The organism is Bradyrhizobium sp. CAR08 (genome assembly GCF_052871955.1).
This window is the reverse complement of record NZ_JBIXJX010000014.1, coordinates 1-109,882: the sequence shown is the minus strand read 5'-3', so window position 1 is coordinate 109,882 and position 109,882 is coordinate 1. Positions and strand designations below refer to the sequence as shown.

General features: G+C 64.2%; 119 protein-coding genes, 1 tRNA gene, 2 pseudogenes and 1 riboswitch (1 of these 123 cut by a window edge). Of the genes and pseudogenes, 68 read left to right on the top strand and 54 right to left on the bottom strand.

The window, feature by feature from the left end:
* The 5 genes from trxB to ACIPUD_RS27295 all read left to right on the top strand — a co-directional run.
* A protein-coding gene (trxB, locus tag ACIPUD_RS27315) for a thioredoxin-disulfide reductase (protein WP_247296188.1) crosses the window boundary here: on the top strand, positions 1-534 show its 3' portion. Its footprint begins 432 nt before the window's first position; only the last 534 of its 966 coding nucleotides appear in the window; the start codon falls outside the window, past its left edge; it ends in the stop codon at positions 532-534.
* Positions 535-539: 5 nt separating this feature from the next.
* Complete coding sequence (locus ACIPUD_RS27310) at positions 540-1,463, top strand: LysR family transcriptional regulator (RefSeq protein ID WP_007614700.1); 924 nt, start codon at positions 540-542, stop codon at positions 1,461-1,463.
* A 462-nt stretch (positions 1,464-1,925) separates the two neighbouring features.
* The gene (locus tag ACIPUD_RS27305; protein WP_446481883.1) at positions 1,926-2,834 is read left to right on the top strand and encodes a 4-hydroxy-tetrahydrodipicolinate synthase family protein; all 909 of its coding nucleotides are present in this window, start codon (positions 1,926-1,928) and stop codon (positions 2,832-2,834) included.
* 172 nt (positions 2,835-3,006) lie between these two features.
* A complete protein-coding gene (locus tag ACIPUD_RS27300) occupies positions 3,007-3,153 on the top strand; it encodes a hypothetical protein (protein ID WP_162847256.1) in 147 nt (48 codons plus the stop codon).
* Between the two features lie 96 nt (positions 3,154-3,249).
* Positions 3,250-3,429, top strand: a complete 180-nt coding sequence (locus tag ACIPUD_RS27295; RefSeq protein WP_007596684.1) for a hypothetical protein — start codon at positions 3,250-3,252, stop codon at positions 3,427-3,429.
* 129 nt (positions 3,430-3,558) lie between these two features.
* On the opposite strand, the gene ACIPUD_RS27290 is transcribed toward ACIPUD_RS27295, so the two are convergent.
* Both ACIPUD_RS27290 and ACIPUD_RS27285 read right to left on the bottom strand, forming a co-directional pair.
* Complete coding sequence (locus tag ACIPUD_RS27290) at positions 3,559-4,236, bottom strand: ParA family protein (RefSeq protein WP_007596685.1); 678 nt, start codon at positions 4,234-4,236, stop codon at positions 3,559-3,561.
* A 460-nt stretch (positions 4,237-4,696) separates the two neighbouring features.
* A complete protein-coding gene (locus ACIPUD_RS27285) occupies positions 4,697-5,071 on the bottom strand; it encodes a hypothetical protein (RefSeq protein ID WP_085348773.1) in 375 nt (124 codons plus the stop codon).
* Positions 5,072-5,394: 323 nt separating this feature from the next.
* Between ACIPUD_RS27285 and ACIPUD_RS27280 the strand changes: the two genes are divergently transcribed.
* The 6 genes from ACIPUD_RS27280 (at position 5,395) to ACIPUD_RS27255 (ending at position 9,964) form a co-directional block, all read left to right on the top strand.
* Complete coding sequence (locus ACIPUD_RS27280) at positions 5,395-6,561, top strand: CaiB/BaiF CoA transferase family protein (RefSeq protein WP_446481882.1); 1,167 nt, start codon at positions 5,395-5,397, stop codon at positions 6,559-6,561.
* A gap of 2 nt (positions 6,562-6,563) precedes the next feature.
* On the top strand, positions 6,564-7,487 hold the full coding sequence (locus ACIPUD_RS27275; RefSeq protein WP_446481881.1) for an HpcH/HpaI aldolase/citrate lyase family protein: 924 nt from the start codon (positions 6,564-6,566) through the stop codon (positions 7,485-7,487).
* 6 nt (positions 7,488-7,493) lie between these two features.
* A complete protein-coding gene (locus ACIPUD_RS27270) occupies positions 7,494-8,432 on the top strand; it encodes an AEC family transporter (protein WP_085348775.1) in 939 nt (312 codons plus the stop codon).
* Positions 8,433-8,440: 8 nt separating this feature from the next.
* A complete protein-coding gene (locus ACIPUD_RS27265) occupies positions 8,441-8,563 on the top strand; it encodes a hypothetical protein (protein WP_446481880.1) in 123 nt (40 codons plus the stop codon).
* Positions 8,564-8,672: 109 nt separating this feature from the next.
* Positions 8,673-9,743, top strand: coding sequence for a hypothetical protein (locus ACIPUD_RS27260; RefSeq protein WP_085354353.1), 1,071 nt, complete (start codon positions 8,673-8,675; stop codon positions 9,741-9,743).
* A 47-nt stretch (positions 9,744-9,790) separates the two neighbouring features.
* Positions 9,791-9,964 carry a hypothetical protein gene (locus ACIPUD_RS27255; protein WP_446481879.1) on the top strand — a complete coding sequence of 58 codons (174 nt, stop codon included), beginning with the start codon at positions 9,791-9,793 and terminating at the stop codon, positions 9,962-9,964.
* Here ACIPUD_RS27255 and tenA read toward each other — a convergent pair.
* Positions 9,958-10,632 (bottom strand): thiaminase II, encoded by a 675-nt coding sequence (tenA, locus tag ACIPUD_RS27250; protein WP_018453578.1) that lies wholly within the window; start codon positions 10,630-10,632, stop codon positions 9,958-9,960. The two genes, ACIPUD_RS27255 and tenA, sit on opposite strands and share 7 nt — an antisense overlap.
* A 491-nt stretch (positions 10,633-11,123) precedes the next feature.
* Here tenA and ACIPUD_RS27245 point away from each other — a divergent pair, with 491 nt between their 5' ends.
* Together ACIPUD_RS27245 and ACIPUD_RS27240 are read left to right on the top strand one after the other, a co-directional pair.
* Positions 11,124-11,528: a nuclear transport factor 2 family protein gene (locus ACIPUD_RS27245; protein WP_446481878.1), complete on the top strand. Its 405-nt coding sequence runs from the start codon at positions 11,124-11,126 to the stop codon at positions 11,526-11,528.
* A gap of 211 nt (positions 11,529-11,739) precedes the next feature.
* Complete coding sequence (locus ACIPUD_RS27240) at positions 11,740-12,624, top strand: hypothetical protein (RefSeq protein WP_446481877.1); 885 nt, start codon at positions 11,740-11,742, stop codon at positions 12,622-12,624.
* 211 nt (positions 12,625-12,835) lie between these two features.
* Here the strand turns inward: ACIPUD_RS27240 and ACIPUD_RS27235 are convergent, their stop codons facing one another.
* From ACIPUD_RS27235 to ACIPUD_RS27220, 4 genes are all read right to left on the bottom strand, one after another.
* Positions 12,836-13,318, bottom strand: a complete 483-nt coding sequence (locus tag ACIPUD_RS27235; protein ID WP_446481876.1) for a hypothetical protein — start codon at positions 13,316-13,318, stop codon at positions 12,836-12,838.
* A complete protein-coding gene (locus ACIPUD_RS27230) occupies positions 13,319-14,161 on the bottom strand; it encodes a hypothetical protein (protein WP_446481875.1) in 843 nt (280 codons plus the stop codon).
* Between the two features lie 206 nt (positions 14,162-14,367).
* Positions 14,368-14,444: transfer RNA gene (locus ACIPUD_RS27225), tRNA-His, on the bottom strand.
* Positions 14,445-14,638: 194 nt separating this feature from the next.
* Positions 14,639-15,070: a phasin gene (locus ACIPUD_RS27220; RefSeq protein WP_446481874.1), complete on the bottom strand. Its 432-nt coding sequence runs from the start codon at positions 15,068-15,070 to the stop codon at positions 14,639-14,641.
* 526 nt (positions 15,071-15,596) lie between these two features.
* On the opposite strand from ACIPUD_RS27220, the gene ACIPUD_RS27215 reads away from it, so the two are divergent.
* Positions 15,597-18,992 (top strand): PAS domain-containing protein, encoded by a 3,396-nt coding sequence (locus ACIPUD_RS27215; RefSeq protein WP_446481873.1) that lies wholly within the window; start codon positions 15,597-15,599, stop codon positions 18,990-18,992.
* A 185-nt stretch (positions 18,993-19,177) separates the two neighbouring features.
* Positions 19,178-20,347, top strand: coding sequence for an AI-2E family transporter (locus ACIPUD_RS27210; protein WP_085348783.1), 1,170 nt, complete (start codon positions 19,178-19,180; stop codon positions 20,345-20,347).
* A gap of 90 nt (positions 20,348-20,437) precedes the next feature.
* On the opposite strand, the pseudogene ACIPUD_RS27205 reads toward ACIPUD_RS27210, so the two are convergent.
* Positions 20,438-20,584: pseudogene (locus tag ACIPUD_RS27205) on the bottom strand (acetyl-CoA C-acyltransferase); the annotation flags it as partial.
* Positions 20,585-20,674: 90 nt separating this feature from the next.
* On the opposite strand from ACIPUD_RS27205, the gene ACIPUD_RS27200 reads away from it, so the two are divergent.
* Positions 20,675-21,169, top strand: a complete 495-nt coding sequence (locus ACIPUD_RS27200; protein ID WP_143273320.1) for an MAPEG family protein — start codon at positions 20,675-20,677, stop codon at positions 21,167-21,169.
* 3 nt (positions 21,170-21,172) lie between these two features.
* On the opposite strand, the gene ACIPUD_RS27195 is transcribed toward ACIPUD_RS27200, so the two are convergent.
* Complete coding sequence (locus ACIPUD_RS27195; protein WP_204512345.1) at positions 21,173-23,176, bottom strand: BTAD domain-containing putative transcriptional regulator; 2,004 nt, start codon at positions 23,174-23,176, stop codon at positions 21,173-21,175.
* 151 nt (positions 23,177-23,327) lie between these two features.
* Between ACIPUD_RS27195 and ACIPUD_RS27190 the strand changes: the two genes are divergently transcribed.
* The 3 genes from ACIPUD_RS27190 (at position 23,328) to ACIPUD_RS27180 (ending at position 25,262) form a co-directional block, all read left to right on the top strand.
* Entirely contained in the window at positions 23,328-23,516 is a 189-nt protein-coding gene (locus ACIPUD_RS27190) for a hypothetical protein (RefSeq protein WP_085348785.1), read from the top strand.
* A gap of 42 nt (positions 23,517-23,558) precedes the next feature.
* Positions 23,559-23,786: a hypothetical protein gene (locus ACIPUD_RS27185; RefSeq protein ID WP_085348786.1), complete on the top strand. Its 228-nt coding sequence runs from the start codon at positions 23,559-23,561 to the stop codon at positions 23,784-23,786.
* Between the two features lie 570 nt (positions 23,787-24,356).
* Positions 24,357-25,262 (top strand): hypothetical protein, encoded by a 906-nt coding sequence (locus ACIPUD_RS27180; protein WP_018453563.1) that lies wholly within the window; start codon positions 24,357-24,359, stop codon positions 25,260-25,262.
* Between the two features lie 87 nt (positions 25,263-25,349).
* On the opposite strand, the gene ACIPUD_RS27175 is transcribed toward ACIPUD_RS27180, so the two are convergent.
* The 11 genes and pseudogenes from ACIPUD_RS27175 to ACIPUD_RS27125 all read right to left on the bottom strand — a co-directional run bounded on the left by ACIPUD_RS27175 (position 25,350) and on the right by ACIPUD_RS27125 (position 36,595).
* A complete protein-coding gene (locus ACIPUD_RS27175) occupies positions 25,350-26,522 on the bottom strand; it encodes a thiolase family protein (protein WP_007596708.1) in 1,173 nt (390 codons plus the stop codon).
* Between the two features lie 151 nt (positions 26,523-26,673).
* Positions 26,674-28,263, bottom strand: a complete 1,590-nt coding sequence (gene serA, locus ACIPUD_RS27170; protein ID WP_204512347.1) for a phosphoglycerate dehydrogenase — start codon at positions 28,261-28,263, stop codon at positions 26,674-26,676.
* Positions 28,264-28,475: 212 nt separating this feature from the next.
* Positions 28,476-29,648, bottom strand: coding sequence for a phosphoserine transaminase (locus ACIPUD_RS27165; protein WP_085348790.1), 1,173 nt, complete (start codon positions 29,646-29,648; stop codon positions 28,476-28,478).
* A 79-nt stretch (positions 29,649-29,727) separates the two neighbouring features.
* On the bottom strand, positions 29,728-29,919 hold the full coding sequence (locus ACIPUD_RS27160) for a hypothetical protein (protein WP_231190264.1): 192 nt from the start codon (positions 29,917-29,919) through the stop codon (positions 29,728-29,730).
* Positions 29,920-30,090: 171 nt separating this feature from the next.
* Positions 30,091-30,556: pseudogene (locus ACIPUD_RS27155) on the bottom strand (GNAT family N-acetyltransferase).
* Positions 30,557-30,581: 25 nt separating this feature from the next.
* On the bottom strand, positions 30,582-31,172 hold the full coding sequence (locus ACIPUD_RS27150) for a glutathione S-transferase family protein (protein ID WP_085348793.1): 591 nt from the start codon (positions 31,170-31,172) through the stop codon (positions 30,582-30,584).
* A 68-nt stretch (positions 31,173-31,240) separates the two neighbouring features.
* The gene (locus tag ACIPUD_RS27145) at positions 31,241-32,119 is read right to left on the bottom strand and encodes an outer membrane protein (RefSeq protein ID WP_446481872.1); all 879 of its coding nucleotides are present in this window, start codon (positions 32,117-32,119) and stop codon (positions 31,241-31,243) included.
* 167 nt (positions 32,120-32,286) lie between these two features.
* Positions 32,287-33,126, bottom strand: coding sequence for an outer membrane protein (locus ACIPUD_RS27140; RefSeq protein ID WP_204512350.1), 840 nt, complete (start codon positions 33,124-33,126; stop codon positions 32,287-32,289).
* Positions 33,127-33,361: 235 nt separating this feature from the next.
* Entirely contained in the window at positions 33,362-34,612 is a 1,251-nt protein-coding gene (locus tag ACIPUD_RS27135; protein ID WP_446481871.1) for an MFS transporter, read from the bottom strand.
* Positions 34,613-34,863: 251 nt separating this feature from the next.
* Positions 34,864-36,207 carry a phosphoglucosamine mutase gene (glmM, locus tag ACIPUD_RS27130; protein WP_018453554.1) on the bottom strand — a complete coding sequence of 448 codons (1,344 nt, stop codon included), beginning with the start codon at positions 36,205-36,207 and terminating at the stop codon, positions 34,864-34,866.
* Positions 36,208-36,427: 220 nt separating this feature from the next.
* Positions 36,428-36,595 (bottom strand): hypothetical protein, encoded by a 168-nt coding sequence (locus ACIPUD_RS27125; protein WP_018453553.1) that lies wholly within the window; start codon positions 36,593-36,595, stop codon positions 36,428-36,430.
* Between the two features lie 134 nt (positions 36,596-36,729).
* Between ACIPUD_RS27125 and ACIPUD_RS27120 the strand changes: the two genes are divergently transcribed.
* Positions 36,730-37,866: an alpha-hydroxy acid oxidase gene (locus ACIPUD_RS27120; RefSeq protein WP_018453552.1), complete on the top strand. Its 1,137-nt coding sequence runs from the start codon at positions 36,730-36,732 to the stop codon at positions 37,864-37,866.
* 116 nt (positions 37,867-37,982) lie between these two features.
* On the opposite strand, the gene ACIPUD_RS27115 is transcribed toward ACIPUD_RS27120, so the two are convergent.
* From ACIPUD_RS27115 to ACIPUD_RS27080, 8 genes are all read right to left on the bottom strand, one after another.
* Positions 37,983-38,606 carry a hypothetical protein gene (locus ACIPUD_RS27115; RefSeq protein WP_026232553.1) on the bottom strand — a complete coding sequence of 208 codons (624 nt, stop codon included), beginning with the start codon at positions 38,604-38,606 and terminating at the stop codon, positions 37,983-37,985.
* A 15-nt stretch (positions 38,607-38,621) separates the two neighbouring features.
* Positions 38,622-39,248, bottom strand: a complete 627-nt coding sequence (locus tag ACIPUD_RS27110) for a hypothetical protein (RefSeq protein ID WP_085348798.1) — start codon at positions 39,246-39,248, stop codon at positions 38,622-38,624.
* Between the two features lie 66 nt (positions 39,249-39,314).
* Positions 39,315-40,148, bottom strand: coding sequence for a shikimate dehydrogenase (locus tag ACIPUD_RS27105; protein WP_085348799.1), 834 nt, complete (start codon positions 40,146-40,148; stop codon positions 39,315-39,317).
* A gap of 93 nt (positions 40,149-40,241) precedes the next feature.
* Positions 40,242-41,996 carry a SulP family inorganic anion transporter gene (locus ACIPUD_RS27100; RefSeq protein WP_018453548.1) on the bottom strand — a complete coding sequence of 585 codons (1,755 nt, stop codon included), beginning with the start codon at positions 41,994-41,996 and terminating at the stop codon, positions 40,242-40,244.
* Between the two features lie 109 nt (positions 41,997-42,105).
* Positions 42,106-42,378, bottom strand: a complete 273-nt coding sequence (locus ACIPUD_RS27095; RefSeq protein ID WP_007614761.1) for a helix-turn-helix domain-containing protein — start codon at positions 42,376-42,378, stop codon at positions 42,106-42,108.
* Positions 42,379-42,736: 358 nt separating this feature from the next.
* A complete protein-coding gene (locus tag ACIPUD_RS27090) occupies positions 42,737-44,785 on the bottom strand; it encodes an elongation factor G (RefSeq protein WP_446481870.1) in 2,049 nt (682 codons plus the stop codon).
* Positions 44,786-44,953: 168 nt separating this feature from the next.
* Entirely contained in the window at positions 44,954-45,433 is a 480-nt protein-coding gene (locus ACIPUD_RS27085; RefSeq protein ID WP_446481869.1) for a DUF992 domain-containing protein, read from the bottom strand.
* A 160-nt stretch (positions 45,434-45,593) separates the two neighbouring features.
* Entirely contained in the window at positions 45,594-46,796 is a 1,203-nt protein-coding gene (locus ACIPUD_RS27080) for a pyridoxal phosphate-dependent aminotransferase (RefSeq protein WP_007596745.1), read from the bottom strand.
* A gap of 635 nt (positions 46,797-47,431) precedes the next feature.
* On the opposite strand from ACIPUD_RS27080, the gene ACIPUD_RS27075 reads away from it, so the two are divergent.
* The 6 genes from ACIPUD_RS27075 (at position 47,432) to ACIPUD_RS27050 (ending at position 51,322) form a co-directional block, all read left to right on the top strand.
* Positions 47,432-48,082 carry a glutathione S-transferase family protein gene (locus ACIPUD_RS27075; RefSeq protein ID WP_018453545.1) on the top strand — a complete coding sequence of 217 codons (651 nt, stop codon included), beginning with the start codon at positions 47,432-47,434 and terminating at the stop codon, positions 48,080-48,082.
* 151 nt (positions 48,083-48,233) lie between these two features.
* Positions 48,234-48,410 (top strand): hypothetical protein, encoded by a 177-nt coding sequence (locus ACIPUD_RS27070; RefSeq protein WP_007614766.1) that lies wholly within the window; start codon positions 48,234-48,236, stop codon positions 48,408-48,410.
* A 37-nt stretch (positions 48,411-48,447) separates the two neighbouring features.
* The gene (locus ACIPUD_RS27065) at positions 48,448-48,642 is read left to right on the top strand and encodes a hypothetical protein (protein ID WP_018453544.1); all 195 of its coding nucleotides are present in this window, start codon (positions 48,448-48,450) and stop codon (positions 48,640-48,642) included.
* Between the two features lie 129 nt (positions 48,643-48,771).
* The gene (locus tag ACIPUD_RS27060; RefSeq protein ID WP_446481868.1) at positions 48,772-49,584 is read left to right on the top strand and encodes a PAS-domain containing protein; all 813 of its coding nucleotides are present in this window, start codon (positions 48,772-48,774) and stop codon (positions 49,582-49,584) included.
* Positions 49,585-49,650: 66 nt separating this feature from the next.
* The gene (locus ACIPUD_RS27055; RefSeq protein ID WP_446481867.1) at positions 49,651-50,106 is read left to right on the top strand and encodes an N-acetyltransferase family protein; all 456 of its coding nucleotides are present in this window, start codon (positions 49,651-49,653) and stop codon (positions 50,104-50,106) included.
* 274 nt (positions 50,107-50,380) lie between these two features.
* Complete coding sequence (locus tag ACIPUD_RS27050) at positions 50,381-51,322, top strand: aldo/keto reductase (RefSeq protein ID WP_446481866.1); 942 nt, start codon at positions 50,381-50,383, stop codon at positions 51,320-51,322.
* An 18-nt stretch (positions 51,323-51,340) separates the two neighbouring features.
* On the opposite strand, the gene ACIPUD_RS27045 is transcribed toward ACIPUD_RS27050, so the two are convergent.
* The 3 genes from ACIPUD_RS27045 to ACIPUD_RS27035 form a co-directional block, all read right to left on the bottom strand.
* On the bottom strand, positions 51,341-51,664 hold the full coding sequence (locus ACIPUD_RS27045; RefSeq protein WP_446481865.1) for an antibiotic biosynthesis monooxygenase family protein: 324 nt from the start codon (positions 51,662-51,664) through the stop codon (positions 51,341-51,343).
* A 79-nt stretch (positions 51,665-51,743) separates the two neighbouring features.
* On the bottom strand, positions 51,744-52,961 hold the full coding sequence (locus ACIPUD_RS27040; RefSeq protein WP_026232550.1) for a DUF1501 domain-containing protein: 1,218 nt from the start codon (positions 52,959-52,961) through the stop codon (positions 51,744-51,746).
* 2 nt (positions 52,962-52,963) lie between these two features.
* Complete coding sequence (locus tag ACIPUD_RS27035) at positions 52,964-54,553, bottom strand: DUF1800 domain-containing protein (RefSeq protein WP_446481864.1); 1,590 nt, start codon at positions 54,551-54,553, stop codon at positions 52,964-52,966.
* A 114-nt stretch (positions 54,554-54,667) separates the two neighbouring features.
* On the opposite strand from ACIPUD_RS27035, the gene ACIPUD_RS27030 reads away from it, so the two are divergent.
* On the top strand, positions 54,668-54,859 hold the full coding sequence (locus ACIPUD_RS27030; RefSeq protein WP_083926324.1) for a cysteine-rich CWC family protein: 192 nt from the start codon (positions 54,668-54,670) through the stop codon (positions 54,857-54,859).
* A 69-nt stretch (positions 54,860-54,928) separates the two neighbouring features.
* On the opposite strand, the gene ACIPUD_RS27025 is transcribed toward ACIPUD_RS27030, so the two are convergent.
* From ACIPUD_RS27025 to ACIPUD_RS27015, 3 genes are all read right to left on the bottom strand, one after another.
* Positions 54,929-55,627, bottom strand: coding sequence for a glutathione S-transferase family protein (locus tag ACIPUD_RS27025; protein ID WP_018453538.1), 699 nt, complete (start codon positions 55,625-55,627; stop codon positions 54,929-54,931).
* A gap of 113 nt (positions 55,628-55,740) precedes the next feature.
* Positions 55,741-55,971 (bottom strand): hypothetical protein, encoded by a 231-nt coding sequence (locus ACIPUD_RS27020; protein ID WP_018453537.1) that lies wholly within the window; start codon positions 55,969-55,971, stop codon positions 55,741-55,743.
* Entirely contained in the window at positions 55,968-56,747 is a 780-nt protein-coding gene (locus ACIPUD_RS27015) for a sulfite exporter TauE/SafE family protein (protein WP_204512358.1), read from the bottom strand. Before ACIPUD_RS27015 ends, ACIPUD_RS27020 begins: the two co-directional genes overlap by 4 nt.
* A gap of 122 nt (positions 56,748-56,869) precedes the next feature.
* Here ACIPUD_RS27015 and ACIPUD_RS27010 point away from each other — a divergent pair, with 122 nt between their 5' ends.
* The 4 genes from ACIPUD_RS27010 (at position 56,870) to uvrB (ending at position 61,504) form a co-directional block, all read left to right on the top strand.
* Positions 56,870-57,787, top strand: coding sequence for a LysR substrate-binding domain-containing protein (locus ACIPUD_RS27010; protein WP_018453535.1), 918 nt, complete (start codon positions 56,870-56,872; stop codon positions 57,785-57,787).
* Positions 57,788-57,910: 123 nt separating this feature from the next.
* Positions 57,911-58,138 (top strand): hypothetical protein, encoded by a 228-nt coding sequence (locus ACIPUD_RS27005; RefSeq protein WP_007596778.1) that lies wholly within the window; start codon positions 57,911-57,913, stop codon positions 58,136-58,138.
* A gap of 58 nt (positions 58,139-58,196) precedes the next feature.
* Positions 58,197-58,427, top strand: coding sequence for a hypothetical protein (locus ACIPUD_RS27000; protein WP_018453534.1), 231 nt, complete (start codon positions 58,197-58,199; stop codon positions 58,425-58,427).
* A 101-nt stretch (positions 58,428-58,528) separates the two neighbouring features.
* Entirely contained in the window at positions 58,529-61,504 is a 2,976-nt protein-coding gene (uvrB, locus tag ACIPUD_RS26995; protein ID WP_446481863.1) for an excinuclease ABC subunit UvrB, read from the top strand.
* Positions 61,505-61,573: 69 nt separating this feature from the next.
* Here the strand turns inward: uvrB and ACIPUD_RS26990 are convergent, their stop codons facing one another.
* From ACIPUD_RS26990 to ACIPUD_RS26980, 3 genes are all read right to left on the bottom strand, one after another.
* Positions 61,574-61,759, bottom strand: a complete 186-nt coding sequence (locus ACIPUD_RS26990; RefSeq protein ID WP_240543984.1) for a hypothetical protein — start codon at positions 61,757-61,759, stop codon at positions 61,574-61,576.
* The gene (locus ACIPUD_RS26985) at positions 61,756-61,959 is read right to left on the bottom strand and encodes a hypothetical protein (RefSeq protein ID WP_446481862.1); all 204 of its coding nucleotides are present in this window, start codon (positions 61,957-61,959) and stop codon (positions 61,756-61,758) included. Before ACIPUD_RS26985 ends, ACIPUD_RS26990 begins: the two co-directional genes overlap by 4 nt.
* 120 nt (positions 61,960-62,079) lie before the next feature.
* A complete protein-coding gene (locus ACIPUD_RS26980; RefSeq protein WP_018453532.1) occupies positions 62,080-62,319 on the bottom strand; it encodes a hypothetical protein in 240 nt (79 codons plus the stop codon).
* 277 nt (positions 62,320-62,596) lie between these two features.
* On the opposite strand from ACIPUD_RS26980, the gene ACIPUD_RS26975 reads away from it, so the two are divergent.
* The 5 genes from ACIPUD_RS26975 (at position 62,597) to ACIPUD_RS26955 (ending at position 65,919) form a co-directional block, all read left to right on the top strand.
* Positions 62,597-63,049, top strand: coding sequence for a nuclear transport factor 2 family protein (locus ACIPUD_RS26975; RefSeq protein ID WP_446481861.1), 453 nt, complete (start codon positions 62,597-62,599; stop codon positions 63,047-63,049).
* Between the two features lie 218 nt (positions 63,050-63,267).
* The gene (locus ACIPUD_RS26970) at positions 63,268-63,708 is read left to right on the top strand and encodes a nuclear transport factor 2 family protein (protein ID WP_446481860.1); all 441 of its coding nucleotides are present in this window, start codon (positions 63,268-63,270) and stop codon (positions 63,706-63,708) included.
* 214 nt (positions 63,709-63,922) lie between these two features.
* Positions 63,923-64,840, top strand: coding sequence for a hypothetical protein (locus tag ACIPUD_RS26965; RefSeq protein WP_026232548.1), 918 nt, complete (start codon positions 63,923-63,925; stop codon positions 64,838-64,840).
* A gap of 235 nt (positions 64,841-65,075) precedes the next feature.
* Positions 65,076-65,498, top strand: a complete 423-nt coding sequence (locus ACIPUD_RS26960; protein ID WP_007614810.1) for a hypothetical protein — start codon at positions 65,076-65,078, stop codon at positions 65,496-65,498.
* Between the two features lie 283 nt (positions 65,499-65,781).
* Positions 65,782-65,919, top strand: coding sequence for a hypothetical protein (locus ACIPUD_RS26955; RefSeq protein ID WP_007614812.1), 138 nt, complete (start codon positions 65,782-65,784; stop codon positions 65,917-65,919).
* Positions 65,920-65,946: 27 nt separating this feature from the next.
* On the opposite strand, the gene ACIPUD_RS26950 is transcribed toward ACIPUD_RS26955, so the two are convergent.
* The 3 genes from ACIPUD_RS26950 to ACIPUD_RS26940 form a co-directional block, all read right to left on the bottom strand.
* The gene (locus tag ACIPUD_RS26950) at positions 65,947-66,093 is read right to left on the bottom strand and encodes a hypothetical protein (RefSeq protein WP_007596790.1); all 147 of its coding nucleotides are present in this window, start codon (positions 66,091-66,093) and stop codon (positions 65,947-65,949) included.
* Positions 66,094-66,291: 198 nt separating this feature from the next.
* Positions 66,292-66,774: a MaoC family dehydratase gene (locus tag ACIPUD_RS26945; RefSeq protein WP_018453526.1), complete on the bottom strand. Its 483-nt coding sequence runs from the start codon at positions 66,772-66,774 to the stop codon at positions 66,292-66,294.
* The gene (locus ACIPUD_RS26940) at positions 66,774-67,226 is read right to left on the bottom strand and encodes a MaoC family dehydratase (RefSeq protein WP_018453525.1); all 453 of its coding nucleotides are present in this window, start codon (positions 67,224-67,226) and stop codon (positions 66,774-66,776) included. Before ACIPUD_RS26940 ends, ACIPUD_RS26945 begins: the two co-directional genes overlap by 1 nt.
* 178 nt (positions 67,227-67,404) lie before the next feature.
* On the opposite strand from ACIPUD_RS26940, the gene ACIPUD_RS26935 reads away from it, so the two are divergent.
* Complete coding sequence (locus ACIPUD_RS26935; protein WP_018453524.1) at positions 67,405-67,701, top strand: DUF4282 domain-containing protein; 297 nt, start codon at positions 67,405-67,407, stop codon at positions 67,699-67,701.
* Between the two features lie 29 nt (positions 67,702-67,730).
* On the opposite strand, the gene ychF is transcribed toward ACIPUD_RS26935, so the two are convergent.
* The 4 genes from ychF to ACIPUD_RS26915 form a co-directional block, all read right to left on the bottom strand.
* On the bottom strand, positions 67,731-68,828 hold the full coding sequence (gene ychF, locus ACIPUD_RS26930) for a redox-regulated ATPase YchF (RefSeq protein WP_204512361.1): 1,098 nt from the start codon (positions 68,826-68,828) through the stop codon (positions 67,731-67,733).
* Positions 68,829-68,833: 5 nt separating this feature from the next.
* Entirely contained in the window at positions 68,834-69,439 is a 606-nt protein-coding gene (gene pth / locus ACIPUD_RS26925; protein WP_018453522.1) for an aminoacyl-tRNA hydrolase, read from the bottom strand.
* A gap of 58 nt (positions 69,440-69,497) precedes the next feature.
* Positions 69,498-70,217 carry a 50S ribosomal protein L25/general stress protein Ctc gene (locus ACIPUD_RS26920; RefSeq protein WP_085358102.1) on the bottom strand — a complete coding sequence of 240 codons (720 nt, stop codon included), beginning with the start codon at positions 70,215-70,217 and terminating at the stop codon, positions 69,498-69,500.
* 183 nt (positions 70,218-70,400) lie between these two features.
* Entirely contained in the window at positions 70,401-70,652 is a 252-nt protein-coding gene (locus ACIPUD_RS26915) for an accessory factor UbiK family protein (protein WP_135170330.1), read from the bottom strand.
* 169 nt (positions 70,653-70,821) lie between these two features.
* Here ACIPUD_RS26915 and ACIPUD_RS26910 point away from each other — a divergent pair, with 169 nt between their 5' ends.
* From ACIPUD_RS26910 to ACIPUD_RS26875, 8 genes are all read left to right on the top strand, one after another.
* On the top strand, positions 70,822-71,559 hold the full coding sequence (locus tag ACIPUD_RS26910) for a dienelactone hydrolase family protein (protein WP_085350060.1): 738 nt from the start codon (positions 70,822-70,824) through the stop codon (positions 71,557-71,559).
* A gap of 8 nt (positions 71,560-71,567) precedes the next feature.
* Positions 71,568-72,413: a prolipoprotein diacylglyceryl transferase gene (gene lgt, locus ACIPUD_RS26905; protein ID WP_446481859.1), complete on the top strand. Its 846-nt coding sequence runs from the start codon at positions 71,568-71,570 to the stop codon at positions 72,411-72,413.
* A 21-nt stretch (positions 72,414-72,434) separates the two neighbouring features.
* Positions 72,435-73,553, top strand: a complete 1,119-nt coding sequence (locus ACIPUD_RS26900) for a class I SAM-dependent methyltransferase (protein WP_018453517.1) — start codon at positions 72,435-72,437, stop codon at positions 73,551-73,553.
* Complete coding sequence (gene pgeF, locus ACIPUD_RS26895) at positions 73,550-74,317, top strand: peptidoglycan editing factor PgeF (RefSeq protein WP_018453516.1); 768 nt, start codon at positions 73,550-73,552, stop codon at positions 74,315-74,317. Before ACIPUD_RS26900 ends, pgeF begins: the two co-directional genes overlap by 4 nt.
* 113 nt (positions 74,318-74,430) lie before the next feature.
* Positions 74,431-75,045 carry a hypothetical protein gene (locus ACIPUD_RS26890; protein ID WP_446481858.1) on the top strand — a complete coding sequence of 205 codons (615 nt, stop codon included), beginning with the start codon at positions 74,431-74,433 and terminating at the stop codon, positions 75,043-75,045.
* A gap of 193 nt (positions 75,046-75,238) precedes the next feature.
* Complete coding sequence (locus ACIPUD_RS26885; RefSeq protein WP_007614838.1) at positions 75,239-76,192, top strand: ribose-phosphate pyrophosphokinase; 954 nt, start codon at positions 75,239-75,241, stop codon at positions 76,190-76,192.
* Between the two features lie 239 nt (positions 76,193-76,431).
* Positions 76,432-77,460, top strand: a complete 1,029-nt coding sequence (locus ACIPUD_RS26880; protein ID WP_085350066.1) for a putative zinc-binding metallopeptidase — start codon at positions 76,432-76,434, stop codon at positions 77,458-77,460.
* Positions 77,457-78,491 (top strand): D-alanine--D-alanine ligase family protein, encoded by a 1,035-nt coding sequence (locus ACIPUD_RS26875; RefSeq protein WP_007596826.1) that lies wholly within the window; start codon positions 77,457-77,459, stop codon positions 78,489-78,491. Before ACIPUD_RS26880 ends, ACIPUD_RS26875 begins: the two co-directional genes overlap by 4 nt.
* Before the next feature lie 81 nt (positions 78,492-78,572).
* Here ACIPUD_RS26875 and ACIPUD_RS26870 read toward each other — a convergent pair whose 3' ends face one another.
* Entirely contained in the window at positions 78,573-79,136 is a 564-nt protein-coding gene (locus tag ACIPUD_RS26870; protein WP_026232546.1) for a 6,7-dimethyl-8-ribityllumazine synthase, read from the bottom strand.
* A 76-nt stretch (positions 79,137-79,212) separates the two neighbouring features.
* Positions 79,213-79,370, bottom strand: a riboswitch (FMN riboswitch).
* Positions 79,371-79,757: 387 nt separating this feature from the next.
* Here ACIPUD_RS26870 and ACIPUD_RS26865 point away from each other — a divergent pair.
* Together ACIPUD_RS26865 and proC are read left to right on the top strand one after the other, a co-directional pair.
* Entirely contained in the window at positions 79,758-80,258 is a 501-nt protein-coding gene (locus ACIPUD_RS26865; RefSeq protein ID WP_018453509.1) for a YbjN domain-containing protein, read from the top strand.
* 192 nt (positions 80,259-80,450) lie between these two features.
* Positions 80,451-81,278: a pyrroline-5-carboxylate reductase gene (gene proC, locus ACIPUD_RS26860; RefSeq protein ID WP_166517543.1), complete on the top strand. Its 828-nt coding sequence runs from the start codon at positions 80,451-80,453 to the stop codon at positions 81,276-81,278.
* Positions 81,279-81,377: 99 nt separating this feature from the next.
* On the opposite strand, the gene ACIPUD_RS26855 is transcribed toward proC, so the two are convergent.
* From ACIPUD_RS26855 to ACIPUD_RS26835, 5 genes are all read right to left on the bottom strand, one after another.
* The gene (locus ACIPUD_RS26855) at positions 81,378-81,782 is read right to left on the bottom strand and encodes a thioesterase family protein (RefSeq protein WP_018453507.1); all 405 of its coding nucleotides are present in this window, start codon (positions 81,780-81,782) and stop codon (positions 81,378-81,380) included.
* 183 nt (positions 81,783-81,965) lie between these two features.
* On the bottom strand, positions 81,966-82,214 hold the full coding sequence (locus ACIPUD_RS26850) for a tautomerase family protein (protein WP_083926322.1): 249 nt from the start codon (positions 82,212-82,214) through the stop codon (positions 81,966-81,968).
* A gap of 55 nt (positions 82,215-82,269) precedes the next feature.
* Positions 82,270-83,790 (bottom strand): histidine--tRNA ligase, encoded by a 1,521-nt coding sequence (gene hisS, locus ACIPUD_RS26845; protein WP_446481857.1) that lies wholly within the window; start codon positions 83,788-83,790, stop codon positions 82,270-82,272.
* A 50-nt stretch (positions 83,791-83,840) separates the two neighbouring features.
* Positions 83,841-84,365, bottom strand: coding sequence for a YegJ family protein (locus ACIPUD_RS26840; RefSeq protein ID WP_018453504.1), 525 nt, complete (start codon positions 84,363-84,365; stop codon positions 83,841-83,843).
* A 268-nt stretch (positions 84,366-84,633) separates the two neighbouring features.
* Positions 84,634-85,716 carry a branched-chain amino acid aminotransferase gene (locus ACIPUD_RS26835; RefSeq protein WP_026232543.1) on the bottom strand — a complete coding sequence of 361 codons (1,083 nt, stop codon included), beginning with the start codon at positions 85,714-85,716 and terminating at the stop codon, positions 84,634-84,636.
* 339 nt (positions 85,717-86,055) lie between these two features.
* Between ACIPUD_RS26835 and ACIPUD_RS26830 the strand changes: the two genes are divergently transcribed.
* The 3 genes from ACIPUD_RS26830 to ACIPUD_RS26820 are packed head-to-tail and all read left to right on the top strand — an operon-like array spanning position 86,056 to position 88,729.
* A complete protein-coding gene (locus ACIPUD_RS26830; RefSeq protein ID WP_446481856.1) occupies positions 86,056-86,595 on the top strand; it encodes a MarR family winged helix-turn-helix transcriptional regulator in 540 nt (179 codons plus the stop codon).
* Positions 86,592-87,323: a response regulator gene (locus ACIPUD_RS26825; protein WP_018453502.1), complete on the top strand. Its 732-nt coding sequence runs from the start codon at positions 86,592-86,594 to the stop codon at positions 87,321-87,323. Before ACIPUD_RS26830 ends, ACIPUD_RS26825 begins: the two co-directional genes overlap by 4 nt.
* Positions 87,324-87,340: 17 nt before the next feature.
* Positions 87,341-88,729 carry an ATP-binding protein gene (locus tag ACIPUD_RS26820; RefSeq protein ID WP_018453501.1) on the top strand — a complete coding sequence of 463 codons (1,389 nt, stop codon included), beginning with the start codon at positions 87,341-87,343 and terminating at the stop codon, positions 88,727-88,729.
* Between the two features lie 169 nt (positions 88,730-88,898).
* Here ACIPUD_RS26820 and ACIPUD_RS26815 read toward each other — a convergent pair whose 3' ends face one another.
* Entirely contained in the window at positions 88,899-89,429 is a 531-nt protein-coding gene (locus ACIPUD_RS26815) for a DUF3617 domain-containing protein (protein WP_446481855.1), read from the bottom strand.
* A 43-nt stretch (positions 89,430-89,472) separates the two neighbouring features.
* Complete coding sequence (locus ACIPUD_RS26810; RefSeq protein ID WP_026232542.1) at positions 89,473-89,766, bottom strand: hypothetical protein; 294 nt, start codon at positions 89,764-89,766, stop codon at positions 89,473-89,475.
* A gap of 182 nt (positions 89,767-89,948) precedes the next feature.
* Between ACIPUD_RS26810 and ACIPUD_RS26805 the strand changes: the two genes are divergently transcribed.
* The 4 genes from ACIPUD_RS26805 (at position 89,949) to ACIPUD_RS26790 (ending at position 92,604) form a co-directional block, all read left to right on the top strand.
* On the top strand, positions 89,949-90,413 hold the full coding sequence (locus ACIPUD_RS26805; protein WP_018453498.1) for a hypothetical protein: 465 nt from the start codon (positions 89,949-89,951) through the stop codon (positions 90,411-90,413).
* A gap of 119 nt (positions 90,414-90,532) precedes the next feature.
* On the top strand, positions 90,533-91,225 hold the full coding sequence (locus ACIPUD_RS26800; RefSeq protein WP_026232541.1) for a ribonuclease T2 family protein: 693 nt from the start codon (positions 90,533-90,535) through the stop codon (positions 91,223-91,225).
* Positions 91,226-91,277: 52 nt separating this feature from the next.
* Entirely contained in the window at positions 91,278-92,138 is an 861-nt protein-coding gene (locus tag ACIPUD_RS26795) for a 23S rRNA (adenine(2030)-N(6))-methyltransferase RlmJ (RefSeq protein WP_018453496.1), read from the top strand.
* A gap of 250 nt (positions 92,139-92,388) precedes the next feature.
* The gene (locus tag ACIPUD_RS26790; RefSeq protein ID WP_007614865.1) at positions 92,389-92,604 is read left to right on the top strand and encodes a cold-shock protein; all 216 of its coding nucleotides are present in this window, start codon (positions 92,389-92,391) and stop codon (positions 92,602-92,604) included.
* A 71-nt stretch (positions 92,605-92,675) separates the two neighbouring features.
* Here the strand turns inward: ACIPUD_RS26790 and ACIPUD_RS26785 are convergent, their stop codons facing one another.
* Positions 92,676-93,299 carry an outer membrane protein gene (locus tag ACIPUD_RS26785; RefSeq protein WP_446481854.1) on the bottom strand — a complete coding sequence of 208 codons (624 nt, stop codon included), beginning with the start codon at positions 93,297-93,299 and terminating at the stop codon, positions 92,676-92,678.
* A gap of 249 nt (positions 93,300-93,548) precedes the next feature.
* Here ACIPUD_RS26785 and uvrC point away from each other — a divergent pair, with 249 nt between their 5' ends.
* From uvrC to ACIPUD_RS26740, 9 genes are all read left to right on the top strand, one after another.
* Positions 93,549-95,618, top strand: coding sequence for an excinuclease ABC subunit UvrC (gene uvrC / locus ACIPUD_RS26780; protein WP_204512374.1), 2,070 nt, complete (start codon positions 93,549-93,551; stop codon positions 95,616-95,618).
* 99 nt (positions 95,619-95,717) lie between these two features.
* Positions 95,718-96,335, top strand: coding sequence for a CDP-diacylglycerol--glycerol-3-phosphate 3-phosphatidyltransferase (gene pgsA / locus ACIPUD_RS26775; RefSeq protein ID WP_007596859.1), 618 nt, complete (start codon positions 95,718-95,720; stop codon positions 96,333-96,335).
* On the top strand, positions 96,332-96,583 hold the full coding sequence (moaD, locus tag ACIPUD_RS26770; protein WP_247489229.1) for a molybdopterin converting factor subunit 1: 252 nt from the start codon (positions 96,332-96,334) through the stop codon (positions 96,581-96,583). Before pgsA ends, moaD begins: the two co-directional genes overlap by 4 nt.
* 3 nt (positions 96,584-96,586) lie before the next feature.
* Positions 96,587-97,063 (top strand): molybdenum cofactor biosynthesis protein MoaE, encoded by a 477-nt coding sequence (locus ACIPUD_RS26765; RefSeq protein WP_446481853.1) that lies wholly within the window; start codon positions 96,587-96,589, stop codon positions 97,061-97,063.
* Entirely contained in the window at positions 97,063-98,022 is a 960-nt protein-coding gene (gene prmB / locus ACIPUD_RS26760; RefSeq protein WP_446481852.1) for a 50S ribosomal protein L3 N(5)-glutamine methyltransferase, read from the top strand. Before ACIPUD_RS26765 ends, prmB begins: the two co-directional genes overlap by 1 nt.
* A 90-nt stretch (positions 98,023-98,112) precedes the next feature.
* Entirely contained in the window at positions 98,113-98,712 is a 600-nt protein-coding gene (locus ACIPUD_RS26755; protein ID WP_018453489.1) for a hypothetical protein, read from the top strand.
* Between the two features lie 2 nt (positions 98,713-98,714).
* Positions 98,715-99,845, top strand: coding sequence for a YihY/virulence factor BrkB family protein (locus tag ACIPUD_RS26750; protein ID WP_026232540.1), 1,131 nt, complete (start codon positions 98,715-98,717; stop codon positions 99,843-99,845).
* Positions 99,846-99,987: 142 nt separating this feature from the next.
* Complete coding sequence (locus tag ACIPUD_RS26745; RefSeq protein ID WP_446481851.1) at positions 99,988-101,460, top strand: EAL domain-containing protein; 1,473 nt, start codon at positions 99,988-99,990, stop codon at positions 101,458-101,460.
* 15 nt (positions 101,461-101,475) lie between these two features.
* Entirely contained in the window at positions 101,476-102,330 is an 855-nt protein-coding gene (locus ACIPUD_RS26740; RefSeq protein ID WP_018453486.1) for a TIGR01459 family HAD-type hydrolase, read from the top strand.
* Between the two features lie 120 nt (positions 102,331-102,450).
* On the opposite strand, the gene ACIPUD_RS26735 is transcribed toward ACIPUD_RS26740, so the two are convergent.
* Positions 102,451-102,846: a response regulator gene (locus tag ACIPUD_RS26735; protein WP_007596883.1), complete on the bottom strand. Its 396-nt coding sequence runs from the start codon at positions 102,844-102,846 to the stop codon at positions 102,451-102,453.
* Positions 102,847-103,074: 228 nt separating this feature from the next.
* Between ACIPUD_RS26735 and ACIPUD_RS26730 the strand changes: the two genes are divergently transcribed.
* From ACIPUD_RS26730 to ACIPUD_RS26710, 5 genes are all read left to right on the top strand, one after another.
* The gene (locus ACIPUD_RS26730) at positions 103,075-104,046 is read left to right on the top strand and encodes a bifunctional riboflavin kinase/FAD synthetase (protein WP_204512379.1); all 972 of its coding nucleotides are present in this window, start codon (positions 103,075-103,077) and stop codon (positions 104,044-104,046) included.
* A 202-nt stretch (positions 104,047-104,248) separates the two neighbouring features.
* On the top strand, positions 104,249-107,257 hold the full coding sequence (ileS, locus tag ACIPUD_RS26725) for an isoleucine--tRNA ligase (protein WP_446481850.1): 3,009 nt from the start codon (positions 104,249-104,251) through the stop codon (positions 107,255-107,257).
* 156 nt (positions 107,258-107,413) lie between these two features.
* On the top strand, positions 107,414-107,908 hold the full coding sequence (gene lspA / locus ACIPUD_RS26720; RefSeq protein WP_026232539.1) for a signal peptidase II: 495 nt from the start codon (positions 107,414-107,416) through the stop codon (positions 107,906-107,908).
* 97 nt (positions 107,909-108,005) lie between these two features.
* Positions 108,006-108,731 (top strand): hypothetical protein, encoded by a 726-nt coding sequence (locus ACIPUD_RS26715; protein WP_018453482.1) that lies wholly within the window; start codon positions 108,006-108,008, stop codon positions 108,729-108,731.
* 201 nt (positions 108,732-108,932) lie between these two features.
* The coding region (locus ACIPUD_RS26710; protein WP_446481849.1) for a M16 family metallopeptidase at positions 108,933-109,882 on the top strand (950 nt) is incomplete at its 3' end.

Genomic DNA, 109,882 nt, shown 5'->3' with positions numbered 1-109,882 from the left:
TACCGCAACAAGCAAGTCGTGGTGGTCGGCGGCGGCAATACCGCGGTCGAAGAAGCCCTGTATCTCACCAACCATGCCTCGCAGGTCACCATCGTGCATCGTCGCGATCACTTCCGCGCCGAACGCATCCTGCAGGAGCGTCTGTTCAAGCACCCGAAGATCAAGGTGGTCTGGGACTCAGCCGTCGACGAGATCTGCGGCACCGAGAACCCGAACAAGGTCACCCATGTGCGACTCAAGAACGTCAAGTCCGGCGCGTTGACCGATGTGCCGACCGACGGCGTCTTCATCGCCATCGGGCATGCCCCGGCGACCGAGCTCGTGGCTGGGCAGGTCAAGCTGAAACCGTCGGGCTATGTCGAGGTCGCCCCGAACTCGACCGCGACCTCGGTCCCCGGCCTGTTCGCCGCCGGCGACGTCGCCGACGAGACCTATCGTCAAGCGGTCACGGCGGCCGGCCTCGGCTGCATGGCGGCGCTCGAGGCGGAACGATTTTTGGCCCTGCGCGCCAGCGAGCGCGCGGCAGCGGAATAGACATCATGGCAAGAACACGCGACGGATTTACGGATATGGACTGGGACAAGCTGAAGGTGTTTCACGCCGCGGCGGAAGCGGGCAGCTTCACGCACGCGGGCGAGCAGCTCGGCCTGTCGCAATCGGCGGTGTCACGCCAGGTCTCGGCACTGGAGCAGGAGCTCTCGGTCTCGCTGTTCCACCGCCACGCCCGCGGCCTGATCCTCACCGAACAGGGCGACCTCCTGTTCCGCACCGCCCATGACGTCTTCATGCAGCTGCAGGCGGCGCGCGCGAAACTGACCGACAGCCGCGAGCGGCCGAGCGGCGATCTCAAGATCACCACCACGCCCGGCGTCGGCATCAACTGGCTGATCCCCAGGCTCGGCGAATTCACCGCGCTCTATCCGGAAATCCGGATCTCGCTGATCGTCACCGACGAGGAGCTCGACCTGTCGATGCGGGAGGCCGACGTCGCGATCCGCACCCGCAAGCCGACGCAGCCGGATCTCATTCAGCGCAAGCTGTTCGCGATGGGCTTCCACGCCTATTGCTCGCCTGATTACATCAAGCGCTTCGGCACGCCGCGCACGCTGGAGGAGCTCGACTCCCACCGCATCATCACGCTCTCTGACGGCAACTTCGCCCCGCATCTTCAGAACCGCAACTGGCTGGTCGAAGCGGGGCGCAACGGCTCGGGTCCGCGCGAAGCCTATTTCAGGGTCAACAACATTCTCGGCCTCGTCCGCGCCTGTCAGCAGGGCCTCGGCATCGCGGCGCTGCCGGACTATCTGATCGAAGAACAGAGCCGCCTCGTGCAGCTGTTCGGCGAATCGGATTCGATCCAGCTCGATACGTATTTTGTTTATCCGGAAGAGCTGAAGACGGTCGCGCGCGTGCAAGTGTTCCGCGACTTCGTGGTGAGCAAAGCGCAGCGCTGGCCGTCCTGATTTCCGCATGTCTGACATGCGGCTTGGACGCTTGATGCATGGCGCGAGGCTAGCCCATAATGTTTCTACGCTGAGCCTTCGCGTTGCGCATTTGTCCCCCTCCTCCAGTGGCGCGGGAGTTCAGTAATCCCTCTTGGAAGGTGATTGTGTCGGCCTCACGTGGCCAATACCTTAAGCCGGGCTCGATCGAGCCCGGCTTTTTTTTGGCAAATCCGGCCTTCGCCCTCCGCGTGTATTGACAGTTCCATGCTTACCCCGCATCATTTGCGAATGATCACGAAGTCGTGCGCAATCTCGTCGCAGGCAATCGCCTCGAAAAAAGGCCCCCATTCGGGGACCTCGGATTTTTGCGCGCGCTAACAGCCTTCGTCATCGCGAGCCGAAACTTCGAAAACCCCGCCGCCTGGACGGGGTTTTTTCATGTGCCCCGTCTCAGGATTTTTCCCGAGAAGGAGATGGAACATGACCGGACTACAGGAACATTTGCACGGGCTCTGGCTGCCGCTGATCACGCCGTTTCGCGACGGTGCCCTCGACGAGAGGTCGCTGCGCCGGCTGACACGGCATTACAGCGGGCAGGCCGTCGACGGCTTCATCCTGGGGGCGACCTCCGGTGAAGGCATGACGCTGCGCGAAGCCGAACTCGAACGCCTCGTCGCCATCGTGCGCGACGAGCTGACCACCGCCCACAGCAAGCTTCCGATCTGCCTCGGACTTTCAGGCGCGGACACCTCGCGGCTGAAGGAGCGTCTCGACGAGACCGCGGACTGGCCGATCGACGGTTATCTGATCGCGAGCCCGTATTATGTGCGGCCGTCGCAGCGGGGGCTGCTGGCGCATTTCGAGGCGCTCGCCGATCACGCCGCCTGGCCGCTCGCGCTCTACAACATCCCCTATCGCACCTCGGTCAACATCACCAACCAGACGCTGCTGCGGCTTGCCGGGCATCCGAACATCATCGGCCTGAAGGATTGCCGCGCAAGCCGCGAGCAATCCATCGCGCTGCTGCGGGACAGGCCCAAGGACTTTCGCGTGCTGACCGGCGAGGATGCGAATTATTTCGAGGCGCTCAGCGACGGCGCCGATGGCGGCATCGTGCTGTCAGCCCATCTCGAGACCGCGACGTTCGCGGCTGTCCATGCCGAGCTGAAGCGCGGCAATCACGATGCAGCGCTGGCGCGCTGGCAGGAGGTCGCGGACCTGACGCGCCTGTTGTTCACCGAGCCCAGTCCCGCCCCGGCAAAATACTGGCTGTGGCGCGCGGGCCTGATCGACAGCCCCGAAGTGCGCCTGCCGATGGTCGAGATCGGCAGCGAACTCGCCGTGCAGCTCGATTGCGAGATCGAACGGCGGATGCAAGTCGCGGCTTAGATGCTTCACCTCTCCCGGCAGGCTTCCCTTCTCTCTTGCGGGAGAAGGGAAGACGCACCGTGGTTAACCCCGCCCCAACGGCCTTCGCTGCTGCCGCATGGCGCATCCACGGCTCGTTTACGCAAACGCGCCTATCGTCTTCATTCAAAGTCTTTTCAATGGGGGAATGATCATGGGGCAACGCATCCGCCCGACGGCGGCAGACACGTTCGCGTCGGCTGATTTCTTGCGGGGAATTGTGGTGGTGTCGTCGTTCGGCTTCTGGGCGGTGATGCTCGGCCTGATGCCGGTGCTGGTGTTTCGGGTCTGGCTGGCATGATGCCAGCGCGCCGCGATGGTTAACTCGTGGTAGCAGCTGTGTTCAAAAGCGCGCGAAACTGCGACCCGGAATTTTAAAATATCCCGTGTAGCGTTCATGCCCATAAGCGAAGAAATCGCGGGGGCGTTTGTGAATAGTCATAACGAGATGGCGTCGCATTACGACGCTGGACAGCAGGGCTTTACCACCGAGGACATTCTCTGGGCCGCCGGCATCTGGTCGGTGATCCTCACTCTGTCGCCGGTGATCGTGTTCTACATGCTGATGGTGGCGTAACTTCCATCCACTTTCTTGAGCACGATCTTATCGGAAAACCGCTTCACACTTTTCCGGATCGTGCTCGCCCGAAAACGCAAAACGCGCGGAGGTCCGCGCGTTTTTCGTCCGGGGAATGATTTATGAAAATTACGCCGCCTGCTTGTGCATTGCGCCGGACGCCGACGCCGTGCCGCGAATAGCCTTCACCGAACGTTCGATCGCCGCCCACAGCCTTGCGATTTCCTGCGCCGCACGGCTCTCGGCCTGATATTCCCGCGCGCCCTCGCCGTGGCTCAGCGCCATCAGCAGATCCGAACGGTTGGTGATCTGGCCGCCCCACACCGGAGCACGGAACTTCGCCAACGCCTCGCGGGCGATGGTGACGATCGGGCTTTCGGACTCGTCGCGGCGCGCCGGCGCACCGTTGAGCACGACCGCGTAGGGCTTGCGCGCCGCACGGCACATCTGGATGGTTTCCTGCACCGCGTTGACGTCGAACACGCCGGGACGGGCGGGAATCACCACCATGGTGGCATTGCGGATGGCGTCGTCGACGACGGCCGACAGGTTTGGCGGCGTGTCGATCAACACCCATTCATAACCGTCGCGCTTGGCCGCGGAGACGATGCCGCTGACCGAGTTCACCGCGGACTTGATCGGCGGCTCGTTGGTGCCACGCAGCTTGTGCCACAGCGTGAGCGAGCCTTGCGGATCGGCATCGACGAGCAGGATCGGCTTGGTCGCCTTGATCTGCGCGGCGAGATGCGCGGCCAGGGTACTCTTGCCTGAGCCACCTTTACGCGATGCAAAAACAATAACGTTCATACCTCTGCCTCCAGATTGACCCCAGGCGGCGAAAATGAATCACCGCGGTGATTCGGGAAAGAAAAATTTATCATAAGTTATGCTGGCGCCATGAAATAACAAAGCGCGTTGGCTTTTGAGTCACACTACTGCGTGCGACGACGGCTGCGAGCTGCATCGCAACACCTTTCGCGCCAGCAATCGTGCGTTTTTTGAGCAGCCTTGGCAGGACGAAGCGGAATGCAACCTCGCCGCGCAATCCGTTTCGCTAGCCGTTTCCATCCCGCCTTATCGCAAGCGTCCGCACGCGGAGGCGAACAAAAGGAGTCCGGTGGCTGGTGTGGGGCTGATGCCTGGGTCAGTTTGACTCAAGGGGCAAGCGAACGAGGGCCGCGACACGCAAATGCCCGGGACTTCAAACGCACTGCGCGCTGTGGCCCGGGCATGATCGAGTTTCAAAAAGGGAACGCGGCGCCCGCGCTCAGCCTTCGCTGGCTTTCTTCTTCTTGGCCGGCTTGGTGCTCTTCTTCGCCGTCCGGGCCGAGCTCCTGGGCGCGATGCTGGTCGGCTTGCCGGCGCGGGGCGCGGCCGCCATGCCCGGCTCCGGTCCAGGCCGGAAGAACGCGCGGCACTGCGGCGAGAGCTGCGACTTCTTCTGGATCATGCAGGCGGTGATGGCGTCGACGTTCGGAACGAACTCGCCGCACAGCCGCATCGCATCCGGCGTGCAGGCCTGCTGCTCCTCCTGGGAGTAGGCAAAGCCTTCACCCGGCTGGATCAGGACGGCCAAGGCGATCCCCGTGATCGCAGCAGCCGTGTATGTCTTCACGGATTTCTTAAAGCGGAACGCCGGCATCGATCCCCCCAAATGTCGAGTCGGAGGCGATAGTGGGTGAACGGGGGTTCGTTGGCAACCGAGGGGAGATGCGAAAGCCGCGACGTGTGCGGTCTCGGCAACAGGGACCCCCCAAAAACAAAAACCGCGAAAACAACCCCATGCACAGTAGCCAAGTCCATGTGGCGATTGAACTTTGCGGATCGCATTTTTGCGGATTTTACGAAATAGATTTGACTCGTCGGGCAAAACAGGAGCATGATGCCATCATCACAGAACGTGCGTGGGGTGGTCGGCTTGTCTCCTGCGCTGGACAAAGCGTGAGCAGGAGCGGAGACGATTGCATGGAGCGACATGAGGCGGAGCTGCCGCTGTCGGGCGTGACGGTGGTCTCGCTTGAGCAGGCGATCGCGGCTCCTCTGGCCAGCCGGCATCTTGCGGACTGGGGCGCCCGCGTCATCAAGATCGAGCGGCCGGGCGACGGCGATTTCTGCCGCGACTACGATCACGTGATGAACGGGATGTCGAGCCAGTTCGTCTGGACCAACAGGTCGAAGGAGAGCCTCGCCATCGACATCAAGAGCCCTGAAGGCCAGGAGGTGCTCAAGGCCCTGCTGCCGCAGGCCGACGTCTTCATCCAGAACCTGGCGCCCGGCGCGGCGGAGCGGCTCGGCCTCGATGCCGCATCGCTGCTGCGGAAGTATCCTCGGATCATCGCCTGCGACGTGTCGGGCTATGGCGCGGGCGGTCCCTACAGCGACAAGAAGGCCTACGATCTCCTCGTGCAGTGCGAGGCCGGCGTTCTCGCCATCAACGGCACCGAGGCGGAGCCCGCCAAGGTTGGGCTGTCGGTGGTCGATATCGCCACCGGCATGTACATCCTCAACGGCGTGCTGATGGCGCTGTATCGCCGCGAGCGCACCGGCAAGGGCACCGCCTTCCAGGCCTCGCTGTTCGATTCCATCACGGACTGGATGAGCTATCCCGCCTTCTACACGCAGAGCACGGGCCGGCCGCTGCCGCGAACCGGGGCAAGGCACGCAACGATAGCACCGTACGGCCCTTTCCGCGTCGGCGACGGCAACACGATCTTCTTCGGCATCCAGAACGATCGGGAATGGCGATCGCTGTGCGCCATCGTGCTTGGCGACGCGGACTTTGCCGACCATCCCCGCTTCCGCAGCAATCCGCTGCGCATGCAGAACAGGGACGATCTGCAGGTCCATATCGAGCAGCGTTTTGCAGCGATGACCAGCGACGAGGTGCTGCGGCTGCTCGACGAGGCCTCGATCGCCAACGCGCATCTGAATTCGGTCGAGGCTTTCCTGGAGCACGAGCAGCTCCGTTCCCGCTCGCGGGTGCAAACGGTGGGATCTCCGTGCGGCCCGGTGATGAGCTTCCTGCCGGCTCTCACCATTCCCGGCCTGTCGCCCCGGATGGATCCGGTGCCTGACGTCGGGCAGCACAACCAATCCATCCTCAGCGAACTCGGTCTCGCAAAGGAGACATGACGATGGCCCCTCAACGGCCGACGCGGGTCTACCTGGCCGTTCCGGCGCATCGCTCCCGTCTCGTCGCCAAGGCGGCTGCCTCGGCCGCGGATGCGGTGTTCATGGATCTCGAGGACGCCGTCCCGCCCTCCGAGAAGAGCGCGGCGCTGGAGGAAGCTGCGCGGGCGCTATCCTCGCTGGATTGGGGCAACAAGGTCGTCGCCGTCAGGCTCAACGCCGTCGACAGCCCCTTCATCGCGCAGGAAATCGGCACGCTCGCTGCGCTTCCCAGATTGGATTCGGTGATCGTGCCGAAGGCGGAGCGCGCGAGCGACATCGCCGCCATTGCCGATCAGCTGCGCGCCGCCGCGCCGGATCGCCCCTCGCCTGTGGCGCTCGAACTGCTGATCGAGACTGCGCTCGGTCTCGTCAATGTCGACGCGCTCGCGGCCGCGCGCGACAGCGTCGCCGCCCTTCATCTCGGCGTCGGTGATTTCGCGGCGTCGATCGGCGCCCGCTCCTCGGAAATCGGCGCGTCGCCGGACGGCTACCGCCACGTGGGCTCCGCCCAGAGCGGCTATGCCTCCGCCCCGCTCGATCTGTTCGCCTATCCGATGATGCGCCTGCTGGTGGCCGCGCGCGCGTTCGGCCTGCGCGCCATCGACGGTCCGTGCGGCGCGTTCCGGGATGGCAGACTGACGGAAAGCAGCGCGCTCAAGGCGGCTGCGATGGGTTTTGACGGCAAGCAGGTGATCCATCCCGACCAGATCGAGCCGACGCTGCGGGCGTTCGTCCCGTCCGACACCGAGCTCGCGCACGCGCGGCGGGTCGTCGCGGCCATGGAGCACGCCGAGGCGCAGGGCCAGGGCGCGGTGACGCTCGACGGCAAGATGATCGACTATGCCAATGTGCGGATGGCGCGCCGGATCATCGAGATGGGGTCGTAGCGGCGCATGACCACGGTGCTGATCGTCGCGCCGGTGTTTGCGCTGATCGCGGCCGGCTATGCCGCGGTGCTGTTTCGCTTCGTCTCCGAGACCGCGCACAAGGGCATCTCCGAATTCGCCTTCAGCATCGCGATTCCCGCGCTGCTGTTCCGCACCATCGTCGTCTCGGAATTTTCCGGCGTCAGCCCCTGGCGGATGTGGGGCGCCTATTATGGCGCGCTCGCGCTGACCTGGATCGCGGCGCTCATCCTCTCGGCGCTGCTGCGGCAACGGCGCGAGGATCGCGAGGACGGCGTCGTGTTCGCGATCGGCTCGGTCTACGGCAACATCGTGATGCTCGGCATTCCCCTCACGCTCTCGGCGCTCGGCAATGAGGCGGCAGGCCCGATGGCGCTGATCCTGTCGGTGAACACGCCGCTGCTCTGGCTCTGCGGCACGCTGCAGATGGAGCTGGTCGACCGCAAGCAGACCGCCTCGGCCGCGTCGCTGATCGTGCCGGTGCTGCTGGATCTTTCCCGTAACCCGATCATGCTCGCGATCGGCTTCGGCCTCGTCTGGCGCCTCACCGGCCTCGGCCTTCATCCCGTCGTCGACCGGACCGTCGAGCTATTGGCGCAGGCGGGATCACCGGCGGCGCTGATCGCGCTCGGCATCAATCTGTTCAGGTTCGAGGTCAAGGGCGAGATGTTGAGCGTGGTCGTGATGAGCGCGCTCAAACTGCTGGCGATGCCGGCGGCCGCCTTCGTGCTGGCAAAGCTGCTCGACCTGCCGCCGCTCGCAGCCGGCGTCGTCGTGCTGTTCGCGGCGATGCCGACCGGCGCCAATGCGTACATCTTCGCGGTACAATATCAGCGGCTGGTGAATCCGGTGTCGGGCGCGGTGGCGCTGGGCACGCTGCTGGCGGCGGTGACGTTGCCGGTGGTGGTGTGGGTGGTGGCGAGGTGAGGCAGGCTGTGCGCGATAACTCGCTTTGGAGCAAAAACTTCTTTGATGTCATCCAGCTGTTTGGCATCGAACGCAATCCGCACATCAGCGCTCGTGGCGACACCTTGTCGTCGCTGTCCAAAGCCGTGTGATCTGCGTGGAACCCCTGACAGCACACGCGTGATAAATCCATTTCGGCGCATTGAACCGGCCCAAACGCTCAGCTGACCAAAAAGAGATCTGCAATATAGGAGCAGTTCCATGGGCATTCCCAAAGATGGGACGGTTTCGGTCCGCATCACATGCGTTGGTCACGCCAGCCGACGCTGGAGAGGTGCCCGCACGAAGGCGGCGGCGTCCGCACTGAATCAGCGCCTGTCGGAATTCAGGGCGAAAACGATCTTCGACCAGGTCGATCCCATCGTCAAAATGCAGCTGCCGGGATTGCCCGTTGCGCTTGGCCAAAAGGCAGTCGGGAGCACGGAACCGTTTCCGACGGCCGGCGAAGATAACGCCGCCATCGATCGCAGTGTCGTCCTCATGGTCGACCTGGTTTGGACAGGTACGGGCGGTTACAAGAAGGTGCACCGTCCGCCTCGGCTTGTTTATGCGCCGAGCACCTTCTGGGAGATGAAAATCGCAGCGCTCTTTGGCGCCTCGGGTATCGGCGTCAAATCGAGCTTGCTCCGCGTGAAGATCAAGAACTTGAGTACAGGGCGCGAACTTTCGCTTTTTGGGCCGATTATCGGCGGTGATCTGACCATCGGTGCCGGCATGTTCAAGAAGGTGCCCAAGGTGTCGCCCGTGAGCTTCGACAAGTTCGATCCCAAACAATTGCGGGATGCGCAAGTGGGCAAGCCGGTCGTGTTCACGACACCGCTCATGGACTTCGACGACTGGATCAACGGATCGGAAGGCCAGCTCGTGCGGGTCGTTCACGGTCATCTTAAAACCGGCGTGACCAAGTCGCAGACCAGCTTTCTCCAGTTCGTCAGCGTCGATACTCATCCCGGCTCATTGGTCTTCGATCTGAAGGCGCTCGGTTTCTCGTTGGGTATTCCCGAGGTATCCAATCAGGTGCAATCCGGAACACTCAAAGCCGAAAATCATCCGTCAGACCAGTATCTCGTCGACACACCTGATGACGTCGTTCCTGTCCAAGTCGCACAGCACCGCAGCGAAGGCCTTCTGATCAGCTTCCCAACTGAAAAACATCACTGGACGGATTTGAGTTCGAGCCAGCAAGAGGAAGTGAAGCGATTTGTGTTGAACAGAACGGCAGCCATTCGCGCTTTGTCTGACTTCAAGGATGTGGTCGCCCCGACGCCGTGATGGGGCGGGTAGCTGGCAGACTGATTTCCCGACGGAGCTGTGGCTTCGTGCTTCGAGGGGGCGAGAAGCCGAGCATCCTGGCGGGATGCGCGCTCGAGCCACTGCAGGTGCCGACCTGCGCGAATACGTACATCTTCGCGGTGCAGTATCAGCGGCGGGTGAACCCGGTGTCAGTTGCGGTGGCTCCGGGCACGCTGCTGGCCGGCCGAAAGAATTATTGAACACGCTGGCCCTCGCGCCAGGCCATCTCCCAGAAGTCTGCCTCGAGTCGGGTGGCTTCCTTGAAGATCGCAATCAGCTCTGTCTCGCGCGCCGGCGTGGCGTAGAGATCGGCGAGATGCTCCATGTGCTCCCGCGCTTTGGCGGCGACCTCCTGGTACGGGGCGCCGGCGTACTCGGCGATCCAGACGCGATAGGCATTCGTCGCGGCGCCCGCGAGGGGACGCGAGGCGAGCCGCGTTGCGATCTCCGCGTACCCGATCACGCAGGGGGCAAGCGCCACCTTGAGAGCCAGCAGATCGCCGCGCATTCCCGCGTCGAGCACGTAGCGTGTATAGGCCAGCATCTCGGCCGCCGGAGGGGCCTGTTCAAGGTCGGTCGGGGACAGGCCCCAATCGGCACAGAGCTTCACATGCAGGTTCATCTCGACATCGAGGATGGCCGACAGGCCGGCCGCGGCTTCACGCATGTCGGCAAGTCGGGGCGACTTGTAGACCGCGAGCGCGTAGGCGCGAGCAAACTCGATGAGGAACAAATAGTCCTGAACGAGATAGTGACGAAACGCCGCTTCGGGGAGCGAGGCGTCCGCCAATCCGTTCGTAAAGGGATGCTCGGTGTAAGCCCGCCACTCGACGGACGCTTCTGTCTTGAGACGCTCGAAGAAACTCACGATCTTGTCTGCCCGGCCTGCTTGTGCATGAATGACTTTGGCAAGCTACCGATAGCGCATTGCGGACCGAGGAGCTACGGCGACCGCGGCCAGAATTGGTTTGAGCAGAGTTGCGGGCACTCCCCGCGTCGAGAGTTTTTTGCATTGTCACCGTAATGGTGGAGAGTGCGCCGCACCACCTGCCAAATATCCAATCAGCGCAGCCCCAGGAACGAGAGCACCACGCCAATCACGACGACGAGTCCGACCAGATAGATAATGCCATTCATGTCTCAGCTCCTCAGCGTTGTCAGTCCTGCCGCAACACAAACACCCAAGGTCGTGAAAAGGTTCGGCGTTGCCCAACGCCGATTTCTCCCGAAATAGGGGAACGAAAGCGACCGATCCTGCTTCGTGGCGTGCTGAGCCTTCGCCCCCCTTCAGCTCGATGATTTTGCGTTTACACGCAAAGGTCGATAGGCTGCACCGATACGTCCTGCAGGGAGGGTGACATGGGACAGCGTGAAGAGATGCTGGCATTGATCAGACGCGCTTACGCCGCACGCGACGGCGGTGACGCCGAGGGCTTGGTGACCGCCTTTCATCCCGAGGGTCTGTTCACCTTGATGGGCGACAAGAGCGCGCTCGAACTGACAGGGAGTATGCAGGGGCACCCCACCCTGCGTGGAGCCTTCAGTAAATTGATTGATGAGTTCGGTTTCGAAGGTCGCGAAATCCTGGCCGAGTTGGTCGACGGAGATCGTGTTGCCGTTCATTCCCGCGTGAACGTTCGATACCGTCCGACCGGGCAGGCTTCCGGCACCGAGATCCTGGACCTGTTCAGATTTCAGGGCGGCAAGATCGTTGAATTGATTGAGTTCGCGGACACTGCGCAGATCAAGGCGATGATCTCCTGAGGGGGATGAGGTTGGATTGTATCGTCCTCGCGCAGGGATAGACGCCCGGGCATCCGTGATATGCGCGTTAGAACTGCCGGCGATGCCGGCGGCTGCGTTCGTGCTAGCCAAGCTGCTCGGTTTGGCTCAGGTCGCGGCCGGCCTAGATCGTGCTGTCGCCGCAAACCGGATAATTTGCTTTTGCTTCCTTCATTTCTATAGGACGGAATTCATGACGTTGATCGTGGGCTATGCGAATGAAGAAATCGGCTTTCTAGTGGGGGAGACTCTTTTAACTCCTCTATTGGAGGTGAAAGGTAATCCGATCGGGCCAGTGAGTGGCGAGTTTCACGGCCTAAAGATACAGATCATCGACGATAACACGGCCGTTGCGTTTGCATCATCAAATGCAGCTGATGCGGCACTCACACTGATTGGCCAGCTTGCACAAGAACTCGTGCAGAACGCAAAATTCGACCCGGCGACCCGACTGGCTGAGCGTCACGCCGAACTCTTAGCCTCAAAAAAAAGCGATCCACCAGACTGTGAGTTTCTCGTGCTCCGGATTGATGGTGATCGCAAACGCCTTGCACACATCACAGACGGCGTCCTCAAATATGTTGAACGAGCCTATATTGGCGACCCTGCCCAATATAGGAGACTTTTAGAGCTGAAGAAGCCATACGTCGGCCCGAAACAGCAGACGACAGCGCACTTAGACGGCACAACAACAATCGAATCCATCGTGAACAGTGCAGGACTAGTAGAATTCGTAGAAATCGGATTGGCGCTTCAAGCGCTGGTGGAGCAGCGACGAGGTGAGGGAATCGGCGCGATTGCCGGGAATATCATCCGAGTCGTGGACGCGAGAATCTCTCGTAAGCTGGAATACCTACAGACGCACGAAGCGAGTATTACGCAGGCAGAGGGAAAGGCGGGCTATTCGCTCTTAGCATCCAATTCAGGGAAGCGCGGAGTTGGTATCTACTACGTTGCAGGCAAAGTTGGGTTCGTTATGATTGCTGGAGATACGGAACCATGCCGTAAGCTGCCAGCGGAAACGATGGATGAATTTAAGCAATTTGCGAAAAGCCAATTCGATCTAAATCTCTGTTAGCCGTTTAAGGTTGAGGCATCATGATTTAGTCAGGTGCGCGATCATCAATCCTGCTTAAGAATCGCGTGATGCCATCTAGTTGGGCTGTATTTTCGGGCATTCTATGCAAGTGCCTAGGCGATCGCTCTATTCTTTTCCCGGAGGAGAGCTTCGAGATTACCGGGGACTTCCAGACCGCGTCCGGCTCGTGCGATTATCCACCACGCGGATCCTAGGACGCCTGTGCAGGAACGTCCTTCTTTTTGTCCGCTCGTAACAAGTCAACCTCTTTTTGAATCACGCGGCGACACATTGAACGTAAGCGGCTGAGAAGCGTGCGCTCGTGAGCATTCAAGCGATGCTTACCCCGGTGGACTATCTGGGATCGAACATCATAAATGTCGCTGAACGTTTTATAGAGATCCTCACGCTCCTCTTGGCTTGATCCGATCAAGTACGCACATCTGTTTCGAAGTAGCTCATTGAGCCCAATTTCTTTTGAGGCAGCTTTGTCTCCGAGCAAAATTTCCAGGACCACCATGGCTTGGATAAAGGGCAGAAGTGGATCTGAGCCTGTTGCGCTGTCAAAATACCATTGCGACGCAAGCATTATTGGCTCGGCGCGTTTGCCCGCCGCGATGACCTGAGCCATTTCCTCTAGGATACGCGGACACCAATGAACTCGTTTTTCTGGCGTGTTGACTAAGTCGCCCATTTAGAGTTTTTCGAGGCCCCAGCTTATCCTATCGTCGAGCTCCAGTTTTCGCTCCGCTCGCCAATTCCCTTCGTTATCCTTGCGATGGACGAAGTAGCCATATTTCGGAGGGTAAACCGGATAACTTGAGTTGACTTGAAAGAGCCGTAGCGCAAGGCCGAGACCGCAGACGGAGCGTATAAATCGACGCGCCTCTAGGTCAGGGGCTGAACCTCCATACGGACCAATAAATCCTTCGACGTCCCGCTGGATGTGCACTGCATTTTCTTCCCAAGTCAGCGGCCCCGTAAGAAGCGAAGACAGTAACCCGCCTCCGAAGCGCTGCGCTTTCTCCGCATCTTCCTGCACGTGCAGCGGAAGTAAATCAGACAAGTCTTTCGAGGTACGCACCAAGCGTGAGGAAGTCGTCTCGAACGTCCATTGATTTCTCTCGTCGGGCAGACATCCCCATAGCGCCTTCGGTAACGGGCACGTTGTCCTGTATTGGTTGGGTAGAATTTCAAATTGACCAATAAGCCGCGCTGTGACCGCAGCGGAATTTTCATAGCCAGCGACTTCAACTAGTTTCTTTCGAGCCGGCTCTTTCTCATATTCGGCGCTTTGTAGCTCGATCGCGAGCGTGTCCAAGATGAACTCGACCAATGGATAGTCGTCGACATACGCCAGCAGGGCGTCGTGGATCGGCCCACGTTGAGGCAGCGCCTCGTCCGCCATTAAAAGCAACATGACGCCTCCTGATGCTCGTCTAAGGAATTTGCCGTGATCCACCTCGATCAACGGGAGCGCACGCGCGACAATCTCCGCAATTCTAGCTTTTGCGTTTGGATGAAGGTCGATGGCCACAGCTCTTCCCCGCGGGTGATTTCGGGAATGGTACACGCGGGAGTTTATTTGGGACGGGGGAGACGCGCAGGAGGCGCAGTTATGCAAGGGGAAATCTTGGAGATTCAGTGTACATTCCACTTGCGCTGACATGTTTCGCCCTCTCAGACGACGCAAATAGAAGTGTCTATCAATGAGATTCTGACAATGAGGGCCGTCCGCGCCGCTGGTACAGTTGGGTGGGCTCGAACCACCGACCTCCTGTTCCACAGACAGGCGCTCTAACCAACTGAGCTACAACTGCATCCTTGCGAGCCGCCCGAGGGGCGCCCTTGATAGGGCCGGTCACCGAGGGGGGCTGGACGGGGCGGAAACTAGGTGCAACGGGCGTTTTTGGCAAGGCCGCAGCACCGTCAAAACGTCCCGCAAACGAGGTTATTTCCAAAGCAAAACCCGGGCTCTAGGCCCGGGTTTCTTAATTGAGACGGCCGCGCCGGATCAGGCGGCGGGGTAGAGCTTCGCGGCGGAGGCCTTGATCGGCTCGACGGTCGCGGTGGCGACGCGCTGGGTCAGCTCGGCGAGCTCCCGGGCCTGGGCCTGGAAGGTTTCGAGCTGCGTCTTGGAATGGTTGGTCCACAGCGCGAACGCATCCTGCGGCGCCTTCACGCTGAACAGCTCCTGGGTGAAGTCGAGATGGGCCTTGGTGTTGGCCTTCGCGAACTCCATCAGCTTGGCGGTGTATTCGCTCACGCCCTTGTGGGCGGACGCGAACACGGCCTCGACGGTGCCGTTGTGGGTCTCGGCGGCGTCCTTGAACTTGGCGTAGTTCTCGCGGGCCTGCGACACACCCTTTTCGGCGAACGCACGCATCTGCTCCGGAACCTCGAACGGAATGACGGAGGCGGAGAATGGATCAGTCGTACCTGTCATGCTTTGTCCCTCACACTAATGAAAAAACGGAGTGAGCCTTCAGGCGCGCCCGCCGGCCAACCGGGTGACGGGTGCGAAGACTGGAAACACAAAACGAATGATGGCTCGCCCAGCGCGGAGACCATGCCTACCTAAGATGTCAATATTGTGCAACGCAACGGGTTTTGGGGTGCATTGCGCAAATTTAATCGCGGGGAGGATGAGGTTCCCGGGATGGGGAACCGGTGGTTGAGGTAATCAGGTGGTGCCTGAGCGCGCGCCTCGTCCTTCGAGACGACCGCTGCGCGGTCTCCTCAGGATGAGGCTGGGGCGGCATGGGTATCTGCGGACGCGGGGATCTCGAAGATGGGGATGCGAACGGGCTACGGCTTGCGGGGTCGGGGACATTAAGGTTATCGCGGCTTTAGGCCTTGGCGCATAGGCTGGGGCCGTGGACCTGCCCGCGCACGCGGGCGATACTAACCCTTTCTTAAGGCTGTCATTCCCGGCAGCCTGATGCGCACAAGCGGGACGCGAAGCCGGTCGGATGACGAGTTCGGATTTCCAGTTGCGAGGCGTGGGCGATCCCCGGCTGGCCGTGCACGCGACCTCGCCGCTGCCCGTCTGGCTCTGGTCGATCGACGGCACGCGCGTGCTCTGGGCCAATCCGGTCGGGGCAAGACTGTTCGGCGCGGCCCATGCCACGGCGCTCGCGGACAAGACCTTCGGGCCCGCCGACAGCCACCGCCGCCAGATCATCCGGCTTGCCGGCCGGCTGCCTCCGAACGGGGCGATCCGGCTCGAACGGCTGCGCGGCTTCGGCGCGCGGCTCGGCACTCTGATGACCTGCGCCTGCGCCCGGCTCGACTTCGCCGATGGCGGCCGCGCCGTGCTGGTCACCGCGATGGACCCCGGCTTGCGCACCATGCCGCTGGTCGAGCGGCTGCTTCGTCTGGTCGACGGCGCCAAGACGCCGATGGCGGCGTTCGCACCCGACGGCCTGTTCGTCGGCGCCAGCGAAACGGCCCGCACCCTGCTCGGCTTCCGCGATCTCACCGAGGCCGGCCTCGAACAGGCGCGCAGCGATGCGCTCAGCCTTGGCCGCGCCGAGACGCCGATCGGGATCGGCCAGATGGTGTTGCAGCGGGTCGGCAGCGGGGCCGATGTCGGGCTGGTCGCGCTGATCGAGCCTGCCGTGCAGCAGGCGGCGGCTGCGACTGATGAGGTCGAGCCCGAGGCCACTGAAGAGGTCGCGCGCGAAGAGATCGCTGAGCCTGCGCCGTCCGCTGCTCCAGCCGCCGTGTCGCAGGATGTGCAAGCGGCGCCGTCGCACGAGGCGCCATCAGAGATCGCGCTGTTCGACGCCTTCGCCGAGCCGGTCGACGCGCCGCAAGCAACGATCGCGCACGAACCGCCCGTAAGCGAGCCGGCGACCGAGATCGTCTCGATCCAGCAAGCCGTCGAGCAAGCGGCCGAAGCCGCGCCAGAAACTCCGGTTGAAAACTCGGCCGAAGCCATGGTGTCGCCGCAGGCAGCGCCGACCGTGACCGGCATGGTCGAGCCGCCGTCGGGCCACGAAGAGCCGCCCGCACCGCGTCAGCATCCGCTGCGCTTCCTCTGGAAGGTGGATGCAGAGGGCCGCTTTGTGCTTCTCTCCGACGAATTCATCCACCTGATCGGGCCGCGCACGGCCGCCGGCTTCGACCGCCCCTGGCGCGAGATCGCCGACGCCTTCGCGCTCGATCCTGAGAGCCGCGTGGCGCAGGCGCTTGCGAGCAAGGACACCTGGGCCGGGATCACCGTGAACTGGCCGGCCGATGGCGGCGAGCATCTGCCGGTCGAGCTTGCCGGGCTTCCGGTTTATGACGGCGACCGCAATTTCGCGGGCTTCAGGGGATTTGGCGTCTGCCGCGATCTCGACGGCCTCAACCGGCTCGATGCGCTCAGGCGCTTTGAGCTTTTGGCCGAACCGGCGGCGCCGCAAAGCCTGTCCGCCGATGTGGTCGAACCGGAGCCTGAGCCTGAGCCAGAGCCGCCGCCTCCGCCGATCGAGCCGCCCGCACCTGAGCCTGAAGCTGAACTGCCCGAACCCACACCCGACGCGAATTCACATCCAACCGATCCGGAAACGCCAGTGGAAACGCCAGTGGAAACGCCTCCCAATGTCCTGCCGTTCCGAGCGCCCGGCGACACGCGATCGCCGACGCTGACGCCGGTCGAGAACAGCGCGTTCAACGAGCTCGCCCGGCAATTGTCCGAGCGCCTCGAACGCGACAAGGAAACCATCGCGGCATCGTCCGAGCCGCCGGATGCCGAGATCACGCCTGAGGCGCCGACGCCGGAGCCCGAGCCTGAGACGCCGCACGCGCCGGCCGAATGGCTGACCGCGCCCGCGCCGCCCGCGCACGGCCACAGCCCGCGCGACCGCGCGCTGCTCGACCTGCTGCCGACCGGCATCCTGATCTATCGGCTCGACCGCCTGCTCTACGCCAACCCCGCGTTTCTCGCGCGCATGGGCTATGGCAGCCTGAGCGCACTGGAGAATGCCGGCGGGCTGGATGCGCTCTATGTCGAGCCGGGCGTGTCCGCGGCCAGCAGCACGTCGCAAGCCGGCACGCCTGTCACGATCAGCGCGACGCTCGCCAATGGCGAAGCGCCGCTGCCGACCACCGAGGCGCATCTGCACGCGATCGACTGGGACGGCGAGAGCGCGCATGCGCTGATCTGCGCGCTGCCGCAGGCAGCGCCCGCTGCGCCCGTCATCGCCGAGACCGTGATCGCCGAGACCATTGTCCCCGAGACCTTCTCCACCGCGCCGGAGCCCGACGCCGGCGAGGCGGCCGCCGAAGATCTCGCCGCGATCCTCGACACCACGGCCGAGGGCATCGTGATGTTCGATGCCGAAGGCAACATCCACGCCTGCAACCGCAGCGCCGAGGCGCTGTTCGGCTATGACGGCGAGACGCTGATGCAGCAGAATCTGGTGACGCTGTTCGCGCCGGAGAGCCAGCATGTCGTGATCGACTATCTGGAAAACCTCAAGAGCCAGGACATCGCGAGCCTGCTCGACCACGGCCGCGAGGTGCTGGGGCGCGAGAAGAAGGGCGGCGTCATTCCGCTCGCGATGATCATGGGCCGCACCCGGCCCGACGGCCCGAACTTCTTCGCCGTGTTCCGCGATCTCTCGCACAGCAAGCAGGGCGAGAGCGAGCTGACGCAGGCGCGACGCCTGGTCGAAGGCACGGCGAACGCCAAGGCCGACATGCTGGCGCGGATCAGCCACGAGATCCGCACGCCGCTGAACGCCATCATCGGCTTCTCGGAGGTGATGATCTCGGAACGCTTCGGCACGCTCGGCAACGAGCGCTACGGCGAGTACATGAAGGACATCCGCGCCTCCGGCGAGCGCGTCATCGCCATCATCGACGACCTGCTCGAGCTGTCGCGGATCGAGACCGGCAAGCTCGACCTCGACTTCGCCAACCTCAACCTCAATGATCTGGTCGAGGCCTGCGTGGTCGTGATGCAACCGCAGGCCAATCGCGAGCGCATCATCATCCGCACCTCGCTCGGCCATGCGCTGCCGCAGGTGAGCGCGGATGCGCGCGCAATGCGGCAGATCACGATGAACCTGATCTCGAACTCGATCCGGCTCGCCAGCGCCGGCGGCCAGGTCATCGTCTCGACCGCGCTCACCGACCACGGCGAGGTCGCACTTCGCATCCGCGATACCGGCCACGGCCTCAGCGAGCGCGAAGTCGCCGCCGCGATGGAGCCGTTCCGCACACCACCGCCCGGCGACGCCGAGGACAATTCGGCGCTGAGCCTGTCGCTGACCAAGGCCCTGGTCGAAGCCAACCGCGCCCGCTTCAACATCAAGAGCGCGGCGAACTCCGGCTCGCTGATCGAGGTGGTGTTCGCACCGGCACTGGCGCAGGCGTAAGCGGCGAACGCGATTTCCTGCCCGCGGTGCACGGGCGGCTTCGGCCGAGCCGCGCCCGACGAAGGGCGCCATTGCGACTTCTTCCCGAGCGGAACCGAAGCCCCTCGTTGCGGCTTGAAGCCTGGACCCAGCGTTTCTCCTGCTGATCAGTTCGACACTGCAGCTCCCGCACCCAGCGACTTCAAATGACCGAACGAGCGAAATCCGTGGCATCGAAGCAGCGTCCGCCCAAGCGGAGCGAGGCGGTGCGGAGCGACGGAGGCCCGACCACGACTGAGCGAAAGCCGCTGCCTACCGGCGCGGGCGCGCGCATGAACGCACGGGTCGTGCTTGCCCTTGCGCTGGTCGCACTGGCGTTGTGGACGGCGGCGGGATTTCTGCCCGCAGTGATCTGGGCCGCGATTCTCGCAACCAGCCTGTGGCCGCTCTACACCAAATTTGCGGCACGCGTGACCTCCGGCCGCTCCAGCCTGGCCCCGCTGGTCTTCACGCTCGTCGTCGCCCTCATCCTGTTTACGCCGATGTCGCTTGCCGTCTATCAGATCGCGCAGCAAGGCGATCTGCTCGTGGGCTGGATGAAACAGGCCGGAGAGAGCGGGATCGAAGTGCCTGATTGGCTCGCCCGCCTTCCGATCGCCGCAGAGAGCATCGAGCAGTGGTGGCGCAGCAATCTTTCCGATCCCAAAGCCGCGACCGCATGGCTGAAAAGCGTCAACGCAGACAACGCATCGGAACTGTTTCGAACGTTCGGCGGACAGCTGCTTCATCGCCTGTTTCTTCTGTTCTTTTCGCTGATCGCCTTGTTCGTCTTGCTACGCAACGGCCGGTCGATCTCGGACCGCGTGCTGGAAACCTGCGATCGGCTTTTCGGTGAGGCGGGAGAGGGTCTCGCCGAGCAAATGGTCGATGCGATCCGCGGCACCGTGAACGGTACGGTGCTGGTCGCCGCAGGCGAGGGATTATTGATCGGCGTGGCCTATTTCGTCGCGGGCGTGCCGCATGCCATCGTATTCACGATATTGACCACGGCCTTCGCCATGCTTCCGTTCGGCGCCTGGCTCGCTTTCACCGCTGCGGCGGTGGTGCTGGTCTCTGGCGGAGGCAGCGGCTTCGCAGCCGCGGGCGTCTTCTTCTGGGGCGCGATCGTCATGTTGGCCGGCGATCATTTCGTCTGGCCGACCCTGGTCGGCGACTCGGCGCGGCTGCCGTTTCTGTTCGCGTTCGTCGGGATCTTCGGAGGCCTGGCGGCCTTCGGCCTTCTGGGCTTGTTTCTCGGCCCGGTGATCATGTCGGCGTTGCTGGTGGTCTGGCGCGAGTGGGTGTTCCGACCTGTCGCGCCCGAGAAGAACGGTTGAGTTGCCGCGGGCGTATCCCCAAGCACACGCCAGAAAGCAAAAGGCACGGCGCTTGCGACGCCGTGCCTTCCGCATTCATGAGGCTCGATCTCAGCTGTAGATTTCGAACAGTCCCGCGCCGCCCTGGCCGCCGCCGATGCACATCGTCACGACGCCCCACTTCGCCTTGCGGCGCTTGCCCTCCTGGAGGATGTGGCCGGTGAGCCGCGCGCCGGTCATGCCGAACGGATGGCCGATCGGCGCTGGCGAAGGCATAAGGCGAGATCAGGCTGGGACTGGACTGGCGGCTGCCTTTACGTAGTGGCGCAACCCGCTCGGACATGTAGTATGGCCCTGCCGGAGCGGGGTACCAAATTGGACGGAATCAATCTTCACGATCCCCTCTTCGCCACCTATGTCGTTGCCGCCAGCTTGATCATCCTCAAGGCCGTGGCGATGTCGTGGCTCACCGTGGTCCGGATGGTGAGGGCCCAGGGCGGCTACCGTTCGCCGGAGGACATCAAGAAGACACCACTGAATCCCGCACCCGATCCGGCGCAGCTTCTTCCCAACGAAGATGTGGAGCGGATCCGCCGGATCCAGATGAACGATCTCGAGAGCCTGCCGTATTTCCTGGCCGCGGGCTTTCTTTATGTTCTCACAAAGCCGTCGCTGCTTCTCGCGCAATGCCTGCTCTACGGCTACGTTGCCTCACGCCTGCTGCATTTTCTCGCCTATCTCACCGGGCAAATTCACGACATTCGCGCAATGCTGTGGACCGTCGGCTCGGTCATCCTGGTCTTCATGACCGTGCGCACGCTGCTCGTTGCACTCGGCGCTTGAGGCTCAGTCGGCCACGCCGGCGATCTGCTGGGCCGAAAGGTAGCGTTCAAGCGCCTCGTGCTGCTTGAAAAAGCGCATGGCGCGCAGATCGCGGATCGTCGTTTTTTGTGCCGCATCGCGAACCCGGGTGACCTCGCGGGCTTCCTCCAGCCGGCCGACCCCGACCAGGTTGGCCGCGAGCATGCGATGTCCGGTGCCGTTGCTCGGATTGTGCCGAACCGACTTGCGCGCCCAGGCAACGCCCTCCTCGTACTGCCCGAGGGCAAAGTAGGACGCGGTCAATCCCGTCATCCACATATGGAGCATGCTGTCCTCGGGGCTGAGGACGAGAGACCGATGCAGGCATGCGAGTGCGTTGGCATAATCGCCTCCCATGCTGTCGATCATTCCGAGTACACCCCATGCGAAAGCCGAACTCGGATTGAGCCTTGCGGCTTCGCTGGCGTGAATGCGCCCCTGATCGTTGTCGCCGGCGGGCCCAAACAGCGTGAAGCCATAGACAGCGTGGGCGAAAGCGTCCCCACTATCCTGCTCGACGGCGCGGCGCGCCAGACCGACCGCCTCGGACGCGGCATCCGCAGACATGTTGGCGCCGAGCGGCGGAGCCATCACGAGTCCCCAAGCCAGCGCCGCCAGCGTCGCCGTTCGCTCCTGATCGAGGCTCAGAGACCGCCGAAGCAGATCGATGGCCTTGACGATACCTTCGCGGGTGCCGCCCCATAAATGGTGAAGGCCGCGCAAATACAGATCATAGGCCGAAAGATCAGTTGGCGGCTTGCGGCGTGCGCGTTCGATCTCGGCGCTACGAACGGCGGGATCGACGACTGCGGCAACACTGCTGCTGACGTCGTCCTGCAGGTCGAAGATGTCGACCAGGGGGCGATCGTAGCGATTGGACCAGACCTGGGCCTCGCTTCCGGTATGAGTGAGCTCGGCCGAGACGCGAATGCGGTTGCCCGCCTTGCGAATATGACCGCTCAGGACGTATTGCGCACCGAGTTGCTGCGCAATCTGCCGGCTGGTCATTCCCTTGTCCCGAAGGGCAAAGCTCGATCCGGCCGCGATCACCACCAGCTCGCGAAAGCGCGATAGAGCGGTGATGATGTCTGCAGTGACGCCATCGGCGAAGTAGTCCTGTTCGGTTTCATCACCCATGTTGCGGAACGGAAGCACCGCCACGGAGGGCCTGTCGTTGCCGAACACGTGCTCCGCCTGGTGCGAAAGGTCTGCCGTCGGCTCCGCTGCCGGCAGAACGATCTTATGCTCCTGGACCTTGCGCAATTCCGCAGCCAGCGCGCTGGTTGTGGCATCGGGCGCGGTGCCGAGCTCTTGCTTCAGCAAGGCAACGACGGCCTGATAATATTTGAGCGCCTCGGCGTTGCGGCCGGCCGCGGACAACGCGCGCATGATCAGGCGGTGCGCATCCTCGCGCATGCTGTTGAGTGCATTGGCGCGCTGGCCGGCGAGCAGGGCATCGCCGGCACGTCCGTCGGACAGTTCCTGGTCGCCGAGCGCTACCATCGCGCCGACAGCCAGCTCCGATAACCGCTCGCGTTCGCCGGCCAGCCACTCGCTCCAGCCCTCAGCGTTGACCGCGATGTCATCGACGAGGCGCCCGCGATAGAGATCTGCCGCCGCGGTCAGCGCGTCACGGCTGCCCTTTCTGACAAGCCGCTCGAATTGCGGCACATCGCAGGTGATCACAACGGCATTCAACGAAATGAATTCGCCGTCACTCCTGAGAGCACTCTGACCAAGAACTTGACGCAGCTTGAACAGCGCCTGTCGCAGGTTTTGCTTCGCCTGCGCTTCGAAGTGCGATCCCCACAGCAAGGTCGAGAGTTTTTCACGGTGCTGAGGCTGAGGTGCCGTGCAGGCCAGATAGGCCAGCAATCCCGCGAGCTTCTTGTTCGGTAAGCTGACGGCACCGTCCGGCCCGATCAGTTCAAAACGTCCAAGAAGTGCGAGAGTAAAACTTGGGCTGGGAGCGGGTGCAGTTTCGGTCATTCCGCCTCAAAAATAAGCAGATGCGCTCACGGATATACATCCTACACGAATTGCCGCCTTAGCGAACAATATTAACGCTGCAGTGACGGCCGAGTGACGCCGGCGACGACGACAGTGGGTTCAGATCGCATCGCGACGAGATGCCGGTTGGTTGATCGACGCGGAGCAATTTCATCCGGAAGCCAGCGTGCGCGCGCATCACCTCATCATGATCGTCGTTGGCTTGTTCGTGGTCCTCGCCGGATTCGACGCAGCGTTGACGACCTTTGCACACCCGACACTCAGGGCCGCTTCGCAGTCGGCGCCGCCCGTCGCACCGCTCCTTTTCGGAGGCGACTGATCGCACGCCGGCATCACAACAGCCATCAAACAGGAGGTCGCATTGACCGACATCGCACAGCAGGGAAGACAATCGCAGAGGTTTCTCGCGTCCGATCAAGAACAGCGATTGGTTGCGATGTGGAGACTTGGAGTGGTCGCCTTCTATGGCTCGCTCCTGGCGCTGGTGATTGCCTTCGCGGCAATGAGCAAGGCGCCCCGAGAGCGCCAAGCCAACCTGGCCTCCGACGATTTCGTTACCCACTACATTTCGAACCCGCCGGCGCCGTAGGCGATCGGGACGAGCGACAGCAAAGCATATGAGGACAATCGTGAACAATCACAACCGTGCTGCGTCTCCAATTCGGGCCAGATCTCCGGCATCGCACGACAGAAAGCGAACAGGCGGCGAGACGCGCCTGATGTTTCTCGTTCTGCTGGGATTCGGCCTCGTTCACGTGATCGGCGCGATCCTGATTCAGCGCGCGTCGACCGAGCGAGGTGATCCGCCCCTGATCCTCGCTTCGCACACCGACTGACGGCCGCCACATGCAGCCGGTTCATGGGATTTGAAAAACCAGGAGGCAACATGCCAGCAATCATACGCACGATTTCCCGCACGGTCCTCTCGGTCATCGGTGCCGAATTGGCGAAGCACGCCCTCCTGTTATGCGCAGCGTGCGCCTTTGTGTTCGTGCTCTCACGAACCTACGGCCTGGATTTGAGCGCCGGATTCTTCTGACGTTCGCAATGGTGGCCGACATGACTGAAATCTGAAGACGCATCGTCGTCGATGCGCAAGTCCTGAGGAGCTGAGATGTACGTTGGCCGGATATTGTCCACGCTTGGCGGACAAGGACCCATGCTCCTGGTGATCTCGCTTTGCGCAGGGCTGGTGATCACTCCCTTCGCTCATCTCGGCTACGATCTTTTGCCTTTTTCGGCATTTCTTCTGACGCTGGGCTCGTTTCTTACGGCGGGTCTTGCCCCCTCTGAAGCCAGCATTCGTCCGCTCCTGATGGGCGTGGTGCTTGCCTGGGTTGGCCTGGTGCTGCCATTCGCTGCTGCGATTCTGCTGTCCTTTGCTCCGCTTGATCCTGCGCTGCGGGCCGGCGTTCTGCTTTCATTGCTGGCGCCGCCGGTCGGAAGCGCCGCTGCGATCGCCGGAATGCTCGGTTTGCGACCACGTCTCGCACTGCTCGTTTCCATCGCACTGACCTTGCTCACGCCGATCTCGATTCCGAGTTTTGCCACGGTGCTCGGACTTGGAATTGCATTCGACATGGGCAGGCTGGCGATCCGGCTCTTCAGCATTATCGGCGCTGCAGGCCTGGTGGCCTTCTTAGCCATGAGGTTTCGTCGTCATGTGATTCCTGTTCTGCCCGATCAAAGCGCCGCCACCGGGATCGCCGTTGTCGGGCTCATGATCGTGGGGCTTGCCACCTCGCAAGGCATACGGGCGCAATGGACCAGCAACGCCCTGCGTTTCGACGTGATGCTCGCCGCGGCGATCGTGTTCAATTTCGGTCTGTGCGTCCTCGCTGCCATGACGTTCGCGAGACTGGGGTGGCAAACCGCCGGTACCATCGGTCTCGTGAGCGGAAACCGCAACGTCACGCTCGTGTGGGCAGCGGCGAGCTTCGGTCTGCCGTCGCTGGCGGAAGGTTATGTCGCTGCGTGCGTCATCCCGGTCCTCGCGCTTCCCCTCATCATCAAGCTTTGTCTTAGACTACCATCCTTCAGCCGCTTCATCCCACAAAACCGATGACCCAAAGAGTACACGCCTGACCTGGTGCTCAAACAACAAGGCACGGCGCTTGCGACGCCGTGCCTTCCGCATTCATGAGGCTCGATCTCAGCTGTAGATTTCGAACAGTCCCGCGCCGCCCTGGCCGCCGCCGATGCACATCGTCACGACGCCCCACTTCGCCTTGCGGCGCTTGCCTTCCTGGAGGATGTGGCCGGTGAGCCGCGCGCCGGTCATGCCGAACGGATGGCCGATCGCGATCGAGCCGCCGTTGACATTGTACTTGGCGGGATCGATGCCGAGCTTGTCGCGCGAATAGAGACACTGGCTGGCGAAGGCTTCGTTGAGCTCCCAGAGATCGATGTCGTCGATCTTCAGACCGTGACGCTTCAACAGCTTCGGCACGGCAAAGATCGGGCCGATGCCCATCTCGTCCGGTTCGCAACCCGCCGCCGCCCAGGCGACGAAGCGGCCCATGGGATTGAGGCCGCGCTTCTCCGCGTCCTTGGCTTCCATCAGCACCACGGCCGCGGCGCCGTCCGACAGCTGGCTGGCGTTGCCGGCCGTGACGAACTTGCCGGGACCCCTGACGGGCTCGAGCTTGGCAAGACCTTCCAGCGTGGTCTCGGGCCGGTTGCACTCGTCGCGATCGACGACGTAATCGACGATCGACTCGGCCTTGGTCGCCTTGTCGACCACCTTCATCTTGGTCTTCATCGGGACGATCTCGTCCTTGAACTTGCCGGCCTGCTGCGCGGCGGCCATGCGGCGCTGCGACTCCAGCGAATACTCGTCCTGATATTCACGGCTGAGATTGTAGCGCTCGGCGACGATATCGGCGGTGTCGATCATCGCCATGAAGATCGCCGGTGCCGTCTTGAGCAGTTCGGGATCGATCGATTCCTTCGGCGTGCCGCCGCCCGGCATCGAGATGCTCTCGACGCCGCCGGCGACGATGCAGTCGGAACCGTCCGAGCGGATCGAGTTGGCGGCCATCGCGATGGTCTGGAGACCGGACGAGCAGAACCGGTTCACCGAGACGCCCCCGGTCGATTTCGGCATTCCTGCCAGCAGCGCGGCCTGGCGGCCGATGTTCGGCGCGCCATGGGCGCAATTGCCGAGATAGCAATCCTCGACATAGTCCTTCTCGACGCCGGCGCGGTCGACCGCATGGTGGATGGCATGGGCCGCGAGCGACATCGGCGGGGTGATGTTGAACCCGCCGCGGCCGGATTTCGCGAGGCCCGTGCGTGCATAGGAAACGATGACGGCTTCACGCATTGTTTTCTCCCTTTCGAACGATTTTGACCGGAGCATCGGTCGAGGTTTCTCGGCGCCATTGGTACACAATGTCCGGCGGTCGCGGGAGAAATAAAAACGCCGCCCTCGCGAGAGGGCGGCGTTGTTCCGCGGGTCGGAATATGTCGGCGTATCAGAACGTCAGCGCCTTGACCTGCTTGACCTGCGGCAGGGCCTGCACCTTGGCGAGCAGATCGGCCGGCACCGCGCCGTCGACCTCGATCAGCGCGATGGCATCGGAGCCCGGCGCGACGCGGCCAAGATGGAAGGTCGCGATGTTGATCTTGGCATCGCCGAGCAGGCTCGCGAACTTGCCGATGAAGCCCGGCTTGTCCTCGTTGGTCACGTAGATCATCGACTTGCCAAATTCAGCGTCGACGCGGATGCCCTTGATGTCGACCAGGCGCGGCTTGCCGTCGGCATAGACCGTGCCCGAGACCGACCGCTCCTGCCGCTCGGTGGTGACGGTGACAGTGATCAGGCTTTCATAGTCGCTCTGGGCGGCGCGGACGATCTCGTCGACCACCATGCCGCGCTCCTTGGCGACGACGGGCGCGGAGACGACGTTGACCTCGCCCAGCATCGGCCGCAGCAGGCCCGACAGCACGGCGGAGGTGATCGCCTTGATCTTCATCTCGGCGACGTGGCCCTCATAGGTGATCTCGACCTTGAGGATGCCGCTCTCGGTGAGCTGTCCCGCGAACGAACCGAGCTTTTCAGCGAGCGCGATGAACGGCTTCAGCTTCGGCGCCTCTTCCGCCGTGATCGAGGGGAAGTTGACGGCATTCGAGATCGCGCCGGTGAGCAGGTAATCCGACATCTGCTCGGCAACCTGGAGCGCGACGTTCTCCTGCGCCTCGGTGGTGGACGCGCCGAGATGCGGCGTGCAGATCACGTTGGGATGGCCGAACAGCACGTTCGCGGTGGCGGGCTCCTCGACAAAGACGTCGAATGCGGCGCCGGCAATGTGCTTGGAATTCAAAGCGTCGACCACGGCCTGCTCGTCGACGAGGCCGCCGCGGGCGCAGTTGATCAGGCGCACGCCCTTCTTCATCTTGGCGATCGCGGATGCGTCGATGATGTTCTTGGTCTTCTCGGTCAGCGGGGTGTGCAGGGTGATGAAGTCGGCGCGCTTGAGCAGGTCGTCGAGCTCGACCTTCTCGACGCCGATGTCCCTGGCGCGCTCCGGCGACAGGAACGGATCGAACGCGATCACCTTCATGCGCAGGCCGAGCGCACGGTCGGCGACGATCGAGCCGATGTTGCCGCAGCCGACGACGCCGAGCACCTTGCCGGTGATCTCGACGCCCATGAAGCGGTTCTTCTCCCATTTGCCGGCTTGGGTCGAAGCGTCCGCCTGCGGAATCTCGCGCGCCAGCGCCAGCATCAGGGTGATGGCGTGCTCGGCGGTCGTGATCGAATTGCCGAACGGCGTGTTCATCACGATGATGCCCTTGGCCGTGGCGGCGGGAATCTCGACGTTGTCGACGCCGATGCCGGCGCGGCCGATCACCTTGAGGTTGGTCGCCTTCTCGAGGATCTTCGCGGTCGCCTTGGTTGCGGAGCGGATCGCGAGGCCGTCGTAATTGCCGATGATCTCGGCGAGCTTGTCCTTGTCCTTGCCGAGATTGGGCTGGAAGTCGACCTCGACGCCGCGGTCTTTGAATATCTGCACGGCAGCGGGAGAGAGCGCGTCGGAAATGAGAACTTTGGGTTTGGTCATGGAGATGTGTCCTTCGCCGTCCCTAGAGGGAGATCGGCCTGAGGGCCGGAATGGGGAATTGCTCGGAAGCTCTTTGCTCTCCCTCTCCCCGTTCTTACGGGGAGAGGGTCGGGGTGAGGGGCAGCCACAGGCGGGGTGCTCGCGGAGAGAGCCCCTCACCCGGATCGCTGCGCGACCCGACCTCTCCCCGTAAGAACGGGGAGAGGTAAAAACTACGCCGCCTTGGCGAGCGCGGCCTTGGTCTCGGCGAAGGCCCAGTCGATCCACTGGGTCAGCAGCGCGACATCACTGGCCTCGACGGTGGCGCCGCACCAGATACGCAGGCCGGCGGGCGCATCGCGATAGTAGGCGAAGTCGTAGCCCGCGCCCTCTTTCTCGACCAGCGCCACCAGCTTCTTGCTGAACTCGGCCTGCGCGTCCTCGGAGAGTGAGGTGATCGCGGGATCGGTGAACTTCAGGCACACCGAAGTGTTGGAGCGGATTGCGGCGTCCTTGGCGAGGAAGTCGATCCAAGGCGTCTTAGCCTTCCAGTCGGCGAGCACCTTGGTGTTGGCGTCGGCGCGCGCGATCAACGCCTTCAGACCGCCGATCGACTTGGCCCAGTTCAGTGCGTCGAGATAATCCTCGACGCAGAGCATCGACGGCGTGTTGATGGTCTCGCCGACGAAAATGCCTTCGTTGATCTTGCCGCCCTTGGTCATGCGGAAAATCTTCGGCAGCGGCCAGGCCGGCTTGTAGGTTTCGAGCCGCTCCACCGCGCGGGGCGACAGGATCAGCATGCCATGCGCGGCTTCGCCGCCGAGCGCCTTCTGCCAGGAGAAGGTGACGACGTCGAGCTTGGCCCAGTCGAGGGGTTGCGCGAACGCGGCCGAGGTGGCGTCGCAGATGGTCAGGCCTTCGCGGGTCGCGCTGATCCAGTCGGCGTTCGGCACGCGCACGCCCGAGGTGGTGCCGTTCCAGGTGAAGACGACGTCGGACTTCGGATCGACCTTGGAGAGGTCGGGGATCTCACCGTAAGCCGCGTTGAGCTTGGTGACGTCCTTGAGCTTCAATTCCTTGACGATGTCGCTGACCCAGCCCTCGCCAAAGGATTCCCAGGCGAGCGTGGTGACGGGCCGCGCACCCAGCATCGACCACAGCGCCATCTCGACCGCGCCGGTATCGGAGGCCGGCACGATGCCGATGCGATAATCAGCGGGCACTTCGAGCACTTCGCGCGTCAAATCGATCGCGAGCTTGAGCTTGGTCTTGCCGACCTTCGCGCGATGCGAACGGCCGAGCGCTGCGTCCTTGAGATTTTGGGCATTCCATCCGGGGCGCTTGGCGCAGGGGCCGGAGGAAAAATGCGGCACGTTCGGCCGCGAAGCGGGCTTCGCTACAGTCATCGTCTACCCTTCCAGATAGTAAGCCTCCCGTTGGGGGGAGGTGTCCCGCCGCGGCTGATACGGGAAACGGGAAGAGTCGTCAAGGAAGTTCCGGCGGTTCACGCGCGGGTGATGGCGCCTCCGGTGCGATCTTGGGGGAATCGACCACCGCCAGCGCGTTCAGCAAGCCCGTGGCATCGCTGATCAATTGCGCGGCGCGGCGGCGGCTGCCGACTTTCAAAATGCATTTGTCATTGGCCTGCACGACGTAGTCGTTGCCGACCTTGATCATCGAATAGCTTGTCATCGAAATCCCCGAACCGATCGAGCCCGGTTTCGACGTCCCGTAGCACCGTTCGTTCCTTCACCAACGTGAACGCCGTGACGGTGGTTTATCAGCTCTTAATATGAACGTACGCGCGATCCGATTTCGCTGATCGCGCAAGGCTCATAGCGTGCAGCGTCAAAAGCGGACAGTCATGCCGACGTGACTCGCCGTGAACCCAAGCCGCTTGTAGAAGCGCTGCGCATCTGTTCGCGTCTGATGCGTCAGCAGTTCGACGAGATTGCAACCGCGCGCTTTCGCTTCCGTCACCGCCCATTGCACCAATTGCTCGCCGATGCCGCGGCTGCGGCAATCGGAAGCGACGCGGACGTCTTCGAGCAGACCGCGCAAGCCGCCTTGCGAGCTGAGACCCGGCAGGATCGCGAGCTGCAGGCAGCCGACCACCCTGCCCTCACTCTCGACAACCACAAGCTGGATATTTTGATCGCGCTCGACTCCGCGCGAATGCCTCGTAATAGGACGCATGCAACGGGTCTTCCACGCGCTCGCGTGCGCTCCCGAGATGATCGTCGGCGAGCATCGTCACGATCGCAGCAACATCTTCGCGGCGCGCGGGACGAATGGAGACAGATTGGGCGTTCATAAAGTTACTCCCGCCTCAAGCGCGCCTAACGCACCTTGGGTATCCCGAGAAAGGTCTCGGCTTCGCCGATCCAGCGGCGGATGGCGGCATAGCGACCGAGATCGAAGCCGCCTTCATGCGCGACGCGCGTATAGGCAAGCAGCGAGACGTCGGCAAGCGAAACGTCATCACCGGCGAAGAAGCGGTTTGCCGCCAGATGCTGCTCCATGCGATCGAGCGCCGCGTAGCCGCGCTTGACCTTTTCAGGATCGAGCTCGGAGGCGTCCTTGCCGAGATAGACGAGCTGGAAGCGGCACACCGCGATATAGGGCTCGTGGCTGTATTGTTCCCAGAACAGCCATTCGTCCATCTTGGCGGCAGTGAAGGCGTCGCCCGGAATGAGCGCACTGTCGCGCGCGAGATAGCGGATGATGGCATTGGACTGCGCCAGCGTGCGACCGTCGTCGAAAGCGACGGTGGGCACCTGGCCGGCACCGTTCATCTGGAGGAATTGCGGCGTACGGGTCTCGCCCTTGCGGGTGTCGATCTCGATCCACTCGTAGAGCACCGCGAGCTTGTCGCAGACCCACTTCACCTTCAGACAATTGCCGGAATTGCTATCGCCGTAGATCCGCATCGGTGCCCCCGCGCATTCGGCGACAGAGCATCAGGACGGAAGGAACCTGTCAACAGAAAGCGGGCGACTCAGAACTGGTAGCCAATGCCGACGCGGAAGTTATTCAGGCCGACAGTGATGTCCTTCACGTCCGAGAAGCCGACATGCTCCCATTCGCCGCGAACCAGGATGTTGTTGCAGATCGCGTACTCGACACCGATACCGGCCGTCCATCCGTACATGAAGCTGTTGGTGCGCAGCTCAGTCTTGTTAAACGTACCCGTGTCAATCGTGTCCTGTCGATGGATCGTCGCCGTAACACCGCCCAGGACAATCGACTCGTCATAGTCGTCATGCTTGATGTAGGACACGGTCGCGAATCGCGAAACTTCAGCGCGCCCAATCGCCAGACCGGCGAAGGCATAGGGCATGAAGTCGCCGCCGTCCCAACCGACCCGACCGCGGAAGGTGGCGTAATCCTTCAGCTTTAGCGCAGCACCACCACCGAGTGAAGTGACGTAGGTATAGGTATGGCCCGTTGGCGCCGTCTCACCGTCGAGAATGCGTGTCATGGAATCACTTGCCGAGCTCGATATATTCTTCATGTAGCTGTAATTGGCCTCGACGCCGAACACTGCATCGTAGAGCTGCCAATTGCGGCCGACATAGGCGCCAAACCCGGTCGACTGCACGTGGTTACTCGGCAGCAGCGACCAGCCGCCGACTGGCGCCTCAAGGATGCTGTTGCGAAGCATGAAGTCGGTCATCGTCTTCGGAGCATGACTGAAATCAACATCGGTCGTGGCAAACCCGAACTGGCCGCCAACATAAAAACCGTCCCAATTGTGGGACGTCTTTGACAGCCCGTCGGTGAAGCTACCTCGGAGGATGGGAAGATCGGAGAGATCGGCCGCGTGCGCCGCGGAGACCGTCCCCAACATCGCCGCCGCCAACAAAAGCCTACGCATCGAACACTCCATCGAACTCGAACTTTCACTCGTGATCATGGCCCGTTAACCTTAACCAATGGTTGCGCCGGAGGCTTTCGTCGCCGCCCGCCATGAAAAATACGCAAAGCAAAACGGCGCGGGATGATCCCGCGCCGTTAAGAAGTCCTAACCGATCAGGCTGACGATCAGCCCTTGGTGACGAGCGGCGGCATGTAGGCCGGCGGGCTGTTGAGATCCCAGCGCACGCCGAGCTTGACGTCATGCGAGGTGAGCTCCTTGATCTTGATTGTGGACGGACCCGAGGCGCTGTTGTCGAACAAGCGGTAGTTGCCGGGCGCAGCATCGCCGAGGTTCATGTAGCTGTAGGCCAGTTCGACCGTGAAGCCGGGGTTGACCTTGTAAGCGAGACCGGCGTGTGCGGCCCAAGCCAGGTTCCACTTTCCGCTGTCGGCGAAGTAGGCGACGCTGGCGCTCGGGGTCGGGGTCAGCGCGGCGAGATATGCAACGCCGTCGTCACGGAAGCCGCTAATTTTGTTGTAGGAGCCGCCGACACCGGCGCCGATGAACGGCGTGATGCACCACCAGGTGCCGAGATCGACATAGGCGTTGGCCATGACGACCCACTCCGACTTGCTGCCGCTATAATTGTCCGAGCCAACGAAGCCCGGCCCAATGACGTTATCAGCACCGTGCAGGTTGGCCTTGCCCCGGTATTGGCCGATCACGTCGGTGCGAAACCAGTTGTTGAAGCGATAGCCGACGCCGAGGTCGAACAGCGGTGACGAGTCGAAGCCAAGCCCCTCCGTCGTTTTAGTAAACCCAGGCGCTACCGCGCCGTCGATGCGCTTGGCGCTCTGGTTGGTCATGCCGACGTCGCCGCGCAGGTACCAGCCACCGAAGTCGGCGGGCGGAGCCGGGGGCGCGTACATCGGAGGGGGCGCCGCGATCGGCATGTCGGCGGCGAACGCCATCGAGGAGATCAGGGTTGCCGCACCCGCGGCAAGGAGAGACTTAACGCTACGCATTGGCTTCGTCCTTTTGGCCGGTGAGGCAATACGGCGCCTCACGTTCTGGAAACTCACGGCCCGGACGATGCCAGCAAATGTTTAAGCGCCACTTAACCCTAATTTTTAAGGTTGATTTTTTCTCAACTCGGACGCGCGGGCGGCGCGAGCGTTGCAAAAATGCAGCGCCAAATGCGACGCCGTCGCCGCATTTCCTAACGATGTATGAAGCCGCGTTGCAGCAAGTCAGGATATGTTAACGCGCGTGCCGCGGCAGCTTGGGCAGGAACACCGCAAGCAGGCCGATCGCCGGCAGATAGGCGCAAACCTGGTAGACGAACGCGATCGAGGTGTGGTCCGCGAGCTTGCCGAGCACGGCGGCGCCCAGGCCGCCGATGCCGAAGGCGACACCGAAGAACACGCCGGAGATCATGCCGAAGCGGTGCGGGACCAGCTCCTGCGCGAACACGATGATCGACGACGTCGTCGAGGAGATGATCAGGCCGATGATCACGGACAGCACCGCGCTCGCATAGAGCCCGGCATAGGGCAGCGCCAGCGTGAACGGCAGCGCCCCCAGGATCGAGATCCAGATCACGATCTTGCGGCCGAAGCGATCGCCCAGGGGACCACCGAGAAAAGCGCCGACCGCGTTCGCTGCGAGGAAAATGAAGAGATACATCTGCGCGGCTTGCGTCGACACGCCGAAGCGGTCGATCAGATAGAAGATGTAGTAGCTCGACAGGCTCGAGACGTAGAGCTGCTTCGAGAACAGCAGCGCGACCAGCACGAGGAGCGCAGCGACGACGCGACGCGAATTCGGCGCGTCGGGATGGGCTTGATCCACCGCCGTCTTCTTCGCCTTGATCTGCGGTTCGTACCAGCGGCCGATGCGCCAGAGGATGAGGATCGCAAGGAAGGCGATCGAGGAGAACCAGGCGATGCTGCCCTGCCCGAACGGCACGACGATGAGCGCGGCGAGCACCGGTCCCATCGAGGTGCCAAAACTGCCGCCGAGCTGGAACACCGATTGCGCAAAACCGTAGCGGCCGCCGGAGGCGAGCCGCGCGATGCGCGCCGACTCCGGGTGAAACACCGCCGAGCCGAGGCCGACCAGAGCGGCTGCGACGAGGATGACGAGATATTGGTGGGCGACGCTGAGCAGCAACAGACCGAAGAAGGTCGAGGCCATGCCGATCGACAGCGAATAGGGCTGCGCCTTCTTGTCGGTGTAGTGGCCGACCACCGGCTGGAGCAGCGAGGCCGTGAACTGGAAGGCCAGCGTGATCATGCCGATCTGCGCGAAGTCGAGCGCATAGGTGTCCTTCAGGATCGGATACACCGAGGCGATCAGCGACTGCATGGTGTCGTTGAGGAAGTGCGAGAAGCTGATGCCGGCCAGCACGACATAGGCCGGCCCCGCGGCACCTTTGGCGCCGGGCTCGACGTCGCTGACGAGGACGGGCTCCGTCAGTGTTTCCTCTGAGACGACGACAGGCTTGTTCACTGGAGCATCCCGGCGGGCGCGGCAGATTGCCGCGACAAGCTAGTTACGATGCGCGCGGCGACCGATCCACCGCCAAACACCCATGGCTGGAATGCGCTTCGCCAGATTTCGCGGCCAAACTGCGGCCTGCATGGTTCGAGACGCCCGCCTGTGGCGGGCTCCTCACCCTGAGGGTCTACGTCTTCACCTGGAAACAAAACCTCATCCTGAGGAGCCCGCGACAGCGGGCATCTCGAAGGATGGCTGCGAGTTCAGGCCGCGGCGTTCCCGAGCGCCGAGACGATGGTATCGACGACGTCCTCGACCAGGATGCGATCCTCGCCCTCGCCCATGACGCGGATCACCGGCTCGGTGCCGGAGGAGCGGATCAGCAGGCGGCCATGGCCGTTGAGCCGCTGCTCGCCGTCGGAGATCGCCGATTTGACGTCGGAATTGTCGAGCGGCTTGCCGCCCTTGTGACGGACGTTCTTCAGGATCTGCGGCAACGGATCGAAGCGGTGGCAGACTTCCGACACCGGCCGGCGCAGCTTCTGCACGACGGCAAGCACCTGCAATGCGGCAACGAAGCCGTCGCCGGTGGTGGCGTAGTCGGACAGGATGATGTGGCCGGACTGCTCGCCACCGAGATTGTAGCCGCCGTTCAGCATCTGCTCGAGCACGTAGCGATCGCCGACCGGCGTGCGCACGAGATCGAGCCCCTGCGCATTAAGGAAGCGCTCGAGCCCGAGGTTCGACATCACGGTGGCGACGATGCCCGATCGCGACAGCCGGCCGTCTTCCTTCCAGCTCTGCGCGATCACCGCGAGCAGCTGGTCGCCGTCGACGATGTGGCCGCGCTCGTCGACCAGGATGACGCGATCGGCGTCACCGTCGAGCGCGATACCGATGTCGGCGCGCATCTCGCGCACCTTCTTCGACAGCGCTTCCGGCGAGGTGGAGCCGCATTCCTTGTTGATGTTGAAACCGTCGGGCTCGACCCCGATCGGGATCACGTCGGCGCCCAGCTCCCATAGCGCTTCCGGCACCACCTTGTAGGCGGCGCCATTGGCGCAATCGACCACGACGCGCAGGCCGTCGAGCGACAGATCGCGCGGCAGCGTGCGCTTGGCGAATTCGATGTAGCGGTCATGCACGCCGTCGATGCGGCGGGCGCGGCCGAGACTGGCGCTCTGGGCGAGACGCTTGTCGATGGGCTCATCGAGCAGCTGCTCGATCTGCTTCTCGACGTCGTCGGAGAGCTTGAAGCCCTGCGGCCCGAACAGCTTGATGCCGTTGTCCTCGAACAGATTATGCGAGGCGGAGATCATCACGCCGAGATCGGCGCGCATCGACTTGGTCAGCATCGCGACCGCCGGCGTCGGCATCGGGCCGACCAGCAGCACGTCCATGCCGACCGAAGTGAAGCCCGCGACCATCGCGTATTCGATCATGTAGCCGGACAGGCGGGTGTCCTTGCCGATCACGACCCTGTGGCGGTGGTCACCGCGCTGAAACGCCAGGCCTGCGGCCTGGCCGACCTTGAGCGCGAGCTCCGGCGTGATCAGTCCGTTGGCGCGGCCCCGGATCCCGTCCGTCCCGAAATATTTGCGGCTCATATCGTCCCCCACGCAACAACCAGGGATCCCCAGCGCAACCTCCGGGTGCCCAAGCGGGACCCGCATCCCTGATTTGCTGAGGTCTTATAGAGCCATCACGGCTAACTTGGCTTCAAAAAATATGATGAATCATTACGGAACCGGGCGGCTCCCGGCCCCAATAACGTCTTGTTAACATTATATTTCCGTTGAAGATACTGGAACAGGGCGGAACCGGCACCTAGTCCGAGCGCTTCACATGGCCGTCCGCGCGGCTCGGCGCCGGCTGGGTGACACTGACGGGATCGGAGCCCGGAAAGGTCTCTTCCAGACCCTCCTCCAGCGCTTCCTCGAGATCATGCTTCTCCTTGATCTCCTCCGGCGTCGGTCCGGTGTGCGGCCTGGTCATGGCGCCCTCCTCTCCACAAAGGATTTGCAAACGATTTGGCTGTGCATCCAACCATGCTAGATGACCCCTCGATCTTCCGATGCAAGAGTCTTCCCATACAAGACTCTTCCGACAAGACGGGCCGGGAAACGTTCATGAAGCACATCACCTGTATCGACGATCTTCGCACACTGCATCAGCGCCGCGTGCCGAAGGCGTTCTTCGATTATTGCGACCGCGGCTCCTACGCCGAGGAAACGCTGCGCGCCAACCGCGAAGACATGCAGGCGATCAAGTTCCGCCAGCGCATTCTGGTCGACGTCTCCAAACGCGACACCGCGACCACGATCCTCGGCGAGCCCTCGACCATGCCGCTGATCCTCGCGCCGGTGGGCCTGCTCGGCATGCAGCATGGCGATGGCGAGATCCATGCCTGCCGTGCCGCGCAAGCGGCCGGTATCCCGTTCACGCAGTCGACGATGTCGATCTGCTCGATCGAGGACATCGCGGCCAATGTCGAGAAGCCGTTCTGGTTCCAGCTCTACGTGATGAAGGACCGCGGCTTCATCAAGGAGTTGATCCAGCGCGCGATCGCGGCGAAATGCTCCGCGCTGGTGCTGACCGTCGATCTCCAGGTCATCGGCCAGCGCCACCAGGACATCAAGAACGGCATGACGATCCCCCCCGAGTGGACGATGTCTAAATTTCTGGATTTCGCCACAAAGCCCGCGTGGGTCTCCGGCGTGCTGCGGGGCAAGCGCCGTACCTTCGGCAACATCGCCGGCCACGTGAAGAACACCGAGGACCTCAATCGCCTCGCCGAATGGACCGCCTCGCAGTTCGACACGTCGTTGAACTGGAAGGACGTCGAGTGGGTCCGCAGCATCTGGCCGGGCAAGCTGATCATCAAGGGCATTCTGGACGTCGAGGACGCCGAGGAAGCCGCCAAGACCGGCGCGCAGGCTCTCGTCGTCTCGAACCATGGCGGCCGTCAGCTCGACGGCGCGCCGTCATCGATCGAGGTGCTGCCCGAGATCGCCGAGGCGGTCGGTGACAGGATGGAGATCATGTTCGACGGCGGCATCCGCTCCGGCCAGGACGTGATGCGCGCGCTCGCGCTCGGCGCGAAGTCCTGCATGATCGGCCGCGCCTACGCCTATGGCCTTGGCGCCGGCGGCCAGGCCGGCGTCGCCAAGGCGATCGACATCATCCAGAAGGAGCTGCTCACCACCATGGGCCTGTGCGGCGTCAACCGGATTGACGAAATCGACGAACATATCATCGCGATGTGAACCGCAGCGGCAGTGCCGTAGGGCGGGCAAAGCGAAGCGTGCCCACCAATTCGCAAATCGTAGGGTGGGCACGGCGCTTCGCGCCTTTGCCCACCCTAAGATTTCAGCGTTCGCCCTCACATCGGCGGCGTCACCCCGTCGCGGCCGACATTCACCCGGTTGGCCTCAAGCGAACCATCGTCCTTCTTCACCGCGCCGAAAATGATCAGCTTGGCGCCGGGCTTGAGCTCGGATTTGTCGCTGGCGACGAAGGTGACGATCGGCGTGTCCGGCGGCACCACGACTTTCTTCTCGCCGTCCTTGTACTTGACCGTGATGTTCTGGCCGTCGGTGCCCTTCACCGTCTGCGCCACGGTGGCGTTGGTCATGGTCGAGTTGGCGCGCGCGTCCCAGGGACGAAAACCTTCGGCCGCGCCGCGCTGGTTTTCGGGGAAGATGTGCACCGCGATCGCCTTCTGGGTGCCGTCGGGCTCGGGCAGGCCGGTGACGCCGATATAGGAGCCGTCCTTGATCTCCGACAACGACGTCTTCACCACCGCGAAGACGGCGACGTTGTCGGTCATGCGCACCTTCACGTCGGTTCCTTCGCGGGTCTTGATGCCGAGCGTGTTGCCGTCGACGCTCTCGATGGTGCCGCGGATGCGGACCGTCGGCGTCTGCTGCGCCAGGGCGGATGACGTGACGATGCAGGCGGCGAACGCGGCCACGCCGAGGCGTGATATCCAGGTTCTCTTCGACATGTTGTTATTCTCCATTTACATCGGCGGCGTCAGGCCGTCGCGGCCGACGCTGACGCGGTTGGTTTCGAATGAGCCGTCCGGCAGCTGCTTCATGAAGGCGATCACCTTGGCGCCGGCCTTCAGATCGGATCTGTCGCCGGGGACAAAGGTCACCACCGGCGTATTGTCGGCGACGAACACCTTCTTCTCGCCGTCCTTGTACTTGACCAGCAGCGTATGGCCGTCATTGCCGACCACGCTCTCCGACACGGTCGCATTGGTCATGCTGGAATTGGGCTTGAGGTCATAGGGTCGCGAGCCCTCGCCGGTGCCGCGCATGCTCTCCGGAAACACGTGCACCTCGACCGCGTTCGCGCCTCCGTCCGGTCCCGGCACGGTGGTGGCGCCGACGAAGGAGCCGGGCTTGATGTCGGCAAGTGAAATCCTGGTAATGCCCGACACGTTCACGTCGGAGGCGATGTGCAGCTTGACATCCTCGCCGCTGCGCGCCTTGACCTGCATCGTGTCGCCATTGACGCTTTCGATCGTGCCTCGCACGCGCGTCGGCACCGGCGCCCTTTGCGCAAGGGCCGAGAGGGTCGAGACGGCCACCATCGCGACGGCGATGAGCGGACGTGTGAAAGTTGCACGTTGAACAGACATGATGGTCTCCGATTGCGCCCTATTGTCCCTACGGACATAGAACTCCGGAGATTACGCGCTATTCTCTCAAGTCTTTGTGAGATCGGCCTCGACCAGCGCACGCAGCTCGGCCGTGACCTGCGGCCGCTGGCCGAACCACAGCTCGAAGCCGCGGACCGCCTGATGCAGCAGCATGCCGAGCCCGTCGGCGGTCTTCAACCCGCGCGCCTGTGCGGCCGCCAGCAGCGGCGTCACCAGCGGGACATAGACGAGATCGGCGATCACGGCGCCATCCGGCAGGCGCGCCACTTTAAGGTCGAGTGAAGGCTGACCGTGCATGCCGAGCGAGGTCGTGTTCACGAGAAGTTTTGCACGCGGCAGAATGTGGTCGATGCCATCCCACGCAACAGGATGCACCTTCGGCCCGAACTGCCTTGCAAGCATCTCGGCCCGGCCGACGGTGCGATTGGCGAGATGGACGCGCTTGATGCCGCGTTCAAGCAACCCGAACACGATGGCGCGCGAGGAGCCGCCGGCGCCGAGCACCAGCGCCTCTTCGGCTGCGTCCCAGCCGGGCGCGCTGGCATCGAGATTGCCGATAAAGCCCTCGACGTCGGTGTTGGTCGAGCGCAGCTCGCCGTCCGCAAACCACAGCGTGTTGGCCGCACCGACCGCTCGCGCGCGGGCATCGGGCGTCGACAGCTCGAGCACGCCTTCCTTGTGCGGGATGGTGACGTTGGCGCCGACGAAGCCGCGCAGCGACAGCCGCAGGACGAAGTCACGCAAATTATCGGGTGGAACCGCCTCGATGACATAGCCGCCCTCGATCCCGAGCGTGCGCAGCCAGTATCGATGGATCAGCGGCGAGCGCGAATGCGCGGCCGGCCATCCGATCAGACAGGCTGCGGGAGCCTTGGTCACGGTCGTCCTCCCCTGGGGTCGTTTCGGAGGCGATCCATTTCGTGTCCCGCAGGCGCTGTCAAGCGCGCGGGGCGTCTCGGGAGAGGCTCGACGTCAGGTCGTGCCCGCCTCACCACCCGCGGGCAGCGCCGCGCCGCCCTTGATGTCGGCGACCGCACGCGCGATGGTCTCGCGATAGCGCGCGCGTGGCGGCGTGACGCCATGGGTGAGCAGCGCACGGCGGACCGCAGGCGACGCCCCTGTGATGAACAGCCGGATGCCCTGGCGGTGGGCCTTGGCGGCGACGCGGCCGAGCACGTTGGCCGCGGTCGAATCTAGGAACGGCACGTCGGCGAAATCGACCACAAAACCCTTGCGCTTGTCGGCGATGCCGTCGAGCACACTGCCGATCGCCGAGGCCGCGCCGAAGAAGAACGCGCCGGTGATGCGATAGACCAGCACGTCGCGATCGACCGCGAGTGCGGGGTCGTAAGGCACGCGCCCGCCATTATCGTCATCGGGACGATCGGCGGCCACCAGTGGCGATCGTTCCTCGATGCCCGTCATTTCCGCCATGCGATGGATGAACAGGACCGCGCCAAGCGCGAAGCCAACCAGAATGCCCTCGGTCAGATCGCGGAAGATGGTGAGCAGGAAGGTTGCGAGCAGCACGACGGCATCGCCCCATGACGAGCGAAGGAGCGTCGCGAATTCGTGCTTCTCCGCCATGGTCCAGGCCACCACGACGAGCACGGCGGCGAGCGCGGCCAGCGGGATGTAGCTCGCGAGCGGCGCTGCGATCAGCATGAACAGCAGCAGGAAAACCGAATGCAGCATGCCCGCGAGCGGCCCCCGCGCGCCGGCGCGGATGTTGGTCGCCGTGCGCGCGATCAGCCCCGTGACACAGATGCCGCCGAACACCGCCGCGCCGACATTGGCGGCACCTTGCGCCACCAGCTCGCAATTGGAGCGGTGACGGCGTCCGGTCATGCCGTCGGCCACCACCGCCGACAGCAGCGATTCGATGGCGGCGAGCAGTGCGAAGGAGATCGCATCGGGCAGCACGGCGGTCGCCTTCGCGAGCGAGAATGCAGGCAAGGCTGGCGAGGGCAGTTCCCGCGGAATGCCGCCGAAGCGCGATCCGACGGTCTCGACCGGCAGCGACAGCACGGCACATGCGACCGCCGCGAGCACGACCGCGATCAGGATACCGGGCCAGGACGGCAGCCAGCGTCGCAGGCCGGCGATGATGGCAATGCTGACGATCGCAACCGCGACCGCCGACGGATTGACGGTGTGCAGGCCCCCGGCAAGCGCGACGAGTTTCGGGACGAATTCGCTGGGCTCCTTCGCGAGGAGCGTGATCCCGCCGAGATCGCGCAGCTGGCTGGCGAAGATGATGACGGCGATGCCGGCCGTGAAGCCAACCGTCACAGGATATGGAATGAACTTGATATAGGTGCCGATCCGCAGGAAGCCCGCAGCGATCAGGAACAGGCCCGCCATCAGCGTGGCCAGGACCACGCCGTCAACCCCGTGACGGTCGGCGGTCGCCGCAACCAGCACAATGAAGGCGCCGGCCGGACCGCCGATCTGGAATCGGCTGCCGCCGAGCAGTGACGCAATGAAGCCGCCGACAACAGCGGTGTAGAGTCCGCGGTCCGGCGTCACGCCCGAGGCGATCGCGATCGCCATCGACAACGGCAGCGCGACGATCGCGACCGTGAGGCCCGCGAACACATCGGCACGGAAATCCGATAAGCCATAGCCCTCGCGCCATACGGTGACGAGCTTTGGCAGATAGAGTTCGGTAAAGGTCGGCCGACGAGGCTGGTGCAGCTTGCCTGCGTGTTCGCCTGTGATGCTCATTTCAGCAAAATGCTCCGCTGCCCACAACGCTCCGATGCATCGTGCGGCCGCGTATCGGGGCGCGACGGTGCGTTAGTTAAGACTGCTCCCGAGCATGATCATTGCGGGATCATGCTCCCACCCGACGCGGCGGCCCCGGCTCCTTAAGCCGAACGCCACGTCCGCCGCCTTCGCTGCGCGCCTGTTCGCCGATCAGCTCGACGCCGGCGCGATCAAAGGCTTCGACCACTTTCATCAAGGTCTCGACCACGCCGCGGACATTGCCGGTGCTCGCCTCCATCCGCTGAATGGTCGGCAGCGAAACGCCTGCGAGCTCCGCCAAGGCCCTCTGGTCAATGCCGAGCAGCGCACGCGCTGCCCGCATCTGGAACGACGTGATCACCTTGGCCTCACCTATGAAAGATTATAAATGATGTCTGGAGCATGCACAATGATGTAAAATACATCATAAACGACCGAACGCAAGGGGAAGCTCGCCATGCGAGCCATCCGTCTCCACCGTCATTGCGAGGAGCGAAGCGACGAAGCAATCCAGAATTCCTCCGGGGAAAGACTGGATTGCTTCCGCCTTCGCTAAAGCTTCGGCGGACAAGTCGCTGCGCTCACAATGACGGTTGGGAGGAGCAGCGTGAGTCCAACCTTCGCCACGCCCATTGTGAAGCCCGTCACCCCACCCCTCTCCCCGTAAGAACGGCGAGAGGGAGTGAGACAGTGATGCGTCCCTTACTTCGGCAGACCGATCACGCCGCGTGCTGATGCGCTGCGATGATCTGGTCGGCGGCGCGCCCCGTGACTTCGGCCATGTGGTCGAACTGGCGGGTGAAGCTGCCGGCGCCTGCCGTGGCCGAGCGCAACTCAACGATCAATTCGCCGATCTCGGCTTCCGGCATCATGGCGCGGACGCAGTCCCATCCGCTCCAGCCGTCGCGGGTGTCAAAGCCGAGGATCTGGCCGCGCCGTGCCGACAGAATCGCATTGATCTTGGCGGTGGCGTCGGTCGGGCAGACGATCTCGACCACATGGATCGGCTCCAGCAGCACCGACTGGCATTGCGGCAGGCCCTCGGTGAGCCCGACCCGCGCCGCCGTGCGGAAGGCGAGGTCGGAGGAATCGACGCTATGATAGGAGCCGTCGGTCAGCGTCACCTGCAAATCGGTGACCGGGAAACCGAGCGGGCCGCGGGCGAGCCCGTCGATGACCCCCTCTTCCACCGCGCCGATGTAGTTGCGCGGGACCGCGCCGCCGACCACTTTCTCGGCGAACTTGAAGCCCTCGCCGCGCGGCAGCGGCCTGATGTCGAGCACGACATCGCCGAACTGGCCATGCCCGCCAGACTGTTTCTTGTGGCGGCCGCGCTGGACGATCGGCTTGCGGATGGTTTCCTGATAGCCGATCGCGGGGGGATGCGAAGCGACCTTGACGCCGAAACGATCGCGCAGCCGCTCGCTCGCGACGCGCAAGTGCATCTCGCCCTGACCCCACAGCACGGTGTCGTGGGTCTGCGCGTTCATCACGAAGACGAGCGAGGGGTCCTCCTCGTGCAGCCGCATCAGCGCCTGGCCGAGCTTGACGTCGTCCTTGCGGTCGGTGGCCGCAACCGAGATCGCGAGCACCGGCGGAGTGGGTTCTACGGCGGTTAGCGCTGCCGGCTGGATCTTGCCGCTCGAGACCGTGTCGCCGGTCTTGATCGGGTCGAGCTTGGCGAGCGCCACCGTATCGCCGGCTTCCGCCGCGGTACGCTTGGTGTCGTAGGCCCCGGTGACGGCGAGGATGCCGGAGATGCGGCTGGCCCCTCCGGAGGAGGATTGCAGCGTGGCACCGTCGTCGAGATGGCCAGCGAGCATGCGCGTCAGCGACAGCTTGCCGCCGTGCTGCGAATGCAACGTCTTGAAGACGAAGCCGAGGGCGTCCCTCGTTTCGGGAACGCCGAGACGTTTTGCCGTTTCCGCGATACCGGGCGCCTCGTGGCGCAACGCTTTCATCAAACGCAGCACGCCGTTTTCGCGTGCGGCGGCGCCCAGCAGCACGGGGCAGATCAGCCCGTCGCGCAATTCGCGGGCGAGATCGTCGAACACGGCATCGCGCGGCGGCTGGATGTCCTCGAGCAGCTGCTCCATCAGCGCATCGTCGTGATCGGCGAGCTTCTCCAGCATCGAAAAGCGGGCCTCCTTCTCGCGATCGAGATCGCCGCCTTGGAGCGCGACCACTTCGGAGGCCTTGTGCTCGCGGTAAATGAACGCACGCTCCAGCGCGAGATCGACGAAGCCCTCGATCAACTCGTCCTTCCAGATCGGGATCTGGCGCAGCACCAGCGGTACGCGCGAGGCGGGCTGGAGCATCTCAAGCGTCTCGCGGATGCGCTTGTTGGCGCGGTCGATCTTGTTGAGGAACAGAAAACGCGGGATCTTCAGCTCCTCCAGCTCGCGCAGGATGATCTGAAGCTGCGGCAGCTTCTTCTCGTCGGCTTCGCAGACCACGATTGCGGCATCGACCGCGGGCAGCGCGGCGCGCATGTCGTTGGCAAATTCGACGGAACCGGGACAATCGAGGAAGGTGTAGCTGTCGCCCATGAAACTCGTGGTGACGGCAGTCAGCCCAACGGTCATCTTGTGATGACGGGCCTCTGGCGTGGCGTCGCCGACGGAGGTTCCGGCATCGACGCTGCCGGCACGCGGGATTGCGCCCGTTCGCGCCAGGATGGCTTCGAGAAGTGTGGTTTTACCGCTTTGGAAAGGGCCCACCAGCGCGATGCACCGTGGACCTCGGGGACTTCTGACGTCTTGTCCCATTCGCCGCCTCCTTGGTGTGGAGCTCGGCCCATGATTGGGTCGGCAAACGCTGATGCTCTGCCCGTCCCCGAGATTTGGCAAGCATCAAAAATCGCTGCGGTGCGTCGTCGGTATTTCCTCCTCTCCCGGAGAGAGGTTGAGGAGGAGCGCTTCGGCTGGCGCCGAGTCTCAACGTCCCGGGCGGAGTTCCAGGCTCTCGAGGCCGGCGGCGACGTTGAGGCCGACCTGGCCCTGCACGCTGAGCGGCTGGAGCGCGATCGAATTGTTGGAGCCGCCGACCAGCACGTTGCCGCCGAGGCCGACACCGACCGAGGCGCTGCCCTGCGCACCGGCGTAGTTGCCGGCGAGGTCGCCCGGGCCGAGCCGGTTCACCGGCGCGAACACGCCCCACGCCAAAGCCGTCTCCTGTGTGATGCCGATATCCAGACCGACCTTGCGGATCGTCGCAACGTAACGGTCGTCCGGCAAACCATCGACGCGCAGCACGCAACCGAGATGGGTCACCGATCCCACGATGAAGCCCACGCTGGCGCCGCCGCGGCATTCGAGCACGCCCACCTGCACCATCCGCGATTGCGCGCTGGCGCCCGCAACGGAGGCAACGAGGCTCACAACGGCAAGCCCGGCGAGGAGGAGTGAACGGCGCATGAATATCTCCGGCGATGAATGTGATGCGAGCATGGAGGCGCGGCACACGCCGCGCGATGGTCTATGCCACAACAGTTCCGGTGGCGCCAGATCGTGCAGACTTGAAAGAAAAAGGGCCCGCATTGCGCGGGCCCTTTGATGTCACTTCATGTCTGTGAGTTCAGCGCAGATTGCCGCAGAAGCGCTGGATGCGCTTGCAGGCGTCTTCGAGGTCCGAGGTCTTGGTCGCGTAGGAGATGCGGAACGCGGGGCCGAGGCCGAAGGCCGAACCCTGCACCACGGCGACGCCTTCGGTCTCCAGCAGTTCGGTGACGAACGTCTCGTCATTGTCGATCACCTTGCCCGACGGCGCGGTCTTGCCGATGGTGCCGGCGCAGGACGGATAGACGTAGAAGGCGCCCTCGGGCCGCGGGCACTCGATGCCCTTGGCCTGGTTCAGCATGGAGACGACGAGATCGCGGCGCTCCTTGAAGACCTTGTTGTTGGCGGGGATGAAGTCCTGCGGACCGTTCAGCGCCTCAACCGCGGCCCATTGCGCGATCGACGACGGGTTCGAGGTCGACTGCGACTGGATCGTCGACATCGCCTTGATGAGCTGCGCCGGACCGCCGGCATAGCCGATGCGCCAGCCGGTCATGCAATAGGCCTTCGACACGCCGTTCACGGTGAGCGTGCGGTCGTAGAGTTTCGGCTCGACCTGCGCGACCGTGGTGAACTGGAAGTCGTCATAGACGAGGTGCTCGTACATGTCGTCGGTCATCACCCACACATGCGGATGCTTGACCAGCACGTCGGTGAGCGCCTTCAGCTCGGTCCTGGTGTAGGCAGCTCCCGTCGGGTTCGACGGCGAGCACAGGATCACCCATTTGGTCTTCGGCGTGATCGCGCGCTCGAGTGCCTCGGCCTGGAGCTTGAAGCCGGTCGCGGCGGTGCAGACCACCGGCACCGGCTCGCCGCCGGCGAGCGCCACCATCTCGGGATAGCTGACCCAGTACGGCGCGGGGATGATCACCTCGTCGCCCGGATTGATGGTTGCCATCAGCGCGTTGTAGAGCACCTGCTTGCCGCCGGTGCCGACGATGATCTGGTTCGCCTTGTAGACGACGCCGTTCTCGCGCTGAAACTTGGCGATAATGGCTTCCTTCAACTCGGGAATGCCGTCGACCGCGGTGTACTTGGTCTTACCGGCTTCGATGGCGTGGATCGCGGCCAGCTTGATGTTCGCGGGCGTGTCGAAGTCGGGCTCGCCGGCGCCGAGACCGATGACGTTGCGGCCCGCCGCTTTCAGCGCACGTGCTTTATCCGTGACCGCGATGGTCGCGGACGGCTTCACACGGTCGAGCGCAGCGGCAAGGAAGGACATCGTCATCTCCTGACAAGCGTCGTGAACCCTTTGGCTTCACGACTCCGATTGTGGGAATGAACCACCCTAAAACGAGTGCCGTTGCACCGCAAGAAACTTCGGTCCGATCCCGCAAAAGTTTACGTGTCTGGCGTTTCGAGCCGCGATTTCCCGCAATATTCCGTAACTTTGCCGCGCAAACCCCTCATATCCGACAACGCGTGTCCTCGGAGCAATTTTGCGGCCTTCGCGGGCTATGAAACGAGAACGTCGTCATGCCCGGGCCTGTCTCGCCTGCGCGGCCGAAGCCGCTTCGGCGAGGCGAAGGCCCGGGGCATCCACGTTCTTCGTGCCGTGTGCAGCGCGTAGATGGCCGGGACAAGCCGGGCCATGACGATGCGGAAGCTTCAGTGCCCAAAACGCGACCGCGGTGCTCGCACACGATCGCGTCGAGCAACGCACTTGCGCGTTGACGCAAGCGTGAACTGAGTTGGATGGTCGCACGGAAATGATCTTCCGCCGCATTGCAATGCGGTAGGGTTTTCGAGTTTTTCTATTGGCCGGGTCTTGCGGCGGATTCGCATCGGCATCATTGTTTAGCCGCGTTGCGGGGCAACAAGCGCCGCGCCCTCCCGTCGTCCGGAATCATCCCCAGAATGTACAAGCTCTATTCGATGCAGCGCTCGGGCAACAGCTACAAGGTCCGCCTTGCGCTGGCGCTGCTGAACTTGCCTTACGAAGCGGTCGAGGTGGACATTCTGCGCGGCGAGAGCCGCACCCCGGACTTCCTGGCCAAGAACCCATCCGGCCAGGTGCCGCTGCTCGAGGTCGGCGACGACCGCTATCTCGCCGAGTCCAACGCCATTCTCTGGTACGTCGCCGTCGGCACGCCGCTCGCGCCGGAGAACCGCATCGATCGCGCCGACGCGCTGCAATGGATGTTCTTCGAGCAGCACGCGCTGGAGCCGAACATCGGCGCGGCCTATTTCTGGCTGTCGCTGGTGAGGGGCGGCCGCGACCTCCAGACTCATTCGCTGGAGGACTGGATGGAGCGCGGCTATGGCGCGCTCCAGGTGATGGAGAATCATCTCAGGACCAACGCCTATTTCGCCGCCCGCCAGCTCACGGTCGCCGACATCGCGCTGTACGGCTATACCCACCTCGCCGACCGCTGCGACTTCGACCTCTCGACCTTCCCGGCGATCCGGGACTGGCTGAAGCGCGTGGAAGCGGCGCCTGGCTACGTCGCAATGGACTGGCGGCCGGCCGACATCGAGGACCCCGCCAGCATCGCCGCTGGTGCCTGAGGGGCGAACTCTGGCAAATAGCGGGCATAAAGGTCACCATTGCCGCAATCTCGCCATTTTCGCTCGATTGGCCGCCGCAATATTGCCGATTGCAACAGTGAAATTGTTCGATGTCGCGGGTGATTCGCTCGCGCGTTGAAGGATTTAGACCATGATTCGGGCGTCCGGCACGGCAGGCTTTCAGGGCCCACCCGCTACCGTTTCGTCTTCCCGGCTGACCAACGCGGTCGCGGCCTCGCTCGCCGTCGCCGCGCTCTCGCTGTGCCTGATCGTCACCCTGACGGTGCTGTCGACCAAGGCGACCATGGCGATGGGCCTGCCGGTCTGATTCCCGCTTCATCCTGGACCCGCCTTCAAGGCGCCGCATGGCCCGCGCCGACCGGCATCGCGACAGGACGTCGATGAAATCACCTGTGGTCATCGTTGCAATCACCCTGACCGCGGCCATCCTGGTCGCGGCATCGCTGTTGATCTTCGTCGGCACGCGCAAGGGCCAGGGGACGTCGAAGCTGAATGCGCCCGCGCTGCAACAACGTCTCAAGCACGCGCACTTGGTCTAAAATCATCCGAAAGCTTTGCGCGAGACCCAAAGCGCACCTTAAGCACACCGCGCGAAACCGCATCGCAATGGCGCAATGTTCGGTCAGTGTTGCCGCCTTACCTCGTTCAGGAAGGAGCGAGACAGCCCCATGCGGTTGGGATGGCGTGCGATCTCCGGTCCGGCGCTGACGGCAGCGACTTTGCTGCTGACGATGTTTTTCGATCGCTTCGTCCCCACTCCCTGGCCCGCGCCGCTGCTCGTCTGCATCGTGGCGCTCGCCGGCGCGCTCTCGGGTCCCGCTTCCGCCGTCGCCAGCGCAGCCATCGCCGTCATCGGCGCGGCACTGCTGCTCCTCAGCCGGCACGGCGTTGCAGGCCTTACCACGGCGGATATGATCCAGCTCGGCCTCCTGGCCGCGACGGCCGCGGGCACCGCAGGCATCACCGGCCTGATGCGCCAGCGGCTGCTCGGCACGTTTGCCGCCGAGCGTCGGAGTCACGCCATCGCCGCGCGGCTGTCGGCCGCGCTCGACCAGGTCGATATCGGCATCGTGCTGCTCGATGCCGAAACGCGCGCCGAATTCATCAACCGCGCGTTCCGCGATTATTTTGCGGTGCCGGACGACATCGCCGACGGCAAGCCGCCGTTCGTCGCGCTGATGTATCACGGCCGCGACACCGGCGCGTTCGAATTGCCCGAGGACGAACTCGGCACCTTCATCGCTCAGCGCATGGAGATGGTCCGGATCGGCGATGCCACGCCGATCAACATCGCCTTGCGCAATGGCGAGGTGTTGCGCTTCGTCTGTGCCGCGCTGCCCGACGGCGGCCGCATGCTGAGCTACACGCCCGTGACCGACCTCGTGCGCCACACCGATGCGCCGTCCCGCGCCGACTACTACCGCTCGCTGCGCGATCCCGCGAGCCGCAAGCTGATCCGGTATCTGCGCGTCGCGGAGTGATGCGCGATTGATCAGCACGTCCATCATCACGTATGAAGGACGCCTCATCGATCGCGGGAATTTCAAATGTCGCTTACCATTCGCTCCGTCACGAGGCAGGACTACGAACAATGGCTGCCGCTGTGGGACGGCTACAATGCCTTTTACGGCCGCTCCGGTCCGACCGCGCTCTCGCCCGAAATCACGCGCGTGACATGGCAGCGCTTTTTCGATGCCTATGAGCCGGTACACGGATTGGTCGCCGAGAGCGACGGCCGCCTGCTCGGGATGACGAATTACCTGTTTCACCGCAGCACCACCGCGATCGAGCCGTCCTGCTATCTGCAGGACCTGTTCACGACCGAGGCCGCGCGCGGCAAGGGCGTCGGCTCGGCGCTGATCCATGGCGTCTACGAGCGCGCAAAGCTCGTGGGATCGCCGCGCGTGTACTGGCAGACGCACGAGACCAACGTGACGGCGCAGCGCCTGTACGACAAGGTCGCCGAGCGTTCCGGGTTCATCGTCTATCGCAAGATCTTCTGATCCTCGCGATCGCGCCGCCTGTGGATAACTCTGTCTGTCACCTGCGCGTAACATAGCGGGACTAGGCTGCAGCTGCGTCTGGTCAGCCCCCCGTCACCGATCAAGCGCCCCAAAGCGGTCCCCGTCAGTCGCCGCGTCTGACAGGGGCCGCATTTTTTTGTCGGCAGTCCTTGTCGGCAGCCTTGTCAGCATGGCAGCAACGCGGCGCACGGCTTGCTGCGGCGGGGCACCGCGGTCACAATGCGCCCCTGCCCATCTCCGACGGGGATCTCCCATGGAACTTCGCAATCTCGGCGCCTCCGGCCTGCGCGTGTCTGCGGTCGGGCTTGGCTGCAACAATTTCGGCCAGCGCACGGACCTGGAGACCTCGCGCAAGGTGATCCACGGCGCGCTCGATCTCGGCATCACGCTGTTCGACACCGCCGACATCTATGCCGGCATGGGCGGTTCGGAAACGGTGCTCGGCACCGTGCTCGGCGACCGCCGCAAGGAGATCGTGCTCGCCACCAAATTCTCCAAGCCGATGGCGGCCGACGGAACCAAGCAGGGCGCTTCGCGCCGTTACATCATGAACGCAGTCGAGGCGAGCCTGACGCGGCTCAAGACCGACTACATCGATCTCTATCAGCAGCACGATTACGACCCGCTGACGCCGATGGAGGAGACGTTGCGCGCGCTCGACGATCTCATCCGTCAAGGCAAGGTGCGCTACATCGGCAATTCCAATTTTCCGGCCTGGCGCCTGGCGGAAGCCGAGTTCATCGCACGCGCGATGAATGTCAGCCGCTTCGTCTCCTGCCAGGACGAATACAGCCTGCTGGTGCGCGACATCGAAAAAGACCTGCTGCCGGCCGCACAAGAGTACAAGCTCGGCCTGCTGCCGTTCTTCCCGCTCGCAAGCGGGCTGCTCACCGGCAAGTACCAGCGCGGCGCGGCCGCCCCGACCGATACGCGCTTCGGCAAGGTACCGGCATTACGCGACCGCTATGTCACGCCGCGCAACGAGGACATCGTCGAGAAGCTCACGGCATTTGCGAAAGCGCGCGGGCACAGCATGCTCGAGCTCGCCTTCTCCTGGCTCGCCGCGCGCCCGCAAGTGTCGAGCGTGATTGCCGGCGCCACCCGCGTCGCGCAGGTCGAGGAGAACGTGAAGGCGATTGCGTGGAAACTCGGTGCGGAGGAGATGGCGGAGATCGACAAGATCACGCTGGGCTGATCTTTGCGGCGGCGCGCGCTACTTGGCGCCGCGCCCCACCGTCTGCATCACCTCGAAGCCCTCGAACTGGGGATGGCCGAGATAAGTCGGCTTGGTGTCGCCGGCCCGCGCGTGCGCGGCACGAAAAGCATCCGATTTGGTCCAGGCCTCGAACGCCGCATGGTTCGCCCACACCGTGTGCGAGGCGTACAGCGTGTGATCCTCGAGCTCGGGGCCGCGCAGCAGATGAAACTCGACGAAGCCCGGCACCTTGTCCAAATGAGTATCGCGCGACAGCCAGACCTGCTCGAAAGCGGACTCCGAGCCCTTGGCGACGCGGAAGCGGTTCATGGCGATGTACATGGGTGATGGTCTCCTGATGTTCGGCTGATCATGTCGTCATTCCGGGACGCGCCGCAAGGTGCGAGCCCGGAATCGCAGGTTAAGCAACCAGCCCCTTCATCGGACGTGCGCTTGCGCTGTCCGGAAACACCGTCTCGGCCAGCACGCGATCCGACAGGCCGAACTGGCCCTGCAGCACGCCCTTGATCACGGAGCGCAGATCGGTGGTGGGCTTGAGATCGCGGGCCTCGAAAAGGTTGGCAGGCTTGAGGCCGGGCCAGTCGGCGATGACGCGGCCGCCCTTCACCGCGCCGCCGGCGAGCAGCGCGATCGTTCCCGTGCCGTGATCGGTGCCGTCGGTGCCGTTGATGCGCGCGGTGCGGCCGAATTCGGTGGCGACCACGACGACGGTGTCGCGCCAGCGTTCCCCTAAGCCGCTTTCGAACTCAGCGAGCGCACCGTCGAGCCCGCCGAGCAGGAATGCGAGGCGACCGACAGGGCCGCCTTCATTGGCGTGCGTGTCCCAGCCATCGAACGCGAGCGCCGCGATGCGCGGGCCGTCGTCGGACGCCATCAGTTTTGCGGCGCCGCGCGCGACCTGCCGCATCTGCGCGACCGCATTGCCCGGCTTCGGCTTCATGTCGTCGCCGCTCGCGGCCTTTTCCAGCGCAAGGCCCTGCGACAGCACGGCCGCCAGCGCGGGATCGCGGTGACGATAGAGCTCGACCAGACGCATTGCGGTGTCGTCATCGGCTTGCGGCAGCGCCACCGGCGCCCAGCCGACGGTCGGCGCATTGCCGCGCAGCACCAGCGGCGTGGTCGGGCCGACGGCAAGAGCACTCGACACCCGCTCGCCGCGCGGCAGCGCTTCCAGCGCGCGGTTGAGCCAACCGGATTGCACGCGCCCCGGGCCGGCATAGCCGCTTTCGAGCACGTCCTGGCCGTCGAAATGCGAGCGGTCGCGATAGGGCGTCGCGACCGCGTGGATCACCGCGGCGTGCCTGTCGCGATACATGCGTGCGAACTCAGGCATCGCCGGATGCAGCGCAAAGAAAGTATCGAGCATGATCGCGGGATGCGCACCGTCCGCCGTGAGCGCGATCGCCCCGTGCAGGCCGGCATAATCGGGATCTCCGACGGGCGCGACGGTCGAAAGCCCATCAAGCGCGCCGCGCAGGATCACCACGATCAGGCGAGGATCGCGGCCATCCGCGGCGCGCGCGAATTTCGGCAAGTAAGCCCAGGCCGCGAACGAGGCGCCGCCAAGCAGGAGGCCGCGCCGCGAGGTGAGGAGCCGGTTCTCGACGCAGTCGATCATCATCATCTCCTCTGCATTTCGGGCGACATCAACAGCAGCGCCAGCGCCTGCTGCCGCGACTCCGCGCGCTCGATGGTCCGCCGCGTTTCGATCGAGGCCGCATCCGCGGCGGCAAATTCCAACAAATCGAGCGGGTCGATGTTGGGCCCAAGCCGCGCGCCCATTTGCGCGGCAATGTCGAGCCGGAGCTTGATGCCTTCCGGCGCAGCCCAGGCGGCATTGGTGTCGGCGAAACCATTCGGGCCGGCCGGCGACCACAGCGGCTGGCCCAGCAGATTGAGGTTGTTGAGATAGGCGCCGGGATCCTCCGGCACGCGCGCGAGCAGCCGGCCGCTCGCGACCAGAAAATCATAAGGGCTGCGCATCTTCGTCAGTGGCGCCTTCCACGCCTCGTCGGAATCGACCAGTGCGGTTGCCAGCGCTTTGAGATCCCCGTCGGTCTTGATGAAGACATCGCGCAGTCGCGCCACCAGCGCCGGCGGCGGATCGTCGGCGACGAAGTGGCGGACGAATTTGGTGGCGATGAAGCTCGCGGTCGAGGGATGGCGTGCGATGTCCGCGAGGGCGGCTTCGCCTTGCGCAAGGCCGGTCGGCTCGTAGGTCTTGCCGAGCAGCATTTGCGGCCCGGGCTGGTGCGCATTGACGTTGAACACGAACGAACCGGGCGCTCCCAGCTGTCCCTGCCGGCCAGCAAAGGTCCAGCCGGTGATGATGCGCGCGAGCGAGGTGACGTCGTCCTGCGTATAGCCGCCGCCGACGCCGAGCGTATGCAGCTCCATGATCTCGCGCGCGAGATTTTCGTTCAGCCCGCGCTTGCGGTTCTGGCCCGCGCGCGAGTCCGGTCCGAGCGATTGCTGGTTGTCGAGGAAGAACAGCATCGCCGGATGCTGCTCCACCGTTTTCAGCATGTCGGCGAAACGTCCGAGCACATGCGGCCTGATCGCCTCGCGCTCGAACGCACCGGCCCAGATCCGCGCCAGCTCGCCCTTGCTGGCGGAGATGCAGAAATGGTTGGACCAGAACACGACCAGCCGTTCGGTGAAGCCGCACTCGACCAGCGTCGCGCGCTGCAACCGCGCCAGTGCCTCGGCGCGAAAGGTTTTTTGGATGACGTTGAGCGGCTGCGGGGCGGGTTTTGCGGCAGGCGGCGCGGCCGCGTTGGGCTGCATAGTGTCCGGCTTGGCCATATTGTCCGCCGGCTTGTTGTCAGCCGGCTTATTGTTACCGGGCTTGGCCTCGGCCATCTGGCCGGCGATCTCGGTTGCCACGGCGTTCAGCGAGAGATTGCGGCGCGGTCCGGGCCTCTGATCGGCCGGCGCTTGCAACGGCGCTTCAGTCGGCGCGCCGGCCTTCGCGGCGGCCTCGCGCGCCTGCTTGACCTGATCCTGATAGGCGAACACGGCCTGCCCGAGCTGCGGCGCGGATTGCAGGCCCGGCGCCTCCAGCAGCACACCGTTGGGACGAGTGAGTTCCGCCTTCACAAAGCCGCGAGGATCGGAGGCCGCGTTGATGAGATCGCCGGATGCGCCGCCGCGGGCGCCGAAGCCGAAACGGTTGAGCGCGACGAGCGCGGCTTGCGAATCGCGGGCCATCGATATGTCCTTCGCGCGCTGCCAACCGCTTTCCCGATACGTGCGCGAGGCCTAATATACCGCAGCGGGAGATGAACCCGGCATGAAAACGACAGCCCGGCTTTTGCGCAAATCATGACAAATCGGCAAGACATTCCGGCGCAGCAACCCCGCCGCCTCGCCTGCTCTCGTTGCGGCGCCGAGTTCGGCTGCGACCTCTCCGGCACCTGCTGGTGCGCGGAAGAAACGGCGCGGCTGCCGATGCCGGTCAAGGGCGAGGATTGCTTGTGCCGGGCGTGCTTGCGTGCGGCGGCGGAGGCAACATAACCCTCCGCTTCCTCGGTATGGGTCCTAGCTTTCGCCAGGACGACGTTGAGGAGAGACGGCTCGCGACAACTACACTGGATGCCCCGGGGACTTCCGTGCCATGCCGTCGAACGCATCCAGCAGCTTTTCGCGCCAGGCGTAAACCGGGTCGTCCGCTTCCAGCAGCTTGAACGGGCTCGTCGCGCGCGCCCACTGAAAACCGCCGAACACGATGTAGTCGGCATAGTTCGGTGCGGCGCCGCCGATGAAGGGCTGCTTCTTGAGGGTCTGCCGCATCACCTCGAGCGATTTGCGGAAGGCGACCACGCCGGCATCGCGGCTGGCCATGATCTCTTCCAGCCTCTTGCCGCCGAAACGGGCCTCGCGCGACTGGCGGAAATAGGCGGCGTCGACCTCGTCCAGATTGTTCGGAATGTCGGCGATGATCAATGGAAAGATGCCGCCGACGATGGCGATGTCGCCCCAGACATTGAGCATGCGTGCCATGGCGCGCCCGCCCTCGCCGCCAAACAGCGACGGACGATCCGGAAACTTGTCTTCGAGATAGATCGCGATCGTCCAGGAATCGACCACCGGCTGGTCGTGATGCAGCAGCACCGGAACCTTCTCCGAGCCATGTGGCGCGATCGCGCTCTTCTCGGTGAAGCGCCAGGGCAACGTTTCCGCCGAAAGGCCCTTGTGCGCCAGCGCCATTCGCGTGCGCCAGCAGAACGGGCTGAACGGTCGCGAGGCGTCTGTGCCGACGAGTTCGAAGAGTTTGAGCGACATGAAAGGGTCTCCCGGTATTCCGTCATTGCACGCGAAGCGAAGCAATCCAGGACTGCCGCCGCGGAAGCATTCTGGATTGCTTCGCTTGCGCTCGCAACGACGGATGTGGAGAGCTAGCGCCCGTTCGTGCGCAGCAGCCTCTCGCCGTCCTCCGTCACCGCGATCACCAGCCCCATTCCGGGCAGCGTCTCGCGCGCGACATAGCCGCGGTCGGCGGCGTCTTCCCAGATGGTGAGGCGCGGGCACGACGTCTTCCAGGTCGCGATCACCTCGGCATAGGCGCGGGGCTCGCGCGCAACCCACTCGACGAAGTCCAGCACCAGCGGGTCGGCAGTCTCGCTCATTGCAGACCTCCCTTGTCGAAGGCTGCCAGCACCGGCGTGCGGACCAGCAGCCAGCTGCCATAGGCGATATAGTAGCAGGCGATGGTGGTGATCAGCTTCATCGACCAGGCCACGAATTGCTGGTCGGTCATGGCTTCGAGGATGCGCCGCGCCAGCGTGGTGCCGAGCATGGATGCTGCGATCGCGACGGCCGCGAGCACGGGATCGAGCGTCGCCGCCTGGTCGATCACGCCGCCGAAATAGATCAGCTTGCTGAAATGGCTGACGAGCTGGCACATCGCCTTGGTCGCCACCTTCTCGCGCCGGCCGAAATCGCCGCCGAGGAAGAAGGTGTCGAGCAGCGGCCCCGACACGCCGGTCATCAGCATGAGGCCCATGCAGATCGTGCCGTAGACGGTGCCCTGCCAGAGACGGTCGGGATCCGGCTTGATGTTGGCGGGCAGCAGCCGCGCCATGAACGGCGTGATCCCGAGCAGCAGCAGCGCGACCGGCTTGTCCGGTACGTAGCGCGTGAGCGACCACGCCGCGAGCGCGACGGCCGCGCCGACCATATAGTTCGCGACCGGCCGCCAGCGGATATGCGCGCGCCAGAGAAAGGCCCGCCAGCCGTTCGAGGCCATCTGCGTGATCGCATGCAGCACCATCGCAGTCGGCAGCGGCATCAAGGCCAGCAGCACGCCGATCAGGATCAGCCCGCCCGCCATGCCGAACAGCCCCGACAGGAACGCGCTGCCGACCATCAGCAATCCAAGGGCAGCGATCATGATGGGCGTCACGTAAAAATCTCCCGGCCTTCTCCCCGCTCGCGGCGCGAAGCGAAGGAAACGTGCCCCGCTTGCCCCGTCTACGCAAACTGAGTTATCTTGGCCTGGCATCAGCTTTCCTGAGGGTCGATCATTTGCGGCGCTTGCTGTTTCTCAACGGCATCAAGGCATTCGAGGCCGCGGCGCGGGCCGGCAGCTTTGCCGCGGCCGGCCTCGAGCTGAGCGTATCGGCAGCCGCCGTCAGCCGCATGGTGCACATCCTGGAAGAACGGCTCGGCGTCGCGCTGTTCGAGCGCAAGGCCAACAAGCTGCTGCTGACGCAGGCGGGCCGCGCCTATCAGAGCGGGCTGACGCCGATCTTCGATGCGCTCGCAAGCCTCACCGCGCAGGTGACGGCGCCCTCGAGCGTCCGCGTGCTCACCATCGGCATCGGCCACACCTTTGCGATGCGCTGGCTGATCCCGCGCCTGTCGGAGTTTCGCAGCGAAGAGCCCGACATCGAGGTGCGCTTCACCACCGGCGGCGCGTCGGTGCCGTTCGGCGAGGACTGGAGCTGCGGCATCCAGCTCGGCACCGGCGACTGGCCGGGGCTGGTGGCCGAGCCGCTGTTCGCCGGCGACCTCACGCCGGTCTGCGTGCCCCGCCTCGCCTCCTCGCTGAAGCGCCCGGCCGATCTCAAGGCACCGAGCCTGATCCGCGTCGCGCATTCGCCCGAGGACTGGCCGATCTGGCTCAAGGCCGCAAACCTCGCGCGCGTCAACGCGCGGGGACCGGAGTTCCAGTTCTACGGCCAGGCGCTTCAGGCTGCCGCCGACGGGCTCGGAATCGCCATGGGCATCCGACCCTATATCGACGACGACCTCGCCGCCGGCCGGCTGGTGGCGCCATTCGAGCTCTCGGTGCCCAAGGGCATGCGCTGGTACCTGCTCTATCGCAGCTTCCAGACCGAGCAGCGCGACTTTGCCGCGTTCCGCCGGTGGATCATGCGCGCGGCGTCGGAACCCGCCGCCCGTCCCGTCCGGCGGCCCGGCCGCACCAGCGCGCGGAACTGACGCTGCTATCGGACTTTGGCAAAAAAGCCCGCCGCTTGTGAACGGCTTCACATCCTGAAATCCGCAAACGTGGTCCCCTGACCCTCCAACAAGGCGCTCGAATAAAACATTTTGGGGACTGCAATGACGACCCTTTACGACGGCTTTGACATCGAATCCTTCGAAGCTGGCCAGGGGCTGTGGCACGCCCGGATCCGGCGTGCCGATTTCAGCCCGGTTGCCATCGACGGCGTGCTGTTTCCGGCCATGGAAGTCGGCTTCGCCTGGCCTGATCCCGATGCCGCGATTGCCCATGCCAAGCACCACATCGATCGCTTCCGCCGGCGGGCCGACGACAGCGACGACGAATAAGCGAGCGGGACTGCAGGCGAACCAAGGAACGGCGCAGGGTCAAAGGGGGAAATCGGTCATGTCAGTCATCGAATTCGAAGACACGCCGCGGCCGAGGATTTACACCCGCAATGTGTTGTCCAGCTGCCCGGAATGCGAGGGCGATCTCACGGTGCTCCGCGTGATCGGGGGCCGTGCCGGATGCGAGTATTGGACCATGCGCTGCACCGATTGCGGCGGCATCCATCTCGACATCCTCGAGCCGCGTCAGGCAGCCGGGGACGATGAGGGACCGCTGCCGGCGGCCTGATCGCAAGATCCCAAGGCCTGCTGCCAACCTGCTGTCAGCAGTCTGAGCATTGCCGGGCATTCGCTCTTTATTGCGAGGCGGACTCGCCCCATATTCGGAGCATGGCGAAGAAACCTGCATCCTCCGAGAAATCCGGCAAATCCCCCAAGGCCAAGGCTCCGAACGCGAAGGCGCCGAATTCCAAGGCGTCTCGCCCCGACGTGCAGCCGATCGGGCCGGCGTTGGCCGAGTTGCTCAATCCCGCGATCAATCGCGGCGATGCCGGGCTCGGATCGGGCACCGGACTGCAGCCGCCGCCGGACAATTCGCGCGACCGCCGCTCCGGAGGCGAGGCCGCCGCGCATCGCGCGCGGGCCTCGACGCCGAAAGAGTTTCCGCAGGACAATACGAGGCCAATGCCGCTGCGGCCCAATCCGCAGCCGCCCGGCGCCCGCGACGCGGGCTTCGACGAGGCGCCGCAGGCCAATTACGGAACCGCGGCCACGATACCGACGCTCGATCCGGAACTGGCGCGTCAGCTCGGCCTCCCGACGGAAGAGGACGATGCCGAAGCCCTGGCTCGTCCGCCGCGCAGCAAGATGGAGGCGCTCGGCGTCAAGGCGACCGCCGACGCGCTGGAATCGCTGATCCGCGAGGGCCGGCCGGAGTTCCGCAAGGACGACGGCTCCACCAGGGTGTGGACCCCGCATCGGCCGCCGCGCCCGGAAAAGTCCGAAGGCGGCGTGCGCTTCGAGATCAAGTCGCATTATGAGCCGCGCGGCGACCAGCCAACCGCAATCGCCGAGCTGGTCGAGGGCATCAACCGCAACGACCGCTCGCAGGTGCTGCTCGGCGTCACCGGCTCCGGCAAGACCTACACCATGGCCAAGGTGATCGAGGCGACGCAGCGGCCCGCCATCATCCTGGCACCGAACAAGACGCTCGCCGCCCAGCTCTATGGCGAGTTCAAGAGCTTCTTCCCCGACAACGCGGTCGAGTATTTCGTCAGCTATTACGACTATTACCAGCCGGAAGCGTATGTCCCTCGCACCGACACCTACATAGAAAAGGACTCCTCGATCAACGAGCAGATCGACCGCATGCGCCACTCGGCGACGCGCGCGCTGCTCGAACGCGACGACGTCATCATCGTTGCCTCGGTGTCCTGCATCTACGGTATCGGCTCGGTCGAAACCTACACCGCGATGACCTTTGCCCTGAAGAAGGGCGAGCGCATCGACCAGCGCCAGCTGATCGCCGACCTCGTCGCGCTGCAGTACAAGCGCACCCAGGCCGATTTTACCCGCGGCACATTTCGCGTGCGCGGCGATGTCATCGACATCTTCCCGGCGCACTATGAAGACCGTGCCTGGCGCGTGAACCTGTTCGGCGACACCGTCGAGACCATCGAGGAGTTCGACCCGCTCACCGGCCACAAGCAGGACGAGCTCGAATTCATCAAGATCTACGCCAACTCGCACTATGTGACGCCGCGCCCGACGCTGGTGCAGGCGATCAAGTCGATCAAATCCGAATTGAAGATGCGGCTGGACCAGCTCCACGACCAGGGCCGCCTGCTGGAAGCGCAAAGACTGGAGCAACGCACCACCTTCGACCTCGAGATGATGGAGGCAACCGGAAGCTGCGCCGGCATCGAGAACTATTCGCGCTATCTCACCGGGCGCCTGCCCGGCGAGCCGCCGCCGACGCTGTTCGAATACGTGCCCGACAACGCGCTGGTGTTTGCCGACGAGAGCCACGTCACCGTTCCCCAGATCGGCGGCATGTTCCGCGGCGACTTCCGCCGCAAGGCGACGCTTGCCGAATATGGCTTCCGGCTGCCGTCCTGCATGGACAACCGCCCGCTGCGCTTCGAGGAATGGGACATGATGCGGCCGCAGACCATCGCGGTCTCCGCGACGCCCAGCGCCTGGGAGATCAACGAGAGCGGCGGCGTGTTCGTCGAGCAGGTGATTCGCCCGACCGGTCTGATTGATCCGCCGGTCCACATCCGCCCGGCCCGCACCCAAGTCGACGATCTCGTCGGCGAGGTCCGGGCCACGGCGCAGGCCGGCTATCGCTCGCTGATTACGGTGCTGACAAAGCGCATGGCGGAGGATCTCACCGAATATCTGCATGAGCAGGGCATTCGCGTTCGCTACATGCACAGCGATATCGACACCATCGAACGCATCGAGATCATTCGCGATCTGCGGCTCGGCGCGTTCGACGCGCTGGTCGGCATCAATTTGCTGCGCGAAGGCCTCGACATTCCCGAATGCGCGCTGGTCGCGATCCTCGACGCCGACAAGGAAGGCTTCCTGCGCAGCGAAACCTCGCTGATCCAGACCATCGGCCGCGCCGCGCGCAACGTCGACGGCAAGGTGATCCTCTATGCCGACCAGATGACGGGATCGATGGAGCGCGCCATCGCCGAAACCGACCGCCGCCGCGAGAAGCAGGTCGAGTACAACACGGCGCATGGCATCACGCCGGAGAGCATCAAGAAGTCGATCGGCGACATCATGAACAGCGTCTACGAGCGCGATCACGTGCTGGTCGAGATCGGCGGCCACGACATGACCGACGACGTCATCTCGATCGGCCACAATTTTGAAGCCGTACTCGGCGATCTCGAGACGAGGATGCGCGAGGCCGCCGCCGATCTGAACTTCGAGGAAGCCGCGCGCCTGCGCGACGAGGTCAAGCGCCTGCGCGCCACCGAGCTCGCGGTGGTCGACGATCCCACCGTCAAGCAGCGCACGGTGCAGGGCAAGGCCGGAGCCTATGCGGGCGCGAAGAAATACGGCGACGCCGCCAATTTGCCGGTCAGCGCGCTGAAGAACAAGAGCGCCGCCACAGCGCTCAAGGCCAGCGGCAGCAAGGGCTCGCGAATCCACAAGCCGCATCTCGACGAGATGCACGGCCCGGAATCGTTGCCATATCGGGGCGACCGCGCGCTGCCGTCGAAGCCGTTCGGTGGCGAGAGCCGCATCATCCAGCCGACGGATTCAAGGCAGTCAGGGCCGGAGTTCGGGCCATCGCCGCGGTCGAGCGGAGGGGCGCCGGGGCATAGGGGTGGGTGGAAGAAGAGGTAAGGGGGCGCGGAGCGCCGGCGCCGCCCATGGTTGTTCATGGCGGCGTCGGAGAATTATGAGAACGCGAACTCACCCCAGGCTCGCCGTCACCACCGCCATCACCGACAGCAGCAGCACGGTTGTCATCAGTTGCAGCGAGGCGACCGGCTGGGTGCGCCATGCCGTGATCTTGTCGGCGAGCGACAGATGGGCCTCGAAGAACTTCGGTTCGTAGACGGTCTTGAACAAATGCGGGAAGCTCGGCCCGAAGCTCACTGCAAGCAGCGCATGGGCGAGCGAGACGATGACGACGAAGATGGCGACGCCGGGATCGCCGACCAGGTCGTGATGCCGACCAGCTTGAGCAGGAAGGCGGCGGCGGCGAAGGTCGGGAAGCTCTGCAGCGTCGCGGTCAGTGCGAGGCCTTCGAGCGCGTTGTGCAGGCTGGACTTTCTGACTCTGGCGACGGCGGCCATGACACGTCTCCCTGAGGACATGCGGATGAATCTAGCCGTCATCAGGGGGACCTGATGTGAGATGCGTCACGCCCATTTCCTCTGCGGGAACAAGGCGCGCGCGCCCCGAATGACCAGGGGTTACAGCTTGCCCTGCCCGTTCACCTGGCTCTGCTGTTGCCGCTGTCTCTCCTGCTCTTGCTGCTCCTTGGCATGATGGCGGCCGTAGAGGCAGCCGGCGGCGGCGCCGAGGACGCCGTGATGGCCGGCATAGTGGCCGGCAACGCCGCCGACGACGGCGCCCTTGATGCAGCCCTTGGCGTTGGCGGCGGACGTCGCGCCACAGATGAGAAGTACGGCGATGGCGGCAAGGGATTTCATGGATCGATGTCTCCGGATGCGGTGTCGCACTCTCAACAGGCACGGGCCCGTCCCGGTTCCCGCGCGCGCACGCGATGCTTCGCTAGACCATGCAGCCGAACGCCTGCACGAATTGGTGAAGGCTCGCGCTCGCTCAATCATAAATTGTAGCCATGAACCTGGCATTGCGCTGGCGCGTCATACGTCAGCAATATCCCCTGTAGTTTGCGGATTGCCGGTGTCCGAGGCAGCGCGTTAGCCTTGCGCGAACTCCACACGGCCGATAAGGGCGGGCGGAATGACGGTCGAGAAGCTCAATCGCCAGCGCGTGCTGCATCTGCTCGACGCCATCTCGCGCAGCGATCTCGCGGCCGCGCTGTCGTGCTGCACCGACGACGTCGACTTCCTCACCCACGCGCCGATCGACGTGCTGCCGCACACGGGCCCGTGCCACGGCAAGCAGGAGCTCGGCGAATTCTGGCGCACCGTGCAGGAGCGATACGCCGAGATCCGCTACGAGGTGCCGCAGATCGTCGCCGAGGGGGACACGGTCGCGGCCTATCTGCGCGTGTTCTTCAGGAAGCGCAGCAACGACCGCATCATTCAGGTCGACATGGCCGTGTTCTACACTTTTCGCCGCGGCCAGGTGGCGCAGATCCGGGAGATCATCGATTCCTACGATCTGGTGCAGCAGGTGCTGGAACGTGAGATCGGCCCCCTGATCGTGGGCGAGCGGGTGGACGGGGGTTAGCTCTCTCCCAAACCGGCCCGGACCGGGAAAAATGCGGGGTTTATTGTAAATCTCACACGCCGGGATCAATTGTGCATTGCGAAAACGTGAATTGCGTTTTGGCCGAATTGACGTATTTTGTTCGCATACAAATGAGTTGAGCGACCCCGCGGCACCTTTCCTGTGCGCTTGGGGTTGTTTTTCGTTTTTTTTGCAAGCCAGCTTCAGGACTGCCCAAGATGACAGAGCACAGCCTCTGGCGTTTCTCGCGTGCGTTGCACCGCGCGATCAACGACCGGCATTTCGAGGACATCGAGGCCCTGATCGACGAGGACGTCGAGTGGGCACTCTATGGGCCGATAGACATGTTTCCGTTCCTCGGCGCGCGCCAGGGCAAGGACGCCGTGCTCGACGTCATCCGCCAGTTCGCCGACAATTTCCAGGTCCGCCGCTTCGACCGCGAGAGCATCATGCTCGGCGTCGATTCCGCCGCCTCGATGCTGCGCTATTCGCTGACCGCACTGGATTCCAGCAAGCCGATCAGCTTGCGGGTGGCGCAGTTTGCCCAGTTCAGGGCGGGCAAGCTCACCAGCATGCGCGTGCTGATCGACACGTTTGATCTGGTCGAGCAGGCACTTGGCCGCGCCATTCATTTGCCGAAGATGATCAGCGTCGGCTGAACGGAACACCAACGGGCCCCGCACTTCGGGACCGATGGCTGATGCACCCCACGACGCGTCCTGGCCTCCAGCCCCGCCGGATGCAATCGTGGAGAAGCTCGTCATCGGGCGCGCGCCTTTCGCGCGGCCCGTTGGTTCGCGTCTGATGGAACCGCCACAATTTCGCAATGATGGTTCCGCATCCTCGGCGGGAACTGGGCTGACGGGCAGGACGATGGAATTCGCGACAGGGTTTGGCTGGACCAGGCTGCCGATGCTGGCGGCCGCTTTGATCTTGGGATCGGTGCTGACGGTTTCGGCGCAGATCATTCCGCCCTTCTCCCCCGGCCCGGCCGCAGCGCCCGACGACGACGCCGAAGCGGCGGAGGCCCCCGACGTCAACGACCCCGACGTGCTGAGCGGCATCGACGTTGACAAGCTCGACTGGGGCCAGCTCGCGATCGACGCCGGCACGCTCAACGACATCATCGCCGCCAAGAAGCGCGCGCAGGCCGCCGCCAAGGACGGGCTGAACTGGGCGACGAACGCCAACGCCAACGGCTCCTCGGCGGTGACGGTGAAGCAGTCGGTATCCTCATTCTGGGACGCCCGCATCGGCGCCGACATGACGGTGACGAGCGAGCCGCGGACGATGTCCGAGCTGCTGGCACAGAAGGCCAGCAATGGCGGCAGCGTGCCTCAATCGTCCGGCAGCGCCTGGGCGGCCGCGACCGCGCCGGGCGCCGGCGCGATCTGGGACAAGACCGCGGTGGAGGCTCGCGTCGATCCCGGCGCGGAGCAGAGCAAGCTCGGGGCCTCGCTGATCAAGTCGGTGCCGCTGTCGGGCGACACGTCGCTGACGCTGCAGAACGGCTACAGCGTCAACCAGCAGGGCACCACGGCGCTCCCCGGCGTCGGCGGTCACGTCACGCGCAATTACGAGACCGAGCAGTCGGCCAAGGTCACTCTCACCGATACCGGCACCAGCATCACCGCGGGCCAGTCGCTGTCGACCACGGACGACAAATGGCTGCGCAAGGTCGGCGCGGAACAGAAGCTGTTCGACAACGTCACCGTCTCCGGTTCGGTCGGCGAAACCTCGCAAGGGGCGATCAACAAGAGCCTGACGGCGGGTTTCAAGAAGAGCTGGTAGCTGTTTTCGCCTCTCCCCCCTGCGAGGCGAGGGAGTCGAGCACCGACCGGGCCGCGCGTTCACTTCGGCGCGGCCGTTCAGACTCCCGTAACCATACGCCACGGCAAAGCCCCCGAATGGACCGCCCTTGCCGCACCTCGGCCAAGTTGCGGCCAAAATCCGACGCCCTAGTCCAGACTGACGTCGTCGTGCGGGGGACACTCGCGCTGCGCTCAACGCGAACAGGGGAACAACGATGAACGCCATGCGTCCGGAAAAGACCGAAGGCACCGAGACCGAGACCATCGACACCAACCTCGCCGCAGTGACGGAAGTCGAAGCCGGCATCCGTGACTTCGTCCGCAACGACATCGCCTATCTGCGCCGTCCGGCAGCGACCGCCACGGACGCGCCGCCGCTCGATCCGAGCGCGGAGGCCACCGTCACCAACGTCAACTCGCTGATCCAGCGCGTCGCCGGCACCTCGCTCGCCGAGATCGAGAATCTGATCTCCGAGCTCGAGAGCCTGCGCGACCTGCTCCACGCCGAAGGCCAGCGCGTCCAGCGCGAGATCTCCGGCTACGCCCAGCTCAGCCAGGCCGCGATGAAGTCGACCCGCATGATCGCCGACAACGTCTCGCAGTGGAAGCGCGCCGCCGACGGCCTGCGCAACAGCTGATCGCTGCATCCCGCATCACCAGCCGCCGCGTTCCGAAAGGGGCGCGGCGGTTTTGATTCGTGGGGTGTGTGACGGTGCGCACGCGCCCCACGAAAAGTGTCATCACCCGCGAAAGCGGGTGATCCAGTATTCCAGAGGCAGCGAGGCGAGAATTGAGAAGCCGCGGCGTACCGGATGCCCCGCTTTCGCGGGGCATGACAACGGAGGGTTTTGAACTTCCCGCATCCCCCCGGAGACTAACGCCAAGCGCTCCCGCCATCGCGGCCGGGCCCGGGGACATTCCATGGAAAGCATTCGGCCCGACACCACCGACCCGATACCGCTGCGACCCGCGCCGAACCAGTTCGGCACGATCATGCTGCGTTTTGTCGGATTGCTGGCGGTTGCGATCGCGATATTGGCGTTCGTCTATAGCCGCTGAGGCGGAGGCCGCGGAGTTAACGAAATCTTACCGGGCGGCTTCCACGGTCGAAGCTTCCAGGGTGTAGGCGCCGTCGGCATAGCCCTTCACCACCATGCCGGCCACCAGCATCACGGCCAGCGTCGCGGTAGCAAAGATGAATCCGACCAGCTTGAGTGCGCCGCGGTCTGCCATGGTCCTCGTCCCCTGTACTCTGCCCAGTTCGTTCAAATAGACAGCGACAGGTTCATAATTGGTTAGCAACTCGATGGTTCCGCGCATTGCTTCGCGGGAAAACCATGTTGCGCAGGCTTATGGCAGCCACCCGGAATCGCGTCCATAGCGCGGGGGCAACACTCGCGCGCTGTTTTCGCCGTTCATCCTGGAACGAATCTAACCGCCGTTCACACGCATCGGCACGAAGGCGGTTGCGGTGATGGCGTAGACGTCCTCGCCGCGCTGGTTGGTGCCGGTGGTGCGCGCGGTCAGGATGCCCCAACCGGGTCGCGAGGCGGAGCTGCGCTTGTCGATGACGACGTTGACGTAGGTGACGATGTCGCCGGCGAGCACCGGCCTGATCCAGCGCAGGTCGCGAAAGCCCGGCGACGGGCCCCACACCGCGACCTCCTCGCCGCGCGAAGCGGCTTCCCGCGCCAGGCGCTGGCCGTCGGCGACAAGCAGGCTCATGCAGGCCGACCCGACGTGCCAGCCCGAGGCCGCGAGCCCGCCAAACAAGGAGTTCTTGCCCTCCTCCTCGTCGAGGTGAAAACGCTGCGGATCGAACTTTGCGGCGAATGTCTTGATCGACTCGGCCGTGAACGTATAGGCGCCGATCTCACGGCGATGCCCAATCTCGATCTCCTCGAAAAACGGCATCAGACCGCCCCTTCGCGCCGCTTGATCAGGATCGGCGACGTCATCTCGCACAGCGCATCACCCCCGGCGTTGCGCACGGTGCATTTGAATTTGACGATGCCGAGCTCCGGGCGGCTCTTCGAGGTGCGGGCCTCCACGACGTCGACTTCGAGCATGAGATCGTCGCCGGGTCTGAGCGGCGACAGCCACCGCACTTCGTCGACGCCGGGAGATCCCAGCGAAGCGGCGCGGGTGATGAAACCGTCCGCCATCATCCGCATCATCAGCGAACAGAGATGCCAGCCCGAGCCGGACAGGCCGCGCAGCATGCTTTTGCTGGCGGCGTCCTCGTCGAGGTGCATCGGCTGCGGATCGAACTCGGCGGCAAAGGCCACGATCTCGTCGCGCGTGACATGGCGCGGGCCGAATGTTCCGAACCGGCCGGGCGGGAAATCTTCGAAGGTCAGGGTCATCTTGGGAAAGGTTTGAGGGAACGACAGATTGTGGCCGCACTTTGCGGCAATCTCAACCCGCCGGCCCGCATGGCTCGTGCTACATTCGGCGCGCCGGCGTCGGTCTTGAGTCGGATCGAGCAGGGGCCACGATCCATTTGCAAGGCCCGACAACACCTGAATTGCCCTGGGGAGAGCAATGTTTTCATTCAGCGACCTGTTTCAATGGGACCGCTTTATCACGCCGACGATCATCAAGACCTTCTACTGGCTGGTGATCGCGCTGATCTGCCTGTTCGGCCTCTCCGGCATCTTCTCCGGCCTCGCAATGATGGCGATCAGCCCGTTCGGCGGCTTCCTGATGCTGCTGTCGTCGATCGCGAGCGTCGTCGTCGGAATCGTGTTCTCGCGCATTCTCGCCGAGCTGATCCTGATCATCTTCCGCATCAACGAGCATCTTGGCGCGATCAGGGATCAGGGCGGCGGGGTGCGGTAGGGCGCTTCCGGGGCACGAACTCCAGCGTCTTACGTGTTGAACCTGAAATGCATCACGTCGCCGTCGGCGACGACGTATTCCTTGCCTTCGAGGCGGAGCTTGCCGGCATCGCGGGCGCCGGCTTCGCCGCCGAGCGCGACGTAGTCCTCATACGCGATGGTCTCGGCGCGGATAAAACCCTTTTCGAAATCGGTGTGGATCACACCGGCGGCGCCCGGCGCCTTGGTGCCGCGATAGATGGTCCAGGCGCGCGCTTCCTTCGGGCCCACCGTGAAATAGGTGATGAGGTCGAGCAGCGTGTAGCCGGCGCGGATCAGGCGATCGAGGCCGGCCTCTTCGAGACCCAGCGTCTCCAGGAAGTCGGCGCGTTCGTCGCGCGAAATGGTGGCGATCTCGGATTCGATTTTTGCCGAGATGACGACCGCAATGGCGCCTTCCTTGGCAGCCTGGTCCTGCACCGCCTTCGAGAACGAATTGCCTGATGCGGCCGAGCCTTCCTCGACGTTGCAGACGTAGAGCACGGGCTTGGACGACAGCAGGCCGAGCATCCCGAAGGCGCGCTCCTCCTCCACCTTGCGCTCGACGAGGCGCGCGGGCTTGCCTTCGCGCAGCAGCACCAGCGTGCGATTGACGAGGTCGAGCTGCTCCTTGGCGTCCTTGTCGTTGCCCTTGGCCTTCTTGGACAAATTGTCGACGCGCTTCTCGAGGCTGTCGAGATCGGCGAGCATCAGCTCGGTCTCGATGGTCTCGATATCGGCGAGCGGGGCGATCTTGCCTTCGACATGGGTAATGTCGGAGTCCTCGAAGCAGCGCACGACATGCGCGATGGCGTCGACCTCACGGATGTTGGCGAGGAACTGGTTGCCGAGGCCTTCACCCTTGGACGCGCCGCGCACGAGGCCGGCGATGTCAACGAAGGTCAGCCGGGTCGGGATGATCTGGCCCGACTTGGCGATCGCTGCGAGCTTATCGAGCCGCGGATCCGGCACCGCGACCTCGCCGACATTCGGCTCGATCGTGCAGAACGGATAGTTCGCCGCCTGCGCCGCGGCCGTCTCGGTCAGCGCGTTGAACAAGGTCGACTTGCCGACATTGGGCAACCCGACGATCCCGCATTTAAATCCCACGAGCGTTATTCCTTGCCGTTGTCGTCCTTGGTCAAAAATCCCTTCGCCTGCATGGCGAGGTGCACCCTGTTGGCGAAGGTCGCGTCCGTGCCTTTGGCAACCAATGCCGCGTGCTCGGCCACCGCGTCGCAGAGCGTCGCCACCCAGTCGTTGTCCGCTTTGGCGAAGTCCGACAGCACATGGCCGTGCACCAATTCCTTGACGCCGGGATGACCGATGCCGAGCCGCACCCGGCGGTACTCGTTGCCGATATGGGCGGAGATCGAGCGCAGGCCGTTGTGGCCGGCGATGCCGCCGCCGATCTTCACCCGCACCTTGCCCGGCGGCAGTTCGAGTTCGTCATGGAATACGGTGACGTCGCCCGGCGCGATCTTGAAGAAGCTTGCCGCTTCCTGAACGCTGCGGCCGGAATCATTCATGTAGGTCATCGGCTTGAGCAGGATCACGCGCTCGGTGCCGAGCGTGCCTTCCGAGGTCTCGCCCTGAAACCTGCGGCGCCAGGGTGCGAAACCATGACGCCGCGCGATCTCGTCGACGGCCATGAAGCCGACATTGTGCCGGTTACGTGCGAATTTCGGGCCGGGATTGCCGAGCCCAACAAACAGTCGCATGACGCGGCGCGCCCCTCGCTCGGCGCGCGATCAGGGACCGCGCGCCAGCTTTGAGAGATTACTTCTTCTTGTCGCCGCCGGCGGGAGCCTTGGCAGCCGGGGCCTTGGCAGCCGCTGCCGGAGCAGCACCCGCAGCAGGAGCGGCAGTACCAGCCGCCGGAGCAGCAGCACCTGCAGCCGGAGCAGCAGCCGCGGCCTTCAGCTCTTCGGCGTAGCCGGACGGCGGCACGATGGTGACGAGGGTCGCGTCCTCGGCGGTCAGCGCCTTTACGCCTGCCGGCAGCTTGATGTCAGAGAGATGCAGCGAGTGGCCGATTTCGAGCGAACCGACGTCAGCCTCGATGAACTGCGGGATGTTCTCCACGCCGCACTCGAGCTCGATCGCGTGCGCAACGATGTTCACGGCGCCGCCGCGCTTCACGCCGGGCGAACCTTCAGCCTTCACCACGTGCAAGGGAACGCTGATGCGGATGGTGGCGCCTTCGCCGAGCCGCATGAAGTCGACGTGGATCGGGAAATCCTTGACCGGATCGAGGTGGTAGTCGCGCGGAATCACGCGGTGCTTGTTGCCTTCGAGGTCGATGTCGACCAGCGTGGTCAGGAACCGGCCGGCGAGGATGCGCGAGCGCAGTTCGCGATCGTCAACCGAGATGGTCAGCGGGGGCTGGTTGTTGCCGTAGATCACTCCGGGCACTCTCCCGGCGCGACGCTCAGCCCGGGCGGCCCCCTTGCCGCTCTTCGGACGTGCGGTCGCCTTCAATTCCTTGACGGTCGCCATAACGTTAAGTCCTTGTTTTTGCAAAAGTTAATGGGCCGCAACGCGGCCCATGGCATACGCCGCAGCAAGCCTCCAGGGGTGCGGGGGCTGCGGACGTGGCGGGCTTTTACCCGGAAGACGCGGAAATAACAAGGAGAATGGGCGGCCGGAAGGAACCGGATCGCCCGGAAGGAGCCGGCGGAGTTACCCGCCGAGCTTGGCCTCCAGTGCCGCGATGCGCGTCTTCAGGGCCTCGTTCTCCTCGCGCGCCAGGCGCGCCATATCCTTGACCGCCTCGAACTCCTCGCGCTTGACCAGGTCCATATCGCGCAGGAATTTTTCGGCCTGGGTGCGCATCACCGTGTCGAACTCGCGCTTGACGCCCTGCGCGGCGCCGGCGGCATCGTTCATCAGGCGGCCGATCTCGTCGAAAAACCGGTTGTTGGTCTGGGTCATGTCGGTCTCCTGGCGGCTTTCGATGAACTCTGCGCGAACGCGCGGGAAGACAATGGCAATCCGTTTGGGCCGGTTCAAGGGCCGATCGGCGGTATCCTTGTCATGCCCCGGTTTCCTTGCAATCGTATTCAACGTCCCTGCATAAGAAGAATCACAAAAGGCGCTCGAGATGATCGACCAGCAGATCGCGATCCCCACCAAGGACGGTCACACCGCAACCTTCATCAGCCATCCCGAACGCGGCGGGCCGTTTCCGGTCATCCTGTTCTACATGGACGCGCCGGCGATCCGCGAAGAGCTGCGCGACATGGCGCGCCGGCTCGCAACATCGGGCTATTACGTGATGCTGCCGAACCTCTATTACCGCTCCGGCGTGATGGAGCTCGGCGCGCTGCCGGCCGATCCGAACGCCCCGGAACGCAAGCGCATGTTCGCGCTGATGGGATCGCTCACGATCCCCATGATCATGGACGACACGCGGGCGTTGCTCACCTATGCCGAGGGCCAGGCGGCCGCGAACACCAAACTGATCGGTACAGTCGGCTACTGCATGAGCGGCCGCTACGCCGTCAACGCCGCCACGCATTTCCCTGATCGCGTCAAGGCCGCCGCCTCGGTCTACGGCACGCAGCTCGCAACCGACCAGGACGACAGCCCGCATCTCGCGGCAGCCAAGACCAAGGCCGAACTCTACTTCGCCTGCGCCGAGACCGACATCTACGCGCCCGCCGAGATCATCGAGAAGGTGAAGCAGGGCATGAGCGGCGCCAAAGCCGAAGTCGAGATCTATCCCGGCACCCATCACGGCTTCGCCTTCCCCAAGCGTCCGGTCTATCACCGCGACGCCGCCGAGCGGCATTGGGAGCGTCTGCTGGCGCTCTATCGCCGCAATCTCGTCCAGACATAGAAGGCGCGATGCAACTTCTGCTCATCGACTTTCCCGCCTTCAAGCCGATCGCGATCGAGATCGGCCCGTTCGCGATCCGCTGGTATGCCCTGGCCTATATCTGCGGCATCGTGTTCGGCTGGCTCTATGCGCGCTCGCTCCTGAAAAGGGAGCGGCTGTGGGGCGGCCCGGCGCCGATGTCGCTGGTGCAGATCGACGACTTCATTCTGTGGGTCACGCTCGGCATCATCCTCGGCGGCCGCACCGGTTATGTGCTGTTCTACAACCTGCCCTTCTTCATCGACCATCCCGCCGCGATTTTCAGGCTGTGGGAAGGCGGCATGTCCTTCCACGGCGGCTTCCTCGGCTGCGTCGTCGCGGTGATGTGGTTCGCCTATCGCAACCGCATCTCGATCCTGTCGCTCGGCGACATCACCACCGCCGTCGCTCCGGTCGGGCTGCTGCTCGGCCGCATCGCCAATTTCATCAACGGCGAATTGTGGGGCCGCGCCGCCGACCCGGAGCTGCCCTGGGCGATGATCTTCCCCAATGATCCCACCCAGCTGCCACGCCATCCGAGCCAGCTCTACGAGGCCGGCATGGAGGGCATTTTGCTGTTTGCCGCCCTCGCGATCATGATCCGCTTCGGTGCCCTGAAACGGCCGGGCATGATCCTCGGCGCCTTCATCCTGATCTATGGTTTGAGCCGGATCGCCGGCGAGCATTTCCGCGAACCGGACGTCCAGCTCGGCTTCCTCTGGGGCGGATTAACCATGGGCATGCTGTTGTCGATCCCGATGCTTATTGTGGGCGGCATACTTATTGTATTGGCGGTGAGGCGCGGTGCGCCCGAGCCCGTAGGGGCTATTCGTTAATTCCTTTTGAGAAGATAGGCCGTGACCGACCAGCCGTTACTCGACGAGATCAAGGCGCTGATCAAATCCTCGGGCCCCATGCCGGTCTGGCGGTACATGGAACTGTGCCTGATGCATCCGCGCTATGGCTACTACGTCTCGCGCGATCCGTTGGGACGAGAAGGCGACTTCACCACTGCGCCGGAGGTCAGCCAGATGTTCGGCGAGCTCTTGGGCCTGTGGACCGCCTCGGTGTGGAAGCAGATGGGCTCGCCGCAATTCCTGCGGCTGATCGAGCTCGGCCCCGGCCGCGGCACCATGATGGCCGACGCCCTGCGCGCGCTCCGCGTGCTGCCGCCGCTCTACCAGGCGCTCCACATCCACATGGTCGAGGTCAATCCCGTCCTCCGCGAGCGGCAGAGTGCGACGCTGTCGGGCGTGCGCAACATCGCCTGGCACGACAGCATCGACGACGTGCCCGAGGGACCGAGCATCATCCTCGCCAACGAATATTTCGACGTGCTGCCGATCCACCAGATGGTCCGACACGAGAACGGCTGGCACGAGCGCGTGATCGAGGTCGACGCCAACGGAAAACTTCAATTCGGCGCGGCGGCCGAGCCGACGCCGCGCTTCGAGGTGTTGCTGCCGCCTCTGGTGCGCGCCGCGCCCGTCGGGGCCGTGTTCGAATGGCGGCCCGATGCCGAGATCATGAAGCTCGCCAGCCGCGTGCGCGACCAGGACGGCGCGGCGCTGATCATCGATTACGGTCATCTGCGCAGCGATGCCGGCGACACCTTCCAGGCGATCGCGCGCCACACCTTCACCGATCCCCTGAAGGCGCCGGGCCAGGCCGACGTCACAGCCCATGTCGACTTCCAGGCGCTCGCGCGCGGGGCGGAGGACGTCGGCGCCCGCGTGCACGGGCCGGTGACGCAGGGCGATTTCCTCAAACGCGTCGGCATCGAGACCCGTGCAGCCGCCTTGATGCAGAAGGCGGCGCCTGACGTCGCCACCGACATTTCGATCGCGCTCAAGCGCCTGACCGAAACCGGGCGCAGCGGCATGGGTTCGATGTTCAAGGTGCTCGGCATCTCCGAGCCGCGGCTGACGGGCCTTGCGGGACTCAGCGATCTCGAACGCGCCGGAGACGATTCATGACGCTTGCCTCCTCGCTGCTGTCCGCGGTGCCCGGCCTGCGCCACGCCTTCTTCACCCGCGAGGGCGGCGTCTCGGGCGGCATCTATTCCGCGCTGAACGGCGGGCTCGGCTCCAATGACGACCAGGCCCTTGTTGCGGAGAACCGCCGCCGCATGGCCGAGCATGTCGGCGTCGCACCCGAACGCTTTCTCAGCCTGCACCAGATCCATTCGCCCGACGTGCTCGTGGCCGAAGCTCGGTGGCCGAGCGGGCCGCGGCCGAAGGGCGATGCGCTGGTGACGAAGGTGCCCGGCATCGCGCTCGGCGTCTCCACCGCCGATTGCGGACCGGTGCTGTTCGTCGATCCCAATGCGGGCGTGATCGGCGGCGCGCATGCCGGCTGGAAGGGTGCGCTCACCGGCGTGCTGGAGCAGACCATTTCGGCGATGGAAAAACTCGGCGCCTCGCGGAGCCGCATCATCGCCGCGATCGGCCCGCTGATCCGCCAGGACAGTTATGAAGTCGGCAACGAGTTCGTGGCGCGCTTCATCGAGGCGGATGGAGACAACGCCATGTTCTTCATCCCGTCGGTGCGCGAGGGACACGCGATGTTCGACCTCGCCGGCTTCATCCGCAAGCGTCTGGAAGCCGCGGGCATCCTGATGATCGACGATCTCGGTCTGGACACCTACGCCGACGAACGCTTCTTCAGCTACCGCCGCTCGGTACATCGCAAGGAGCCGGATTACGGCCGCCACGTTCACGCGATCGCGCTCGAAGCGTGAACACAAAGGCAACCCCGTGTCATTCCGGGGCGATGCCTGCGCGCGATGATAGTGGCCTGTGGCGCTCCCGCCCTAGACGTTAATGCGTTTTAACGATATCGCTGCCCTCCATAATGAGGGACGCGTCATTCATCTTGCGTCGCGCGGGTTCGCGCGTGCTGGCGATCATGCTGCTGACGGCGGCGGCCGCGCTTGGCGGCTGTGCCGGTGGCGGTGGTGCCGCGAACTCCTATGCGATGGCGCCGAGCGCCGGCTCGGGGGCGACAGTCGCGTTCGAATCGATCGATGGGCCGCCGCCGCAAGTATTCGACCGCATGGTCGGCGTGCTCGACAGCGAATCCAAGCTGCGCAGCCTGTCCGTGGTCTCCCGCGAGGGGACGGCTGCCTACCGCGTGCGCAGCTACCTCTCCGCCCAGATCGTTCGTGGCAAGACCGTGATCGCCTGGGTCTGGGACGTCTACGACGCCAACCAGCAGCGGGCGCTGCGCCTTTCAGGCGAGGAACCGACCGCGGCCAAGGGCGGCCGGGATCCTTGGGGCGCGGCCGACGACCTCGTGCTGCGGAAGATCGCCCAGGCCGGATTCAGCGGACTTTCCAACATGATCAACGGCGCGCCGGATGCGCCGAACTCGGCTCCCGGCTTGCGCGGGCCGGCCGTGGCGAGCGTGATCCCGGAGGCTCCATTGGCCGACATGCCGGCCTCGGCGCTCGGCTATGCCGAGCGCTAACCCCCGCGAAACCACGGCCCCATTTTCCGGCCAAACCGTTGGCCGGACTCGGGATTTCGCAGGGAAAACGTAGTGCCCCGGGTTGCCATTGCAGCCCCCGGCCTGATATTTCCTCGCCCGTCGTAACCGTGCTTCCAGTGGGTATTGTTTGATGTTGAACATCGTGTCCAGCAAAGCGCGGGAGGAAGCGTCCATGTCGGCCAAGAACGGCTCCATCAAGCTCGTCGCCGGCAACTCCAATCCGGCTCTCGCTCAGGCCATCGCGCAAGGTCTCGACCTGCCGCTGACCAAGGCGGTGGTACGGCGCTTCGCCGACATGGAGATCTTCGTCGAGATCCAGGAGAACGTGCGCGGCTCGGATGCCTTCGTCATCCAGTCGACCTCGTTTCCGGCGAACGACCATCTGATGGAATTGCTGATCATCACCGACGCACTGCGCCGCTCCTCGGCGCGCCGCATCACCGCGGTGTTGCCCTATTTCGGCTACGCCCGGCAGGACCGCAAATCGGGTTCGCGCACGCCGATCTCGGCAAAACTCGTCGCCAATTTGATCACCCAGGCTGGCGTCGACCGCGTCATGACGCTCGACCTGCATGCCGGCCAGATCCAGGGCTTCTTCGACATCCCGACCGACAATCTCTACGCAGCGCCGCTGATGGTGCGCGACATCAAGGACAAGTTCGACCTCTCCAGGACCATGGTGATCTCGCCCGACGTCGGCGGCGTGGCGCGCGCACGCGGCCTCGCCAAGCGCATCAACACCCCGCTCGCGATCGTCGACAAGCGCCGCGAGAGGGCGGGTGAATCCGAGGTCATGAACGTGATCGGCGACGTCGCCGGCTACACTTGTATCTTGATCGACGACATCGTGGACTCCGGCGGCACGCTGGTGAACGCCGCTGACGCGCTGATCGCCAAGGGCGCCAAGGACGTCTACGCCTACATCACCCACGGCGTGCTCTCCGGCGGCGCGGCGGCCCGGATCACGAACTCCAGGCTGAAGGAGCTGGTGATCACCGACTCGATCCTGCCGACGGATGCGGTGAGCAAGGCCCCGAACATCCGCACGCTGCCGATCGCCAGCCTGATCTCCGACGCGATCGCGCGCACCGCGGCGGAAGAGTCGGTGTCGAGCCTGTTTGACTGAGGTTTTCGCCTCTGGCCGCTTGCGGAAAATCGTAGGGTGGGCAAATGCGCAACGCGCCGTGCCCACCTTTTTTGTGGCCATGAAGACGGTGAGCACGCTTCCGCCTTCGCTCGTCGAGCTCCGGCGGACAAGTCGCTTTGCCCCCTACCGCCTCACGCGCCGCCGCCCCCCGGGTTGTTGCCAACGAGCGCCCATGACATCATCCGAATCCCGAGTCATCTCTGCCCTCTGGATGCCCGATGCCACGCCGGAAATTTGCCTGGGAGAAGCTGTCGGATGATGAGTTGCTCAAGCAACGCCTCTCCAGCCTGAGGGTTACGGTCGAAGGCACCTGGCTCGAGGACTGCGTCAGAACGCTCTACGAGGAACTCGAGGAGCGCGGCATCCGGCTGCGGCCGCACACCTGGATGTCGAGCGAATGGTTCAGTCCGGGCGGCGTTCCCGGCATCGCCATTCCGTTCTATCTCGCTCATCCCCGCCTGATGAAGCTCGAGAAGAAGATGATGTTCGACGTCGAGGGCGGAACCTGGCGCGAATGCATGGCCATCCTTCGTCACGAAGCGGGCCATGCGATCCAGCACGGCTACCAGTTGCAGCGCCGCCGGCGCTGGCAGCAACTGTTCGGCCCGTCGTCGAAACATTATCCGCGCTATTACCGGCCCAATCCGGCCAGCCGGCGTTACGTCCAGCATCTGCGGCTGTGGTACGCGCAGAGCCATCCGGACGAGGATTTCGCCGAGACCTTTGCGGTGTGGCTGCGGCCGCGCTCGAACTGGCGAACGCGATATGCGGGCTGGCCGGCACTGAAGAAGCTTGAATATGTCGACGAGCTGATGGGCGAGATCGCGGGAAAGCGGCCGCCGATCACGACGCGGGAGCGTGTCGATACGCTGGGTCGGCTCAGCCAGACGCTCGAAGAGCACTACAAGAAGAAGCAGGCGTTCTACGCCTTCACGCCCCCCAAGACCTACGACCGCGATCTCTCCCGGCTGTTTTCAGCCGATCCAAGGCACCACCGCTCAAAGCCGGCTTCAGCCCTGATCAGGCGCCACCGCTCCCAGATCAGGCAATTGGTCTCGCGATGGACCGGCGAGAATCAGCTTACGCTCGATGCCGTGCTTGACGAGATGATCTCTCGTTGTCGCGAGCTCGATCTGCGTGCCGTCGGCCCTGAACAGAAGCTTGTTCTCGACTTCATCGTCCTCGTGACCGCCAAGACGATGCACACGATGTTTGGCCCGTCTCGACGAAAATGGATCGCGCTATGAGACGTCTACGCATTCTGGTGCTCATGCATCCGGACTTCGTGCCGCCGGACTCCAGCGACGGGCACACCGCGCAGGAAATCAACGCGTGGAAAACGGAATACGACGTGGTGAGTACCTTGCGCGCGGCGGGCCATGAGGTTCGCCCACTCGGCGCGCAGGAGGAAATCAAGCCGGTGCGCGAAGCTATCGAGGAATTCAAGCCGCACGTGGTGTTCACGCTGCTGGAGGAATTCCACAACAACGTCGCCTTCGACCAGCACATCGCGAGCTATCTCGAGCTGATGAAGGTCCCTTATACCGGGTGCAATCCGCGCGGCCTGACCCTCGCCCGCGGCAAGGATTTGTCCAAGACGCTGGTGCATCACCGCCGGATCGCCGCGCCGGCCTTTGCGGTCTTCCCGATGCGCCGCAAGGTGAAACGCCCGACACGCCTTGCGCTGCCGCTGATCGTCAAGAGCCTGAACATGGATGGCTCGTTCGGCATCTCGCAAGCATCGATCGTCGACACCGACGAGAAGCTGGCGGAGCGGGTTGCCTTCATCCACGAGCGGGTCGAATCCGCCGCCATTGCCGAGCAGTTCATTGAGGGGCGAGAGCTTTACGTCGGCGTGCTCGGCAACAACCGCTTGCGCGTTCTGCCGGTCTGGGAGCTGAAATTCGGCAGCATGGGCGGCCGCTCGTCACGGCATATCGCCACGGAGAAGGCCAAGCACGACACCGACTATCAGGAGAAGGTCGGCATCGTCGACGGACCTGCGAAGGATCTGGCGCCGGAAGTGACCGCCAGGATCCAGCGGGCCGCGAAACGCATCTACCGGGTGCTCGGCCTCGACGGCTATGCGCGCATCGATTTTCGTCTCACTGCCGACGGCACGCCATATTTCATCGAAGCCAATCCCAATCCCGAGATCGCCAAGAGCCAGGAGTTCGCCACGGCGGCTTTACATGACGGGCTCAAATATCCGGCTCTCCTGCAGCGCATCCTGGCCCTCGGGATCAGCCGCGCCAAAGCGGGAGTCTCACTCGGCTGAGACGAACACGGCTGCGATCGCCCCTCATCCTTCGAGACGCGCTTTGCGCCGCTCGGGATGAGGGATGGTCGTTGCGCCGCGTTACACGATCCCCGCAGCGACCTGGCCGCGCAGGCGTTCGAGCCCGAGCAGTGTCTCCGCGCAGGCGGCTGCCACTTCGACGCCCTTGATGGCAAAATGCTTGCGGAAGAAATCGTAGTGCACCTCGGTCTCGTGGAATTGCTGCGGCGTCAGCACCGCGGAGAACACGGGCACCTCGGTGCGCAGCTGCACGTCCATCAACGCCTTGATCACGGTATCGGCGACGAACTCATGGCGGTAGATGCCGCCGTCGACGACGAGGCCGGCCGCGACGATCGCGGTGTAGCGTCGTGTCTTGGCCAGGATCTGCGCATGCAGCGGGATCTCGAACGAGCCCGGCACCTCGAACACGTCGACATGATTGAGGTGGCGCGCTTCTGCCTCCTTCGCGAAGGCGATGCGGGCCTCCTCGACCACGTCGCGGTGCCAGCATGCCTGCACGAAGGCCACCCGCTGCGGTTTCGCGAAGCGCGGATGGTCGGGCACCGGATCTTGCGGAACCGGCGGTGGCGTTTGAGTTGGTTGGGACGTTTCGGCTTGGGGATCTTGCAACATCTGATTCATGGCTTTCCTCAGTTAAGGACCAGAATCAGGGCACACGGAACGACAAACAGCCGCATCCTGCGATGCGTCTGCCACCGACCGTTCTCTTTCATCCGGACTTTAACCGTCGGCTTCGGAGTTGCACCGAATCTGCTGACCCTTCCCCTCAGCAAGGCTTTGAGGAAGGCGCTCGCGGGCTTAGGCCTTACGGCCCTTACCGCCGGTGGGGACTTTCACCCCGCCCTGAGAACATCGGCCGCCCGGGATGAACGGCCTGACTGCAAATATGACGCCGGTTCGGGGCCGCGGCAAGCGGGTTCCGCATGGGAAAACCGCATGGTCCCATGCCGCCATGGCGGTCCAGGGGGCACGCGACGGAATTAGCGATTGGCGGGCCATCGAATCCGATTCCGATTTGTTCTTCCCGTTAATAATTGTGGCGGAGATGAGCTGTGGACGAACGAGTCCTGACTTGTGGACGGACTCGGCAGCCAGTTGCGCAGATTCCGCAAATCACATCAGTTGATCCGCGACAAGCCCGCGCTGATCCGAATGGATCGCCTTAGCAAGATTTAAGGGAGCGCGCGCCGGACCAACCGCGTGCGTATCAAAGACAACAAAAAGGCAAGAGGTCGAGACGGCATGTCCCTGCTCGAAGGCACCATCGATTCCAAAAACCATCCGCTCGCGGTGGTCGAGGATATCGCTGCCAGCAACAACTGGCCGTTCGAACGCTCCGGCGAAGACGAACTCACGATTGTCTCCAAGGGACAATGGACCGACTACCAGATCTCCTTCACCTGGATGGGCGAGATCGAGGCGCTGCATCTGGCCTGCGCGTTCGACATGAAGATCCCGGTTGCGCGGCGACCGGAGGTCCAGCGGCTCGTGGCCGCGGTCAACGAGCAATTGTGGGTCGGGCACTTCGACCTGTGGACCACCACCGGCATGATCATGCACCGGCAGGCCCTGGTGCTGCCGGGCGGGCTCATCGCCTCCACCGGCCAGTGCGAAGCCATGCTCGCAGGCGCCATCCACGCCTGCGAACGCTATTTCCCGGCGTTCCAGTTCGTGGTGTGGGCAGGCAAGTCCACGACGGAAGCCATGGACGCGGCCATGTTCGACACGGTGGGCGAGGCGTAAGCGCACTCAGCTCTCCAGCGCGTGAGGAAGGCGTCGCTCCCTGCTCGCCGTCGTCCCGGCGAAGGCCGGGACCCATACCGCGTGATTTCGCTTGTGGCACGCTGCTTGTTGCCAACACCTCCATCCATTAAAACCAGTTGTGGTATGGGTCCCGGCCTTCGCCGGGACGACACTGAGTTTGTGGCAACGGCTATGACGAGCAACAACACTCTCGAGAACATCACCGGCACCATCCTGCTCGCCGGTGCCGGCAAGATGGGCGGCGCGATGCTGACCGGATGGCTTTCGGGCGGGCTCGATCCGCGCCGCGTCGCGGTGATCGATCCGCACATCTCGGCCGAGATCACCGCACTTGCCGCCAAGGGGATTGCGCTCAATCCTGATGTGACGACGGCAGGCCAGGTCGAGACGCTCGTCGTCGCGGTGAAGCCGCAAATGTTCCGCGAGGCCGGCGCCAAGCTGAAGCCATTCGTCTCCGACAAGACCGCGGTGGTGTCGATCATGGCGGGAACCACGATCGCCTCGCTCGAGGAGGTCTGCGGCGGCGCGGTGGTGCGCGCGATGCCGAACACGCCGGCCGCGATCGGTCGCGGCATCACGGTGGCTGTCGCCGCGAACAATGTCAGCGCACAGCAACGCGCGGTGGCCGATGCGCTGCTACGCGCCACCGGCTCGGTCGAATGGGTCGACGATGAGAGCCTGATGGACGCGGTCACTGCGGTGTCCGGCTCGGGTCCGGCCTATGTGTTTTTGCTGGCCGAGGAACTCGCGCGCGCCGGTGTCGAGGCGGGATTGCCCGAGGCGCTCGCGACAAAACTCGCGCGCGAAACCGTCGCCGGCTCGGGTGAACTTCTCCACCAGTCGGAGCTTGCCTCCGGCACGCTGCGCCAGAACGTCACCTCGCCCGGCGGCACCACGGCCGCGGCACTCGGCGTGCTGATGGGCGAGCCCGGCCTGCGCGATCTGATGATCCGCGCCATCGCGGCGGCGACGAAGCGGTCGAAGGAATTGGCGAAGTAAGAAAGTGTGCCGTAGGGTGGGCAAAGCGAAGCGTGCCCCACCCATTCGAATGCAATCGCGGAAAGATGGTGGGCACGGCGCTGCGCGCCTTTGCCCACCCTACGATTTCGAGCCTGCGGCTAGCCGCTTGTTGAACATCTCGACATTGACGAGCCCGCGCGCGTGGCGCCCTTCGCCGAGTTTTCGCGGGCCTTCGAAGGCCTCGACCTCGAAGCGGATGACGCGGCGCTCGACCGCGAAAACCTTCGCAGTGGTCCGCACCGTCGCACCGACGAGGGCTGCTGCAAGATGGCGGATATCGACCTCGGTGCCGACGGTGACCCAGCCCGGCTGAAGCGCCGCACGAATCGCATCGCCCGACGTCATCTCCATTTCCAGGATCATCATCGGCGTCGCATAGACCATCGGCATGCCGGGCACGAAATGCCCGACCGTGCGCTCCACCGGCACCACCAGCGTGCGCTCGGCGCTCATGCCGACCTTGATGAAGTCGCGTGCGTCCATGGGGCCTCCCCCCGTCGTCCTGGACAAGCGCAGCGAAGCGGAGCGCCGATCCAGGACCCATTACCCCGACCCAACATTGTCATGCGCGGTCTAAACCACGACCTGCTGCGACAACTGCCGCTTGGGGTAATGGGTCCTTGGCTTTCGCCAGGACGACCTTTGTGGTTGCCGAACCAGCGCCGGCTACTTCTTCGCAGCCGCCGCGCGCTCCACGAACGTCTTGCCGCCCTTCATCTTGTGGCGGAGCGGGGCTTCATTGATCTGGATGACGACGGCGTCGGCATCGACGCCGAGATTCTTCACCAGTGCCTGGGTGATGTCGCGCATCATGCCGGCCTTTTGTTCGTCGGTGCGGCCTTCGGCCATGCTGACAGTGATCTCAGGCATTTTTCTCTCCCTTGGGGCCGGACACCGGCCATTGACGGGCGCCATCAAACAGGAGGTAGATGTCCGGGACAAGCCCGGGCATGGCGACGTCAGCGAATGGCTAGCCCCAGCTCACGTCATGGCGCGCCAACACCTCGCGCACTTTGGCGACGAGGTCGGCCTCGCTGCACGAGAACTGCGCCGGGCGGCTCTCGCGCCATTCCTGGTTGGAAGCGATCGCGGCCGCCGCCTTCGCGCCCTCGATCAGATCCTTGATCTGCACCTCGCCACGCGCTTTTTCATCCGAGCCCTGGATGATGACGCAGGGCGCATTGCGGCGATCGGCATATTTGAGCTGGTTGCCCATGTTCTTGGGATTGCCGAGATAGAGCTCGGCGCGAATGCCGGCGGTTCGCAACAATGCGACCATCTTCTGATAGTCGGCGACGCGGTCGCGGTCGAACACGGTGACGACAACGGGGCCAAACCCGGGCTTCGTGTCGAGCTTGCCGAGCAGCGACAGCGCTGCCTGAAGCCGCGACACGCCGATCGAGAATCCGGTCGCCGGCACCGGCTCGCCGCGAAAGCGCGAGACGAGACCATCATAGCGGCCACCACCGCCGACCGAGCCGAAGCGGACCGGGCGGCCCTTGTCATCCTTGGTCTCGAGCAGCAGTTCGACCTCGTAGACGGGGCCCGTGTAATATTCGAGACCGCGCACCACGGAGGGATCGATCTTGATGCGGTCCGCGCCGTACCCCGACGCCGTCACCAGTTTCGCGATCTCTTCCAGCTCGCTCACGCCGGCCTGACCGACTTCGCTCTTGGCGAGATAGACCTCCGCCGCGGCGATCGCCTCTTTCCAATCGTCGCGCGGTTTGGTGATGGCGAGAACGACGTCAGCCTCCGACGCGCTCAAATTGGCGCCCTTCGTGAAGTCGCCCTTGCCTTCTTCGCCGCCATCCCATCTACCGGGACCGAGCAGTTTGCGAACTTCCTCGGCGGGAAATTTGTCGAGCTTGTCGATCGCGCGCAGCACGGTCAATCTGCGTGCTGCGTTCTCTTCGCCGCCGAGCCCGATGGCTTCCAGAACGCCGTCGAGCACCTTGCGGTTGTTCACCTTCACGACATACGAGCCGCGCGCAATGCCCAGCGCTTCCATCGTGTCGGCCGCCATCATGCAGATCTCTGCATCCGCCGCCGGCGTCGCCGAGCCGACCGTGTCCGCATCGAACTGCATGAACTGGCGGAATCGGCCGGGGCCAGGCTTCTCGTTGCGGAAGACGTAGCCCACGCGATAGCTGCGATAGGGCAACACAAGACCGTCGGTCCCGTAGCGCTCGCCGACATAGCGCGCGAGCGGCGCGGTCAGATCGTAGCGTAAGCTGATCCACTGCTCGTCGTCGTCCTGGAACGAGAACACGCCCTCGTTCGGACGATCCTGGTCGGGCAGGAACTTGCCGAGCGCATCGGTGTATTCCATCGCCGGCGTTTCCACGGGCTCGAAGCCGTAGAGCTCGTAGACGGCGCGGATCTTCTCCACCATCTCGCGCGTCGCCCGGATCGCGGCGGGATCGCGATCCTCGAGCCCGCGCGGCAGCCGCGCCTTCAGCTTCTGGGATTTTTTGGGTTTTTCGGCCATGCGCGGCATTTACCAGCCGACGCGTGATGCGGCAACTGCCGGGTAATCGCTTACGGCTGCTCCATCCGCGCCCGGAGCGCGTCGGCATCCGCTTTCGGCAGCGACTTCAGCGTTGGCTTGATGGTTTCGCCGCCGACGATCTTGCCGTTGCGCATGAACATCCAGTCCGAGATGTCGGCTTCAGTGAATTCGACCTTATCGCCTGCCCGCTTGCCGGCCAGATCGCGTGGCTCGTTGGCGAAGAGGCCGGAATAGGCCCCATTGGGTAGCTTCTTCACCTCGGCCATCCAGATGTGCTCACCGCCTTTGCGGGTCGAAAAGTGCACCTTCAGGGCATGCCCTGTCTCCGACGGCTTCGGCGCCTCGTAGGAGGCCCAAAAGGTCGGCAGCGTGCCGCGGGCGCGCGCGATCGCGGTGTTCATCTCCGGATCGGTGGTGCGCACGTCGACGACGGGCGAACGGCCCTCAGCGGAGACGTCCGGCTTGGGGCCGATGGTCAGAATGCCGAATACGGTGATGCCGGTGACCGCGGCAAGAACGACCCATTTCAGGGACTGGGGAAGAGTGGATGTCATGATCGCGATGTCCGGATGACTCGATGTCTGGGTATGCGAGGTCTTGGACTTTGTCGCACGATCATGGTGTCGCGTTCATGGCGAGAAAAGCCAACCAGCGATGCCCTTTTCCCCTCTCCCCTTGTGGGAGAGGGTGGCTCGCCGCGTAGCGGCGAGACGGGTGAGGGGTTCTATCCGCGAGTCCAACTGACCCTTGAACTCGCGGATAGAACCCCTCATCCGGCGCTTCGCGCCACCTTCTCCCACAAGGGGAGAAGGAAGAAGGGCCTCAATCCACCTTCCGGATCCAGTTGTGCGGATCATTGGTGCGGCCGTACTGGATGTCGACGAGCTGCTTGCGCAGGCCCATGGCGACGGGGCCCGCGGCACCGCCGCTGATCTCGAAATCGCCGCTCACCGAGCGCACCGTGCCGATCGGCGAGATCACGGCGGCGGTGCCGCAGGCAAACGCTTCCTTCAGCTTGCCGCTGGCCGCATCCTTGCGCCACTGGTCGAGCGAGTACGGCTCCTCACGCACGGTCTTGCCGGCGTCTTTGGCCAGCGCAATGATGGAGTCGCGGGTGATGCCGGGCAGGATGGTGCCCAGCGGCGGCGTCGAGAGCGACCCGTCGTCGAACACGAAGAACACATTCATGCCGCCGAGCTCTTCGATGTAGCGGCGCTCGATTGCATCGAGAAAGACGACCTGGTCGCAGCCGTGCTGGATCGCCTCGGCCTGCGCACGCAGGCTTGCGGCATAGTTGCCGCCGCATTTGACGGCGCCGGTGCCGCCGACGGCAGCGCGCGTGTAATTCTCCGACACCCAGATCGAGACCGGCGCGGGGCCGCCCTTGAAGTAGGAGCCGACCGGCGAGGCGATCACCGCGAAAATGTATTCGGACGACGGCTTGACGCCGAGGAAGGTCTCGCTCGCGATCATGAAGGGGCGCAGGTAAAGGCTACCCTCGCCGCCCGGCATCCAGGCGCGATCGATGCGCACGATTTGCTCGACCGCCTCGATGAAGACGTCTTCAGGGAGCTGCGCCATCGCCATGCGGTCCGCCGAGTCCTTGAAGCGCCGGGCATTGGCATCGGGGCGAAACAGGTTCACGCCGCCGTCGTCGCGCTTGTAGGCCTTGAGGCCTTCAAAAATTTCCTGGGCGTAGTGCAGGACGGCGCCGGCCGGATCGAGCTGGAAATTGGCGCGGGCCTCGACACGCGCCTCGTACCAGCCGCCCTTGGCCTGGTTGTAGCGGACCACTGCCATGTGGTCGGTGAAGACCCGCCCGAAACCGGGGTCGACCAGCTTGGCGACCCGATCCTTCTCGGAGGTCGGATTGGATGCGGGCTGGATGTCGAATTTCATGCTCATGTCCTTGCCTCCCGCTGCCGGTAGCGGCGCCGTTGTGGCACCCGCCTGCCCCGATTTGGGCCCGGCTGGCTCGATTGGTTTCTGGCCGGACCGCCGCCAGCCTTGTTACGGCCGGTTTCCGTGGCCAGCATGTCACCGAGGACATGCTTTTGCGGAAGACGGAAGTCCAGTATGTTTTGCCGAAATGCCGTTCGACAATCGCACGGTAGATCTGCTCCGGCCGTCTCCGCCTGTCCGGCCCACTGCGGCCGCCTTGCTTCGATGCCCACCCGACGCGAAACGATCTAAAATTTCGTGCGGGCTGATCGTTTTGTAACATTGAGACCAAGATACGTCAATATGCCTGACATAAATCTCGCGACTCCTTCTCAAGACGCAGCCGGGCCGCGGCCGGCCGCAGACGACGGAGGCAATTTGCGCTGGGATATCATCGAACTGCTGTTCTTCGCCTATCGCGATTTTGTCGGCGATCCCGACCAGGAGCTGGAGGCGTTCGGCTTCGGCCGGGCCCATCACCGCGTCATGCACTTTGTCTATCGTTATCCCGGCCTCAAGGTCGCCGACCTCCTCGACGTCCTGCGCATCACCAAGCAATCGCTCGGCCGGGTGCTCAAGCAGCTCCTGGACGAGGGCTATATCGTGCAGAAGACCGGCGACAATGATCGCCGCCAACGCCTGCTGTTTGCGACACCGAAGGGCGAGGCGCTGGTGCAGAAGCTCGCCGGCCTCCAGACCACGCGCATCACCAAGGCGCTTGCCGAGATGGCGCCGCAGGATGCCGAGACCGTCAAGCGCTTCCTGCGCGCGATGATCGACCGCGACGATCCGGACAAGGTGCTCGAGACGATCTTTGCCACCGTCAATCAGGACAAGGAGTGACCGTGCCGCTCGCTGCCACGCTCGCACGCCCGCCGGCACGTCCCGCAGACGATGCCCCGCATCTCCTGCTGGTCGATGACGACCGCCGCATCCGCGATCTGCTCTCGCGCTTCCTTGCCGGCGAAGGTTATCGCGTCTCGACCGCCGCGAGCGCTAGCGATGCCCGTTCCAAGCTTTTGGGCCTGCACTTCGACCTCTTGATCCTGGATGTCATGATGCCCGGCGAGACCGGCTTCGATCTCGCCCGTTTCATCCGGACCTCGTCCTCGGTGCCGATCGTGATGCTGACGGCGCGGCATGAAGCCGAAGCGCGCATCGAGGGCCTGCAGATCGGTGCCGACGATTACGTCGCAAAGCCGTTCGAGCCGCGCGAGCTTGCGCTGCGCATCAACAACATCCTCAAGCGCGCCGCGCCGCCGCCACAGGCCGCCGCGGTCGAGAAGATCGCGTTTGGCCCGTACATCTATCACCTCGACCGCGGCGAATTGCGCCAGGGCGAAGACGTCATTCACCTCACCGACCGCGAGCGCGAGATGCTGCGGATTTTGTCGGAGACACCGGGCGAGACCGTGCCGCGCAGCGCGCTGACCGGCAATGGCAGCGTCAACGAGCGCGCCGTCGACGTGCAGATCAACCGCCTGCGGCGCAAGATCGAGACCGATCCCGCCAATCCGCTGTTCCTCCAGGCCGTGCGCGGCATCGGCTACCGGCTGGTAGCCTCGCCATAAAGAGTGAACCGCCACCGATGAGCACGATCGATACCGGCCTGACGCTTTTGAAGAGCGCCGCCGGCCGCGTCTCCGCCGCCAATGGCTGGATGGGCAATGCGTTCAAGGGCTGGATGCCGACCGGCCTTTATGCGCGTGCGCTGCTGATCATGATCGTGCCGATGGTGATCCTGCAATCGGTGGTCGCCTTCGTGTTCATGGAGCGGCACTGGAACACGGTGACACGCCGCCTGTCGGCCGCGGTGGTGCAGGACATCGCCGCGCTGATCGACGTCTACAAGGGCTACCCGCAAGACAAGGATCGCGACCAGATCCGCCGCATCGCGCAGCAGCGCCTGGGCCTCGTCGTCGATTTCCTCCCGGCCGGCGACATGCCGCCGCCGGGACCAAAGCCGTTCTTCTCGCTGCTCGACCAGACGCTGTCGGTGCAGCTCGGCCGCCAGATCGGGCGCTCCTTCTGGATCGACACGGTCGGCCGCTCCAATCTCGTCGAGATCCGGATCCAGCTCGACGACGCCGTGATGCGCGTGTTCGCGCAGCGCAGCGCCGCCTATGCCTCGAACTCGGAGATTTTCCTGTTCTGGATGGTCGGCACGTCCTCGATCCTGCTGATCGTCGCAGTGCTATTCCTGCGCAACCAGATCAAGCCGATCCTGCGGCTTGCCGACGCCGCCGAAAGTTTTGGCAAGGGCCGCGAGGCGCCGAATTTCCGCCCGCGCGGCGCGCGCGAGGTGCGGCGCGCGTCCGTCGCCTTCCTCGAAATGAAGTCGCGCATCGAGCGGACGATGGAGCAGCGCACCGCGATGCTCGCCGGGGTCAGCCACGATCTGCGCACGATCCTGACGCGGTTCAAGCTCGAACTGGCGCTGATCGGCGACAGCCCCGAGATGGAGGGCATGCGCAAGGACGTCGACGAGATGTCGATGATGCTCGAGGACTACCTGGCGTTTGCCCGCGGCGATTCCGGCGAGCAGTCGCAGCCGACCGACATGGCGCAGGCCCTCGAGGAGCTGCGCAGCGACGCCGAGCGCCACGGCCACACGGCGACCGTCGCATTCAACGGATTGCCTGTGGTCACGGTGAAGCCGGCCTCGTTCAAGCGCTGCCTCGCCAACCTCGTCACCAACGCCGCCCGCTACGGCAAGAGCATCGCCATCACCGGCCAGCGCGATCACCGTTATTTGACCGTGACGGTGGACGACGACGGGCCGGGCATCCCCGCGCACTTACGCGAAGAGGTGTTCAAGCCATTCCTGCGGCTCGACAACGCCCGCAACCAGGATGAAGGCGGCACAGGTCTTGGCCTCGCGATCGCCCGCGACATCGCCCGCTCGCACGGCGGCGACATCACGCTTGGCGACAGTCCGATGGGCGGATTGAGGGCGAGCGTGCGGATACCGGTGTAGCTGCCTCTTCCCTTCTCCCCCTGTGGGAGAAGGTGGCGCGAAGCGCCGGATGAGGGGTCTCTCTCCGCGAATTCAAAGCGAAAAGAGTCACACGCGGAGACAAACCCCTCACCCGTCTCGCCGCTGCGCGGCGAGCCACCCTCTCCCACAAGGGGAGAGGGGAAGAGCCCTACTTCGGCAGCAGCGCCTTCAGCTTTTCCATGTCACGCACGTTCATCTTGAAGCCGCCGGGCATCACGATGTCGCCGGGCTTCTGGTCCGGCTTGCAGGCTCCCAGCCATTTCGCTTCGAGCTGCACGGTCGTGTCGCGGCCTGCCGCGCCGGCGGCGCCGCCTTGCGCGTGCGACGACGTCTTCACCGTATAGGCCGAATTGAAATCGCCGGTGATCTCAGCATGCGAAGTCGTGCTGATGCCGGCGACATTGCACTCGGAATCGCTGACATAGCCGGTCGCGGTCTTCTTGATGTCCTGCTTGGCGCAGATCTGCTTGGCCATCGGCGAGACGTTGTTGTTCATTTCCTTGTCGACGGTCTCGTCGGTGCAGTGCTGCATGGTCATCTCGGGCACCGGCGTGCCGGTCCGGACCATCTTCAATTCCCACAGCCCCGCCTTACGCACCGGCAGGTCGTCAGCGCGAGCGCTGCCTGCCGACAACACGAGGCAAAGGGCGGAGCCGAGCAAAGCGAGTTTGCGCGTCATGTGGGAAGTTCCCGGCTGAGAGGTAGCGGCGTGCGAAAGCGCCTCAGTAGAGCGTGCGGATCGGCTGGTCGGCGGCGCCATAGGGCACCCAGCGGCAGGAGAACGAGATGTAGCCGCCCTCATAGGCCTGCACCGCCAGGAATTTGGCGACTTTGCCATAGCGCGCGCAGTGATCGACCGCGACCTGCCGCGCATCGACCTGGGTTGCCATCGAATAGGCGATGATGCCGCCGGTGTCGTTGCCCTTGAACGGAGGCACCGGAAGCAGATCGGCATGCGCCGACTGGCTCGCCATCATACCCAAGGCAAGTAGGCCCGCGGCCGCAATGATTCGCATTCCCGTCACTCCGATTGGTTGGCGGCAGTTTACGGTGTCGGCGCGGCGGTGGAAAGAACGGATGGCCGGTCCAACGCAGCATTGCGGTCAACTCGTCGGCAAGTGTTGCCGCGCTGCACTTGACCTCCCCCGGCCTTCACGGCACCGTCCGACCCTTGCAGATCATGCTGTCTGGATCATCCATGCGCGCCTCGACCTTCCTGAAATCGCTCCGCTTTGCCGCCGTGCTCGGCCTCCTGTTCGGGGCGCTGTCGCTCGGCGAGGCCAGGGCCGCCAATCCGCTGGAGCTGAATTTCTGGCTGAGCGGGCCGCGCTATGACGGCAACGTCTCCGAGTGCGACAGGGCACTGCCGACGATCGCGACCCAGTTCTGGGAGAAAGAAAGCGCGTTCTGGAATTCTTCGTTGAAGATCACCGGCTTCGCCGCAGTTCACGAGACCGCGTTCCGGCCTTGGGCATCCGACAACATCCCGCGCCGCTATTGCACCGGCGAGGCCATGCTCACGGACGGCAAGATGCGCAAGGTGCATTTCTCGATCGTGGAGGATGGCGGCTTCGCCGGCTACGGCCAAGGCGTCGAATGGTGCGTGGTCGGGCTCGACCGCAACTGGGCCTACAACCCGGCCTGCCGCGCCGCCAAACAGTAATTGAAACGTTCTGATCCGGACCGATCAGGCGGCCGAACGACGGTCGCCCGCATTTTGTTCTTGAAATGTTCTTATCGCCTGCTAGGCTTGCCTGCACAGTCTAGTTGAGGGGCGTCGCCATGTTTCATTCCAGATTGCATTCGTTCTCCCGCCTGATGATCTCGCTGACGCTTGCGGCCGGGCTGGCTGCGCTGGCCGATGGCGCAAAGGCCCAGGACAAGCGGCAGAACACGCCCGGCGAATTCGATTTTTATGTGCTGTCACTGTCTTGGTCGCCCTCTTTCTGCGAGGAGGCGGCGGAGCGCGGCGGCCGCTCGCAGACCCAGTGCAGCGGACGGCCCTACGCTTTCGTGGTGCATGGTTTGTGGCCGCAATATGAGAGCGGATTTCCGGAATATTGCCAGCGGCCCTCGCCGCGGCTGAACCGCAGCATCGTCTCCTCCATGCTCGATCTGATGCCGGCGCCGGGGCTGATCTTCAATGAGTGGGACAAGCACGGCACCTGCTCGGGGCTCGCTGACCGCAGCTATTTCGAGACGATCCGCAAGGCGCGCGCCGCGATCAAGATTCCAGCCGAGTATCTCGATCTATCGCAGGCCAAGACCGTGGCGCCGGCGGAGGTGGAGGAAGCCTTCATCAAGGCCAATCCGGGCCTCAGCAATGCCGCCGTCTCGATCACCTGCAACCGGACGCGGCTATCGGAAGTCCGCATCTGCCTCAGCAAGGACCTGCAATTCCGCGCCTGCGAGGAGATCGACCGCCGCGCCTGCCGCCGCGACCAGGTGACGATGCCGCCGATCCGGGGTGGCTAGCCCAGGCGTCGTGCCTCTTTGCTCGGGCCGTCACGTGGCGTAGTGCTCTTGCATGAATTACCGCCACGCCTTCCATGCCGGCAACTTCGCCGATGTCATCAAGCACATCGTGCTGACGCGCATCATCACCTATCTCCAGGACAAGCCGGGTGCGTTCCGCGTCATCGACACCCATGCCGGCGCTGGCCTCTACGATCTCGAAAGCGACGAAGCGCGCCGGGGCGGCGAGTGGCTGACGGGCATTGCGCGGCTGATGCAGGCGCGGTTGTCGAACGACGCCATGGCGCTGACCAAGCCCTATCTCGACATCGTCCGCGCCTTCAATCCGAAGGGCGAGCTCAAGGCCTATCCGGGCTCGCCGCTGATCGCACGCGGCCTGCTGAGGCCGCAGGACCGCCTCTTGCTCTGCGAGCTCGAGCCGAAGGCGCGCAAGGCGCTGATCGGCGTACTGCGCCGCGACGAACAGGCCCGCGTGGTCGACCTCGACGGCTGGATGGCGCTGCCGGCTTTCGTGCCGCCGAAGGAACGGCGTGGGCTCGTTCTGATCGACCCGCCCTTCGAGGCAAAGGACGAGTTCGAAAAGCTCGCAGAGGCCTTCTCGGCGGCTTTCGCGAAATGGCCGACCGGTATCTATGTAATCTGGTATCCCGCCAAGAGCCGACGCGCCACCGACACGCTGGTGCAATCAGTGGCGCGGCTCGCAGCCGCAGCAAAGCCGCCGGGAAAATGCCTGCGCCTCGAATTCAGCGTGGCGCCGCAAGCCGACGGCGCAGCCCTCACCTCCAGCGGGCTCTTGATCGTCAATCCGCCTTACACGCTGCACGGCGAACTCAAGACGATCCTGCCGGAGCTGGAAATGCCGCTCGGCCAGGGTGGCGCTGCCAGATTCCGATTGGAGGTGCCGAGACCGTAACACTCCGGCATTCTTGGGAAAAATATGCAGGAGCGGTAGTCAATCTGCAGAGAACCGTATTATGCTGTTGCGGTGACTGGCTTTACGTTCCGCTTCCGCGAATGGTTGCGGCGGAGTGAAGGCCTAAGAAAGATCCAGTCGGACCGAATGGTCTGCCGAAGGATGGCCAGCTCCCGGGCTTCGTAAGGCCCGGTCATGTCGTGACGCGCGTCTGCGTCACGACGGAGGAGCAATGAGGGGGAGTTTCCCGATGGCCATGACGGGAACGGTCAAGTTTTTCAACGGTGAGCGCGGCTACGGATTCATCAAACCGGACGACGGGGGCCGCGACGTCTTCGTACATATTACTGCTGTGGAGCGGGCCGGACTGAAGGACCTTGCCGAAGGACAGCGTATTACTTTCGAAGTCGAACCGGACAAGAAGGGCAAGGGGCCGAAGGCGGTCGATTTGGTCATCCTTCCCTAGCGAGCCAAGCGTCAAAAAAATCCCGGCCGCAAGCGGCCGGGAGGTTGGTCCGGTATTTTCTTCTTTAGCTATCAGAAGTGATAGTTCACGCCTGCGCGCACAACGCTGGCGCTATAGCCGTTTGACACGCCCGTAATCGCGAACTGACTCGTCGACAGATCGATATAGAGATATTCGAGCTTGGCGCTCCAGTTCAGCGCGAACATAACTTCCGCGCCGGCACCGATGGTCCAGCCGGCGCTGGTGTGCGACTCGGTCCAGCCGAACGTCTGCGCGCGCAGCTCGCCGAAGGCGAGGCCCGCCGTGCCGTAGAACAGCACGTTGCTGAAGGCGTAGCCGGCGCGGCCGCGCAAGGTGCCGAACCACGGATTGGAGAACTTCCACGGCGCGAAGGTGTCGTCGGCACCGGCGGCCTGGATGTCGCCCTCGACGCCGAACACCCATGGGCCGTTCTGGAAATTGTAGCCGGCCTGAACGCCGCCGACGAAGCCCGACGGTTTTGCGGGATTGTTGCTCACCGAACCCCATTCGTAGCCGAGATTGCCACCGAGATACGGACCGGCCCAGCTATAAGCATTGAGCGGCTGATTGACCGTGTAGGGCGCACGCTGCCCGTAATTGAGATCGGCGGCCTCTGCCGAAGCCGTCCAGCCGACCGCAGCCAACGCGGCTGCGCCCACAACGAGCCTCTTCATCACACACTCCAACGCAACTCCCGTCACCGCTGCGATGCCCGCGCCGCCGCGCGAGGCAAAACCGCATGGTTACGGAACCACCATTTTTCGCGTAAGATTTATCGAGAGTTTTAAGTTAAAGGCCTGTTAAGCCGGGTTACCGCGCTGTTAACAGGCTTAAGCAAGCGTTACCGGGAACTGCGCCGCCATCCTGTGCGTGCCGCTCGGCCGGAACTTCAAATCGACACCCGCAGCGCTTAAATTCGCACCATGGTTCACGATTCCCCCGACAATCCGGACGACGCACGCGTACGCAAACCCGTGCGCGGCAAAGCACCCGACGTCCCGCCCCAGGAAACGGAAGCCGCGCCGCCGGACCTCGATCCCGCCACTGCGAATGGCGACGACGAGGACGATGCGCGGCTGCCGGACATCCTGGAAGAGAGCGGCACCGTCGGCGAAGAGCCGCTGGCGACCGGCCACGAGGCGATCGAACGCGCGGTGCGCCTCGCCCCCACCTCGCCCGGCGTCTACCGCATGCTCAATGCGAATGCCGACGTGCTCTATGTCGGCAAGGCCAAGAACGTCAAAAAGCGCCTGTCGAACTATGCGCGCCAGAGTGCGCCGCAGCCGGCGCGCATCCTGCGCATGATCGCCGCCACGGTGACCGTGGAAATCATCTCGACCCACACCGAGACCGAAGCCCTGCTGCTGGAGGCCAACCTCATCAAGCAGCTTCGGCCGCGCTTCAACGTGCAGCTGCGCGACGACAAGTCGTTTCCCTATATCCTGATCACGGGCGACCATTGGGCGCCGCAGATCCTGAAGCATCGCGGCGCGCAGACGCGGCCGGGTCGCTATTTCGGCCCGTTCGCCTCCGCCGGCGCCGTCAACCGCACCATCACCGCACTTCAGCGCGCGTTCCTGATCCGCTCCTGCACGGATTCCTTCTTCGAGAGTCGCTCGCGGCCCTGCCTGCTCTACCAGATCCGCCGTTGCGCCGGCCCCTGCACCCGCGAGATCGACTTCCCCGGCTACACGACCCTGGTGCGCGAGGCGAGCGACTTCCTGTCCGGCAGGAGCCATGCGGTGAAGCAGGAGCTTGCCGCGGAGATGGAGAAGGCCTCCGGCGAGCTCGAATTCGAGAGCGCCGCGCTCTACCGCGACCGCCTCGCTGCGCTGTCCGCGATCCAGTCGCAGCAGGGCATCAATCCGCGCACGGTGGAAGAAGCCGACGTGTTCGCCATCCACCAGGAGGGCGGCTTCTCCTGCGTCGAAGTGTTCTTCTTCCGCACCGGGCAGAACTGGGGCAACCGCGCCTATTTCCCGCGCGCGGAGAAGACATATACGCCGGAAGAGGTGCTCGGCTCCTTCCTCGCCCAGTTCTATGACGACAAGCCGCCGCCGAGGAATATCCTGCTCTCGCACGAGATCGAGGAGAGCGAGCTGCTCGCCAACGCGCTGTCGATCAAGGCCGGCCGCAAGGTCGAGGTGTCCATGCCGAAGCGCGGCGAGAAGAAGGAGCTCGTTACCCACGCGCTCACCAACGCGCGCGAGGCCCTGGGCCGCAAGCTCGCGGACACCGCGACGCAGAGCCGCCTGCTGGACGCCATGGCCACGACCCTGAGCCTGACGCATGCGCCGAAGCGGATCGAGGTCTACGACAACAGCCACATCCAGGGCACCAACGCGGTGGGTGCCATGATCGTCGCCGGCCCGGACGGTTTTGTGAAGAACCAGTACCGCAAGTTCAACATCAAGTCGGAGGGCCTGACGCCCGGCGACGATTACGGGATGATGCGCGAGGTGCTCGAACGCCGTTTCAAGCGCTTGATCAATCCACCCGAGGACAACGCGGCCAAAGCCAAGGACGACGACTTCCCGCAATGGCCCGATCTCGTGATCATCGATGGCGGCCGCGGCCAGCTCAACGCGGTCCGGGACATCTTTGCAAATCTCGGCCTGACCCAGGTGGCGCTGATGTCGGTGGCCAAGGGGCCGGACCGGGATGCCGGCCGCGAGACCCTGTTCATGCCGGAGCGCGAGGCGATCAAGCTGGAGCCGCGCGACCCCGTGCTCTATTTCATCCAGCGGCTGCGGGACGAGGCGCACCGTTTCGTCATCGGCTCGCACCGCAAGCTGCGCAAGAAGGACATCCGCGAGGCCGGCTTGCAGGAGATTCCTGGCATCGGTCCGTCACGCAAACGTGCCTTGCTGCATCATTTCGGAACCCTGAAGGAGATCGAACGGGCCTCGATCACCGATCTCGGTAAGGTTCCGGGGGTGAGCGCCGAGAGCGCCCGCAGGATTTTCGAGTATTTCCATCCCCAGCCGGGGTGAAATAAAAGGGGGGCCGCGGTCATATGGTCGTCGCATCCCGCACCCCATTTGGGGAGCGGAACGGTTGACCTTCAGGCTGCAGCGGTATTGGTAGGACGGATGAACATCGCCACGACACGAGGGACGACCAGCCGCGCGATGTCCCTCCCGAACATCCTGACCTACGGCCGGATCGCCGCGATCCCGGTCGTGGTCGGGTGCATCTACGCACAGTCGATCATGGACGGCCCGCTGTGGCTGCGCTGGGTCGCCGTCGCCATTTTTATCGCGGCTGCGGTCACCGATTACCTCGACGGCTATTACGCACGGATCTGGAATCAGCAATCGGCGTTCGGCCGCATGCTCGATCCGATCGCCGACAAGCTTCTGGTCGCCTCGTGCCTGCTGATGCTGGCCGCCGACGGCATCATTCACGGCTGGTCGCTGTGGGCCGCCATCGTGATCCTGTGCCGCGAGATCCTGGTCTCGGGCCTGCGCGAATATCTTGCCGCGCTGCGTGTCAGCGTGCCCGTGACCAAGCTTGCGAAGTGGAAGACGACGGTTCAGCTCATCGCCATCGGCTTCCTGCTGGCTGGTCCGGCCGGCGATGAGGTCGTGCCCATGGTCTCGATGATCGGGCTGGCGCTGCTCTGGGCCTCGGCGATCCTCACCATGTACACCGGCTACGACTATTTCGGCGCCGGCATCCATCACCTCATCAAGGAGGATGAGGGATGAAGGTGAAGTACTTCGCCTGGGTGCGCGAGCGCATCGGCAAGGCCGAGGAGACGATCGAGCCGCCTGCGACCGTGCGCACCGTGGAAGAGCTGATCGCCTGGCTGTCCGGCCAAGGCGAAGCCTACGCCTATGCGTTCGAGAAGCCGAAGGTGATCCGCACCGCGATCGACCATGCTCACGTCAAGTCGGACGCCACGATCGCAGGCGCTCGCGAGATCGCGTTCTTCCCGCCGATGACCGGCGGCTAGGCCATGTCCGTCGCCACCTGCCCCGTCACCATCCGTATCCAGCAAGACGATTTCGACATCGCGCGCGAGATCGCGGTGCTGACCGGGAACCGCACCGACATCGGTGCGGTCGTGAGCTTTTCCGGCATCTGCCGCAGCGACGAAGACAGCGCGAAGATCGCCGCGCTCTCGCTCGAGCATTATCCTGGCATGGCCGAGGAAGAGATCAGGCGCCATGCCGACGAGGCCATCTCGCGCTGGCCTCTCAGCGGCGTCACGGTGATCCATCGCGTCGGCCGTTTCATGCCCGGCCAGAACATCGTGCTGGTGCTGACCGGCTCGCAGCACCGCCAGGCAGCGTTCCAGGCAGCCGAGTTCCTGATGGATTATCTCAAGACCAACGCGCCGTTCTGGAAGAAGGAAGAGAGCGCCACCGGCACCGGCTGGGTCGAGGCCCAGGCCCGCGACGACGAAGCCGCCGCACGCTGGACCCGATCCTGATGGCAAGAACATCCAAAAAGGCCGTGCGCGGCCGCGCCGCGCCAAAGCTCGCGAAAGTGGGCCCCGGCGAGCTTCTCACGCTGATCGATTTCGTCCGCTATGCCGTGAGCCGCTTCAATGAGACCAAGCTCGCCTTTGCCCATGGCACGCCCGATCCGGTCGCGGAAGCGGCTTTCCTGGTCTGTGAAGCCCTGCATCTGCATCCCGAGCAGTTCGAGATTTTTGCCAACGCGCGCGTGACGGCCGCCGAGGGCAGGACCATCATCGATCTCGTTCATCAGCGCGTCACTACGCGCAAACCGGCCGCGTATCTCGTCAACAAGATCTACATGCGCGGCCTGCCGTTTTATGTCGACGAGCGCGTCATCGTTCCGCGCTCCTTCATCGGTGAACTCTTGGAGTCGCATTTCGGCGGCGACGGCGAAGCCGGCTCGCTGATCGACGATTCCAGCGCCGTCGAGCGCGTGCTCGATCTCTGCACGGGATCGGGATGCCTCGCGATCCTCGCCGCGCATCATTTCCCGAACGCCACGATCGATGCCGTCGATATCTCGAAGGGCGCGATCGACGTCGCCAGACGAAATGTCGGCGAATACGGGCTCGATGGCCGGATCAGCCTGCATCGCGGCGACCTGTTCGCCCCACTCGGTAACACCAAATACGACCTGATCATCACCAACCCGCCTTATGTCGACGCCGAAGGCATGGCGGCGCTGCCGCCCGAGTGCCGGGCCGAGCCGAAGCTCGCCTTCGACGGCGGCGCCGACGGTCTCGATGTGGTGCGCCGGATCCTGCGCGATGCGCCCGGCCATTTGACGCCGCATGGCGGGCTGATCTGCGAGATCGGCCGCGGCCGCGAATTGGTTGACGAGGCCTTTCCTGAATTGCCGCTGCTCTGGCTCGACACCGAGGACTCCGAGGGCGAAGTGTTCTGGATCGCGGCAACCGATCTCGGCTGATCCATCACGGCGGGCAGACCTCGTCGGAACAAGTCAAATACCGCCACGTTCATCCCCCGACGAATTTTCTCGCACTCGGAGGATAACCGCATGCTTGCGCCATCGGGCGAATTGCTGCGCGCCGGCGTCGCGCTCAAGCTCAACCATCTCAAGCGCGCCGCCCAGTCCTATGCCCGCGACCGGAGCAACCAGGCCACAGGGCGCATGACGTCGTACGCGGCTGCGGCCGGACTGCTCGCGGTTGCGGGCTTGTTCGTCGTCGCAGCCTTCTTCGTCGGCCTGATCGCCCTGTACCGCTGGATTGCAATCCATTACGGGCAATTCTGGGGGTTCGGCGCCGTCGGCGCTGTGCTCCTGGTCCTGGCCGCCGCCTGCGCCGGCGTGGCCATGGCCCAGATGAAGCGCAAGACCAAGCCGATCGTGCCGCTCGCCAGCCGCCTACGGGTGGCTATCGCCACCCCGCGCATCCCGCGCGGAACGGTGAAGGAGGCGGTGAAAGAGGTCGCGACGACAATTCCCCTGGCGCCGCTCGCGCCGGGCGAACGAGGACATGAGTCAGGACATGGCGGCAGCACGTGGCCGGCTCGGTCCAACCGGCCCGTGCAACTCGGGCTGATGCTCGCGGCCGTTGGGCTGGTCGGGATCACGGCCGCGCGCAGGCGGCGTCACGGCCACGGAGCGGATACCTGAAAATGCGTATGCGGCGCGCCGAGCAATTCGACAGCTGGCTGTTAGTCGCAGCCACGACCGTGTTCGTGCTCACCGCGGAACGGTATTTCCAGGATTCTGGCCTGATCCGGCCGGGACCTCCGCAAGACCACCGCAACGGCGAGGCGAATTCGCCGGAAACGAGCCCGACGGGCGCAGCCTCGCAGCCCGGCCGCGGCCGCCGCGCGAAAAGCCCGTTCGCGATCCCGTGGGCAGGCTGGAAGGACATCCTCTGGCGCACCTATCAGCGCATCGACGAGGATCGCCTGCTCGCGACCGCCGGCGGCGTCGTCTTTTTCGGACTGCTCGCGATCTTTCCCGCCATCACGGCGCTGGTTTCATTCTATGGCCTGTTCGCCGATCCCTCGACGATCAGTTCCAACCTGCAATCGCTCGCGATGATGCTGCCCGAGGGCGCGTTCCAGATCGTCGAGGACCAGGTGGCGCGCGTCGTGTCGAACGGCGGCGCGACCCTTGGTTTCACTTTCCTGTTTGGACTCGTGCTCGCGATCTGGAGCGCCAATGCCGGCGTCAAAGCCATCTTCGACGCCCTCAACGTCGCCTATGAGGAGCGTGAAAAGCGCAGCTTCATCCGGCTGAACACGGTCTCGCTGGCTTTCACGGTCGGTGGCATCGTTGCCCTGCTGCTGATGGTGGGCGCCGTCGTCGCCTTCCCGCTCGCGCTCAACCACCTCGGCATGGCGCCCGAAAGCAAGCTGATCGTGGCGCTGGCGCGATGGCCGGTGCTGTTCGTCATTCTCCTTGCGGCGCTCGCCGTCCTCTACCGCTTCGCGCCCAGCCGCGACGCCCCGCGCTGGCAATGGCTGAGCCCCGGCGCTGTGACGGCCGCGATCCTCTGGATCGCCGGCTCGGCGCTGCTGTCCTGGTATCTGTCCGAATTCGCAAATTACAACGCGACCTACGGCTCGCTCGGCGCTGCGATCGGCTTGATGATGTGGATGTGGATGTCGGCCATCGTCATCATGTTCGGGGCTGAGCTGAATTCGGAGATCGAACGGCAGACCTTGCGCGACACGACCACCGGGCCGCCCAAGCCGCTAGGCACCCGCGAGGCCGTCTCGGCCGACACGGTCGGCGCCGCGGCGCCGTCCTGACTCTGCGATTGGGCCGCTATCCCCTCGAATCAACAATGATGTTAAGGTCATGCCGCTTGGGGGAGCATGCGGCGTGACGGGTTCGAAACGCCACCCGTGTTTTCCCGGTCAGGCAGTCAGCTCTTGAGGCGTAACGCGCGGCATGATTCGTATTTCGACGATCTTCATCGCGATCTGCATGGTTCTGGTCGCCGCCTCGCTCGGGCTCCTGCTCTACGCGGTCGCCGGCATCAGCGGAACCGAATCCGCGATCGTGGCGCTGACGGCGCTGACCTTCCTGATCCTCTACAATGCAGTGTCGATGCGACTGCGCGACCGCAGCGACGTCGGCGGCCAGATCGCCGATCTTTCGCGCGGCACCGCCGACCTCGCCCGTCAGGTCGCCGAATTCGGCCGCCGGCTCGCCACGATCGAAGCACGCATCGCCTCTTCCAATTCGGCCAACTCCGACCGCATCCAGTCGGTGGTCGGCGAGATCAACGAACTCGGCGGACTGGTCAGGCAACTCGCCACCACCGTGTCGGCCCATGAGGATCTGATGGCCGGCAACGCGCCAGTGTCGGCCCCCGCGCCGGTCGCAAGGCAGGAGCCGGACGCGCCGCTCGACCTGATGGCCACGTTCGAGGAGGAACGGCCGGCTGCCCCGGCGCCCGCGCCGCCGCCAATGCGGCCGGCAGCACCGGCGATCCAGACCCAGACCGCCAATCCGGTTCAGACCGCCAACGGCCGCAACCACACCCAATTGCTGGCGACGCTCCGCAACGCGATCGACGAGAACCGCATCGACATCTTCCTCCAGCCGATGGTGTCGCTGCCGCAGCGCAAGGTCCGGTTCTACGAGGCCGTGACGCGCCTGCGCGACGAGCGTGACCAGCTGGTCGCGGCCGAGGAGTTCATCAGCATCGCGGAGGCCTCCGGGTTGATCGGGCGCATCGACAACATGGTCATGCTGCGCTGCGTGCAGGTGCTGCGGCGCCTGATGGTACGCAACAAGGAAGTCGGCGTGTTCTGCAACGTCGCGGCTTCCACGCTCGGCAATTCCACGACCTTCGCGCAATACCTCGATTTCCTCGAAGCCAATCGAGCGCTGGCGCCCTCGCTGGTGCTGGAATTCAAACAATCCACCTTCCGCAATCTCGGCCCGGCCGAAACCGAGAATCTCGCCGCGCTCGCCCAGCGCGGCTTCCGTTTCTCGATCGACCATGTCACCGATTTGCGCATCGAACCGCGCGAGCTCGCCGATCGCGGCGTGCGCTTCATCAAGGTGCCGGCCTCGCTCCTGCTCGACCCCAGGCAGGCTTCGGCCTCGGACATCCACCCGTCCGATCTCTCCGACCTGCTCGGCCGCTTCGGCATCGATCTGATCGCCGAGCGAATCGAGGGCGAGCGCGCCGTGATCGACCTGCTCGATTATGACGTGCGGTTCGGCCAGGGGTTCCTGTTCGCGCCGCCCCGGCCATTGCGGCCGGAGGGGTCATCTGCTACCGCCGCGCCGAACCAGGCACAGGACATTCAGGGATCCAATGGCTCCGGCATATCCAGCTCAGGCGCGACGTCGGCTGCGTCTGCGCCACAGCGCGTCACCGGCAACGCCGCGCTCGCGCGACGTATCTGATCGGCCGCACGCATCATGACCACACTTCATTTCGCCGAAAGCCTGCGTGAACTCGTGGCGGGCGTGGACGTCGTGCTCAGCGACATCTGGGGCGTGGTCCATAACGGTCTCGAATCCTTCCCCGAAGCCTGCGAGGCGCTGCACACCTACCGCAGCCGCGGCGGTACGGTCATCCTGATCACCAACGCGCCGCGCCCGGCCGACTCCGTGCAGCGGCAATTGCGCAAGCTCGGCGTCGCCGACGAGACCTATGACGCGATCGTGTCTTCAGGCGACCTGACGCGGCTCTATGTCGCCGACCATCCCGGCCGCAAGATGTTCTGGCTCGGCCCCGAGCGCGACAACTCGATCTATCGCGGCCTCGATGCGGTGACCGCGCCGCTGGAAGAGGCGGATTACATCGTCTGCACCGGCCTCTATGACGACGAGACCGAGACGGCGGAAGACTATCGCGGCATGATGCTGAAGGCGCGCGAGCGCAAGCTGACGCTGGTTTGTGCCAACCCCGACATCGTGGTGGAACGCGGCGACCGCCTGATCTATTGCGCCGGCGCGATCGCGGAGCTCTATCGCGAGCTCGGCGGCGAGGTGATCTTCTACGGCAAGCCGCACCGGCCGATCTACGAGCGCGCGATGGCGCTCGCCGGCGAACGCCAGGGCCACCAGATCGACCGCAAAAAGGTGCTCGCGATCGGCGATTCCGTCCGGACCGACCTCACCGGCGCGCGCGAGTTCGGCATCGATTGCCTGTTCGTGACCCGCGGCATCCATGCCGAGGAGTTCGAGGGTCTCGACCAGCTCGACCCGGCATCGGTGCTGGAATTGTTCGGCCATCCCCCGAAGGCGCTGATGCGCGAACTGAAGTGGTAGCGAGTTGATCGTCATTCCCGGTTGATGTGGGGCGTCGATTCCGGAACGACGAACCCGACGCAGAAAGCCCGGGACAATCGCCCGGGCTTTCCGAATTCAACTGATGGCTTCGATCGCGCCTTACGCGCTCGCCATGTCCGGGAAGACCGCCTCGATCTTGGTCTTCAGCGTCGCCGCGTTGAACGGCTTGACGATGTAGTTGTTCACGCCGGCCTTCTTGGCCGCGATCACGTTCTCGGTCTTTGATTCGGCCGTGATCATGATGAAGGGCGTGGTGGCGAGGTTCGGATCCGCGCGCACTTCGCGCAGCAGGTCGTAACCCGTCATCGGCTCCATGTTCCAGTCGGAAATCACGAGCCCGTACTTCTTGCCACGCATCTTGTTCAGCGCTGCCGAACCGTCGCTTGCATCATCGATATTCTCGAAGCCAAGCTGCTTCAGGAGGTTCCTGATGATACGGATCATGGTGCTGTAGTCGTCAACCACCAGAACCGACATCGACAAATCAACCGCCATCTCGACTCCCCCAACGCAAACCCAGGAAATATTACGATCGGACCTGCCGGGCCGGAGCCCCGCGGTTCCACGCCCAAGGACTAGCACCAAGGCGTTAAACAGCGCGTTAACTGGGAACGCCCCCGGTGGACTGAAATCGCACTCGATGCGGCCGCCCCCTCCCGCTTGACTTCATCCGGCCCGTCGCGCCACGGTCCCGGCCGGTCCCGCCGGTTCGAGATTCCCCTGATGGCCCCGCATTTTACCGTTATCCGCGACACCACGCCGGACTCCGCCATTGCAAGGGGTGCCGTGGTCGCCATGGGCAATTTCGACGGCGTTCATCTCGGCCATCGCGCCGTAATCGCTGCGGCGCTGGAAATGGGCCGGCTACATGGCCGCCCTGCGCTGGCATTGACCTTCGAGCCGCATCCGCGCCGGTTTTTCAGCCCCAACACCCCGCAATTCCGCCTGACGGACGAGCGTGCCAAGCTGCGGCTTCTGGCCGGCACCGGACTTGACGGCGCCGTGGTCATGACCTTCGACAAGTCCCGCGCCGGGACCAGCGCGCAAGACTTCATTCACCACGACCTGATCGGGCGCCTGGGCATCGGCGGAATCGCCGTCGGCTACGACTTCCACTTCGGCAAGGGTCGGGTCGGCTCGCCGAGCCTCCTCGTCAACGAGGCGCCCCGGCTCGGCATCGAGGTCGACGTGCAGCCGCATGTCGATATCGACGAGCGGCCGGTCTCCTCCAGCGCGATCCGGATCGCGCTCGCCGAAGGCCAACTCGACGAGGCCACGGCCATGCTCGGCGCGCCCTGGTTCATCACCGGCGAGGTCATCCACGGCGAGAAGCGCGGCCGCGACCTCGGTTATCCCACCGCCAATATCCGCCTTGATGCCAATTGCGGCCTCAAGCACGGCATCTATGCGGTGCGGGTCGGCCGCGGCGTGGAGCGGCTGGACGGGGTGGCAAGCTTCGGCCGCCGCCCGACGTTCGATAATGGTGCGCCGCTGCTGGAAATCTTTCTGTTCGACTTCAAGGGGGATCTCTACGGGCAGACGCTCGACTGCGCCTTTATCGGCTTCATCCGCGAGGAACTGAAATTCGAGGGCCTGGATGCCCTGATCCGCCAGATGGACAACGATTCCGCCCGCGCCCGCGCCATGCTCGCCGCCGCCCCGGACGCGTTTCCGCGGCTTGGCGTCATCGATTGAGGCCGGAAACCGGCCCGCCGAACCTTTTGCGCTTCCCCCGCCCCCCTGCTATGGAGAGCCCATGTTTGCGCGGCGCATCATAGGGATTAGCGGCCCGGCTTCCGCCTGAGCTTTCGGCTCGGCGCAAGACCGGGATGTCGTCGTTTCACCCGCGATTCCGCATCGCCATCCGTTCCCGCGCCCTTCCGAGCCAGTCAGCCTCATGTCCGACAAGCCACAAAAGTCCCAAAAATCCGAAGCCAAAGACTATTCGAAAACCCTGTTCCTGCCGCAGACCGAATTCCCGATGCGGGCCGGCCTGCCGCAGCGCGAGCCGGAGCTGCTGAAATACTGGAACGACATCGGCCTTTACGACAAGCTCCGCCAGGAAGCCCAGGGCCGCGCCAAATTCGTGCTGCATGACGGCCCGCCCTACGCCAATGGCAACATCCATATCGGGCACGCGCTGAACAAGATCCTCAAGGACGTCGTGACCAAGAGCCAGCAGATGCTCGGCTTCGACTCCAACTACGTGCCCGGTTGGGACTGCCACGGCCTGCCGATCGAATGGAAGATCGAGGAAGAGAACTACCGTTCCAAGGGCAAGCAGAAGCCCGACTTCCGCGACTCCGCTGCGATGGTGGCGTTCCGCAAGGAATGCCGCGCCTATGCGACACACTGGATCAACGTGCAGCGCGAGGAATTCAAGCGGCTCGGCATCATCGGCGACTGGGATCATCCCTATCAGACGATGAGCTATCCCGCCGAGGCGCAGATCGCCCGCGAGCTGATGAAGTTCGCCGCCAACGGCACCCTGTATCGCGGCTCCAAGCCGGTGATGTGGAGCGTGGTCGAGAAGACCGCACTCGCCGAGGCCGAGGTCGAGTACGAGGACTACACCTCCGACATGGTGTGGGTGAAGTTTCCCGTCACGTCCCCGGCACATGGTGCGCTCGCCAATGCATCGGTCGTGATCTGGACCACCACGCCCTGGACGCTGCCCGGCAACCGCGCGATCTCGTTCTCACCGAAGATCGCCTACGGCCTCTACAAGGTGACGGATGCGGCCGCGGACAATTGGGCAAAGACCGGCGATCTCCTGATCCTGGCCGATGCGCTTGCAGCAGAGGTGTTCAAGCAGGCGCGCGTCACGGCCTATGAGAAGCTGCGCGACATTCCCGGCGATACGCTGGACGCCGTGGAGTGCGCCCATCCCTTGCGCGGCCTCGATGGCGGTTACGCGTTTATCGTGCCGCTGCTCGCCGGCGAGCATGTCACCGACGATACCGGCACCGGTTTCGTGCACACCGCGCCGAGCCACGGCCGCGAGGATTTCGACGTCTGGATGGCCAATACCCGCGAGCTCGATGAGCGCGGCATCTCGACCGCGATCCCCTACACTGTCGACGAGAACGGCGCCTATACCGCGCAGGCCCCCGGCTTCACCGGCGAGCGCGTGCTCAACGACAAGGGCGAGAAGGGCGATGCCAATGAAGCCGTGATCAAGGCGTTGGTCGAGGCCGGCAAGCTGCTCGCGCGCGGCCGCCTCAAGCACCAGTACCCGCATTCCTGGCGATCGAAGAAGCCGGTGATCTTCCGCAACACGCCGCAATGGTTCATCGCGATGGACAAGGACATCAGCGAAGATGGCCACGCCAGGAAGGGCGATACGCTGCGGGCTCGCGCGCTGCATGCGATCTCGGTCACGCAATGGGTGCCGCCGTCGGGTGAGAACCGCATCAACGGCATGATCGCCAACCGTCCGGACTGGGTGATCTCGCGCCAGCGCGCCTGGGGCGTGCCGATCGCCGTGTTCGTGCGCGAGAACAGCGACGGTTCGGCCGAGATCCTGCAGGACGAGATCGTCAATCAGCGCATCACCGAGGCCTTCATGGAGGAAGGCGCCGACGCCTGGTACATGGACGGCGCCCGCGAGCGCTTCCTTGGATCCCGCGCGAAGGAAGACTGGAAGAAGATCGACGACATCTGCGACGTCTGGTTCGATTCCGGCTCCACACATGCCTTCGTGCTCGAGGATCGCCAGAACTTCCCGCAGCTCGGCAACATCGTTCGCAAGGTCGACGGCGGCGACGACACCGTGATGTATCTCGAAGGCAGCGATCAGCATCGCGGCTGGTTTCATTCGTCGCTGCTGGAAAGCGCGGGCACGCGGGGCCGCGCGCCCTATGACATCGTGCTCACCCACGGCTTCACGCTCGACGAGAACGGCCGCAAGATGTCGAAGTCGATCGGCAACACCGTCGAGCCTCAGAAGGTGATCAAGGATTCGGGCGCGGATATCCTGCGCCTCTGGGTCTGCGCCACCGACTATGCCGACGACCAGCGCATCGGCCCGGAGATCCTGAAGAACACCATCGAGACCTATCGCAAGCTGCGCAACACCGTGCGCTGGATGCTGGGAACGCTGGATCACTACAAGCCGGCCGACGCAGTCGCGCCCGCCGACATGCCCGAACTCGAACGGCTGATGCTGCACGAGCTCGCGGTCCGTGCTGCCGTCGTCCGCAAAGCCTATCAGGAGTTCGACTACAAGACCGTGGTCGCAACCTTGTCCGCGTTCCTGAACAGTGAGCTCTCCGCGTTCTATTTCGACATCCGCAAGGACACGCTGTATTGCGATCCGCCGTCCTCGCTGACGCGCAAGGCGGCGCTGACCACGATCGACCTGTTGTGCAGCTCGATCCTGAAATGGCTGGCGCCGATCCTCAGCTTCACCGCGGAGGAAGCCTGGCGCATGTACAGGCCCGACGCCGAGCCCTCGGTGCACCTGACGCAGTTTCCCGACGACCTCGAAAGCCTGCGCGACGACAAGCTCGCCGCGAAGTGGGAAGCGATCCGCAACGTCCGCCGTGTCGTCACCGGTGCGCTGGAGCTCGAACGCGCCGCCAAGAACATCGGCTCGTCGCTGGAGGCATCGCCGGTCATCTATGTCGCCGACCGCGACATGCTTGCGACGTTGTTCGACACCGACCTCGCCGAGATCTGCATCACCTCGAATTACGAGGTGCGCGAGGGCGAGGCGCCGGCTTCCGCATTCCGTCTCGATGCCGTTCCAGGCGTCGCTGTCGTGGTGGAGAAGGCGGTCGGCACCAAATGCGCCCGTTCCTGGAAGATTTCGCCGGCGGTGGGTGAGGACCCCGAATACCCCGACGTCACCCCGCGAGATGCCCAGGCGCTGCGCGAATGGAAGGCGCTGGGGGTCAGCATCTAGGTCTCACCGTCGTCCTCGCGAAAGCCAGGACCCATTCCACGGCCGCCAATTGCGACGAAGGCTGATGACCACAAGTCTTTCAAACAACGACCGCCTCGGAGTGTGGGTCCTGGCTTTCGCCAGGACGACGACGGAGCGTGTTGTGGCGGACTGCCCATGACCCCGCTCCGCGCCGGCATCCTCGCGGCCCTGCTCACGCTCGTGGCCGACCAGGCTTCAAAGCTCTGGCTGCTGAACGTGTTCGACCTCGCCCGTCGCGGCGCGGTCGAGGTGACCCCGTTCTTCGACCTGGTGCTGGCCTGGAACATCGGCATCAGCTTCGGCTGGCTCCAGAACGACGGTCAGGCGGCGCAAATGGCGCTGATGGCCGTGAAGGTCGTCGCGGTGGTTGCGCTGGCGATCTGGATGGCCCGCTCGCACACCCTGCTGGCAACCATCGCGCTTGGCCTGATCATTGGCGGCGCCATCGGCAATGGGATCGATCGCCTCGCCTATGGCGCGGTGGTCGATTTCGCCCTGTTTCACATCAATATCGGCGAAAATACCTATAATTGGTACGTGTTCAACCTCGCGGACGTGGCCATCGTTGCTGGCGTGGCGGCGCTATTGTATGATTCCTTCCTGGGGGTACCCGCCGCAAAAGCGCCCTGATCCCGGCCGATACGGACCGGCAGGTGGAACCTTGCTTTTGCGAGGGATTATGCCGTGCGAGAGCGGCAAACTGCCACATTTTGGAACAGGTACAGTGATGCGCAGCTCGAAGACCAGCGGTTCGATGGTTGAAGACCCCCGGCAGGGGTTCTGGCGGGCGTTGAAATTGTCCGCTGTCGCGCTCGGCATCGGTCTCGTCATGTCGGCTGGCGTCGCTCGCGCCGGTGACGACGGCGAGGACGACGACGACATGACCTTCGAAGAGAAGCTCATCGACAATCTGATGTCGGGCATCGGCGCCAAGAGCATGGAGAAGAAGGGTATCGAATACCGCGAGCGGTCGCCGCTGGTGGTGCCGCCCAAGCTCGACCTGCCGCCGCCCGCCGGCGTTGAAGCCAAGAACGCGCCGAACTGGCCGAAGGACCCTGACGAGAGACGCCGCAAGGAGGCCATCGCGCAGCGGAAGAAGGCCGTCAAGGCCACGGAGAGCTGGCAGGCAGGCCGGGCGTTGTCGCCCGCCGAGATGGAGGTCGGCAGGACAGCCGCACCCGAGCGCACGAGCAATGATCCTATTCAGCCGGGCACCAACGGCAATCCGTCGCTCAGCCCGGCCCAGCTCGGTTTCTCCGGCGGTCTGTGGGGCATGATGTCAAACAACAAAGGCGAGGCCAAGCAATTCACGACCGAGCCGCCGCGCCAGTCACTGGTCGAGCCGCCGCCGGGCTACCAGACACCGTCACCGAGCTATGCCTATGGCGCCGGAGAGGACAAGACACGGCGCACCTATTTCGACATCATGTCCGGCAAGGACAAGGAACAATAGCGCTCCTGTCCCTTCGCGATATCCCGACACAGACCCGGTCCCGCGCCGGCGGCTCGTGCGCGCCGGACGCGGTCTTTAATTGCTTATCAGTAACTTGCGCCCGAGTTGAGTTCTCTGCTTCGTGACGCGAAGCGTTTGCCGCACGGTGTACCATGCCGTGCCTCCGAGCCGGACATCCGGGCTCGGCCTTTCATAAGGATCATGATGTCCTCTTACCGATCGGCTGCCCGCCTCCTTGCCGCGCTGCTTTCGACGAGTGTCCTCACGGCCGGCGCATCCCTTGCGCAGACCACGGTGACATCGGCTCCGCCCGCCAGCTTCACGCTCGGAAACGGCATGCAGGTCGTGGTGATTCCGGACCATCGCACGCCCGTCGTCACGGAAATGATCTGGTACAAGGTCGGCTCGGCGGACGAGACGCCGGGCAAGTCCGGGCTCGCGCACTTCCTCGAGCACCTGATGTTCAAGGGCACATCGAAGCATCCGGTCGGCGAATTCTCCCAGACCGTACTCCGCGTCGGCGGCAACGAGAACGCCTCGACTTCGGTCGACTACACCAACTACTACCAGCGCGTGCCGCGCGAGCAGTTGCCGACCATGATGGAATTCGAGGCCGACCGCATGACCGGCCTGATCCTCAAGGACGAGAACGTGTTGCCCGAGCGTGACGTCGTGCTCGAAGAATACAACATGCGCGTCGCCAACAATCCGGACGCGCGGCTGAACGAGCAGATCATGGCCGCGCTCTATCTCAACCATCCCTACGGCCGGCCGGTGATCGGCTGGCACCAGGAGATCGAGAAGCTCGATCGCGAGGATGCGCTCGCCTTCTACCGCCGCTTCTATGCGCCGAACAACGCGATCCTGGTGATCGCCGGCGACGTCGAGCCCGCCGACATCCGCCCGCTGGTCGAGCGCAGTTTCGGCGCCATCCCGGCGCAGCCCGCGATCCCGGCGCGCCGCGTCCGCCCGCAGGAGCCGGAACCCGCGGCGCCGCGCACCGTGACCCTGGCCGATCCGCGCGTCGAGCAACCCGGCTTGCGACGCTATTACCTGGTGCCCTCGGCGACCACGGCTGCGGCCGGCGAAAGCGCGGCCCTCGACGTGCTGGCGCAGCTGATGGGCAGCGGCAGCAATTCCTATCTCTACCG

Bases quoted from the DNA above. Each gene is read 5' to 3' on its own strand.
- ACIPUD_RS27310 (WP_007614700.1), top strand. From the start codon at position 540: ATGGCAAGAACACGCGACGGATTTACGGATATGGACTGGGACAAGCTG.
- ACIPUD_RS27305 (WP_446481883.1), top strand. From the start codon at position 1,926: ATGACCGGACTACAGGAACATTTGCACGGGCTCTGGCTGCCGCTGATC.
- ACIPUD_RS27300 (WP_162847256.1), top strand. From the start codon at position 3,007: ATGGGGCAACGCATCCGCCCGACGGCGGCAGACACGTTCGCGTCGGCT.
- ACIPUD_RS27295 (WP_007596684.1), top strand. From the start codon at position 3,250: ATGCCCATAAGCGAAGAAATCGCGGGGGCGTTTGTGAATAGTCATAAC.
- ACIPUD_RS27290 (WP_007596685.1), bottom strand. From the start codon at position 4,236: ATGAACGTTATTGTTTTTGCATCGCGTAAAGGTGGCTCAGGCAAGAGT.
- ACIPUD_RS27285 (WP_085348773.1), bottom strand. From the start codon at position 5,071: ATGCCGGCGTTCCGCTTTAAGAAATCCGTGAAGACATACACGGCTGCT.
- ACIPUD_RS27280 (WP_446481882.1), top strand. From the start codon at position 5,395: ATGGAGCGACATGAGGCGGAGCTGCCGCTGTCGGGCGTGACGGTGGTC.
- ACIPUD_RS27275 (WP_446481881.1), top strand. From the start codon at position 6,564: ATGGCCCCTCAACGGCCGACGCGGGTCTACCTGGCCGTTCCGGCGCAT.
- ACIPUD_RS27270 (WP_085348775.1), top strand. From the start codon at position 7,494: ATGACCACGGTGCTGATCGTCGCGCCGGTGTTTGCGCTGATCGCGGCC.
- ACIPUD_RS27260 (WP_085354353.1), top strand. From the start codon at position 8,673: ATGGGCATTCCCAAAGATGGGACGGTTTCGGTCCGCATCACATGCGTT.
- ACIPUD_RS27245 (WP_446481878.1), top strand. From the start codon at position 11,124: ATGGGACAGCGTGAAGAGATGCTGGCATTGATCAGACGCGCTTACGCC.
- ACIPUD_RS27240 (WP_446481877.1), top strand. From the start codon at position 11,740: ATGACGTTGATCGTGGGCTATGCGAATGAAGAAATCGGCTTTCTAGTG.
- ACIPUD_RS27235 (WP_446481876.1), bottom strand. From the start codon at position 13,318: ATGGGCGACTTAGTCAACACGCCAGAAAAACGAGTTCATTGGTGTCCG.
- ACIPUD_RS27220 (WP_446481874.1), bottom strand. From the start codon at position 15,070: ATGACAGGTACGACTGATCCATTCTCCGCCTCCGTCATTCCGTTCGAG.
- ACIPUD_RS27215 (WP_446481873.1), top strand. From the start codon at position 15,597: ATGACGAGTTCGGATTTCCAGTTGCGAGGCGTGGGCGATCCCCGGCTG.
- ACIPUD_RS27210 (WP_085348783.1), top strand. From the start codon at position 19,178: ATGACCGAACGAGCGAAATCCGTGGCATCGAAGCAGCGTCCGCCCAAG.
- ACIPUD_RS27200 (WP_143273320.1), top strand. From the start codon at position 20,675: ATGGCCCTGCCGGAGCGGGGTACCAAATTGGACGGAATCAATCTTCAC.
- ACIPUD_RS27195 (WP_204512345.1), bottom strand. From the start codon at position 23,176: ATGACCGAAACTGCACCCGCTCCCAGCCCAAGTTTTACTCTCGCACTT.
- ACIPUD_RS27180 (WP_018453563.1), top strand. From the start codon at position 24,357: ATGCTCCTGGTGATCTCGCTTTGCGCAGGGCTGGTGATCACTCCCTTC.
- ACIPUD_RS27175 (WP_007596708.1), bottom strand. From the start codon at position 26,522: ATGCGTGAAGCCGTCATCGTTTCCTATGCACGCACGGGCCTCGCGAAA.
- serA (WP_204512347.1), bottom strand. From the start codon at position 28,263: ATGACCAAACCCAAAGTTCTCATTTCCGACGCGCTCTCTCCCGCTGCC.
- ACIPUD_RS27165 (WP_085348790.1), bottom strand. From the start codon at position 29,648: ATGACTGTAGCGAAGCCCGCTTCGCGGCCGAACGTGCCGCATTTTTCC.
- ACIPUD_RS27160 (WP_231190264.1), bottom strand. From the start codon at position 29,919: ATGATCAAGGTCGGCAACGACTACGTCGTGCAGGCCAATGACAAATGC.
- ACIPUD_RS27150 (WP_085348793.1), bottom strand. From the start codon at position 31,172: ATGCGGATCTACGGCGATAGCAATTCCGGCAATTGTCTGAAGGTGAAG.
- ACIPUD_RS27145 (WP_446481872.1), bottom strand. From the start codon at position 32,119: ATGCGTAGGCTTTTGTTGGCGGCGGCGATGTTGGGGACGGTCTCCGCG.
- ACIPUD_RS27140 (WP_204512350.1), bottom strand. From the start codon at position 33,126: ATGCGTAGCGTTAAGTCTCTCCTTGCCGCGGGTGCGGCAACCCTGATC.
- glmM (WP_018453554.1), bottom strand. From the start codon at position 36,207: ATGAGCCGCAAATATTTCGGGACGGACGGGATCCGGGGCCGCGCCAAC.
- ACIPUD_RS27125 (WP_018453553.1), bottom strand. From the start codon at position 36,595: ATGACCAGGCCGCACACCGGACCGACGCCGGAGGAGATCAAGGAGAAG.
- ACIPUD_RS27120 (WP_018453552.1), top strand. From the start codon at position 36,730: ATGAAGCACATCACCTGTATCGACGATCTTCGCACACTGCATCAGCGC.
- ACIPUD_RS27115 (WP_026232553.1), bottom strand. From the start codon at position 38,606: ATGTCGAAGAGAACCTGGATATCACGCCTCGGCGTGGCCGCGTTCGCC.
- ACIPUD_RS27110 (WP_085348798.1), bottom strand. From the start codon at position 39,248: ATGTCTGTTCAACGTGCAACTTTCACACGTCCGCTCATCGCCGTCGCG.
- ACIPUD_RS27100 (WP_018453548.1), bottom strand. From the start codon at position 41,996: ATGAGCATCACAGGCGAACACGCAGGCAAGCTGCACCAGCCTCGTCGG.
- ACIPUD_RS27090 (WP_446481870.1), bottom strand. From the start codon at position 44,785: ATGGGACAAGACGTCAGAAGTCCCCGAGGTCCACGGTGCATCGCGCTG.
- ACIPUD_RS27085 (WP_446481869.1), bottom strand. From the start codon at position 45,433: ATGCGCCGTTCACTCCTCCTCGCCGGGCTTGCCGTTGTGAGCCTCGTT.
- ACIPUD_RS27080 (WP_007596745.1), bottom strand. From the start codon at position 46,796: ATGTCCTTCCTTGCCGCTGCGCTCGACCGTGTGAAGCCGTCCGCGACC.
- ACIPUD_RS27075 (WP_018453545.1), top strand. From the start codon at position 47,432: ATGTACAAGCTCTATTCGATGCAGCGCTCGGGCAACAGCTACAAGGTC.
- ACIPUD_RS27070 (WP_007614766.1), top strand. From the start codon at position 48,234: ATGATTCGGGCGTCCGGCACGGCAGGCTTTCAGGGCCCACCCGCTACC.
- ACIPUD_RS27065 (WP_018453544.1), top strand. From the start codon at position 48,448: ATGGCCCGCGCCGACCGGCATCGCGACAGGACGTCGATGAAATCACCT.
- ACIPUD_RS27060 (WP_446481868.1), top strand. From the start codon at position 48,772: ATGCGGTTGGGATGGCGTGCGATCTCCGGTCCGGCGCTGACGGCAGCG.
- ACIPUD_RS27055 (WP_446481867.1), top strand. From the start codon at position 49,651: ATGTCGCTTACCATTCGCTCCGTCACGAGGCAGGACTACGAACAATGG.
- ACIPUD_RS27050 (WP_446481866.1), top strand. From the start codon at position 50,381: ATGGAACTTCGCAATCTCGGCGCCTCCGGCCTGCGCGTGTCTGCGGTC.
- ACIPUD_RS27045 (WP_446481865.1), bottom strand. From the start codon at position 51,664: ATGTACATCGCCATGAACCGCTTCCGCGTCGCCAAGGGCTCGGAGTCC.
- ACIPUD_RS27040 (WP_026232550.1), bottom strand. From the start codon at position 52,961: ATGATCGACTGCGTCGAGAACCGGCTCCTCACCTCGCGGCGCGGCCTC.
- ACIPUD_RS27035 (WP_446481864.1), bottom strand. From the start codon at position 54,553: ATGGCCCGCGATTCGCAAGCCGCGCTCGTCGCGCTCAACCGTTTCGGC.
- ACIPUD_RS27030 (WP_083926324.1), top strand. From the start codon at position 54,668: ATGACAAATCGGCAAGACATTCCGGCGCAGCAACCCCGCCGCCTCGCC.
- ACIPUD_RS27025 (WP_018453538.1), bottom strand. From the start codon at position 55,627: ATGTCGCTCAAACTCTTCGAACTCGTCGGCACAGACGCCTCGCGACCG.
- ACIPUD_RS27020 (WP_018453537.1), bottom strand. From the start codon at position 55,971: ATGAGCGAGACTGCCGACCCGCTGGTGCTGGACTTCGTCGAGTGGGTT.
- ACIPUD_RS27005 (WP_007596778.1), top strand. From the start codon at position 57,911: ATGACGACCCTTTACGACGGCTTTGACATCGAATCCTTCGAAGCTGGC.
- ACIPUD_RS27000 (WP_018453534.1), top strand. From the start codon at position 58,197: ATGTCAGTCATCGAATTCGAAGACACGCCGCGGCCGAGGATTTACACC.
- uvrB (WP_446481863.1), top strand. From the start codon at position 58,529: ATGGCGAAGAAACCTGCATCCTCCGAGAAATCCGGCAAATCCCCCAAG.
- ACIPUD_RS26985 (WP_446481862.1), bottom strand. From the start codon at position 61,959: ATGGCCGCCGTCGCCAGAGTCAGAAAGTCCAGCCTGCACAACGCGCTC.
- ACIPUD_RS26980 (WP_018453532.1), bottom strand. From the start codon at position 62,319: ATGAAATCCCTTGCCGCCATCGCCGTACTTCTCATCTGTGGCGCGACG.
- ACIPUD_RS26975 (WP_446481861.1), top strand. From the start codon at position 62,597: ATGACGGTCGAGAAGCTCAATCGCCAGCGCGTGCTGCATCTGCTCGAC.
- ACIPUD_RS26970 (WP_446481860.1), top strand. From the start codon at position 63,268: ATGACAGAGCACAGCCTCTGGCGTTTCTCGCGTGCGTTGCACCGCGCG.
- ACIPUD_RS26965 (WP_026232548.1), top strand. From the start codon at position 63,923: ATGGAATTCGCGACAGGGTTTGGCTGGACCAGGCTGCCGATGCTGGCG.
- ACIPUD_RS26960 (WP_007614810.1), top strand. From the start codon at position 65,076: ATGAACGCCATGCGTCCGGAAAAGACCGAAGGCACCGAGACCGAGACC.
- ACIPUD_RS26955 (WP_007614812.1), top strand. From the start codon at position 65,782: ATGGAAAGCATTCGGCCCGACACCACCGACCCGATACCGCTGCGACCC.
- ACIPUD_RS26950 (WP_007596790.1), bottom strand. From the start codon at position 66,093: ATGGCAGACCGCGGCGCACTCAAGCTGGTCGGATTCATCTTTGCTACC.
- ACIPUD_RS26945 (WP_018453526.1), bottom strand. From the start codon at position 66,774: ATGCCGTTTTTCGAGGAGATCGAGATTGGGCATCGCCGTGAGATCGGC.
- ACIPUD_RS26940 (WP_018453525.1), bottom strand. From the start codon at position 67,226: ATGACCCTGACCTTCGAAGATTTCCCGCCCGGCCGGTTCGGAACATTC.
- ACIPUD_RS26935 (WP_018453524.1), top strand. From the start codon at position 67,405: ATGTTTTCATTCAGCGACCTGTTTCAATGGGACCGCTTTATCACGCCG.
- pth (WP_018453522.1), bottom strand. From the start codon at position 69,439: ATGCGACTGTTTGTTGGGCTCGGCAATCCCGGCCCGAAATTCGCACGT.
- ACIPUD_RS26920 (WP_085358102.1), bottom strand. From the start codon at position 70,217: ATGGCGACCGTCAAGGAATTGAAGGCGACCGCACGTCCGAAGAGCGGC.
- ACIPUD_RS26915 (WP_135170330.1), bottom strand. From the start codon at position 70,652: ATGACCCAGACCAACAACCGGTTTTTCGACGAGATCGGCCGCCTGATG.
- ACIPUD_RS26910 (WP_085350060.1), top strand. From the start codon at position 70,822: ATGATCGACCAGCAGATCGCGATCCCCACCAAGGACGGTCACACCGCA.
- lgt (WP_446481859.1), top strand. From the start codon at position 71,568: ATGCAACTTCTGCTCATCGACTTTCCCGCCTTCAAGCCGATCGCGATC.
- pgeF (WP_018453516.1), top strand. From the start codon at position 73,550: ATGACGCTTGCCTCCTCGCTGCTGTCCGCGGTGCCCGGCCTGCGCCAC.
- ACIPUD_RS26890 (WP_446481858.1), top strand. From the start codon at position 74,431: ATGAGGGACGCGTCATTCATCTTGCGTCGCGCGGGTTCGCGCGTGCTG.
- ACIPUD_RS26885 (WP_007614838.1), top strand. From the start codon at position 75,239: ATGTCGGCCAAGAACGGCTCCATCAAGCTCGTCGCCGGCAACTCCAAT.
- ACIPUD_RS26880 (WP_085350066.1), top strand. From the start codon at position 76,432: ATGCCACGCCGGAAATTTGCCTGGGAGAAGCTGTCGGATGATGAGTTG.
- ACIPUD_RS26875 (WP_007596826.1), top strand. From the start codon at position 77,457: ATGAGACGTCTACGCATTCTGGTGCTCATGCATCCGGACTTCGTGCCG.
- ACIPUD_RS26870 (WP_026232546.1), bottom strand. From the start codon at position 79,136: ATGAATCAGATGTTGCAAGATCCCCAAGCCGAAACGTCCCAACCAACT.
- ACIPUD_RS26865 (WP_018453509.1), top strand. From the start codon at position 79,758: ATGTCCCTGCTCGAAGGCACCATCGATTCCAAAAACCATCCGCTCGCG.
- proC (WP_166517543.1), top strand. From the start codon at position 80,451: ATGACGAGCAACAACACTCTCGAGAACATCACCGGCACCATCCTGCTC.
- ACIPUD_RS26855 (WP_018453507.1), bottom strand. From the start codon at position 81,782: ATGGACGCACGCGACTTCATCAAGGTCGGCATGAGCGCCGAGCGCACG.
- ACIPUD_RS26850 (WP_083926322.1), bottom strand. From the start codon at position 82,214: ATGGCGCCCGTCAATGGCCGGTGTCCGGCCCCAAGGGAGAGAAAAATG.
- hisS (WP_446481857.1), bottom strand. From the start codon at position 83,790: ATGGCCGAAAAACCCAAAAAATCCCAGAAGCTGAAGGCGCGGCTGCCG.
- ACIPUD_RS26840 (WP_018453504.1), bottom strand. From the start codon at position 84,365: ATGACATCCACTCTTCCCCAGTCCCTGAAATGGGTCGTTCTTGCCGCG.
- ACIPUD_RS26835 (WP_026232543.1), bottom strand. From the start codon at position 85,716: ATGAGCATGAAATTCGACATCCAGCCCGCATCCAATCCGACCTCCGAG.
- ACIPUD_RS26830 (WP_446481856.1), top strand. From the start codon at position 86,056: ATGCCTGACATAAATCTCGCGACTCCTTCTCAAGACGCAGCCGGGCCG.
- ACIPUD_RS26820 (WP_018453501.1), top strand. From the start codon at position 87,341: ATGAGCACGATCGATACCGGCCTGACGCTTTTGAAGAGCGCCGCCGGC.
- ACIPUD_RS26815 (WP_446481855.1), bottom strand. From the start codon at position 89,429: ATGACGCGCAAACTCGCTTTGCTCGGCTCCGCCCTTTGCCTCGTGTTG.
- ACIPUD_RS26810 (WP_026232542.1), bottom strand. From the start codon at position 89,766: ATGCGAATCATTGCGGCCGCGGGCCTACTTGCCTTGGGTATGATGGCG.
- ACIPUD_RS26805 (WP_018453498.1), top strand. From the start codon at position 89,949: ATGCGCGCCTCGACCTTCCTGAAATCGCTCCGCTTTGCCGCCGTGCTC.
- ACIPUD_RS26800 (WP_026232541.1), top strand. From the start codon at position 90,533: ATGTTTCATTCCAGATTGCATTCGTTCTCCCGCCTGATGATCTCGCTG.
- ACIPUD_RS26795 (WP_018453496.1), top strand. From the start codon at position 91,278: ATGAATTACCGCCACGCCTTCCATGCCGGCAACTTCGCCGATGTCATC.
- ACIPUD_RS26790 (WP_007614865.1), top strand. From the start codon at position 92,389: ATGGCCATGACGGGAACGGTCAAGTTTTTCAACGGTGAGCGCGGCTAC.
- ACIPUD_RS26785 (WP_446481854.1), bottom strand. From the start codon at position 93,299: ATGAAGAGGCTCGTTGTGGGCGCAGCCGCGTTGGCTGCGGTCGGCTGG.
- uvrC (WP_204512374.1), top strand. From the start codon at position 93,549: ATGGTTCACGATTCCCCCGACAATCCGGACGACGCACGCGTACGCAAA.
- pgsA (WP_007596859.1), top strand. From the start codon at position 95,718: ATGAACATCGCCACGACACGAGGGACGACCAGCCGCGCGATGTCCCTC.
- moaD (WP_247489229.1), top strand. From the start codon at position 96,332: ATGAAGGTGAAGTACTTCGCCTGGGTGCGCGAGCGCATCGGCAAGGCC.
- ACIPUD_RS26765 (WP_446481853.1), top strand. From the start codon at position 96,587: ATGTCCGTCGCCACCTGCCCCGTCACCATCCGTATCCAGCAAGACGAT.
- prmB (WP_446481852.1), top strand. From the start codon at position 97,063: ATGGCAAGAACATCCAAAAAGGCCGTGCGCGGCCGCGCCGCGCCAAAG.
- ACIPUD_RS26755 (WP_018453489.1), top strand. From the start codon at position 98,113: ATGCTTGCGCCATCGGGCGAATTGCTGCGCGCCGGCGTCGCGCTCAAG.
- ACIPUD_RS26750 (WP_026232540.1), top strand. From the start codon at position 98,715: ATGCGTATGCGGCGCGCCGAGCAATTCGACAGCTGGCTGTTAGTCGCA.
- ACIPUD_RS26745 (WP_446481851.1), top strand. From the start codon at position 99,988: ATGATTCGTATTTCGACGATCTTCATCGCGATCTGCATGGTTCTGGTC.
- ACIPUD_RS26740 (WP_018453486.1), top strand. From the start codon at position 101,476: ATGACCACACTTCATTTCGCCGAAAGCCTGCGTGAACTCGTGGCGGGC.
- ACIPUD_RS26735 (WP_007596883.1), bottom strand. From the start codon at position 102,846: ATGGCGGTTGATTTGTCGATGTCGGTTCTGGTGGTTGACGACTACAGC.
- ACIPUD_RS26730 (WP_204512379.1), top strand. From the start codon at position 103,075: ATGGCCCCGCATTTTACCGTTATCCGCGACACCACGCCGGACTCCGCC.
- ileS (WP_446481850.1), top strand. From the start codon at position 104,249: ATGTCCGACAAGCCACAAAAGTCCCAAAAATCCGAAGCCAAAGACTAT.
- lspA (WP_026232539.1), top strand. From the start codon at position 107,414: ATGACCCCGCTCCGCGCCGGCATCCTCGCGGCCCTGCTCACGCTCGTG.
- ACIPUD_RS26715 (WP_018453482.1), top strand. From the start codon at position 108,006: ATGCGCAGCTCGAAGACCAGCGGTTCGATGGTTGAAGACCCCCGGCAG.